At 67.3% G+C, this 112,367-nt stretch carries 115 protein-coding genes and 1 pseudogene (2 of these 116 only partly in view); 84 read left to right on the top strand and 32 right to left on the bottom strand.

Annotated elements, in window-relative coordinates; genetic code table 11:
* On the bottom strand, positions 1-869 hold the 5' portion of the coding sequence (locus MRAB57_RS03545) for an adenylate/guanylate cyclase domain-containing protein (RefSeq protein ID WP_077086329.1). 1,213 nt of this gene lie to the left of the window's left edge; the window shows 869 of its 2,082 coding nt (coding positions 1-869); the start codon lies at positions 867-869; its stop codon lies beyond the left edge, outside the window.
* A gap of 139 nt (positions 870-1,008) precedes the next feature.
* Here MRAB57_RS03545 and MRAB57_RS03540 point away from each other — a divergent pair, with 139 nt between their 5' ends.
* From MRAB57_RS03540 to MRAB57_RS03530, 3 genes are read left to right on the top strand one after another with little or no spacing between them, the layout of a single operon-like run.
* The gene (locus MRAB57_RS03540) at positions 1,009-5,271 is read left to right on the top strand and encodes a glycoside hydrolase family 38 N-terminal domain-containing protein (protein ID WP_077086328.1); all 4,263 of its coding nucleotides are present in this window, start codon (positions 1,009-1,011) and stop codon (positions 5,269-5,271) included.
* Positions 5,268-5,885: a DUF7158 domain-containing protein gene (locus tag MRAB57_RS03535; protein WP_077086327.1), complete on the top strand. Its 618-nt coding sequence runs from the start codon at positions 5,268-5,270 to the stop codon at positions 5,883-5,885. Before MRAB57_RS03540 ends, MRAB57_RS03535 begins: the two co-directional genes overlap by 4 nt.
* A gap of 5 nt (positions 5,886-5,890) precedes the next feature.
* Positions 5,891-6,796: an ROK family protein gene (locus MRAB57_RS03530; RefSeq protein WP_077086326.1), complete on the top strand. Its 906-nt coding sequence runs from the start codon at positions 5,891-5,893 to the stop codon at positions 6,794-6,796.
* Here MRAB57_RS03530 and MRAB57_RS03525 read toward each other — a convergent pair.
* Positions 6,793-7,137, bottom strand: a complete 345-nt coding sequence (locus MRAB57_RS03525) for a winged helix-turn-helix transcriptional regulator (RefSeq protein WP_077086325.1) — start codon at positions 7,135-7,137, stop codon at positions 6,793-6,795. The two genes, MRAB57_RS03530 and MRAB57_RS03525, sit on opposite strands and share 4 nt — an antisense overlap.
* Positions 7,138-7,217: 80 nt before the next feature.
* Here MRAB57_RS03525 and MRAB57_RS03520 point away from each other — a divergent pair, with 80 nt between their 5' ends.
* The 3 genes and pseudogenes from MRAB57_RS03520 to rplL all read left to right on the top strand — a co-directional run bounded on the left by MRAB57_RS03520 (position 7,218) and on the right by rplL (position 9,042).
* Entirely contained in the window at positions 7,218-7,658 is a 441-nt protein-coding gene (locus tag MRAB57_RS03520; RefSeq protein ID WP_077086324.1) for an anthrone oxygenase family protein, read from the top strand.
* 268 nt (positions 7,659-7,926) lie between these two features.
* Positions 7,927-8,460, top strand: a pseudogene (gene rplJ, locus MRAB57_RS03515) (50S ribosomal protein L10); the annotation flags it as partial.
* Positions 8,461-8,646: 186 nt separating this feature from the next.
* On the top strand, positions 8,647-9,042 hold the full coding sequence (gene rplL / locus MRAB57_RS03510; protein ID WP_077086322.1) for a 50S ribosomal protein L7/L12: 396 nt from the start codon (positions 8,647-8,649) through the stop codon (positions 9,040-9,042).
* Positions 9,043-9,093: 51 nt separating this feature from the next.
* Here rplL and MRAB57_RS03505 read toward each other — a convergent pair whose 3' ends face one another.
* Positions 9,094-9,777 (bottom strand): TetR/AcrR family transcriptional regulator, encoded by a 684-nt coding sequence (locus MRAB57_RS03505; RefSeq protein ID WP_077086321.1) that lies wholly within the window; start codon positions 9,775-9,777, stop codon positions 9,094-9,096.
* 71 nt (positions 9,778-9,848) lie between these two features.
* Between MRAB57_RS03505 and MRAB57_RS03500 the strand changes: the two genes are divergently transcribed.
* The 10 genes from MRAB57_RS03500 (at position 9,849) to MRAB57_RS03455 (ending at position 26,326) form a co-directional block, all read left to right on the top strand.
* Positions 9,849-11,363: a carotenoid oxygenase family protein gene (locus MRAB57_RS03500; protein ID WP_077086320.1), complete on the top strand. Its 1,515-nt coding sequence runs from the start codon at positions 9,849-9,851 to the stop codon at positions 11,361-11,363.
* A gap of 180 nt (positions 11,364-11,543) precedes the next feature.
* Positions 11,544-12,554, top strand: a complete 1,011-nt coding sequence (locus tag MRAB57_RS03495; protein ID WP_077086319.1) for an ABC transporter ATP-binding protein — start codon at positions 11,544-11,546, stop codon at positions 12,552-12,554.
* Between the two features lie 468 nt (positions 12,555-13,022).
* A complete protein-coding gene (gene rpoB, locus MRAB57_RS03490) occupies positions 13,023-16,514 on the top strand; it encodes a DNA-directed RNA polymerase subunit beta (protein ID WP_077086318.1) in 3,492 nt (1,163 codons plus the stop codon).
* Between the two features lie 34 nt (positions 16,515-16,548).
* Positions 16,549-20,499 carry a DNA-directed RNA polymerase subunit beta' gene (locus MRAB57_RS03485; RefSeq protein WP_077086317.1) on the top strand — a complete coding sequence of 1,317 codons (3,951 nt, stop codon included), beginning with the start codon at positions 16,549-16,551 and terminating at the stop codon, positions 20,497-20,499.
* Between the two features lie 118 nt (positions 20,500-20,617).
* Positions 20,618-21,376 carry a deoxyribonuclease IV gene (locus MRAB57_RS03480; RefSeq protein WP_077086316.1) on the top strand — a complete coding sequence of 253 codons (759 nt, stop codon included), beginning with the start codon at positions 20,618-20,620 and terminating at the stop codon, positions 21,374-21,376.
* Positions 21,377-21,386: 10 nt separating this feature from the next.
* On the top strand, positions 21,387-22,214 hold the full coding sequence (locus MRAB57_RS03475) for an extracellular catalytic domain type 1 short-chain-length polyhydroxyalkanoate depolymerase (protein WP_077086315.1): 828 nt from the start codon (positions 21,387-21,389) through the stop codon (positions 22,212-22,214).
* A 46-nt stretch (positions 22,215-22,260) separates the two neighbouring features.
* Positions 22,261-23,889, top strand: a complete 1,629-nt coding sequence (locus MRAB57_RS03470) for an acyl-CoA dehydrogenase family protein (protein WP_077086314.1) — start codon at positions 22,261-22,263, stop codon at positions 23,887-23,889.
* A gap of 8 nt (positions 23,890-23,897) precedes the next feature.
* Positions 23,898-24,836, top strand: a complete 939-nt coding sequence (locus MRAB57_RS03465; protein WP_077086313.1) for a crotonase/enoyl-CoA hydratase family protein — start codon at positions 23,898-23,900, stop codon at positions 24,834-24,836.
* A 3-nt stretch (positions 24,837-24,839) separates the two neighbouring features.
* Positions 24,840-25,562 carry a PaaX family transcriptional regulator C-terminal domain-containing protein gene (locus MRAB57_RS03460; RefSeq protein ID WP_077086312.1) on the top strand — a complete coding sequence of 241 codons (723 nt, stop codon included), beginning with the start codon at positions 24,840-24,842 and terminating at the stop codon, positions 25,560-25,562.
* Positions 25,559-26,326 (top strand): crotonase/enoyl-CoA hydratase family protein, encoded by a 768-nt coding sequence (locus tag MRAB57_RS03455; protein WP_077086311.1) that lies wholly within the window; start codon positions 25,559-25,561, stop codon positions 26,324-26,326. Before MRAB57_RS03460 ends, MRAB57_RS03455 begins: the two co-directional genes overlap by 4 nt.
* Positions 26,327-26,341: 15 nt before the next feature.
* Here the strand turns inward: MRAB57_RS03455 and MRAB57_RS03450 are convergent, their stop codons facing one another.
* Together MRAB57_RS03450 and MRAB57_RS03445 are read right to left on the bottom strand one after the other, a co-directional pair.
* The gene (locus MRAB57_RS03450) at positions 26,342-26,803 is read right to left on the bottom strand and encodes a DUF3060 domain-containing protein (RefSeq protein WP_077086310.1); all 462 of its coding nucleotides are present in this window, start codon (positions 26,801-26,803) and stop codon (positions 26,342-26,344) included.
* Positions 26,804-26,863: 60 nt separating this feature from the next.
* Entirely contained in the window at positions 26,864-27,232 is a 369-nt protein-coding gene (locus tag MRAB57_RS03445) for a DUF3060 domain-containing protein (protein WP_077086309.1), read from the bottom strand.
* Between the two features lie 199 nt (positions 27,233-27,431).
* On the opposite strand from MRAB57_RS03445, the gene MRAB57_RS03440 reads away from it, so the two are divergent.
* The 10 genes from MRAB57_RS03440 (at position 27,432) to MRAB57_RS03395 (ending at position 37,711) form a co-directional block, all read left to right on the top strand.
* A complete protein-coding gene (locus MRAB57_RS03440; protein WP_077086308.1) occupies positions 27,432-28,076 on the top strand; it encodes a TetR/AcrR family transcriptional regulator in 645 nt (214 codons plus the stop codon).
* 279 nt (positions 28,077-28,355) lie between these two features.
* Positions 28,356-28,730: a 30S ribosomal protein S12 gene (rpsL, locus tag MRAB57_RS03435; protein WP_011558401.1), complete on the top strand. Its 375-nt coding sequence runs from the start codon at positions 28,356-28,358 to the stop codon at positions 28,728-28,730.
* A complete protein-coding gene (gene rpsG / locus MRAB57_RS03430) occupies positions 28,730-29,200 on the top strand; it encodes a 30S ribosomal protein S7 (RefSeq protein ID WP_077086307.1) in 471 nt (156 codons plus the stop codon). The genes rpsL and rpsG overlap by 1 nt, the downstream gene beginning before the upstream one ends.
* Positions 29,201-29,287: 87 nt before the next feature.
* Positions 29,288-31,393 (top strand): elongation factor G, encoded by a 2,106-nt coding sequence (fusA, locus tag MRAB57_RS03425; protein ID WP_077086306.1) that lies wholly within the window; start codon positions 29,288-29,290, stop codon positions 31,391-31,393.
* 127 nt (positions 31,394-31,520) lie between these two features.
* The gene (tuf, locus tag MRAB57_RS03420; RefSeq protein WP_077086305.1) at positions 31,521-32,711 is read left to right on the top strand and encodes an elongation factor Tu; all 1,191 of its coding nucleotides are present in this window, start codon (positions 31,521-31,523) and stop codon (positions 32,709-32,711) included.
* 157 nt (positions 32,712-32,868) lie between these two features.
* A complete protein-coding gene (locus MRAB57_RS29035) occupies positions 32,869-33,663 on the top strand; it encodes a PE family protein (RefSeq protein ID WP_083743289.1) in 795 nt (264 codons plus the stop codon).
* A gap of 132 nt (positions 33,664-33,795) precedes the next feature.
* Positions 33,796-34,611, top strand: coding sequence for an SHOCT domain-containing protein (locus tag MRAB57_RS03410; RefSeq protein WP_077086304.1), 816 nt, complete (start codon positions 33,796-33,798; stop codon positions 34,609-34,611).
* Positions 34,612-34,689: 78 nt separating this feature from the next.
* Positions 34,690-35,517 (top strand): mycofactocin-coupled SDR family oxidoreductase, encoded by an 828-nt coding sequence (locus MRAB57_RS03405; protein ID WP_077086303.1) that lies wholly within the window; start codon positions 34,690-34,692, stop codon positions 35,515-35,517.
* A 25-nt stretch (positions 35,518-35,542) separates the two neighbouring features.
* The gene (locus tag MRAB57_RS03400) at positions 35,543-36,715 is read left to right on the top strand and encodes an NAD(P)/FAD-dependent oxidoreductase (RefSeq protein WP_077086302.1); all 1,173 of its coding nucleotides are present in this window, start codon (positions 35,543-35,545) and stop codon (positions 36,713-36,715) included.
* A 6-nt stretch (positions 36,716-36,721) separates the two neighbouring features.
* Positions 36,722-37,711, top strand: coding sequence for a D-2-hydroxyacid dehydrogenase family protein (locus MRAB57_RS03395; RefSeq protein WP_077086301.1), 990 nt, complete (start codon positions 36,722-36,724; stop codon positions 37,709-37,711).
* Between the two features lie 210 nt (positions 37,712-37,921).
* On the opposite strand, the gene MRAB57_RS03390 is transcribed toward MRAB57_RS03395, so the two are convergent.
* Both MRAB57_RS03390 and mftR read right to left on the bottom strand, forming a co-directional pair.
* Positions 37,922-38,974, bottom strand: a complete 1,053-nt coding sequence (locus MRAB57_RS03390) for a DUF2332 domain-containing protein (RefSeq protein ID WP_077086300.1) — start codon at positions 38,972-38,974, stop codon at positions 37,922-37,924.
* Complete coding sequence (gene mftR, locus MRAB57_RS03385) at positions 38,971-39,564, bottom strand: mycofactocin system transcriptional regulator (protein ID WP_077090365.1); 594 nt, start codon at positions 39,562-39,564, stop codon at positions 38,971-38,973. The genes MRAB57_RS03390 and mftR overlap by 4 nt, the downstream gene beginning before the upstream one ends.
* 90 nt (positions 39,565-39,654) lie before the next feature.
* Here mftR and mftA point away from each other — a divergent pair, with 90 nt between their 5' ends.
* The 7 genes from mftA to mftG all read left to right on the top strand — a co-directional run bounded on the left by mftA (position 39,655) and on the right by mftG (position 46,253).
* Positions 39,655-39,744 carry a mycofactocin precursor MftA gene (gene mftA / locus MRAB57_RS03380; protein WP_077086299.1) on the top strand — a complete coding sequence of 30 codons (90 nt, stop codon included), beginning with the start codon at positions 39,655-39,657 and terminating at the stop codon, positions 39,742-39,744.
* Positions 39,729-40,058 carry a mycofactocin biosynthesis chaperone MftB gene (gene mftB, locus MRAB57_RS03375; RefSeq protein ID WP_216823726.1) on the top strand — a complete coding sequence of 110 codons (330 nt, stop codon included), beginning with the start codon at positions 39,729-39,731 and terminating at the stop codon, positions 40,056-40,058. Before mftA ends, mftB begins: the two co-directional genes overlap by 16 nt.
* Entirely contained in the window at positions 40,055-41,248 is a 1,194-nt protein-coding gene (gene mftC / locus MRAB57_RS03370) for a mycofactocin radical SAM maturase (protein ID WP_077086297.1), read from the top strand. Before mftB ends, mftC begins: the two co-directional genes overlap by 4 nt.
* Before the next feature lie 2 nt (positions 41,249-41,250).
* Complete coding sequence (gene mftD, locus MRAB57_RS03365) at positions 41,251-42,441, top strand: pre-mycofactocin synthase MftD (protein ID WP_077086296.1); 1,191 nt, start codon at positions 41,251-41,253, stop codon at positions 42,439-42,441.
* A gap of 223 nt (positions 42,442-42,664) precedes the next feature.
* Positions 42,665-43,396, top strand: a complete 732-nt coding sequence (gene mftE / locus MRAB57_RS03360; protein ID WP_077086295.1) for a mycofactocin biosynthesis peptidyl-dipeptidase MftE — start codon at positions 42,665-42,667, stop codon at positions 43,394-43,396.
* Complete coding sequence (gene mftF, locus MRAB57_RS03355) at positions 43,393-44,805, top strand: mycofactocin biosynthesis glycosyltransferase MftF (RefSeq protein ID WP_077086294.1); 1,413 nt, start codon at positions 43,393-43,395, stop codon at positions 44,803-44,805. Before mftE ends, mftF begins: the two co-directional genes overlap by 4 nt.
* An 8-nt stretch (positions 44,806-44,813) precedes the next feature.
* Positions 44,814-46,253, top strand: a complete 1,440-nt coding sequence (gene mftG, locus MRAB57_RS03350; RefSeq protein WP_077086293.1) for a mycofactocin dehydrogenase MftG — start codon at positions 44,814-44,816, stop codon at positions 46,251-46,253.
* On the opposite strand, the gene MRAB57_RS03345 is transcribed toward mftG, so the two are convergent.
* Positions 46,176-47,855, bottom strand: coding sequence for an MFS transporter (locus tag MRAB57_RS03345; protein ID WP_077086292.1), 1,680 nt, complete (start codon positions 47,853-47,855; stop codon positions 46,176-46,178). The two genes, mftG and MRAB57_RS03345, sit on opposite strands and share 78 nt — an antisense overlap.
* 144 nt (positions 47,856-47,999) lie before the next feature.
* On the opposite strand from MRAB57_RS03345, the gene MRAB57_RS03340 reads away from it, so the two are divergent.
* Positions 48,000-48,608: a TetR/AcrR family transcriptional regulator gene (locus MRAB57_RS03340; RefSeq protein ID WP_281254357.1), complete on the top strand. Its 609-nt coding sequence runs from the start codon at positions 48,000-48,002 to the stop codon at positions 48,606-48,608.
* A gap of 168 nt (positions 48,609-48,776) precedes the next feature.
* On the opposite strand, the gene MRAB57_RS03335 is transcribed toward MRAB57_RS03340, so the two are convergent.
* The 4 genes from MRAB57_RS03335 to MRAB57_RS03320 all read right to left on the bottom strand — a co-directional run bounded on the left by MRAB57_RS03335 (position 48,777) and on the right by MRAB57_RS03320 (position 50,966).
* Positions 48,777-49,298 carry a hypothetical protein gene (locus tag MRAB57_RS03335; RefSeq protein ID WP_077086290.1) on the bottom strand — a complete coding sequence of 174 codons (522 nt, stop codon included), beginning with the start codon at positions 49,296-49,298 and terminating at the stop codon, positions 48,777-48,779.
* Complete coding sequence (locus MRAB57_RS03330; RefSeq protein ID WP_077086289.1) at positions 49,288-49,470, bottom strand: hypothetical protein; 183 nt, start codon at positions 49,468-49,470, stop codon at positions 49,288-49,290. The genes MRAB57_RS03335 and MRAB57_RS03330 overlap by 11 nt, the downstream gene beginning before the upstream one ends.
* 93 nt (positions 49,471-49,563) lie before the next feature.
* The gene (locus MRAB57_RS03325; RefSeq protein WP_216823725.1) at positions 49,564-50,418 is read right to left on the bottom strand and encodes an IS1 family transposase; all 855 of its coding nucleotides are present in this window, start codon (positions 50,416-50,418) and stop codon (positions 49,564-49,566) included.
* Between the two features lie 140 nt (positions 50,419-50,558).
* Positions 50,559-50,966: a hypothetical protein gene (locus MRAB57_RS03320; RefSeq protein ID WP_216823724.1), complete on the bottom strand. Its 408-nt coding sequence runs from the start codon at positions 50,964-50,966 to the stop codon at positions 50,559-50,561.
* A gap of 389 nt (positions 50,967-51,355) precedes the next feature.
* On the opposite strand from MRAB57_RS03320, the gene rpsJ reads away from it, so the two are divergent.
* The 13 genes from rpsJ (at position 51,356) to MRAB57_RS03255 (ending at position 60,424) form a co-directional block, all read left to right on the top strand.
* A complete protein-coding gene (rpsJ, locus tag MRAB57_RS03315) occupies positions 51,356-51,661 on the top strand; it encodes a 30S ribosomal protein S10 (protein ID WP_003873519.1) in 306 nt (101 codons plus the stop codon).
* Positions 51,662-51,675: 14 nt separating this feature from the next.
* Complete coding sequence (gene rplC / locus MRAB57_RS03310; protein ID WP_077086287.1) at positions 51,676-52,329, top strand: 50S ribosomal protein L3; 654 nt, start codon at positions 51,676-51,678, stop codon at positions 52,327-52,329.
* Entirely contained in the window at positions 52,329-52,985 is a 657-nt protein-coding gene (gene rplD / locus MRAB57_RS03305) for a 50S ribosomal protein L4 (protein WP_077086286.1), read from the top strand. Before rplC ends, rplD begins: the two co-directional genes overlap by 1 nt.
* Positions 52,985-53,287, top strand: coding sequence for a 50S ribosomal protein L23 (gene rplW, locus MRAB57_RS03300; RefSeq protein WP_077086285.1), 303 nt, complete (start codon positions 52,985-52,987; stop codon positions 53,285-53,287). Before rplD ends, rplW begins: the two co-directional genes overlap by 1 nt.
* Positions 53,288-53,318: 31 nt before the next feature.
* Positions 53,319-54,161, top strand: a complete 843-nt coding sequence (gene rplB, locus MRAB57_RS03295; RefSeq protein WP_077086284.1) for a 50S ribosomal protein L2 — start codon at positions 53,319-53,321, stop codon at positions 54,159-54,161.
* A gap of 18 nt (positions 54,162-54,179) precedes the next feature.
* Positions 54,180-54,461: a 30S ribosomal protein S19 gene (gene rpsS, locus MRAB57_RS03290; protein ID WP_019514048.1), complete on the top strand. Its 282-nt coding sequence runs from the start codon at positions 54,180-54,182 to the stop codon at positions 54,459-54,461.
* Positions 54,458-55,015 (top strand): 50S ribosomal protein L22, encoded by a 558-nt coding sequence (gene rplV / locus MRAB57_RS03285; protein ID WP_077086283.1) that lies wholly within the window; start codon positions 54,458-54,460, stop codon positions 55,013-55,015. The genes rpsS and rplV overlap by 4 nt, the downstream gene beginning before the upstream one ends.
* Positions 55,015-55,857 carry a 30S ribosomal protein S3 gene (gene rpsC, locus MRAB57_RS03280; RefSeq protein ID WP_077086282.1) on the top strand — a complete coding sequence of 281 codons (843 nt, stop codon included), beginning with the start codon at positions 55,015-55,017 and terminating at the stop codon, positions 55,855-55,857. Before rplV ends, rpsC begins: the two co-directional genes overlap by 1 nt.
* A 3-nt stretch (positions 55,858-55,860) precedes the next feature.
* On the top strand, positions 55,861-56,277 hold the full coding sequence (gene rplP, locus MRAB57_RS03275) for a 50S ribosomal protein L16 (protein ID WP_077086281.1): 417 nt from the start codon (positions 55,861-55,863) through the stop codon (positions 56,275-56,277).
* Positions 56,277-56,510, top strand: coding sequence for a 50S ribosomal protein L29 (gene rpmC, locus MRAB57_RS03270; protein WP_077086280.1), 234 nt, complete (start codon positions 56,277-56,279; stop codon positions 56,508-56,510). The genes rplP and rpmC overlap by 1 nt, the downstream gene beginning before the upstream one ends.
* A complete protein-coding gene (gene rpsQ, locus MRAB57_RS03265) occupies positions 56,510-56,857 on the top strand; it encodes a 30S ribosomal protein S17 (protein ID WP_077086279.1) in 348 nt (115 codons plus the stop codon). Before rpmC ends, rpsQ begins: the two co-directional genes overlap by 1 nt.
* A gap of 116 nt (positions 56,858-56,973) precedes the next feature.
* Complete coding sequence (locus tag MRAB57_RS03260; protein WP_077086278.1) at positions 56,974-59,325, top strand: arylsulfatase; 2,352 nt, start codon at positions 56,974-56,976, stop codon at positions 59,323-59,325.
* Positions 59,326-59,491: 166 nt separating this feature from the next.
* A complete protein-coding gene (locus MRAB57_RS03255) occupies positions 59,492-60,424 on the top strand; it encodes a DUF4436 domain-containing protein (RefSeq protein ID WP_077086277.1) in 933 nt (310 codons plus the stop codon).
* A 1-nt stretch (position 60,425) separates the two neighbouring features.
* Here the strand turns inward: MRAB57_RS03255 and pstS are convergent, their stop codons facing one another.
* Positions 60,426-61,565: a phosphate ABC transporter substrate-binding protein PstS gene (pstS, locus tag MRAB57_RS03250; protein WP_077086276.1), complete on the bottom strand. Its 1,140-nt coding sequence runs from the start codon at positions 61,563-61,565 to the stop codon at positions 60,426-60,428.
* 255 nt (positions 61,566-61,820) lie between these two features.
* On the opposite strand from pstS, the gene MRAB57_RS03245 reads away from it, so the two are divergent.
* Both MRAB57_RS03245 and MRAB57_RS03240 read left to right on the top strand, forming a co-directional pair.
* Positions 61,821-62,711, top strand: coding sequence for a formylglycine-generating enzyme family protein (locus MRAB57_RS03245; RefSeq protein ID WP_077090363.1), 891 nt, complete (start codon positions 61,821-61,823; stop codon positions 62,709-62,711).
* Between the two features lie 374 nt (positions 62,712-63,085).
* Entirely contained in the window at positions 63,086-63,916 is an 831-nt protein-coding gene (locus tag MRAB57_RS03240) for a DUF4436 family protein (RefSeq protein ID WP_077090362.1), read from the top strand.
* A 17-nt stretch (positions 63,917-63,933) separates the two neighbouring features.
* On the opposite strand, the gene MRAB57_RS03235 is transcribed toward MRAB57_RS03240, so the two are convergent.
* Positions 63,934-65,394, bottom strand: coding sequence for an FAD-binding oxidoreductase (locus tag MRAB57_RS03235; RefSeq protein ID WP_077086275.1), 1,461 nt, complete (start codon positions 65,392-65,394; stop codon positions 63,934-63,936).
* A gap of 307 nt (positions 65,395-65,701) precedes the next feature.
* Between MRAB57_RS03235 and rplN the strand changes: the two genes are divergently transcribed.
* From rplN to rplO, 10 genes are all read left to right on the top strand, one after another.
* Positions 65,702-66,070 carry a 50S ribosomal protein L14 gene (gene rplN, locus MRAB57_RS03230; RefSeq protein ID WP_036352708.1) on the top strand — a complete coding sequence of 123 codons (369 nt, stop codon included), beginning with the start codon at positions 65,702-65,704 and terminating at the stop codon, positions 66,068-66,070.
* Positions 66,071-66,388 (top strand): 50S ribosomal protein L24, encoded by a 318-nt coding sequence (gene rplX, locus MRAB57_RS03225; RefSeq protein WP_077086274.1) that lies wholly within the window; start codon positions 66,071-66,073, stop codon positions 66,386-66,388. It abuts the gene before it with no gap.
* Complete coding sequence (gene rplE, locus MRAB57_RS03220) at positions 66,388-66,951, top strand: 50S ribosomal protein L5 (RefSeq protein ID WP_077086273.1); 564 nt, start codon at positions 66,388-66,390, stop codon at positions 66,949-66,951. Before rplX ends, rplE begins: the two co-directional genes overlap by 1 nt.
* A gap of 4 nt (positions 66,952-66,955) precedes the next feature.
* Complete coding sequence (locus tag MRAB57_RS03215) at positions 66,956-67,141, top strand: type Z 30S ribosomal protein S14 (RefSeq protein ID WP_077086272.1); 186 nt, start codon at positions 66,956-66,958, stop codon at positions 67,139-67,141.
* A gap of 89 nt (positions 67,142-67,230) precedes the next feature.
* Positions 67,231-67,629, top strand: coding sequence for a 30S ribosomal protein S8 (gene rpsH / locus MRAB57_RS03210; RefSeq protein WP_077086271.1), 399 nt, complete (start codon positions 67,231-67,233; stop codon positions 67,627-67,629).
* A 12-nt stretch (positions 67,630-67,641) separates the two neighbouring features.
* On the top strand, positions 67,642-68,181 hold the full coding sequence (rplF, locus tag MRAB57_RS03205; RefSeq protein ID WP_077086270.1) for a 50S ribosomal protein L6: 540 nt from the start codon (positions 67,642-67,644) through the stop codon (positions 68,179-68,181).
* Positions 68,182-68,219: 38 nt separating this feature from the next.
* Complete coding sequence (rplR, locus tag MRAB57_RS03200; RefSeq protein WP_108638040.1) at positions 68,220-68,588, top strand: 50S ribosomal protein L18; 369 nt, start codon at positions 68,220-68,222, stop codon at positions 68,586-68,588.
* A gap of 28 nt (positions 68,589-68,616) precedes the next feature.
* Positions 68,617-69,309, top strand: coding sequence for a 30S ribosomal protein S5 (gene rpsE / locus MRAB57_RS03195; RefSeq protein WP_077086268.1), 693 nt, complete (start codon positions 68,617-68,619; stop codon positions 69,307-69,309).
* A complete protein-coding gene (gene rpmD, locus MRAB57_RS03190) occupies positions 69,306-69,491 on the top strand; it encodes a 50S ribosomal protein L30 (RefSeq protein ID WP_077086267.1) in 186 nt (61 codons plus the stop codon). The genes rpsE and rpmD overlap by 4 nt, the downstream gene beginning before the upstream one ends.
* Positions 69,488-69,928: a 50S ribosomal protein L15 gene (gene rplO / locus MRAB57_RS03185; RefSeq protein ID WP_077086266.1), complete on the top strand. Its 441-nt coding sequence runs from the start codon at positions 69,488-69,490 to the stop codon at positions 69,926-69,928. Before rpmD ends, rplO begins: the two co-directional genes overlap by 4 nt.
* 78 nt (positions 69,929-70,006) lie before the next feature.
* On the opposite strand, the gene MRAB57_RS03180 is transcribed toward rplO, so the two are convergent.
* Positions 70,007-70,936 (bottom strand): LLM class flavin-dependent oxidoreductase, encoded by a 930-nt coding sequence (locus MRAB57_RS03180; RefSeq protein WP_077086265.1) that lies wholly within the window; start codon positions 70,934-70,936, stop codon positions 70,007-70,009.
* Between the two features lie 39 nt (positions 70,937-70,975).
* Here MRAB57_RS03180 and sppA point away from each other — a divergent pair, with 39 nt between their 5' ends.
* Entirely contained in the window at positions 70,976-72,763 is a 1,788-nt protein-coding gene (gene sppA / locus MRAB57_RS03175) for a signal peptide peptidase SppA (protein ID WP_077086264.1), read from the top strand.
* Here the strand turns inward: sppA and MRAB57_RS03170 are convergent.
* From MRAB57_RS03170 to MRAB57_RS03160, 3 genes are read right to left on the bottom strand one after another with little or no spacing between them, the layout of a single operon-like run.
* Positions 72,760-73,680: a class I SAM-dependent methyltransferase gene (locus MRAB57_RS03170; protein WP_077086263.1), complete on the bottom strand. Its 921-nt coding sequence runs from the start codon at positions 73,678-73,680 to the stop codon at positions 72,760-72,762. The two genes, sppA and MRAB57_RS03170, sit on opposite strands and share 4 nt — an antisense overlap.
* A gap of 9 nt (positions 73,681-73,689) precedes the next feature.
* On the bottom strand, positions 73,690-74,601 hold the full coding sequence (locus MRAB57_RS03165) for a class I SAM-dependent methyltransferase (protein ID WP_077086262.1): 912 nt from the start codon (positions 74,599-74,601) through the stop codon (positions 73,690-73,692).
* Complete coding sequence (locus MRAB57_RS03160; protein ID WP_077086261.1) at positions 74,598-75,563, bottom strand: class I SAM-dependent methyltransferase; 966 nt, start codon at positions 75,561-75,563, stop codon at positions 74,598-74,600. The genes MRAB57_RS03165 and MRAB57_RS03160 overlap by 4 nt, the downstream gene beginning before the upstream one ends.
* Positions 75,564-75,714: 151 nt before the next feature.
* On the opposite strand from MRAB57_RS03160, the gene MRAB57_RS03155 reads away from it, so the two are divergent.
* Complete coding sequence (locus MRAB57_RS03155; protein WP_077086260.1) at positions 75,715-76,947, top strand: zinc-dependent alcohol dehydrogenase; 1,233 nt, start codon at positions 75,715-75,717, stop codon at positions 76,945-76,947.
* On the opposite strand, the gene MRAB57_RS03150 is transcribed toward MRAB57_RS03155, so the two are convergent.
* Complete coding sequence (locus tag MRAB57_RS03150) at positions 76,944-77,591, bottom strand: class I SAM-dependent methyltransferase (RefSeq protein WP_083743576.1); 648 nt, start codon at positions 77,589-77,591, stop codon at positions 76,944-76,946. The genes MRAB57_RS03155 and MRAB57_RS03150 overlap by 4 nt on opposite strands.
* A 79-nt stretch (positions 77,592-77,670) precedes the next feature.
* Between MRAB57_RS03150 and MRAB57_RS03145 the strand changes: the two genes are divergently transcribed.
* The gene (locus MRAB57_RS03145) at positions 77,671-78,534 is read left to right on the top strand and encodes a helix-turn-helix transcriptional regulator (protein WP_077086258.1); all 864 of its coding nucleotides are present in this window, start codon (positions 77,671-77,673) and stop codon (positions 78,532-78,534) included.
* Here MRAB57_RS03145 and MRAB57_RS03140 read toward each other — a convergent pair.
* Genes MRAB57_RS03140 through MRAB57_RS03125 form a run of 4 tightly spaced genes read right to left on the bottom strand, consistent with a single transcriptional unit; the run spans position 78,531 to position 82,115 of the window.
* Positions 78,531-79,562, bottom strand: coding sequence for an NAD(P)H-dependent amine dehydrogenase family protein (locus MRAB57_RS03140; protein ID WP_077086257.1), 1,032 nt, complete (start codon positions 79,560-79,562; stop codon positions 78,531-78,533). The two genes, MRAB57_RS03145 and MRAB57_RS03140, sit on opposite strands and share 4 nt — an antisense overlap.
* The gene (locus MRAB57_RS03135; RefSeq protein ID WP_077086256.1) at positions 79,559-80,485 is read right to left on the bottom strand and encodes an MBL fold metallo-hydrolase; all 927 of its coding nucleotides are present in this window, start codon (positions 80,483-80,485) and stop codon (positions 79,559-79,561) included. The genes MRAB57_RS03140 and MRAB57_RS03135 overlap by 4 nt, the downstream gene beginning before the upstream one ends.
* A complete protein-coding gene (locus tag MRAB57_RS03130; RefSeq protein WP_077086255.1) occupies positions 80,482-81,138 on the bottom strand; it encodes an L-fuculose-phosphate aldolase in 657 nt (218 codons plus the stop codon). Before MRAB57_RS03130 ends, MRAB57_RS03135 begins: the two co-directional genes overlap by 4 nt.
* The gene (locus MRAB57_RS03125; protein WP_077090361.1) at positions 81,135-82,115 is read right to left on the bottom strand and encodes an NAD(P)-dependent oxidoreductase; all 981 of its coding nucleotides are present in this window, start codon (positions 82,113-82,115) and stop codon (positions 81,135-81,137) included. Before MRAB57_RS03125 ends, MRAB57_RS03130 begins: the two co-directional genes overlap by 4 nt.
* A gap of 30 nt (positions 82,116-82,145) precedes the next feature.
* Between MRAB57_RS03125 and MRAB57_RS03120 the strand changes: the two genes are divergently transcribed.
* Positions 82,146-83,513 (top strand): xylulokinase, encoded by a 1,368-nt coding sequence (locus MRAB57_RS03120; RefSeq protein ID WP_077090360.1) that lies wholly within the window; start codon positions 82,146-82,148, stop codon positions 83,511-83,513.
* 34 nt (positions 83,514-83,547) lie between these two features.
* Positions 83,548-84,216 carry a GNAT family N-acetyltransferase gene (locus MRAB57_RS03115; protein ID WP_077086254.1) on the top strand — a complete coding sequence of 223 codons (669 nt, stop codon included), beginning with the start codon at positions 83,548-83,550 and terminating at the stop codon, positions 84,214-84,216.
* Positions 84,217-84,219: 3 nt separating this feature from the next.
* Here the strand turns inward: MRAB57_RS03115 and MRAB57_RS03110 are convergent, their stop codons facing one another.
* From MRAB57_RS03110 to MRAB57_RS03100, 3 genes are read right to left on the bottom strand one after another with little or no spacing between them, the layout of a single operon-like run.
* Positions 84,220-85,146 carry a class I SAM-dependent methyltransferase gene (locus MRAB57_RS03110; RefSeq protein WP_077086253.1) on the bottom strand — a complete coding sequence of 309 codons (927 nt, stop codon included), beginning with the start codon at positions 85,144-85,146 and terminating at the stop codon, positions 84,220-84,222.
* Positions 85,147-85,156: 10 nt separating this feature from the next.
* On the bottom strand, positions 85,157-86,089 hold the full coding sequence (locus MRAB57_RS03105; RefSeq protein ID WP_077086252.1) for a class I SAM-dependent methyltransferase: 933 nt from the start codon (positions 86,087-86,089) through the stop codon (positions 85,157-85,159).
* A 10-nt stretch (positions 86,090-86,099) separates the two neighbouring features.
* Entirely contained in the window at positions 86,100-87,014 is a 915-nt protein-coding gene (locus MRAB57_RS03100; RefSeq protein ID WP_077086251.1) for a class I SAM-dependent methyltransferase, read from the bottom strand.
* A 442-nt stretch (positions 87,015-87,456) separates the two neighbouring features.
* On the opposite strand from MRAB57_RS03100, the gene secY reads away from it, so the two are divergent.
* The 14 genes from secY to MRAB57_RS03030 all read left to right on the top strand — a co-directional run bounded on the left by secY (position 87,457) and on the right by MRAB57_RS03030 (position 101,524).
* Complete coding sequence (gene secY, locus MRAB57_RS03095) at positions 87,457-88,782, top strand: preprotein translocase subunit SecY (RefSeq protein ID WP_077086250.1); 1,326 nt, start codon at positions 87,457-87,459, stop codon at positions 88,780-88,782.
* Entirely contained in the window at positions 88,779-89,324 is a 546-nt protein-coding gene (locus MRAB57_RS03090; protein WP_077086249.1) for an adenylate kinase, read from the top strand. Before secY ends, MRAB57_RS03090 begins: the two co-directional genes overlap by 4 nt.
* Before the next feature lie 2 nt (positions 89,325-89,326).
* Positions 89,327-90,127 (top strand): type I methionyl aminopeptidase, encoded by an 801-nt coding sequence (gene map / locus MRAB57_RS03085; protein WP_077086248.1) that lies wholly within the window; start codon positions 89,327-89,329, stop codon positions 90,125-90,127.
* A 42-nt stretch (positions 90,128-90,169) separates the two neighbouring features.
* Positions 90,170-90,706, top strand: coding sequence for a sigma-70 family RNA polymerase sigma factor (locus MRAB57_RS03080; protein WP_077086247.1), 537 nt, complete (start codon positions 90,170-90,172; stop codon positions 90,704-90,706).
* A gap of 58 nt (positions 90,707-90,764) precedes the next feature.
* Positions 90,765-91,541, top strand: coding sequence for an anti-sigma factor family protein (locus tag MRAB57_RS03075; protein WP_108638039.1), 777 nt, complete (start codon positions 90,765-90,767; stop codon positions 91,539-91,541).
* A 57-nt stretch (positions 91,542-91,598) separates the two neighbouring features.
* Entirely contained in the window at positions 91,599-92,834 is a 1,236-nt protein-coding gene (locus MRAB57_RS03070) for a flavin-containing monooxygenase (protein ID WP_083743287.1), read from the top strand.
* Positions 92,831-94,174 carry an FAD-binding oxidoreductase gene (locus MRAB57_RS03065; RefSeq protein WP_077086246.1) on the top strand — a complete coding sequence of 448 codons (1,344 nt, stop codon included), beginning with the start codon at positions 92,831-92,833 and terminating at the stop codon, positions 94,172-94,174. The genes MRAB57_RS03070 and MRAB57_RS03065 overlap by 4 nt, the downstream gene beginning before the upstream one ends.
* Positions 94,175-94,527: 353 nt before the next feature.
* Positions 94,528-95,268, top strand: a complete 741-nt coding sequence (locus tag MRAB57_RS03060) for an anti-sigma factor family protein (protein ID WP_077090358.1) — start codon at positions 94,528-94,530, stop codon at positions 95,266-95,268.
* Positions 95,269-95,337: 69 nt separating this feature from the next.
* The gene (locus tag MRAB57_RS03055) at positions 95,338-97,095 is read left to right on the top strand and encodes a thiamine pyrophosphate-binding protein (RefSeq protein WP_077086245.1); all 1,758 of its coding nucleotides are present in this window, start codon (positions 95,338-95,340) and stop codon (positions 97,093-97,095) included.
* Positions 97,076-97,747, top strand: a complete 672-nt coding sequence (locus MRAB57_RS03050) for an SRPBCC family protein (RefSeq protein ID WP_077086244.1) — start codon at positions 97,076-97,078, stop codon at positions 97,745-97,747. Before MRAB57_RS03055 ends, MRAB57_RS03050 begins: the two co-directional genes overlap by 20 nt.
* On the top strand, positions 97,744-98,763 hold the full coding sequence (locus tag MRAB57_RS03045; protein ID WP_077086243.1) for a 3-oxoacyl-ACP synthase III family protein: 1,020 nt from the start codon (positions 97,744-97,746) through the stop codon (positions 98,761-98,763). The genes MRAB57_RS03050 and MRAB57_RS03045 overlap by 4 nt, the downstream gene beginning before the upstream one ends.
* Before the next feature lie 8 nt (positions 98,764-98,771).
* Positions 98,772-99,806 carry a pyridoxal phosphate-dependent aminotransferase gene (locus tag MRAB57_RS03040; RefSeq protein ID WP_077090357.1) on the top strand — a complete coding sequence of 345 codons (1,035 nt, stop codon included), beginning with the start codon at positions 98,772-98,774 and terminating at the stop codon, positions 99,804-99,806.
* A 36-nt stretch (positions 99,807-99,842) separates the two neighbouring features.
* Positions 99,843-100,343, top strand: coding sequence for a MarR family winged helix-turn-helix transcriptional regulator (locus MRAB57_RS03035; RefSeq protein ID WP_077086242.1), 501 nt, complete (start codon positions 99,843-99,845; stop codon positions 100,341-100,343).
* Between the two features lie 122 nt (positions 100,344-100,465).
* The gene (locus MRAB57_RS03030; protein ID WP_425436660.1) at positions 100,466-101,524 is read left to right on the top strand and encodes a methyltransferase; all 1,059 of its coding nucleotides are present in this window, start codon (positions 100,466-100,468) and stop codon (positions 101,522-101,524) included.
* Positions 101,525-101,651: 127 nt separating this feature from the next.
* Here MRAB57_RS03030 and mmsB read toward each other — a convergent pair whose 3' ends face one another.
* Genes mmsB through MRAB57_RS03015 form a run of 3 tightly spaced genes read right to left on the bottom strand, consistent with a single transcriptional unit; the run spans position 101,652 to position 105,247 of the window.
* Positions 101,652-102,536, bottom strand: coding sequence for a 3-hydroxyisobutyrate dehydrogenase (gene mmsB, locus MRAB57_RS03025; RefSeq protein WP_077086240.1), 885 nt, complete (start codon positions 102,534-102,536; stop codon positions 101,652-101,654).
* A gap of 11 nt (positions 102,537-102,547) precedes the next feature.
* Positions 102,548-103,714, bottom strand: coding sequence for an acyl-CoA dehydrogenase family protein (locus MRAB57_RS03020; RefSeq protein ID WP_077086239.1), 1,167 nt, complete (start codon positions 103,712-103,714; stop codon positions 102,548-102,550).
* A gap of 12 nt (positions 103,715-103,726) precedes the next feature.
* On the bottom strand, positions 103,727-105,247 hold the full coding sequence (locus tag MRAB57_RS03015) for a CoA-acylating methylmalonate-semialdehyde dehydrogenase (RefSeq protein WP_077086238.1): 1,521 nt from the start codon (positions 105,245-105,247) through the stop codon (positions 103,727-103,729).
* Between the two features lie 97 nt (positions 105,248-105,344).
* On the opposite strand from MRAB57_RS03015, the gene MRAB57_RS03010 reads away from it, so the two are divergent.
* The 6 genes from MRAB57_RS03010 to MRAB57_RS02985 are packed head-to-tail and all read left to right on the top strand — an operon-like array spanning position 105,345 to position 109,814.
* Positions 105,345-106,757 carry an NAD(P)-binding protein gene (locus MRAB57_RS03010; RefSeq protein WP_077086237.1) on the top strand — a complete coding sequence of 471 codons (1,413 nt, stop codon included), beginning with the start codon at positions 105,345-105,347 and terminating at the stop codon, positions 106,755-106,757.
* A gap of 45 nt (positions 106,758-106,802) precedes the next feature.
* A complete protein-coding gene (locus tag MRAB57_RS03005; RefSeq protein ID WP_077086236.1) occupies positions 106,803-107,354 on the top strand; it encodes an RNA polymerase sigma factor in 552 nt (183 codons plus the stop codon).
* Positions 107,351-108,046 (top strand): Rieske (2Fe-2S) protein, encoded by a 696-nt coding sequence (locus MRAB57_RS03000; protein ID WP_077086235.1) that lies wholly within the window; start codon positions 107,351-107,353, stop codon positions 108,044-108,046. Before MRAB57_RS03005 ends, MRAB57_RS03000 begins: the two co-directional genes overlap by 4 nt.
* 30 nt (positions 108,047-108,076) lie before the next feature.
* Positions 108,077-108,493: a cupredoxin domain-containing protein gene (locus MRAB57_RS02995; protein ID WP_077086234.1), complete on the top strand. Its 417-nt coding sequence runs from the start codon at positions 108,077-108,079 to the stop codon at positions 108,491-108,493.
* Positions 108,490-109,419 carry a metallophosphoesterase family protein gene (locus MRAB57_RS02990; RefSeq protein WP_077086233.1) on the top strand — a complete coding sequence of 310 codons (930 nt, stop codon included), beginning with the start codon at positions 108,490-108,492 and terminating at the stop codon, positions 109,417-109,419. Before MRAB57_RS02995 ends, MRAB57_RS02990 begins: the two co-directional genes overlap by 4 nt.
* Entirely contained in the window at positions 109,416-109,814 is a 399-nt protein-coding gene (locus MRAB57_RS02985) for a hypothetical protein (RefSeq protein ID WP_077086232.1), read from the top strand. Before MRAB57_RS02990 ends, MRAB57_RS02985 begins: the two co-directional genes overlap by 4 nt.
* Here MRAB57_RS02985 and MRAB57_RS02980 read toward each other — a convergent pair.
* The 3 genes from MRAB57_RS02980 to MRAB57_RS02970 form a co-directional block, all read right to left on the bottom strand.
* The gene (locus MRAB57_RS02980; protein ID WP_077086231.1) at positions 109,811-110,896 is read right to left on the bottom strand and encodes an acyltransferase family protein; all 1,086 of its coding nucleotides are present in this window, start codon (positions 110,894-110,896) and stop codon (positions 109,811-109,813) included. The genes MRAB57_RS02985 and MRAB57_RS02980 overlap by 4 nt on opposite strands.
* A gap of 116 nt (positions 110,897-111,012) precedes the next feature.
* On the bottom strand, positions 111,013-112,125 hold the full coding sequence (locus MRAB57_RS02975; RefSeq protein WP_077086230.1) for an acyltransferase family protein: 1,113 nt from the start codon (positions 112,123-112,125) through the stop codon (positions 111,013-111,015).
* A gap of 112 nt (positions 112,126-112,237) precedes the next feature.
* Positions 112,238-112,367, bottom strand: the 3' end of a protein-coding gene (locus MRAB57_RS02970; RefSeq protein ID WP_077086229.1) for an acyltransferase family protein. Its footprint extends 977 nt past the window's final position; 130 of the gene's 1,107 nt are visible here — the last part of the coding sequence; its start codon lies off the right edge, out of view; its stop codon occupies positions 112,238-112,240.

Here is a 112,367-nt window from a genome sequence, read left to right as displayed (position 1 = left end):
GTGGCAAGCGAATCGAACAGCCCCCTCGTCGTGCCTTCGCGATTGAATTGGATCCGTGCGCTGTAGGCGATGAAACAGAAGGCCAGCGTCATCAGCACGTGCCACAGCCACCAGGAGGCATGCCAGCTCATGCCCAACGCGAGCGCCACCGACGCCTCGCCCAGCAGCACGAAAGCCGTCAGGACCGACATCACCACCACGGCGCGACGCCGCCGATAGATCGGAAGGTAGGCGAGTGCTGCCGCGCCGAACAACGCGCCGCTGACCAGGGCGGTGACCTGCTCGGCGTGTTCGAGCCGGTCCTGATCCGGGAGCCGGTCCAGCACGCCGCACAGGATCGCGACTCCGCAGGCCGCCATCAGCGCGCCGACCAGGACCAACAACGGCCGGCGCACCGACCAGAGAAAGGCATTTCGGGCCGGGCTGAAGGTGATCGAAGAGGTCAGCGCCACCACCCCGGCCAGCATCAACCCAATGCGCGTCGGCAGCATGAATTCCGCGTCGGAGGTGTCCATCAAAACCCCGGGGGTGATCAGGGCGTGCAGCCCGAAAAACCCGGCGGTCGTGATGAACACGAGCGACACCAGCCAGAGGCGGGCATCGTCGCGGGCGCGAGCCGCCCGGGCTATCAGCGCGCCCAACACCACGCTCACGACCGCCGCGGACAGCACCAAAACGAAATGCGCGGCCCTGTCGTCCCACGCCAGGTCGACTTCGGGCTGGGCCAGAAGCAGCCACAACGCCAGCATTGGTAGCGCCATGTGCATCAGCCAGTTCACCGTGCGCAGCGCAGACCCGCGACGCAAGGCGCCGCCGCGCGTCCGCGGCAAGTGATGCAAGAAGCCCGACAGCCAGCCCGCGACATGCATGACGATGCGATACCCCCTTGTGCAACCGATGTGCGCGCCGCCTCACAGAGGAAGCACGCCTTGTCAAACGTCACGCCGCGCCGGGCCATTCATGTGACGGTCGTCACCCTGGCGAGCGTCCTCGCCGTAAAGTGCGGGCATGCAGCTGGTTTCGGCGCAGTCGACCGAACTGTTCGTTGGGCCGCCCGAAGCACCGCTGCAGCTGGTGCGGGTCGCCGTCGCCGGGATCACCCGGCGCACGCCGGTGCGCATCGAGGGCGACGGCCTGGCCGGGGAGGCGGTCGCCAAGGCCCGCAGCAAGGTCGTCGAGGTTCCAGTCGCGGTAGACCAACCGGTGCCCGGTGAGCGCCGCAAAGCCCGGGCGGTCGCGGGCGACGCCAGCGTGTCGTTCGCGTTCACGGTGGCCGAGCCCGGGTGGACGATGTTCATGGTCAGCCACTTCCACTACGACCCGGTGTGGTGGAACACCCAGGGCGAATACACCAGCGTGTGGCAAGAGGTCCCCGAGGGGCGCGCCCGGCAGAAGAACGCCTTCGCGTTGGTGCACGCGCATCTGGAGATGGCCCGCCGCGAGCCGGAATACAAGTTCGTGCTGGCCGAAGTGGACTACCTCAAGCCCTACTGGGACACCCACCCCGAGGACCGCGCCGACCTTCGCCGCTTCATCACCGAGGGCCGGGTGGAGATCATGGGCGGAACCTACAACGAGCCCAATACCAACCTCACCAGCCCGGAGACGACGATCCGAAACCTGGTGCACGGCATAGGGTTTCAGCGCGACGTGTTGGGCGCGCACCCGGCGACCGCCTGGCTGCTCGACGTGTTCGGCCATGACCCGCAGTTCCCGGGGATGGCCGCCGATGCGGGGCTGACGTCGAGTTCGTGGGCGCGCGGGCCGCATCACCAGTGGGGGCCGACGCACGGTGGCTCTGAAGCCGGCGGCGACATCGAGCGCATGCAGTTCTGCAGCGAGTTCGAGTGGATATCCCCGTCCGGTCGCGGGCTGCTCACCCACTACATGCCCGCGCACTATTCGGCGGGCTGGTGGATGGATTCCTCGACCCTCCTGAGCGACGCCGAGGACGCCACCTACCAGCTGTTCGAGCAGCTGAGGAAGGTCGCGTTGACCCGCAACGTGCTGCTGCCGGTGGGCACCGACTACACCCCGCCCAACAAGTGGGTCACCGAGATCCACCGCGACTGGGCCAAGCGCTACACCTGGCCGCGATTCGTGTGCGCGCTGCCGAGCGAGTTCTTCGCGGCCGTGCGCGCCGAGCTCAACGAGCGCGGGTGGGAGCCGTCGCCGCAGACCCGCGACATGAACCCGATCTACACCGGCAAGGACGTGTCCTACATCGACACCAAGCAGGCCAACCGGGCCGCCGAGAACGCCGTCCTGGATGCCGAGCGCTTCGCGGTGTTCGCGGGGCCGGCCGGTGGGGCCGACTACCCGCAGGCCGCCCTGGCCAAGGCGTGGGTGCAGCTGGCCTACGGCGCCCACCACGACGCCATCACCGGCTCGGAGTCCGACCAGGTCTACCTCGACCTGCTGACCGGCTGGCGCGACGCGTGGGAGCTGGGCCGGGCCGTCCGCGACAACTCGCTGGCGCTGCTGTCGGGTGTTATCGACGGGGACGTCGTCGTCTGGAACCCGCTGACGCAGCGGCGCGCCGACGTCGTCACCGCGCGCCTCGATCCGCCCCTGGCGGCCGGGGTACGCGTGCTCGACGCCGACGGCGCCGAGCTGCCCGCACACGTCGAGCACGACGGGCGGTCGGTCACCTGGCTGGCCGCCGACGTGCCGTCGCTGGGCTGGCGCGCCTATCGGCTGGTCCCGGCGGAGGAGCCGACTGGCTGGGCGGAGGTGCCGGGGTCCGAGATCGCCAACGAGCACTATCGGCTGGTCCCGGCGGAGGAGCCGACTGGCTGGGCGGAGGTGCCGGGGTCCGAGATCGCCAACGAGCACTATCGGCTGGCGGTCGACGAGGCCCGCGGCGGGGGAGTCGTGTCCCTGATCCAGGACGGTCGCCGGCTGATCGCGGCCGGACGGGTCGGCAACGAGCTCGCGGTCTACGAGGAATATCCGACGCACCCCGTCGAGAGCGAGGGCCCATGGCACCTGCTACCCAAGGGGCCGGTGGTGTGCTCGTCGGAGTCGCCCGCGCAGGTGCGGGCCTACCGCGGCCCGCTCGGGCAGCGGCTGGTCGTGCGCGGCCGGATCGGCACGCTGCTGCTCTACACCCAGACGCTGACCCTGTGGAACGGCGTGGCGCGGGTGGACTGCCGCACCACCATCGACGAGTTCACCGGCGAGGACCGCCTGGTGCGACTGCGCTGGCCGTGCCCGGTGCCGGGCGCCATGCCGGTCAGCGAGGTGGGGGACGCGGTCGTCGGGCGGGGTTTCGCGTTGCTGCACAAGCCTTCTGGCGGGACCGAATCGGTGGACACCGCGGCGCACCTGTGGACGTTGGACAACCCGGCCTACGGCTGGTTCGGCCTGTCGGCGACGGCCCGTGTCCGGGTCGGCGGCGCGGTGCGGGCGCTGTCGGTCGCCGAGGTGGTGTCGCCGGCCGAGGCGATGGCCGGGTCGCTGGCGCGCGGGTTGATGGTCGCCCTGGTCCGCGCCGGCGTGACGGCCACCTGCAGCGGCGCCGACAAGCCCCGCTACGGCAACCTCGACGTCGACTCCAACCTGCCCGACGTGCGGATCGTGCTGGGCGGGCCGGCCCGCAACGCCTTCGCCAAAAAGGTGCTCGACGACGCGGAGGCGTACGGCGAAGAGCTCGACCGGCAGCTCGCGGACAGCGGCCGGGCCAGGGTGTGGGTCCCCGCGGCGGCCCCGCTGGCGACGGTGTGGCTGCCCGGCGCCGACCTGACCGGGCCGCGGACCCTGCCGGTGCTGATCATCGACGGCTCCGACGATGACAACCTGGCCGCCGAGATCGCCGCGGTGGCAGCCGATCTCGAGGACGCCGAGATCGCCGTCAGCCAACAGGTCCAGCAAGCGGAGGCCGAACCGTTCGAAGCCAGGACGGTGGCGCTGCTCAACCGCGGCGTGCCGAGCTTCGCCGTCGACTCCGAGGGCACCCTGCACACCGCGCTGATGCGGTCCTGTACGGGCTGGCCGTCGGGCACCTGGATCGACGAGCCGCGCCGTACCGCGCCCGACGGCTCCAACTTTCAGCTCCAGCACTGGACACATCATTTCGACTACGCGCTGGTGTGCGGCGACGGAGACTGGCGGCATGCCGACATCCCCACCCGCAGCGCGCAGTTCTCCCACCCGCTGGTGGCCGTGCGCCCGCGACAACCCCGGGGTGGTCTCGGGCCGACGGGCTCGCTGTTGCGCGTCGAGCCCGCCGGCTCGGTGCAGCTGGGCGCGCTCAAGGTGACGGGCAATCCGCTGACGGCGGGCAGCGCCCGGCCGGTCGACGCCCGCGAGGTGACCCTGCGGCTGGTGGAGACGACCGGCTCGGCCGCACGCGTCTCGATCGCCTCCGAGCTCGGCGAGATCAGCCCGCTGGGGCCTGCCGACCTGCTGGAAGTTCGGTCGAAGTCGGCGTCCGACGGCGGACCGATCGAACTGCACGGGTATCAGATCGCCACCGTGCTGGCCCGGCTCGAGCTGCCCGCGCTGACCGACCACGCCGCCGCGCTGGGTCCCGACGCCGAGAGCGCCCAGCCGCTCTACGCGCGGTACTGGCTGCACAACCGGGGCCCCGCGCCGCTGGGCGGGTTGCCGGCCGTCGCGCACCTGCACCCGCAGTCGCTGGCCGCCGAACCGGGCGGCGAGGTGGTGTTGCGCCTGACCGCCGCCAGCGACTGCACGGACGCCACGCTGCACGGGAGCGTGACGCTGAGGTGTCCCGACGACTGGCGCGCCACCCCGGCCGAGCTGCCGTTCACGCTGCGCGCCGGCGCGCATCAGGAGGCCGACGTGGTGCTGGCGGTGCCGGCGGACACGCCGCCGGGGCGGTACCCGGTGCGGGCGCAGCTGCGCGTCACCGGCGACGCCGTCGCACCCGCCTGGCACCAGGTGGTCGAGGACGTCGCCGTCGTCGACGTCGGCGCGGGGCACCAGGGGGAGCTGGTCTACCTCGTCGACGAGCCCGTCGACGTCGACCTCGCGGCCGGCGAGACGGCCCGCCTCATGGTCACGGTAGGCACGCGCGCCGCGGCGGAGTTGTCGCTCGAGGCGCACCTGATCAGCCCCTGGGGTACCTGGGAGTGGATCGGCCCGGCCGCGCTCGGGGCGGTCGTGCCGGCCGGCGGCACCGTCGAGCTCGGCTTCGACGTGACCCCACCGGCGTGGCTGGAGCCCGGACAGTGGTGGGCGCTGGTTCGCATCGGCTGCGCCGGGCGCCTGCTGTATTCGCCTGCGGTGCGGGTGATCGTCCGATGAGCTTCGAGCTGGTCGCCACCGTCGCCGGCAGCCCGGTGGCGGTCGCGGAAGTGGACGCGGCCGAGGCGCGGCTGCGCCGCGGTGCGCGCGCCGCCGCGCTGCCTACCGTTGACACCAGCGAGGGCCGCCAGCTGCGGCGCTGGCTCACTCAACTGATCGTGACCGAACGCGTGGTGGCCGCCGAGGCCGCCGCGCGCGGGCTCACCGCTGCCGGGGCGCCGGCCGAGGACGAGGTGCTGCCCGACGTCACGGCCCGGCTCGAAATCGGCAGCGTGGCCGCGGCCGCCTTGGCGGACCCGCGGGCGCGGGCGCTGTTCGCCGCCGTCACCGCGGGCGTGGATGTAGGCGACGACGAGGTAGCGGGCTATCACGCCCGCAACCCGCTCCGGTTCGCCGAGCAGCGTCCCGGGCCGCACGGCTGGCGCATCGCGCAGCCCACCGCCCCGCCCCTGCGGCAGGTGCGGTCGCAGGTAGTCGAGCACCTGCGCGCCGCCGCGCGGCGGCGGGCCTTCCGAGTGTGGCTGGACGCGCGGCGGGCCGCGCTGGTGCAGCTCGCCCCCGGCTACGAGCATCCCGGCGATCCCCGCCAACCCGACAACGTCCACCGGCACTGATCGCCGTGCTGACCCTCTGCCTGGATATCGGCGGCACCAAGGTCGCCGCCGGTCTGGCCGACGCCCGCGGGGCACTCGTGCACACCGCCACCTGCCCCACGCCGCCCGGCGGTTCCGCCGAGCAGGTCTGGGCGGCCGTCGCGGCGATGATCGCCGGCGCGCTGCGCGAAGCCGGCGGGGCGGTCCGCGCGGTCGGCATCGCCTGCTCGGGCCCCATCGACCTGAACAGCGGGACCGTCAACCCGATCAACATCCCGGGCTGGGACGGCTTCCCGTTGGCCGACCGGGTCGCCGCCGCGGTGCCCGGCGTCCCCGTGCGGCTCGGCGGCGACGGCGTGTGCATGGCCCTGGGCGAGCACTGGCGCGGCGCCGGGCGCGGCGCCGGCTTCCTGCTGGGCATGGTGGTGTCCACCGGGGTGGGCGGCGGGCTGGTGCTCAACGGGGCGCCGTATGCCGGGCGTACCGGCAACGCGGGACACGTCGGTCACGTGGTGGTCGAACAGGACGGCGAGCGGTGCTCGTGCGGCGGGCGGGGCTGCGTCGAAACCGTGGCCGCGGGTCCCTGGCTGGTGCGCTGGGCGCGGGCCAACGGCTGGTCCGCGCCGCCCGACGCCGACGCCCATGCGCTGGCCGACGCCGCGGCGAGCGGCGATGCCGTCGCCCTGCGGGCGTTTCACCGGGGCGCGCGTGCGCTCGCGGCGATGATCGCCTCGGTAGGGGCGGCGTGCGACCTGGACCTCGTCGTCATCGGGGGAGGCGTCGCCCAGTCCGGCGGCCTGCTGTTCGACCCGCTGCGCGCCGCGCTGGCCGACTATGCCCGGCTGGACTTCCTGACCGCCCTGCGTGTGGTGCCCGCCGAGCTGGGCGGTCAGGCCGGCCTGGTCGGCGCGGCCAGGCTCGCCGGCGTCTAGCCCGCGGCGCTGAATCCGTTGCGCCGCATGTGCTTTCGTCCCCAGTCGCAGAGGGTTTGCAGCACCGGCGTCAGCGTCATGCCGTATTTCGAGATCGAATAGTGCACGCAGGGCGGCACCGTCCTGGCGTCGTGGCGCTCGATGATGCCGGCGTCGACCAGTTCGTGGAGATGCCGGATGAGCATCCGTTCGGTGATGCCGGGAATGCTGCGGCGCAGTTCGGCCGTGCGCATCGGCCCGTCGCAAAGCCGCCATAGGATCGTGCCCTTCCAGCGGCCGTCGATCACCGACAGCGCGGCGTCGATCGGGCAGTCGCTCAGTTCCTTTTTCGATACCGCCACCGCAGCTCCCGGCCTCGCGCAGTGCTGACTAATTTGTCAGTACCTTGATATTTGTCAGCTTAACAGCCAGGATCGATGTCATGAACGACAACCTGGATGCGCTTGCCGTCCTGATCACCGGCCCGATGGTGGGCGTCGAGTTGGCGGTCGCGGTGTTCTTCACTCCGCTCATCGCCAGGCTGCCCGACGACGCCTTCCGTGCGGCGCGCGGCCGTGCCGCACGGGTGCTGGGTGCGGTGATGCCGTTCTGGTACGTCGGCTCCCTGCTCCTGCTGGCCGTCGCCACGGTGCGGGCCGGCGGCGGGATCCGCGGCTGGCTGTGCGGCGGCGCGGCGGGGCTGCTGGCCGCGGTGGTGCTGCTGACGGTGACGATGCTGGTGCCCATCAACACCCGCATCGCGAAGTGGCCGGCCACCGGCGAGGTGTCCCGCGAGCTCGCGGCGCGGTGGGACCGGCTGCATCAGGTGCGCGTCGTCGCCCTGCTGGTGCTCTTCGCGATGCTGGCGTTCGCCGTCACCTGAGATCGGTCGTTTTGGCCGACCGCGGGTCTGCACGCTATTCTGGTCGGCGATCCACCGAAGACCGTCGGTCACCGAGCAATCGGTTGAAGGTCCGGGAGCATCCCGGCGGCCCACGCAGGAGGACGAGGCATGACCGCCGGCGCGCGCGCCGGTGCATCTCAACGCCCCGGCCGATTCCTGCGCCGGGGCGTTCGTCGTTTCTCGGTGATCACAGAGCACAGCACACTGGAGCACAGAGCGCTGGAGACTTTCCACCGAGGAGGTATGCATGGCCAAGGCTGACAAGGCCACCGCCGTTGCTGAGATCACAGAGCAGTTCACGGGGTCGACGGCGACCCTGATCACCGAATACCGCGGGTTGACGGTCGCCGCGCTCGCCGAGCTACGGCGGTCGCTGTCGGGTTCGGCTACCTACACGGTCGCCAAGAACACGCTGATCAAGCGGGCCGCGTCGGAAGCCGGGGTCCAGGGGCTCGACGAGCTGTTCGCCGGCCCGACGGCCATCGCGTTCGTCAGCGGCGAGCCCGTCGACGCCGCCAAGGCCCTCAAGACCTTCGCCAAGGAGAACGCGGCGCTGGTCATCAAGGGCGGCTACATGGACGGCCAGCCGTTGACCGTCGCCGAGGTCGAGCGCATCGCCGACCTGGAGTCGCGCGAGGTGCTGCTGGCCAAGCTGGCCGGCGCGATGAAGGGCAACCTGGCGAAGGCGGCCGGGCTGTTCAACGCTCCTGCCTCGCAGATGGCTCGCCTGCTGGCCGCGCTGCAGGAGAAGAAGCCCGCCGAGGCCGCACCCGCTGCCGAAGCGCCCGCCGCCGAGGCCGCACCCGCTGCCGAAGCACCCGCCGAAGAGGCACCGGCCGCGGAGGCACCTGCCGCCGAAGAGCCGGCTGCAGAGGCACCCGCGGAAACCACCGAAGCACCGGCTGACGCCGAATAAAACCAACCCGCAACCCAAGACATCCAGGGAAACTAGGAAGGACCCACAACCATGGCAAAGATATCCACTGACGACCTGCTCGACGTGTTCAAGGAAATGACCCTGTTGGAGCTGTCGGACTTCGTCAAGAAGTTCGAGGACACCTTCGAGGTCACCGCGGCCGCCCCCGTCGCCGTCGCCGCTGCCGGTGCCCCGGCCGCCGGTGGCGCCGCCGCCGAGGCCGCCGAGGAGCAGTCGGAATTCGACGTCATCCTCGAGGCCGCCGGCGACAAGAAGATCGGCGTCATCAAGGTCGTCCGCGAGATCGTTTCGGGCCTGGGCCTCAAGGAAGCCAAGGACCTGGTCGACGGCGCCCCCAAGCCGCTGCTGGAGAAGGTCGCCAAGGAGGCCGCCGAGGAAGCCAAGGGCAAGCTCGAGGCCGCCGGCGCCACGGTCACCGTCAAGTAGTTCCGTTTCGCGCAAAACCCCCGGGACCGTGGTCCCGGGGGTTTTGTGTATTCAGCCCGCGATCGCCGTCTGCACCGACCGTGCCACCCGTTCGGCTGAATCACCCAGGGCGACAAACAGATTCGTAGTCATCGCGCCGAGCACCGGCGCGAGCGCCGCGCCGTCGTCGCCGTAGAAGCCAGCGAGTTCGAGCATCACAAAACCGTGCATCAGCGCCCAGAATTGGGCCGCGGTGGCCACCACGGCCGCATCGTCGTCGGCGGCGCCCACGGTGATCCGGCCGGCCACCATGCACCGATGCATCCCGCGCACCACGTGCGCGAAGCTCGGGATGTCCCGCTCGATCTCGGCGACCGTCAGGTGCAGCATGTTGCCCGCCGGAGCGTTGATGCCGTGGGCGCTGGTGCTGCCGAACATCAGCCGATACATGTGCGGGCGCTCGATGGCGTAGCCCCGATAGGCCATACCGGTCGCCATCAAGTCGGCCACCGGGTCGTCTGTCGGGGGCACCGACAATGCGGCGTCGAACTGGCGCAGGCTCTCCTCGGCGACCGCGGCGATGAGCCCCTGCATGCCGCCGAAGTGGGTGTAGAGCGCCATCGTCGAAGTGCCCGCCGCACTCGCCACCTTGCGGGCCTGCAGGGCGTCGGGCCCCTGACCGTCGAGCAGGCCGACGGCGGCGTGCAGCATCTCCTCGCGAACGTCGCGCACGCCGGGCTGCATCTCCGAAGTCATCGTTGCCATCTTCTCATTGGGAGCGTACTGTCTCAATAACGCTGAAATAACAATGTTATAGGAGCTCAGCCATGACGACCATCGAAACCGTCACGCCCGGCAATCCGTATCTCGAGGGTTTCTTGGCTCCGGTGCAGGCGGAGGTGACCGCGACCGATCTCAAGGTCACCGGCCACCTTCCCGAGCACCTGGACGGGCGCTACCTGCGCAACGGCCCCAACCCCGCCGCCGAGGTCGATCCGGCCACCTATCACTGGTTCACCGGCGACGGCATGGTGCACGGGGTGTCGCTGCGCGACGGGCAGGCGTGCTGGTACCGCAACCGCTGGGTCCGCAGCCCTGCGGTGTGCCGCACGCTCGGCGAGCCGGAGCCCGGGCGCATCGACCCGCGGACCGGGATGCTGGGCCTGGGCGCCAACACCAACGTGTTGACCCACGCCGGGCGGACCCTGGCGCTTGTCGAAGGCGGCGTCGCCAACTACGAACTCACCGACGAGCTGGGCACCGTCGGCACCTGCGATTTCGACGGCACCCTGGCCGGCGGCTACACCGCCCATCCGCACCGGGATCCGCGAAGCGGCGAACTCCATGCGGTGTCCTATTCGTTCGCGCGCGGGCGCACCGTGCAGTACTCGGTGATCGGCGCGGACGGGCACGCCCGCAAAACGGTGGACATCGCCGTGAGCGGATCGCCGATGATGCACGACTTCTCACTGACCGACAAGTACGTCGTGATCTACGACCTGCCGGTGACGTTCGACCCGGTTCAGGTGCTGCCCGTGTCGATGCCACGCTGGCTGCAACTGCCGGCCCGGCTCGTCGTCGAGTCGCTGCTCGGGCGGGTCCGGATCCCGAGCCCGATCGCGGCGCGGGCCAACAGCGGCCGGCGGCGCGCAGCGGGCATGCCGTACGCGTGGGATCCCCGCTACCCGGCGCGCATCGGGGTGATGCCGCGCGACGGGGGCAATGACGACATGCGCTGGTTCGATATCGAACCCTGCTACGTCTACCACCCGCTCAACGCCTACTCGGAGCTACGCGACGGGGTCGAGTTCTTGATCCTCGACGTGGTGCGCTACTCGCGGATGTTCGACCGCGACCGGCGCGGGCCCGGGGACGTCGCCCCGACGCTGGACCGCTGGACCCTCAACCTGGCCACCGGCAGCGTGCACACCGAATGCCGCGACGACCGTTCGCAGGAGTTCCCGCGGATCAACGAGTCGCTGCTGGGCGGCCGCCACCGGTTCGGCTACACCGTCGGCATCGGCGGGGGCTTCGTTGGCGCAGCTGGCTCGGAGGCGTCGTCGGCGCTGTACAAGCACGACTACGCGACCGGCTCGAGCGAGGTCGCCGCGCTGGACCCCGACCTGCTGCTCGGCGAGATGTGCTTCGTGCCCAACCCGGCGCGCGGCGGCGGACAGGCCGCCGAGGACGACGGGGTGCTGATGGGCTACGGCTATCACCGGGGCCGCGACGAAGGCCAATTGCTGTTGCTGGACGCGCAGACCCTCGAGTCGGCGGCGACCGTGCACCTGCCGCAGCGGGTTCCGATGGGCTTTCACGGCAACTGGGCGCCGACTTCCTGACCGCCGTCCACCGGTCGCTCGCGGGCCCATTACCCTGCTAGCCGGGGTGGGTCTCAGGTCAGCGAATTTTTAGCTCCGGTGCTGTGCAACCATGATGCGCGGTCCCGAGCGTGCGCTACAGTGACTCATGCCACACAAAGGGGCAGGTAGCAGGCACAAGCGTGGACGGAAGGATCTCCTATGGGCGTCGCTATCGAGGTCAACGGCCTGACGAAATCCTTCGGCTCCTCGAGGATTTGGGAAGACGTCACCCTCGACATCCCGCAAGGCGAGGTCAGCGTTTTGCTGGGCCCCTCGGGTACGGGCAAGTCGGTGTTCCTGAAGTCGTTGATCGGACTGCTGCGGCCCGAGCGCGGCTCGATCATCATCGACGGCACTGACATCCTCGAATGTTCGGCCAAGGAGCTCTACGAGATCCGGACGCTGTTCGGCGTGCTGTTCCAGGACGGCGCGCTGTTCGGTTCGATGAACCTCTACGACAACACCGCGTTCCCGCTTCGCGAGCACACCAAGAAGAAGGAAAGCGAGATCCGTGACATCGTCATGGAGAAGCTGGAAATGGTCGGCCTCGGCGGCGACGAGAAGAAGTTCCCCGGCGAGATCTCCGGTGGTATGCGCAAGCGTGCCGGCCTGGCCCGCGCCCTGGTCCTCGACCCGCAGATCATCCTCTGCGACGAGCCCGACTCCGGTCTGGATCCGGTCCGTACCGCCTACCTGAGCCAGCTGATCCTCGACATCAACGCCCAGATCGACGCCACCATCCTGATCGTGACGCACAACATCAGCGTCGCCCGCACCGTGCCTGACAACATCGGCATGTTGTTCCGCAAGCATCTGGTGATGTTCGGCCCGCGCGAGGTCCTGCTGACCAGCGACGAGCCGGTGGTGCGGCAGTTCCTCAATGGCCGTCGCATCGGGCCCATCGGCATGTCCGAGGAGAAGGACGAGGCCACCATGGCCGAAGAGCAGGCCATGGTCGACGCCGGCCACCACTCCGGGGGCACCGAGGAAGTCGAGGGTGTGCCCCCGCAGATCCTTGCGACACCGGGCATGCCGGAGCGTAAGGGCGTCGCGCGGCGCCAGGCGCGCGTGCGCGAGATGCTGCACACGCTGCCGAAAGAGGCGCAGGCCGCGATCCTCGACGACCTCGAGGGCACGCACAAGTTCCAGTCGCGCGAATTCAACGGCTAGCCGACCGACACCGCCTGACCACCCCGGTCGCCGCAAGGCTGCCGGGGTGGTTTTGCGCTGCGTGACTAGAAGCCGTGACCGGAGAATTTCGCGATAACTCCGTGTAACTCGCCGCCTGTTGCTCTTGACGACAGGGGGATGCACGGGTCAATCTGTTGGGCAGCATGTACCCACGGGAAAAGTCGAGACGCCAGCCAGCGCCGAACTTCCTGGGCAGCTAGTTAGTGGGCAGTTGAGGAATGCGCGCGCCTGCGCTATTGTTGGACGTTGCGCTGGCTACCTCCTGCCCACCTCACCCGCCGCTTGACACCGTGGTCTTAGCCTGAGCCTGTATTCGTGGCTCAGCTAATTAGTTGCGTGCGTGAGACATGGACAGATCGTTCGCCAGCTTGACCGACACAATTCGCGGCGAACAAGCCCGGTGGCCCCGGTTCTCGTGAGTCGCACGAGGTGCTGGAAGGACGCATCTTGGCAGATTTCCGCCAGACCAAGACGGATCACCCACAAAGTTCTGCTGACAACTCCGTACCGGGAGCACCTAACCGAGTTTCATTCGCGAAGCTACGCGAACCTCTTGAGGTTCCGGGGCTTCTCGATGTGCAAACCGACTCGTTTGAGTGGCTGATCGGCTCGCCGCGCTGGCGCGAGATCGCGACCGCACGCGGTGACGTCAGCCCGGTGGGTGGCCTCGAAGAGGTGCTCTACGAGCTGTCGCCGATCGAGGATTTCTCCGGCTCGATGTCGCTGTCGTTCTCCGATCCGCGTTTTGACGAGGTCAAGGCGCCGGTCGACGAGTGCAAAGACAAGGACATGACGTACGCGGCCCCGCTGTTCGTCACGGCCGAGTTCATCAACAACAACACCGGCGAGATCAAGAGCCAGACGGTGTTCATGGGTGACTTCCCGATGATGACCGAGAAGGGCACCTTCATCATCAACGGGACCGAGCGCGTGGTGGTCAGCCAGCTGGTCCGTTCGCCCGGTGTGTACTTCGACGAGAGCATCGACAAGTCGACCGAGAAGCTGCTGCACAGCGTCAAGGTGATCCCGAGCCGCGGCGCGTGGCTGGAGTTCGACGTCGACAAGCGCGACACCGTTGGTGTGCGCATCGACCGCAAGCGCCGTCAGCCGGTCACGGTGCTGCTCAAGGCGCTGGGCTGGACCAGCGAGCAGATCACCGAGCGGTTCGGTTTCTCCGAGATCATGATGTCGACCCTGGAGAAGGACAACACGGCCGGCCCCGATGAGGCGCTGCTGGACATCTACCGCAAGCTGCGCCCGGGCGAGCCGCCGACCAAGGAGTCCGCGCAGACCCTGCTGGAGAACCTGTTCTTCAAGGAGAAGCGCTACGACCTGGCCCGGGTGGGCCGCTACAAGGTCAACAAGAAGCTCGGCCTGAACGTGGGCCAGCCGATCACGTCGTCGACGCTGACCGAGGAAGACGTCGTCGCCACCATCGAGTACCTGGTGCGTCTGCACGAGGGCCAGGCCACGATGACCGTGCCCGGCGGCTCCGAGGTTCCGGTGGAGACCGACGACATCGACCACTTCGGCAACCGCCGGTTGCGCACGGTCGGTGAGTTGATCCAGAACCAGATCCGGGTCGGTATGTCACGGATGGAGCGCGTGGTCCGCGAGCGGATGACGACTCAGGACGTCGAGGCCATCACGCCGCAGACGCTGATCAACATCCGCCCGGTGGTCGCCGCCATCAAGGAGTTCTTCGGAACCAGCCAGCTGTCGCAGTTCATGGACCAGAACAACCCGCTGTCGGGTCTGACCCACAAGCGCCGCCTGTCGGCGCTGGGCCCGGGTGGTCTGTCCCGTGAGCGCGCCGGCCTCGAGGTCCGCGACGTGCACCCGTCCCACTACGGCCGGATGTGCCCGATCGAGACCCCGGAAGGCCCGAACATCGGCCTGATCGGCTCGCTGTCGGTGTACGCGCGGGTGAACCCGTTCGGGTTCATCGAGACGCCGTACCGCAAGGTGGTCGACGGTGTGGTCTCAGACGAGATCCACTACCTGACCGCCGACGAGGAGGACCGCCACGTCGTGGCGCAGGCCAACTCGCCGATCGACTCGGCCGGCCGGTTCGAAGAGGCACGCGTCCTGGTTCGCCGGAAGGCGGGCGAGGTCGAGTACGTGCCGTCGTCCGAGGTGGACTACATGGACGTGTCGCCGCGCCAGATGGTGTCGGTGGCCACGGCCATGATTCCGTTCCTCGAGCACGACGACGCCAACCGTGCCCTGATGGGTGCCAACATGCAGCGCCAGGCGGTTCCGCTGGTGCGCAGCGAGGCCCCGCTGGTCGGTACCGGTATGGAGCTGCGCGCCGCGATCGACGCCGGCGACGTGATCGTCGCCGACAAGGCCGGGGTGATCGAGGAGGTTTCCGCCGACTACATCACCGTGATGGCCGACGACGGCAGCCGGCACACCTACCGGATGCGCAAGTTCGCGCGGTCCAACCACGGCACCTGCGCCAACCAGTCGCCGATCGTCGACGCGGGCGACCGCGTCGAGGCCGGCCAGGTGCTCGCCGACGGCCCCTGCACCGAGAACGGTGAGATGGCCCTGGGCAAGAACCTGCTGGTGGCGGTCATGCCGTGGGAGGGACACAACTACGAGGACGCGATCATCCTGTCCAACCGCCTGGTTGAAGAGGACGTGCTCACCTCGATTCACATCGAGGAGCACGAGATCGATGCCCGCGACACCAAGCTGGGCGCCGAGGAGATAACCCGGGACATCCCGAACGTCTCCGATGAGGTGCTGGCCGATCTCGACGAGCGGGGCATCATCCGCATCGGCGCCGAGGTCCGCGACGGCGACATCCTGGTCGGCAAGGTCACCCCGAAGGGTGAAACCGAGCTGACCCCGGAGGAGCGGCTGCTGCGTGCGATCTTCGGTGAGAAGGCGCGCGAGGTCCGCGACACGTCGCTCAAGGTGCCGCACGGTGAGTCCGGCAAGGTGATCGGCATTCGGGTGTTCTCTCGCGAGGACGACGACGAGCTGCCGGCCGGTGTCAACGAACTGGTCCGCGTCTACGTGGCCCAGAAGCGCAAGATCTCCGACGGCGACAAGCTGGCCGGACGCCACGGCAACAAGGGCGTCATCGGCAAGATCCTGGCGGTCGAGGACATGCCGTTCATGCCGGACGGCACGCCGGTCGACATCATCCTGAACACGCACGGTGTGCCGCGACGTATGAACATCGGCCAGATCCTGGAGACTCACCTCGGGTGGGTTGCCAAGGCCGGCTGGAACATCGAGGGAACGCCCGACTGGGCGGCGAACCTGCCGGAGGACCTGCGGCACGCTCAGCCGGACCAGACGGTGTCGACCCCGGTGTTCGACGGCGCCAAGGAAGAGGAGCTGCAGGGTCTGCTGTCCTGCACGCTGCCCAACCGCGACGGCGACGTGATGGTGAACGCCGACGGCAAGTCGAGGCTGTTCGATGGCCGCAGCGGTGAGCCGTTCCCGTACCCGGTGACCGTTGGCTACATGTACATCATGAAGCTGCACCACCTGGTGGACGACAAGATCCACGCCCGCTCCACGGGTCCGTACTCGATGATCACGCAGCAGCCGCTGGGTGGTAAGGCGCAGTTCGGTGGCCAGCGGTTCGGTGAGATGGAGTGCTGGGCCATGCAGGCCTACGGCGCGGCTTACACGCTGCAGGAGCTGTTGACCATCAAGTCCGACGACACCGTCGGTCGGGTCAAGGTGTACGAGGCGATCGTCAAGGGCGAGAACATTCCCGAGCCGGGGATTCCCGAGTCGTTCAAGGTGTTGCTCAAGGAGCTGCAGTCGCTGTGCCTCAACGTTGAGGTGCTATCGAGCGACGGTGCGGCCATTGAGCTGCGCGAGGGCGAGGACGAAGACCTCGAGCGCGCCGCGGCGAACCTGGGAATCAACCTGTCCCGCAATGAATCTGCGTCCGTTGAGGACTTGGCTTAATAGTTACTAAACCCGCAAGGGGAAAGGGAGTTACGTGCTCGACGTCAACTTCTTCGATGAACTCCGTATCGGCTTGGCGACGGCGGAGGACATCAGGCAATGGTCTTACGGCGAGGTCAAGAAGCCGGAGACGATCAACTACCGCACGCTGAAGCCCGAGAAGGACGGCCTGTTCTGCGAGAAGATCTTCGGACCGACTCGCGACTGGGAGTGCTACTGCGGCAAGTACAAGCGCGTCCGCTTCAAGGGCATCATCTGTGAGCGCTGTGGCGTCGAGGTGACTCGCGCCAAGGTCCGCCGCGAGCGGATGGGGCACATCGAGTTGGCCGCGCCGGTCACGCACATCTGGTACTTCAAGGGTGTGCCGTCGCGGCTCGGGTACCTGCTCGACCTCGCGCCGAAGGATCTCGAGAAGATCATCTACTTCGCCGCGTACGTCATCACGGCGGTCGACGACGAGATGCGCCACAACGAGCTCTCGACGCTCGAGGCCGAAATGGTGGTGGAGCGCAAGGGTATTGAGGACCAGCGCGACGCCGACCTGGAAGCCCGCGCCCAGAAGCTGGAGGCCGACCTGGCCGAGCTCGAGGCCGAGGGAGCCAAAGCCGATGCGCGCCGCAAGGTTCGCGACGGCGGTGAGCGCGAGATGCGCCAGATGCGTGACCGTGCCCAGCGCGAGCTGGACCGGTTGGAGGAGATCTGGACCACCTTCACCAAGCTGTCTCCCAAGCAGCTGATCGTCGACGAGAACCTGTACCGCGAGCTCATCGACCGCTATGGCGAGTACTTCACCGGCGCGATGGGCGCGGAGTCGATCCAGAAGCTGATCGAGACCTTCGACATCGACGCCGAGGCCGAGATACTGCGTGACGTCATCAAGAACGGCAAGGGGCAGAAGAAGCTTCGTGCGCTGAAGCGTCTCAAAGTTGTTGCGGCGTTCCAGATGTCGGGGAACTCGCCGATGGGCATGGTGCTCGACGCCGTTCCGGTGATCCCGCCGGAGCTGCGCCCGATGGTGCAGCTCGACGGTGGCCGGTTCGCGACCTCCGACCTCAACGACCTGTACCGGCGCGTGATCAACCGCAACAACCGGCTAAAGAGGCTGATCGACCTCGGCGCCCCCGAGATCATCGTCAACAACGAGAAGCGGATGCTGCAGGAGTCCGTCGACGCGCTGTTCGACAACGGCCGTCGTGGGCGTCCGGTCACCGGGCCGGGCAACCGTCCGCTGAAGTCGCTGTCGGATCTGCTCAAGGGTAAGCAGGGCCGGTTCCGTCAGAACCTGCTCGGTAAGCGTGTCGACTACTCGGGCCGTTCGGTCATCGTGGTCGGCCCGCAGCTCAAGCTGCACCAGTGCGGTCTGCCCAAGCTGATGGCGCTGGAGCTGTTCAAGCCGTTCGTGATGAAGCGACTGGTCGACCTCAACCACGCGCAGAACATCAAGAGCGCCAAGCGCATGGTGGAGCGTCAGCGTCCGCAGGTGTGGGACGTGCTCGAAGAGGTCATCGCCGAGCACCCGGTGCTGCTGAACCGCGCGCCCACCCTGCACCGGCTAGGCATCCAGGCCTTCGAGCCAATGCTGGTGGAGGGCAAGGCCATTCAGCTGCACCCGCTGGTGTGTGAGGCGTTCAACGCCGACTTCGACGGTGACCAGATGGCAGTGCACCTGCCGCTGAGCGCCGAGGCGCAGGCCGAGGCCCGCATCCTGATGCTGTCTTCCAACAACATCCTGTCGCCCGCGTCGGGCCGGCCGCTGGCCATGCCGCGTCTGGACATGGTGACCGGGCTGTACTACCTGACCACCGAGATCGACGGCGCCGACGGTGAATACCAGCCGGCCGCCAAGGATCAACCGGAGGTTGGCGTGTACTCCTCGCCGGCCGAGGCGATCATGGCGTCGGACCGCGGTGCGCTGTCGGTGCGGGCAAAGATCAAGGTGCGGCTGACGCAACTGCGTCCGCCGGCCGAGATCGAGGCCGAGCTGTTCGGTGTCAACGGTTGGCGGCCGGGCGATGCCTGGTTGGCCGACACCACGCTGGGCCGGGTGCTGTTCAACGAGCTGCTGCCGCTGGGCTACGCGTTCGTGAACAAGCAGATGCACAAGAAGGTGCAGGCCGCGATCATCAACGATCTGGCCGAGCGCTACCCGATGATCGTGGTCGCGCAGACCGTCGACAAGCTGAAGGACGCCGGTTTCTACTGGGCGACCCGCAGCGGCGTCACGGTCTCGATGGCCGACGTGCTCGTCCCGCCGCGCAAGAAGGAGATCCTCGACCACTACGAGGACCGGGCCGACAAGGTCGAAAAGCAGTTCCAGCGTGGGGCTTTGAACCGCGAGGAGCGCAACGAGGCGCTGGTGGAGATCTGGAAAGAAGCCACCGACGAGGTCGGTCATGCGCTCCGCGAGCACTACCCCAGCGACAACCCGATCATCACGATCGTCGAGTCCGGTGCCACGGGTAACTTCACCCAGACCCGAACGCTGGCCGGCATGAAGGGCCTGGTGACCAACCCGAAGGGGGAGTTCATCCCGCGTCCGATCAAGTCTTCGTTCCGCGAGGGCCTGACCGTGCTTGAGTACTTCATCAACACGCACGGCGCTCGAAAGGGCTTGGCGGACACCGCGTTGCGTACCGCCGACTCGGGTTACCTGACCCGTCGCCTGGTGGACGTGTCGCAGGACGTCATCGTCCGTGAGCACGACTGTGAGACCGAGCGCGGCATCGTCGTCGAGCTGGCCGAGCGTCAGGCCGACGGCACGCTGATCCGTGACCCGTACATCGAAACCTCGGCGTACGCGCGGACTTTGGGAGCCGACGCGGTCGACGAGAAGGGCAAGGTCGTCGTCGCGCGTGGCGAGGACCTGGGTGACCCGTCGATCGACGCTCTGCTTGCAGCGGGCATCACGCAGGTCAAGGTGCGCTCGGTGCTGACGTGTACGACCGGCACCGGTGTGTGCGCGACGTGCTACGGGCGGTCGATGGCCACCGGCAAGCTGGTCGACATCGGCGAGGCCGTCGGTATCGTGGCGGCCCAGTCCATCGGTGAGCCCGGCACGCAGCTGACGATGCGCACCTTCCACCAGGGTGGTGTCGGTGAGGACATCACCGGCGGTCTGCCCCGTGTGCAGGAGCTGTTCGAGGCGCGGGTTCCGCGCGGTAAGGCGCCGATCGCCGACGTCACCGGGCGGATTCAGCTCGAGGATGGTGAGCGCTTCTACAAGATCACCATCGTTCCCGACGACGGCGGCGAGGAAGTCGTCTACGACAAGCTCTCCAAGCGGCAGCGGCTGCGTGTGTTCAAGCACGAAGACGGTTCCGAGCGAGTGCTGTCCGACGGCGACCACGTCGAGGTGGGCCAGCAGCTGATGGAAGGTTCGGCCGACCCGCACGAGGTGCTGCGTGTGCAGGGCCCCCGCCAGGTGCAGATCCACCTGGTTCGGGAGACTCAAGAGGTCTACCGCGCTCAGGGTGTGTCCATCCACGACAAGCACATCGAGGTGATCGTTCGCCAGATGCTGCGGCGCGTCACCATCATCGACTCGGGCGCTACGGAGTTCCTGCCCGGCTCGTTGATCGAGCGTGCTGGTTTCGAGGCGGAGAACCGCCGGGTGGTGGCCGAGGGCGGCGAGCCCGCCGCCGGCCGGCCGGTGCTGATGGGTATCACGAAGGCGTCGCTGGCCACCGACTCGTGGCTGAGTGCGGCGTCGTTCCAGGAGACCACGCGGGTGCTGACCGATGCGGCGATCAACTGCCGCAGCGACAAGCTGCAGGGTCTGAAGGAGAACGTGATCATCGGAAAGCTGATCCCGGCCGGTACCGGTATCAACCGGTACCGCAACATCCAGGTGCAGCCGACCGAGGAAGCCCGCGCTGCGGCGTACACGATCCCGTCCTACGAGGATCAGTACTACAGCCCGGACTTCGGCCAGGCGACCGGAGCCGCGGTTCCGCTGGACGACTACGGCTACAGCGACTACCGCTAGTCAACAATCGAAAAAGCCCCGGGTTTTCACCCGGGGCTTTTTCGTGCGCCGAGTGTGCGGCTAGCTTCACGCTCGGCGCCACCACGGGCCGTCGGGGGCCCTCACTACACTGGCCCACGTGCTTATCGGTTCACACGTCAGTCCGCAGGACCCGCTGGCGGCCGCGGCCGCCGAGGGCGCCGACCTGGTACAGATCTTCCTCGGCAACCCGCAGAGCTGGAAGGCGCCCAAGCCCCGGGAGGATGCCGACGTGCTGAAGGCCGCGGCGCTGCCGATCTATGTGCACGCGCCCTACCTGATCAACGTCGCGTCGGCGAACAACAAGGTGCGGATCCCGTCGCGCAAGATCCTGCAGCAGACGTGCGACGCGGCCGCCGACATCGGTGCCGCGGCGGTCATCGTGCACGGCGGGCACGTCGCCGACGACAACGACCTGGACGAGGGTTTCGTCCGCTGGCGCAAGGCGCTCGACCAGCTGGAGACCACCGTCCCGGTGTATCTGGAGAACACCGCCGGCGGCGACCACGCGATGGCGCGGCGCTTCGACATCATCGGCCGGCTCTGGGATGTCATCGGCGACACCGGGATTGGCTTCTGCCTGGACACGTGCCACACGTGGGCGGCGGGTGAGGCGATGATCGACGCGGTGGCCCGCATCAAGGCCATCACCGGGCGCATCGACCTGGTGCACTGCAACGATTCCAAGGACGAGGCCGGCTCGGGCCGCGACCGCCACGCCAACCTGGGCACCGGCCAGATCGACCCCGACTTGTTGGTCGCGGCCGTGAAATCCGCTGGGGCGCCCGTGGTTTGCGAAACGGCGGACGTGGGGCGCAAAGACGACATCGCCTTCCTGCGGGAAAAGACGAAGGGCTGATTGCGGGCCTATGCTCGGACGGCTCGCCGCGTTACTCGGGTTGGCGCTCGTCGTGGCGGGTTGCTCGACGATGCCATCGGGCTTCGTCAAGGGCACCAGCCTCCACCACCTCACCGTGGGTGGGCACGAACGCAGCTATCGCCTGCATCTGCCCGACGGCCTTCCGGGTTCGGCCCCGCTGGTGCTGGTGATGCACGGGGTGACGGGCAGTGCCGCACAGGTCGAAACGGACTTCCACTGGGACGATGTGGCCGACCCCACTAAATTCGTGGTGGCCTACCCGGATGGCCTCGGGAACGCCTGGAACGTCGACGGGCAGACCTGCTGCGGGCGCGCGGGCCGAGACGGCGTCGACGACGTGGGCTTCATCCGCGCGGTCGTCGACGACATCTCCCGCCACGTCGGCATCGACCCCGCGCGGGTCTACGCCACCGGCATGAGCAACGGCGGCATCATGTCCTACACGCTGGCATGCACCACCGACATCTTCGCGGCGATCGGGCCGGTCGCCGGTGTCCAGCTGAACGCGTGTCCGTCTCCGCGGCCGACGTCGGTCATGCACATCCACGGGACCGCTGATCATCTCGTGCCGTACGGCGGCGGCCCGGGGTACAGCGTGATCGACGGCCCACCGATTCCGGACGTGAATGCGTTCTGGCGCAGGGTCGACCAATGCGGGGCGCCGGCCGCGACGACGGACGGGCCGGTCACCACCTCGACCGCCGGGTGCGCCGACAACCGGGGCGTCGTGCTGATCACGATCGATCAGGGCGGCCACGACTGGCCGTCGTGGGCGGCGCAGACGCTATGGCAGTTCTTCGCGACACACGCGCGTTAGTGTTACACCTCTTGTGCGGTTGTCGGGAAAATGTAATATGAGTGGCATGTCAGACACGCACGTCGTCACCAACCAGGTTCCGCAGCTGGAGAACCACAACCCCGCCACCTCGCCGATGCTGCTCGAGGCCCTGATCCGGGAGGGCGGGGAGTGGGGGCTGGAAGAGGTCCACGCCGTGGGGGCGCTGTCGGCCAGTCACGAAGCGCAGCGCTGGGGCGAGCTTGCGGACCGTAACCAGCCCATCCTGCACACCCACGACCGCACCGGGCACCGCGTCGACGAGGTCGAATTCGATCCGGCGTACCACGAGCTGATGCGTGCGGCGATCGCGCACGGCATGCACGCCGCGCCGTGGGCCGACGACCGACCGGGCGCGCACGTGGTGCGGGCCGCCAAGACTTCGGCGTGGACGGTGGAGCCTGGGCACGTCTGCCCGATCTCGATGACCTACGCCGTCGTCCCGGCCCTGCGCTACAACCCCGAGCTGGCCGCGGTGTACGAGCCGCTGCTGACCAGCCGCGAGTACGACCCGGAGCTCAAGCTGGCCACCACGAAGGCCGGCATCACCGCGGGTATGTCGATGACCGAGAAGCAGGGTGGGTCCGACGTACGGGCCGGCACCACGCAGGCCACTCCAAACGGCGACGGCAGCTACAGCCTGACCGGTCACAAGTGGTTCACCTCGGCGCCGATGTGCGACATCTTCCTGGTGCTCGCCCAGGCCCCGGGCGGGCTGTCGTGCTTCATGCTGCCGCGGGTGCTGCCCGACGGCAGCCGCAACCGAATGTTCCTGCAGCGCTTGAAGGACAAGCTCGGCAACCACGCCAACGCCTCGAGTGAGGTCGAATACGACGGCGCCATCGCGTGGCTGGTGGGCGAGGAGGGGCGCGGCGTCCCGACCATCATCGAAATGGTGAACCTGACCCGCCTGGACTGCGCCCTGGGCAGCGCCACCAGCATGCGTACCGGCCTGACCCGCGCCATCCACCACACCCAGCATCGAAAGGCGTTCGGCGCCTATCTGATTGACCAGCCGCTGATGCGCAACGTGCTGGCCGACCTGGCCGTCGAGGCCGAAGCCGCCACGATCGTCGCGATGCGGATGGCCGGCGCCACCGACAAGGCGTTGCGTGGCGACGAGAAGGAAACGCTGCTGCGCCGCATCGGCTTGGCAGCCAGCAAGTACTGGGTGTGCAAGCGCGCCACCCCGCACGCCGCCGAGGCGCTGGAATGCTTGGGCGGCAACGGTTACGTCGAGGAGTCCGGCATGCCGCGGTTGTACCGCGAGGCCCCGCTGATGGGAATCTGGGAGGGCTCTGGCAACGTCAGCGCCCTGGATACCTTGCGCGCCATGGCAACTCGCCCGGAATGTGTCGAGGTGCTGTTCGCGGAGCTTTCCGAGAGCGCGACCCAGGACCCGCGGCTGGGCGGCCACGTCGAGCGGCTGCGGCAAGACCTGGCCGACCTGGACGCCATCGCCTACCGGGCCCGCAAGGTCGCCGAGGACATCTGCCTGGCGCTGCAGGGCTCGCTGCTGCTGCGCCACGGTCACCCCGCCGTCGCCGAGGCCTTCCTCGCGACCAGGCTGGGCGGCCAGTGGGGCGGCGCGTTCGGCACCATGCCGACCGGGCTCGACCTGGCGCCCATTCTGGAACGAGTCCTGGTAAAGGGCTGAACCCCAACATGACTCACGCCATCAGGCCGGTCGACTTCGACAACCTCAAGACGATGACCTACGAGGTCACCGACCGAGTCGCGCGCATCACGTTCAACCGGCCGGAGAAGGGCAACGCGATCGTCGCGGACACCCCGCTGGAGCTCTCGGCGTTGGTGGAGCGTGCCGACCTCGACCCGGGAGTGCACGTCATCCTGGTGTCGGGCCGCGGCGAGGGATTCTGCGCGGGTTTCGACCTGTCCGCCTACGCCGACCGCACCGGATCGGCCGGCGGCACCGGCGCGTACGCGGGCACCGTGCTGGACGGCAAGACGCAGGGCATCAACCACATGCCGGATCAGCCCTGGGATCCGATGATCGACTACCAGATGATGAGCCGATTCGTGCGCGGCTTCTCCAGCCTGATGCACGCCGACAAGCCAACGGTGGTCAAGATTCACGGCTACTGCGTGGCCGGCGGCACCGACATCGCCTTGCATGCCGACCAGGTGATCGCCGCCGCGGACGCCAAGATCGGCTACCCGCCGACCCGGGTGTGGGGGGTGCCGGCGGCGGGCCTGTGGGCCCACCGCCTCGGCGACCAACGCGCCAAGCGCCTGCTGTTCACCGGCGACTCCATCACCGGCGCGCAGGCTGCCGAGTGGGGTCTGGCCGTCGAGGCGCCCGATCCCAAAGACCTCGACGAGCGCACCGAGCGACTCGTGCAGCGGATCGCGGCGGTGCCGGTGAACCAGCTGATCATGATCAAGCTCGCGCTGAATTCGGCTCTGCTGCAACAGGGTGTGGCCACCAGCAGGATGGTCAGCACCGTGTTCGACGGCGTCGCCCGCCATACACCCGAGGGGCACGCGTTCGTCGCCGACTCGGTCGAGCACGGCTTCCGTGAGGCGGTGCGCCATCGCGACGAGCCATTCGGCGACCACGGCCGGCGGGCCTCCGAGGTCTAGCGCATGCCGGATATGACAGCGCGGTCGGTGGTGCTGAGCGTGCTGCTGGGCGCACACCCGGCGTGGGCCAGCGCTAGCGAATTAATCCGTCTGACAACCGATTTCGGTATCAAGGAGACAACCCTAAGGGTCGCGCTGACCCGCATGGTCAGCGTTGGGGACCTGATTCGTTCCGACGACGGCTACCGGCTGTCGGATCGGCTGCTGGCTCGCCAGCGCCGCCAGGACGACGCGATGCGCCCGCGCACCCGGGACTGGCACGGATCCTGGCACGTCGTGATCGTCACCAGTGTGGGCACCGATGCCCGCACCCGCGCGACGCTGCGAACGACTATGCACAACAAGCGTTTCGGTGAGCTGCGCGAGGGCGTCTGGATGCGGCCCGATAACCTGGACCTCGAGCTGGAGCCCGAGGTGCGGCAGCGGGTGCGGCTATTGAGCGCCCACGACGACGCCCCCGCCGAACTGGCCGGCCAGCTGTGGGACCTGCCCGAGTGGGCCGATACCGGACACCGGCTGCTCGCGGAAATGGCTGGGGCCCCGGATATTCCGGGCCGGTTCCTGGTCGCCGCGGCGATAGTGCGCCACCTGCTCACCGATCCGATGCTGCCGGCCGAATTGCTGCCCGCCGAGTGGCCCGGCCCCGGGCTGCGCGATACCTATCACGACTTCGCCACTGAATTGGCGCAACGACGCGACCTATCCCAACTCCTGGAGGCGACATGAACGAGCCCGTGCGTGTGGAACGCGAGGGTCCGGTGACCACGGTGATCCTGGACCGGCCCGGCGCGCGTAACGCCGTCAACGGCCCGACGGCGGCCGCGCTGTGCGAGGCGTTCGAAGCCTTCGACCGTGACGATTCCGCTTCGGTCGCGGTGCTGTGGGGTGATAACGGAACCTTCTGTGCGGGAGCCGATTTGAAAGCCTTCGGCACGACGGACGCAAACGTTGTGCATCGGACCGGGCCGGGGCCGATGGGCCCGTCCCGCATGGTGCTGTCGAAGCCGGTGATCGCGGCGGTGAGCGGCTATGCGGTGGCTGGCGGACTGGAGCTGGCCATCTGGTGTGACCTGCGCGTGGCCGAGGAAGACGCCGTATTCGGCGTGTTCTGCCGGCGCTGGGGAGTGCCGCTGATCGACGGCGGCACGGTGCGGCTGCCGCGGCTGATCGGGCAGAGCCGGGCGATGGACATGATTCTCACCGGACGCGCGGTGGCCGCCGACGAAGCGCTGGCGATGGGATTGGCTAACCGGGTGGTACCCAAGGGCCAGGCCCGTGCGGCGGCCGAGGCGTTGGCGGCCGAATTGGCCGCGCTGCCGCAGCAGTGCCTGCGCTCGGATCGACTATCGGCGCTGCAGCAGTGGGGGTTGCCGGAGGCCGAGGCGATCGATTTCGAGTTCGCCAGCATCTCGAGGGTTGCCGCCGAGGCCAACGAGGGGGCGGGACGGTTCGCCGCCGGCGCCGGCCGCCACGGCGCGCCAGCGGGCTAGCTCGACAACCGCCGGTCAGCTTCCCTTGTTGATGGTGTTGCCCGAGCCGAGGTTGTCCACCTTGGGGTCGCCGTCCTTATAGGTGATGGTGTTGTTCAAACCCAGCACCGTGATGCGTGTTTCGACCTTGTCGAAGGTGATCTTGTTGTTGGTGCCGCCGATGGACGCGGTCGCGCAGGTGCCGGTGATGGTCAGGGTGTTGTCCGAACCCGCGACGTTCACCGACTTCCCGGTGGCGCAGTCGAGGGTGGTGGTGGTCCCCATCGACCCGTAGTTCAGGGTGTTGCCGATCTCGACGGACGCGGTGGTGCTCGGGCTGCCCGTGGTCGACGCGGCCGCGGCGCTGGTCGTGGTGGTCGTCGTCGTTGTCGTGGTGCCACCCGGCGGGTTGGCCGTCGAACTGCAGCCGGCCAGCGCCACGGCGGCGATCGCCGGGGCCAACACGATTGCGGACAGTCTGGGGGAGCGGTCAATCATGTTGGCGCGCAACGTTCCTCGATTCCCTGTGGTGGACGGTAACTGCGATCGCGGCGCGGCTCAGCTCCCGACGTGCTGAAGCCGATTCGTCATGCCCAGCTCACGGCCGCGGTCCCAGAGGATCGGCGAGCCGTTCTTGTAGAATACCGCCTGGTCGTAGCCGTAGACGGTGATGTCGTGGGAAACCGAGTCGGCCACGATGGTGTTGTTCGAGCCCATCACGGTCACCGCGTAGCAGTTGCCCAGGGCGGTGATGGTGTTTCCCGTGCCGTTGACGATCAGCGTGGCATCGCCGCAGTCGACCACCTGCTCGGTGTCCTCGGCGATGATGTGGGTGTCGCCGTTCTTGGCGAAGGCGAGCGGTGCCGGGGCGGCGATGATTGTGATGAGACAGGTAGCCAGCGACCCGGTGATGGCCGTCCACTTCATTGCGGGCCCCCTCGCGACGGGTGATTTGCTCAATTGAGCCTGGAAAGAGATTACGTGCATTTGGCCGCCCGATGGCAGAACTTTTTTCTCCACGCCGATCGCGCCGAAACTCCGCGGCCGCCGGAGTAGGTTCGCACGTGCGTCAACTAGAGTCATTAGTTGACCTGTACCCGGGTCCCGCAATCGAAGGGCGATCGCCATGGCAGCTCGGCCGGAACCGCCGGCGGGCGGCCGCCAGCGCGCGGGCAGATCCCCGTCCCGTCCCGCCAAGCTGAGCCGTGACGGCATCGTCGACGGCGCGCTGACCTTCCTGGACCGCGAGGGCTGGGATTCGCTGACCATCAACGCGCTGGCCATGCAGCTGGGGACCAAGGGCCCGTCGCTGTACAACCACGTCGACAGCCTGGAAGACCTGCGCCGCGCCGTGCGGATCCGCGTCATCGACGACATCATCATGATGCTCAACCGGGTCGGGGAGGGCCGCGCCCGCGACGACGCGGTGCTGATGATGGCAGGCGCCTACCGTAGCTACGCGCACCACCACCCGGGTCGGTATTCGGCGTTCACGCGGATGCCGCTGGGCGGCGACGATCCCGAGTACGCCGCGGCCACCCGGGGCGCGGCCGCGCCGGTGATCTCCGTGCTGTCCTCCTACGGCCTCGACGGAGAGCAGGCCTTTTTCGCCGCGCTGGAGTTCTGGTCGGCGCTGCACGGGTTCGTGCTGCTGGAAATGACCGGCGTGATGGACGACATCGACACCGATGCGTTGTTCTCCGACATGGTGTTGCGGCTGGCCACGGGCCTGGACCGGCGCACCGCCCCGCAGGGCACCGGCCCGGGCTGACCCCGGCCGCAGACGCGCGGGAGCCGGTGACCCAGCGTCCAGCGGCCGCTTTGACCTGCGCGACCAGCGCCGGGTATTGTGGTGGCTCGTGCCTGGCGGCTTACGGCGCCTGACGTAAGGAAGTGGATGCCGGGCGAATTCGCATGTCTCCGACGTAACGGATGGGCCCGGTGCCGAGCGCATGCGACACACCCGGCCGCGGGGTACGACGGCAGGGCATAACTGCAGTACAGAGACTTTGAGACAGCTAGCAAGACCTAGAACACAGAAAGCCGGTACATGCCAACCATCAACCAGCTGGTCCGCAAGGGTCGCCGCGACAAGATCGCCAAGGTCAAAACCGCGGCCCTGAAGGGCAGCCCGCAGCGCCGTGGCGTATGCACTCGCGTGTACACCACTACCCCGAAGAAGCCGAACTCGGCGCTTCGGAAGGTCGCGCGTGTGAAGCTGACCAGCCAGGTCGAGGTCACCGCCTACATCCCGGGTGAGGGCCACAACCTGCAGGAGCACTCGATGGTGCTGGTGCGCGGCGGTCGTGTGAAGGACCTGCCGGGTGTGCGGTACAAGATCATCCGCGGCTCGCTTGACACCCAGGGCGTCAAGAACCGCAAGCAGGCGCGTAGCCGCTACGGCGCCAAGAAGGAGAAGAGCTAATGCCGCGCAAGGGGCCCGCACCGAAGCGGCCGCTGGTCAACGACCCGGTCTACGGGTCGCAGCTGGTGACGCAGCTGGTCAACAAGGTTCTGCTGGACGGGAAGAAATCCCTGGCCGAGCGCATTGTTTATGGTGCGCTCGAACAAGCCCGCGATAAGACCGGCACCGACCCGGTGATCACGCTCAAGCGCGCTCTCGACAACGTCAAGCCGGCCCTCGAGGTGCGCAGCCGCCGCGTTGGTGGTGCGACCTACCAGGTGCCGGTCGAGGTTCGTCCCGAACGGTCCGTGACGCTGGCCCTGCGCTGGCTGGTCAGCTTCAGCAAGGCTCGTCGGGAGAAGACGATGGTCGAGCGCCTGGCCAACGAGATCCTCGACGCCAGCAATGGCCTGGGTGCCGCCGTCAAGCGACGCGAGGACACCCACAAGATGGCGGAGGCCAACCGCGCCTTTGCGCACTATCGCTGGTAGGAGCCGAGCCAGGCTCCGAAGACGGAGTCGCCGCGGCGACGTAAGACAGCGAATTAACCGAGCAATCGAAAGAGTGGGAAGACTTCTGTGGCACAGAAGGACGTGCTGACCGACCTGACCAAGGTCCGCAATATCGGCATCATGGCGCACATCGACGCCGGCAAGACCACGACGACCGAGCGGATCCTCTACTACACCGGTATCAGCTACAAGATCGGTGAGGTGCACGACGGCGCCGCCACCATGGACTGGATGGAGCAGGAGCAGGAGCGGGGGATCACCATCACCTCCGCCGCCACCACCTGCTTCTGGAACGACAACCAGATCAACATCATCGACACCCCGGGCCACGTCGACTTCACCGTCGAGGTGGAGCGCAGCCTGCGCGTGCTCGACGGTGCCGTTGCCGTCTTCGACGGCAAGGAGGGGGTCGAGCCGCAGTCTGAGCAGGTGTGGCGCCAGGCCGACAAGTACGACGTCCCGCGGATCTGCTTCGTCAACAAGATGGACAAGATCGGTGCCGACTTCTACTTCTCGGTGAAGACGATGGAAGACCGGCTGGGCGCCAACGTCATCCCGATCCAGCTGCCCGTCGGCTCCGAGGGCGACTTCGAAGGCGTCGTCGACCTGGTCGAGATGAAGGCCAAGGTGTGGCGCGGCGAGACCAAGCTGGGCGAGACCTACGAAACCATCGACATCCCGGCGGAACTTCAGGAGAAGGCGGACGAGTACCGCACCAAGCTGCTCGAGGCCGTTGCGGAAACCGACGAGGCGCTGCTGGAGAAGTACGTCGGCGGCGAGGCGCTGTCTGTCGCGGAGATCAAGGGTGCGCTGCGCAAGCTGACCATCAACTCCGAGGCCTACCTGGTGCTGTGCGGTAGCGCGTTCAAGAACAAGGGCGTGCAGCCGATGCTGGACGCGGTCATCGATTACCTGCCCTCGCCGCTGGACGTGCCGGCGGCCGTCGGCCACGCGCCGGGCAAGGAAGATGTGGAGATCATCCGCAAGCCGTCGACCGACGAGCCCTTCTCCGCGCTGGCCTTCAAGGTCGCCACCCACCCGTTCTTCGGGAAGCTGACCTACGTCCGGGTGTATTCCGGCAAGGTCGATTCGGGCAGCCAGGTCATCAACGCCACCAAGGGTAAGAAGGAGCGGCTGGGCAAGCTGTTCCAGATGCACTCCAACAAGGAGAATCCCGTCGAGACCGCGTCCGCGGGTCACATCTATGCGGTGATCGGCCTGAAGGACACCACCACGGGTGACACCCTGAGCGACCCGAACGACCAGGTCGTACTGGAGTCCATGACCTTCCCCGACCCGGTCATCGAGGTGGCCATCGAGCCGAAGACGAAGAGCGACCAGGAGAAGCTGTCGCTGTCGATCCAGAAGCTCGCCGAAGAGGACCCGACGTTCAAGGTGCACCAGGACTCCGAGACCGGCCAGACCGTGATCGGCGGCATGGGCGAGCTGCACCTGGACATTCTGGTGGACCGGATGCGCCGCGAGTTCAAGGTCGAGGCGAACGTCGGCAAGCCGCAGGTGGCCTACAAGGAGACCATCAAGCGGATGGCGGAGAAGGTCGAGTTCACCCACAAGAAGCAGACGGGTGGTTCGGGCCAGTTCGCCAAGGTGCTGATCAACCTCGAGCCCTTCGTCGGCGAAGACGGTGCGACCTACGAGTTCGAGAACAAGGTCACCGGTGGCCGCATCCCGCGTGAGTACATCCCCTCGGTGGATGCCGGTGCGCAGGACGCGATGCAGTACGGCGTGCTGGCCGGCTACCCGCTGGTCAACGTGAAGGTCACCTTGCTTGACGGCGCCTACCACGAGGTGGACTCCTCGGAAATGGCGTTCAAGATCGCGGGTTCACAGGTGCTGAAAAAGGCTGCGCAGCAAGCCCAGCCGGTGATCCTCGAGCCGATCATGGCGGTCGAAGTGACCACACCCGAGGACTACATGGGTGACGTGATCGGCGACCTGAACTCCCGCCGTGGCCAGATTCAGGCCATGGAGGAGCGGGCTGGTGCGCGCGTCGTTCGGGCGCACGTGCCGCTGTCGGAGATGTTCGGCTACGTCGGCGACCTGCGGTCCAAGACTCAAGGCCGGGCGAACTACTCCATGGTGTTCGACTCGTACGCGGAAGTTCCGTCGAACGTGTCGAAGGAGATCATCGCGAAGGCGACGGGCGAGTGAGCTTGTTCCGAACCGAGCGGTGATCGCCAGGCCGCCAAGGGGTAACCTGGCCCGGTCACACACCGCGGCACAACTAGAAACATCAACACTGCTTTAACAAGCACCAACAGTCCAGGAGGACACAAAAGTGGCGAAGGCGAAGTTCGAGCGGACGAAGCCGCACGTCAACATCGGGACCATTGGTCACGTTGACCACGGCAAGACCACGTTGACCGCGGCTATCACCAAGGTTTTGCATGACAAGTACCCGAACCTGAACGAGTCGCGTGCGTTCGACCAGATCGACAACGCGCCCGAGGAGCGTCAGCGCGGTATCACGATCAACATCTCCCACGTGGAGTACCAGACCGAGAAGCGCCACTACGCCCACGTGGACGCCCCGGGTCACGCCGACTACATCAAAAACATGATCACCGGTGCGGCCCAGATGGATGGCGCGATCCTGGTGGTCGCCGCGACTGACGGCCCGATGCCGCAGACCCGTGAGCACGTGCTGCTGGCCCGTCAGGTCGGCGTGCCCTACATCCTGGTCGCGCTGAACAAGGCCGACATGGTCGACGACGAAGAGCTGCTCGAGCTCGTCGAGCTCGAGGTGCGCGAGCTGCTCGCCGCCCAGGAGTTCGACGAGGAGGCCCCGGTGATCCGGGTCTCGGCCCTCAAGGCACTCGAGGGCGACGAGAAGTGGGTCAAGTCCGTCGAAGAGCTGATGGATGCCGTCGACGAGTCGATTCCGGACCCGGTTCGTGAGACCGACCGTCCGTTCCTGATGCCCGTCGAGGACGTCTTCACGATCACCGGTCGTGGCACCGTGGTCACCGGTCGTGTCGAGCGCGGTGTGGTCAACGTGAACGAGGAAGTCGAGATCGTCGGCATCAAGCCGACCAGCACCAAGACCACGGTCACCGGTGTGGAGATGTTCCGCAAGCTGCTCGACCAGGGGCAGGCCGGCGACAACGTCGGGCTGTTGCTGCGTGGTATCAAGCGTGAGGACGTCGAGCGCGGCCAGGTTGTGGTCAAGCCCGGCACCACCACGCCGCACACCGAGTTCGAGGGCAGCGTCTACATCCTGTCCAAGGACGAGGGCGGCCGGCACACGCCGTTCTTCAACAACTACCGTCCGCAGTTCTACTTCCGCACCACCGACGTGACCGGTGTGGTGACGCTGCCGGAGGGCACCGAAATGGTGATGCCCGGTGACAACACCAACATCTCGGTGAAGCTGATCCAGCCCGTCGCCATGGATGACGGTCTGCGGTTCGCGATCCGTGAGGGTGGCCGCACCGTCGGCGCCGGCCGGGTCGTCAAGATCATCAACTAGCTCTACAGCAAAGGGCCCGGGTCGCATTTAAGCGATTCGGGCCCTTTGCTTTCGTTTGGGTCAATAAAGTTCACCGAACTCCGGTAAGATCATCGATGCCCAGTATCGAGTTTGACGGTGCGTTCGGCCTACCGTCGCGGTCTGGCGGGAGGTTCGGATGTCGTTTGTCAACGCGACGCCGGAGTATGTGTCGGCGGCGGCATCCGACTTGGCAAATATCGGTTCGGCGATTGGCGATGCCAACTCGGCGGCCTCGGGTCCGACCTCCAGTGTTTCCGCGGCGGGTGCCGATGTGGTGTCGGCGACCATCGCCCAACTATTCGGTGCGCACGCGCAGGCCTATGAGGCGATCAGCGCCCAGGCGGCGCTTTTCCACCAGCAGTTCGTCCAGCTCATGAGCAGCGGCGCGGCCCAGTACGCCAGCGTCGAGGCGGCCAACGCCGCGCCCTTGCACGCCGCGCAGCCGCTGATCAGCGGGGCGGCGCAGGCGGGTTCGGTTGCTGCGGGGGTTCCCGCGGCCAGCGTGGCGCAGGCCCCGGCGGTCGTGGCGCCAGGTGTCGTTGCACCGGCCGCCGTTGCGGCGGCTCCGCTGTCGACGGCCCTTTCCCCGGCGGTCGCGGCGCCGGCCGGTGCCGCGCTGGCGGCAGCGCCAGTCGGGGGACCGGCGACGAGCGGCGCGGTGCTCACCTCGGCGCGGGCCGAGGCGCCGGGCTATTCGGCGGCGGTGTCGTCGTCTCCCGCGGTGGCGGCGACGGATGCCGCGGGGCCGGCCACGGTGTTGCCGGCCGCTGCGCAGGCGGAAGCCACGGACTTCTCGCCGGCCAGCGCACTGCCGGCGGCGGTGCCGCCGATCGCCGGTGCGCCCGCTGTGCTGGCGGCGTCGCACGCTCCCGCCCCCGGGTCTGCGGCCTTGGAGGCGGCGAAGATGCGGCCGAAAGTGACGCCGCGCTGACGGTGGGCGGCGTGGAAGCGCTTAACCGCCCCGCAAAGCTAAGAGCACGTTCTGAGCCCGTGGCGGTTCCGTGATACGGCGCCCAGAGCGGGGCTAGTCTGGCACGAACTTCCCAACGGCGAGGAGACACACGTGTTGGCGCGCTACCTCAAGACACAGTTAATGGTTTTGCTGTGCGGTGGCCTGGTGGGGCCTATCTTTTTGATCGTCTACTTCACGCTGGGGTTGGACAACTTGCTGGCGTGGATGCTGTATGTCGGCTTGCTCATCACCGTCGCCGACGTGCTGATCGCCCTGGCGCTGACCAACTACGGGGCGAAGTCGGCAGCAAAGTCCGCGGAGCTCGAGCAGCACGGCGTGCTGGCGCTGGCTCAGATCACCGGCCTCACCGAGACCGGGACCCGGATCAACGAGCAGCCGGTGGTCAAGGTGACTCTGCACGTCGCGGGCCCCGGGTTCATGCCGTTCGAGTGCCAGGACCGGGTGATCGCGAGCGTCACGCGACTGGGCAACCTCACCGCGCGCAAGCTCGTGGTGCTGGTCAATCCCACCACGCAGGAGCACCAGATCGACTGGGAACGCAGCGCTTTGGTCAACGGGCTGGTCCCGGCCCAGTTCACGGTGGCCGAGGACAACAGAACCTACGACCTGAGCGGGCAGGCCGGGCCGTTGATGGAGATTCTGCAGATCCTCAAGGCCAACGGCGTTCCGCTGAACAGGATGGTCGACATCCGGTCGAACCCGGGGCTGCGCGCCCAAATCCAGGCCGTGGTGCGGCGCGCGGCCGAACAGCAGGCGCCGGCCGCCGCGCCCGCCGCCGGCGGCGCCGGACCCGGCCAGCCCTCTATCGCCGAGCGGCTCCAGGAGCTCGAGACGCTGCGCGCCAGCGGCACGTTGACCGACGACGAGTACAACTCCCGACGGGCCCAGATCATCTCGGAAATCTGAACCCGGACCTACTTCGGGATTAGTTAGAACACGTTTCAGTTTCGCTGCTAGCCTGTCTTTCGGCGAAAGGGGCGTGCCTTGGCGGGACAGGTTGGAGCACTGCAAGGACGGGTGGCGTTCGTTACCGGCGCGGCTCGCGCGCAGGGGCGAGCGCACGCGGTGCGACTCGCGCGGGAGGGCGCCGACATCATCGCGCTCGACATCTGCGCCCCGGTGTCGAGCACCATCACCTACACACCGGCGACGCCCGAAGACCTCATCGAGACCGTCCGCTTGGTGGAGGCCGAAGGCCGCAAGGTGCTGGCCCGCGAGGTCGACATCCGCGACGACGCGGCGGTGCGGCAACTCGTGGCCGACGGCGTCGAACAGTTCGGTCGTCTCGACGTCCTGGTCGCCAACGCCGGCGTCCTGGGCTGGGGCCGCGTCTGGGAACTCACCGACGAGCAGTGGGACACGGTGATCGGGGTCAACCTGACCGGCACGTGGCGCACACTGCGCGCGGCGATCCCCGCGATGATCGACGCCGGCAACGGCGGCTCCATCGTGGTCGTCAGCTCATCGGCCGGCCTGAAGGCCACACCGGGCAACGGCCATTACTCCGCAACCAAATTCGGGCTCACCGCCCTCACCAATTCGCTGGCGATCGAGCTGGGCGAGTACGGCATCCGGGTCAACTCCATACACCCGTATTCGATCGACACCCCGATGATCGAGCCGGAGGCGATGATGGACATCTTCGCCAAGCATCCCCGCTTCGTGCACAGCTTCCCGCCAATGCCGATGCAGTACAAGGGATTCATGGCGCCCGAGGAGGTTTCCGACGTCGTCGCCTGGTTGGCCGGCGACGGCGCGGGCACGGTGACCGGCATGCAGATCCCCGTCGATAAGGGTGCCCTAAAGTACTGATCGCCCCGCGTGCTATGAACTCCACGTGAGCAATAACGGAATCGTGATCGTTGGGGGCGGGCTCGCTGCTGCCCGCACGGCCGAGCAACTGCGCCGAGCGGAATACACCGGGCGCATCACCATCGTCAGCGACGAGGCGCATCTGCCGTACGACCGGCCGCCGTTGTCCAAGGAAGTGCTGCGCAAAGAGGTCGACGACGTCGTGCTCAAGCCGCGCGAGTTCTACGACGAGAACGACATCACCCTGCAGCTGGGCGCCGCCGCCACCAGCCTGGACACCGGCGCGCAGACCGTGACCCTCGCCGATGGCACCGTGCTGCACTACGACGAGCTGGTGATCGCGACCGGGTTGGTCCCGCGGCGCATCCCGGCGATCCCGGATCTCGAGGGCGTTCGCGTGCTGCGGTCGTTCGACGAGAGCATGGCACTGCGCGAACACGCATCCGAGGCGCAACGCGCCGTGGTGATCGGCGCCGGCTTCATCGGCTGCGAGGTCGCGGCCAGCCTGCGCAGCCTCGGGGTCGAGGTCGTCCTGGTCGAGCCGCAGCCGACCCCGCTGGCCACGGTGCTGGGGGAGCAGATCGGCGAGCTGGTGGCGCGGCTGCACCGCAACGAAGGCGTGGACTTGCGCACCGGCGTCGGGGTCGCGGAGGTCCGCGGCGAGAAGCACGTCGAGCAGGTGGTGCTCGGCGACGGCACCGAACTGGCCGCGGACCTGGTCGTCGTCGGCATCGGGTCGCGACCGGCCACCGAGTGGCTTGAGGGCAGCGGCGTCGAGGTCGACAACGGGGTGATCTGCGACGAGGCCGGAAAGACCAGCGCGCCGAACGTGTGGGCGCTCGGCGACGTCGCGTCCTGGCGTGATGCGACGGGACATCAAGCGCGCGTGGAACATTGGAGTAACGTCGCCGACCAGGCGCGCGTCGTGGTCCCCGCGATGCTGGGGCAGGACGTGCCGGAAGTCGTGGTGGTCCCGTACTTTTGGAGCGACCAGTACGACGTGAAGATCCAATGCCTGGGCGAGCCGGAGGCCACCGACGTCGTGCATCTGGTCGAGGACGACGGGCGTAAATTCCTGGCCTACTACGAGCGCGACGGGGTAGTGGTCGGTGTGGTCGGCGGCGGGATGCCCGGCAAGGTCATGAAGGCCCGAGGCAAGATCGCCGCCGCTACGCCCATCTCGGAAATGCTGGGCTAGGACCGCATGCCCCGGGTGGCGATACTCGACGACTACGCCGGCGCGGCACTCGAACTCGCCGACTGGTCACCCGTGCAAAGCCGTTCCGAGGTAACCGTTTTCAACCGCCCTCTCTCCGAGGCGGAGGCCGCCGACGCGCTGCGGCCATTCGACGTGCTGTGCACCATGCGCGAGCGGATGGCGCTGCCCCGCACGCTGCTCGAGCGGCTGCCGAACCTCAAACTCGTCACGATCGTCGGGCGCAGCCTGCCGAACCTGGACATGGCCGCGGCCACCGAACACGGGATCCTGGTCGCGCAATCGGATTTCGCCAATCCCCGGTTCCGCGCCGTCCACGACGCCACGCCCGAACTGGCGTGGGGATTGATGATCGCCACGGTGCGCAATCTCGCCGAAGAACATCGCCGGATGCGTGACGGCGGGTGGCAGACCACGCTGGGGATGACGCTGTCGGGCAAGACGCTCGGGATTCTCGGCCTCGGCCGGACCGGAACGCGAATGGCCCAATACGCGAAAGCCTTTGGCATGAACGTCATTGCGTGGAGCCAGAACCTCACCGACGAGGCCGCAGCGGCGGCCGGTGCGCGCCGGGTCGAGAAACCGGCGCTGTTCGAGCAGTCCGACGTGGTCTCCATCCACCTGGTGCTCTCCGAACGCACCCGGGGTTTGGTCGGCGAGGCCGAGCTGGGACTGATGAAGCCGAACGCGTACCTGATCAACACCTCGCGCGGGCCGATCGTCGACGAGGCCGCCCTGATCGCCGCGCTGAGCGGCGGGCGCATCGCGGGGGCCGGGCTCGACGTTTTCGACCTCGAACCGCCCGCCCCCGACCACCCGTTGCGGCTGCTGCCGAACGTGACGCTGTCTCCTCATCTCGGCTACGTCACCAGCGAAATGCTGGCCGCCTTCTACGAGGACACCATCGAAGCCGTGGCGGCCTGGCTGGACGGGACGCCGGCGCGGATCGCCAACCCCGAGGCGCTGGCCGACGGCTAGGTCGCCAGCGACCCCTGCAAAACCCCTGGGCTGCAGGCGGATTGGATGACTGCCGCCAGCTCGCCGGCGATGCCCGGCGTGGTGGCGACGGTCACCGGTACCTAGAACTCTCCGAGGTAGAAGCGCGCGCCCTGATCGTCAGTGCACTCGGCGCTCATACCGTAGGGCTGGCGGGACGGCGCGCGGAGCGAATAATTTTCACAATCGCTCCTATTGCCAGTGCACCGGTGGGCCGTGTGGGTGGCATTCGCCCAGCACCACAAGCTCACCGCCCGGCCAGCGGCGGGCCCGCACCAGGAACCTGAGCGGGCTGTCCGGGCCGTTGCGCGCGGGCTCCATCGTGAGGTGTACGAACGGCGACCGTGCCCCGGCGCGGGCACCCAGCGCGGAGGCCCCGTCGAGCACGGCCGCACGTTCGTCGTCGGACAGGTACTGCCAGGTGATCGAATGCCACAGTACGGTCAGCGCGCCATCGGCCAGCGTCAGGCCGGCGACGGCGGCGGCTGCCGTCTGCCGCACCAGCTGCGCCGGCACCTTGCGGGCGATCGCGATGGCCCCACGCAGCCGGTCCAGCCGGGCCTGTTGGTCGGGCCAGACATAGCTCAGCACGGTCATTTCCCCGTCGACACCGGTGACGTCGACGGGCGCGATGTCGTACCCGCGCCGCTCCGCGATACGTATCGCACCCGCCGGCGGCGGTGGGCCGCGCCACGCGTCGTCGATGGTCACCGGCGAGTCGGCCGGCCCCCACCCGCCACCGGCGTGGCGGTACCGGTAGTGCTCGGCCCGCAGATTCAGCCCGGCGCTCGATCCGATCTCGAAAAGCCTTACCGGGAAATCGAATTCGTGGTTAGTCCGGAGCAATCCGCCGATCAGCGCGGCCGACCGGCCCACCTCGTTGGTCTGTGGCGGCTGCGCGAGTGCCGCCCGCATCGCGTCGGCGTGCTCGGTTGCGCTGGCCTTGATCTGCGGCCAGGCGGCCCCGGCGTCCCAGCTGCCGCCGGTGCTCGGGTACCAGCGGCGCAGGGCCGGCGCCCGTCCGTCGAGCACCAACCGGTGCAGGCCGCCGAGCAGCCGCAGCGGCACCGCGTGGCGGGCCGAATCATCCTCGTGGCCAGACAAAATCGACGCGAAGACGCCGCCGTCTTCGACATCGGTGGCCACCAACTCGAACAGCTCGTCGTACATCGGTGAGCCGGAGGCGCCGCAGAACTGCCCCTGCGCGCGCAGGGTATGCAGCAGGTGCTCGGGCCGGGCAGTCACCGGTCGAGTTCGTCCAGACCGGCGCCGACGATGTCGAAGGCATTCCCGAGGGCGCCGAGCAGTGTCACTGATTCGTCGCTGAGCCAATGCTCGTAGGCGCTCAAGGCGACCCCCAGCATGGTCCAGGCGACGGTCTGGGGCAGCGGGTCGTTCGTCTTCAGATGCAGCCGCCGCGCCACGAAGCCCGCCATCACCTCGCGCCAGCCGGCGTACATGGTCATCGAGTAGGCCTGCAGTTCGGCGGTCTGCAGGATGACCCGCATGCGCAGGCGGTGCTGGGCCGTCTCGCTTTCGTCAAAGGTGTTGAAATCCAACAGCGCTCCGCGCAGCGCCACATCCAGCCGGACCTCGGGGCCGACGGCGTCCAGCAGGTTTTCCAGGTGGGCGAGATGGGCGTCGAAGTCGCCCCACAGGATGGCGTTCTTGGAGGCGTAATAGCGGAACAGCGTGCGGCGGGAGATGCCGGCGGCCTGCGCGACGTCATCGACGCTGACCTCGGCAAAACCGTGCGTGGTGAACAGCTCGATGGCCAGGTCGGTGATGTGTTGTGGTGTCGTCGAGCGGCGCCTGCCCACTCGCGACTGCGGCATCATTCAGACCCGCCCTTCCATTGCGGCACTCGATGCCATATTGTGACCGGAACGACCGATCATTGTCGAGTCCTAACGAGAGGCGGATACATGGACAACGAGACCGAGACTGCCACCGAGCTTGTCACCGAAAGCCTGGTCGAGGAAGTGTCCATCGACGGTATGTGCGGGGTTTACTGACCGTGCCTGCGCCCGCGCAGGCTCGACCGGGGCAGACCCTGTTCGATCCTGATCGCGGCTGGCGGTTGCACCCGCAGGTGGCGGTTCGTCCGGAACCGTTTGGCGCACTGCTGTATCACTTCGGCACCCGCAAGCTGTCCTTTCTGAAGAACCGCACCGTCCTCGAGGTGGTGCGGTCGCTGGCCGACCATCCCGACGTCCGGTCCGCCTGCCGCGCCGCGGGCGTGGACGATTCGGAGCAGGGGCCGTACCTACACGCGCTGGGTGTGCTCGTCGATTCCCACATGCTGGTGCCCCAGGAGGATCATCAATGACAACAGCGGCCCCCGTACCCCGGCTCATCGAGCAGTTTGAGCACGGGCTGGACGCACCCATCTGCCTGACGTGGGAGCTCACCTACGCTTGCAACCTGGCCTGCGTGCACTGCCTGTCCTCGTCGGGCAAGCGCGATCCGCGCGAGCTGTCCACGCGCCAGTGCATGGACATCATCGACGAGCTGGAACGCATGCAGGTGTTCTACGTCAACATCGGTGGCGGGGAACCGACTGTGCGCCCGGACTTTTGGGAGCTGGTCGACTACGCCACCGAGCACCACGTCGGGGTGAAGTTCTCGACCAACGGAGTCCGCATCACGCCGGAGGTCGCCGCGCGGTTGGCGGACAGCGACTACGTGGACGTCCAGATCTCGCTGGACGGCGCGACGGCCGAAGTCAACGACGCGGTCCGCGGGCCGGGGTCGTTCGCCATGGCGGTGCGTGCGCTGGAGAACCTGGCCGCGGCCGGCTTCAAGGACGCCAAGATCTCCGTGGTGGTCACCCGCCACAACGTCGACCAGCTCGACGAATTCGCCGCGCTGGCAAGCCGTTACGGCGCCACGCTGCGCATCACCCGGCTGCGGCCCTCGGGGCGCGGCGCGGATGTGTGGGAAGAGCTGCACCCCACCGCGGACCAGCAGGTGCAGCTCTACGACTGGCTGGTCGCCAAGGGGGAGCGGGTGCTCACCGGCGACTCGTTCTTCCACCTCGCGCCGCTCGGCTCGTCGGGCGCGCTGGCCGGCCTGAACATGTGCGGAGCAGGCCGGGTGGTGTGCCTGATCGACCCGGTGGGCGATGTTTACGCCTGCCCGTTCGCCATCCACGACCGCTTCCTGGCCGGAAACGTGTTGTCCGACGGCGGTTTTGACAACGTCTGGAAGAACGCCCCGCTGTTCCGCGAGCTGCGCGAGCCGCAGTCGGCGGGTGCCTGCGGCAGTTGCGGGCACTACGACCAGTGCCGCGGCGGCTGCATGGCGGCCAAGTTCTTCACCGGCCTGCCGATGGACGGCCCGGATCCCGAGTGCGTCCAGGGACACAGCGCCTCGGCGCTGGCCCGAGACCGGGAGACCCCGCGCCCGCGCGCCGACCACTCGCGGGGGCAGAAGGTGCGCCAGCCGGTGCCGCTGACCCTGTCGTTGCGGCCGCCCCAGCAACCGCCGGCCCGGCTCTGTAACGAAAGCCCCGTTTAGTCATGGCCGACGAATGGTTCGAAACCGTTGCCATCGCGCAGCAGCGCGCGAAGCGCCGCTTGCCGAAATCCGTTTATTCGGCGCTGGTTGCGGGCAGTGAAAAGGGAATCACGGTCTCCGGCAACGTCGAAGCGTTCGGGGAGCTCGGCTTTGCGCCCCATGTCGTAGGCGCCCAGGAAAAGCGCGATTTGTCGACCACCGTTATGGGACAAGACATTTCGATGCCGGTACTGATTTCGCCGACGGGCGTCCAGGCGGTAGATCCGGACGGCGAGGTGGCCGTCGCGCGGGCCGCCGCCGCACGGGGCACGGCGATGGGACTGTCCTCGTTCGCCAGCAAGCCCATCGAGGAAGTGATCGCGGCAAACCCCAAGCTGTTCTTTCAGGTGTACTGGCTGGGCGGGCGCGATGCGATCGCGCAGCGCGTGGAGCGGGCGCGGGCGGCCGGCGCCGTCGGCTTGATTGTCACCACCGACTGGTCCTTCTCGCACGGGCGCGACTGGGGCAGCCCGAAGATCCCCGAAGAGATGAACCTGCGGACCATCCTGAAGCTGTCCCCGGAGGCGGCGTTCAAGCCCCGGTGGTTCCTGAAGTGGGCGAAGACCATGCGTCCGCCGGCGTTGTCGGTGCCGAACCAGGCCGGCCGCGGCGAGGCCGGTCCGCCTTTCTTCCAGGCTTACGGCGAGTGGATGGGCACGCCACCACCCACATGGGAGGACATCGCCTGGCTGCGTGAGCTGTGGGGCGGGCCGTTCATGCTCAAGGGTGTCATGCGCGTCGACGACGCGAAAAGGGCTGTGGATGCCGGGGTTTCGGCCATATCGGTGTCCAACCACGGCGGTAACAACCTGGACGGCACGCCGGCTTCGATTCGCGCGCTGCCCGCGGTCGTGGATGCCGTCGGTGACCAGGTCGAGGTGCTGCTCGACGGCGGCATCCGGCGCGGCAGCGACGTCGTCAAGGCGGTCGCGCTCGGTGCGCGGGCGGTGATGATCGGCCGCGCCTACCTGTGGGGCCTTGCCGCGAACGGTCAGGCCGGCGTCGAGAACGTGCTCGACGTCCTGCGCGGCGGTGTCGACTCGGCGCTCATGGGGCTCGGGCATGCCTCGATCCACGACCTGAGTCCGGAGGACATCCTGGTGCCGCCCGGCTTCACGCGGACGCTCGGCGCGCCCTCGGCGCCCGAGGCGTAAACGTCGATCCTGGCCAAGTCGGGCGGCTTTGCCAGGTATCGAATTCGCCGGCCTGATTCGCCAGCTGGGGGCTGGCGAAACTAGATACGAGCGAGCAGAATCGACGCAGACGACAATTGTGATACGCGCGTGGCAACCGTGACGTACGAGCCGAATTTCGACCGTTCGATGAACAGCCCAGAAAAAAGTTAACTGTGAAGGTGCAACAATTGGTGCACGCCAGGTGAATTCGTCCTACCATCACCGAGTGCCCGAACTCGGCGAATTAGGAACTGCGACGTCGAGCCAGCTATTCAGCACTTCGCCGTCGATACTGATCCCGCTGGGATCGACCGAGCAGCACGGTCCGCACTTGCCGTTGGACACCGACACCCGGATCGTCGCCGCCGTCGCGCGGGGCACGCGGGCCCGTCTCGATCAGCAGTGGTGGGTCGCCCCGGCCATCGCGTACGGCGCCAGCGGCGAGCACCAAAGTTTTGCCGGCACGATCTCCATCGGCACCGAAGCCCTGACCACCCTGCTGGTGGAGTACGGCAGGTCGGCCGCATCCTGGGCGCAGCGCCTGGTCTTCGTCAACGGCCACGGCGGAAACGTCGGTGCGCTGGACGCCGCCGTGCGCCAGCTGCGCGCCGAGGGCCGCGACGCCGGATGGTGCCCCTGCGCCGCCGCCGGCGCCGACGCCCACGCCGGCCACACCGAAACATCGGTGTTACTGCATATCTCGCCCGCCGACGTGCTGACCGACCGCTGGATCGCCGGCAACCGGGCGCCGCTGCCCGAGCTGCTGCCGTCGATGCGCAGCGGCGGGGTCGAGGCGGTCAGCCCGGTGGGCATCCTGGGGGACCCGACCACCGCGACCGCGGCCGAGGGTAAGCGGATCTTCTCCGAGATGGTCGACGGTTGCGTGCGCCGGGTCTCCCGCTGGTCGCCGGGCCCGGACGGGATGCTGACATGAGTCAGCCTCGATTGCCGGACGGATTCGCCGTCCAGGTCGATCGCCGCGTCCGGGTGCTGGGCGACGGTTCGGCTCTGCTCGGCGGCTCGCCGACCCGCCTGCTCAAGCTGGCGCCCGCCGCCCAGGGCATGCTGTCCGACGGCCGGCTCAAGGTCCGCGACGACCTCAGCGCGCAGCTGGCGCGCACCCTGCTGGACGCCACGGTCGCACATCCACGGCCCGCCGGCGGCCCGTCGCACCGGGACGTGACCGTGGTAATTCCGGTGCGGGACAACGTTTCTGGCGTGCGACGCCTGGTAAGCCAGCTGCGCGGGCTGCGCGTGATCGTGGTGGACGACGGCTCGGCGTTTCCCATCGAAGCCGAAGACTTCGCCGGCGCGCACTGCGACATCGAGGTGCTGCGCCACCAGCGCAGCAAGGGCCCGGCCGCCGCACGCAACGCCGGCCTGGCGGCCTGCGCGTCCGAATACGTCGCCTTCCTGGATTCCGACGTCTCGCCGCGCCGGGGCTGGCTGGAAGCCCTGCTCGGTCACTTCTGCGACCCCACCGTCGCGCTGGTCGCCCCGCGCATCGTCGGGCCGGCCCACAGCGAAAACCTGGTGGCCCGCTACGAGGCGGTGCATTCGTCGCTGGACCTCGGCCAGCGCGAGGCACCGGTGCTGCCGCACAGCACGGTGTCCTATGTGCCCAGCGCGGCGATCATCTGCCGCCGCTCGGCCATCACCGACGTCGGCGGGTTCGACGAGACCATGCAGTCCGGCGAGGACGTCGACCTGTGCTGGCGGCTGATCGAGGTGGGGGCCCGGCTGCGGTATGAGCCGATCGCGCTCGTCGCCCACGACCACCGCACCGAGCTACGAGACTGGCTCGCACGCAAGGCATTTTACGGCGGATCGGCGGCTCCGCTGTCCGTGCGCCATCCCGACAAGACGGCCCCGGTGGTGATCTCGGGCTGGGCGTTGATGGCCTGGATCCTGATGGCGCTCGGCACCAGCCTGTCGCAGCTGGCGTCGATCGTGATCGCGGTCCTGACCGGTCGGCGGATCGCCAGGGCGATGCGCGGCGCCGACACCTCGATCGTCGACGTCGTGGTGATCGCGACCCGTGGGCTGTGGTCGGCGGCGTTGCAGCTCGCCTCGGCGCTGTGCCGGCACTACTGGCCCCTGGCCTTGATCGCCGCCCTCACGTCGCGTCACTGCAGACGCGTACTGATCGTCGCCGCCGTCATGGACGGCGTGGTGGATTGGCTGCGCCGCCGGGACAGCACCAGCGACGACGCCGAACCGATCGGTCTGCTGACCTATCTCTTGCTCAAGCGGGTCGACGACCTCGCTTATGGCCTCGGGCTGTGGTGGGGCGTGTTGCGCGAACGCAACCTGCGCGCGCTCAAGCCGCAGATCCGGACCTAGCCTTCGCCTTGACCACCGCCGTCTCGCACAGCGATGTGCTGATTGTCGGCGCGGGCAGCGCTGGTTCGGTTGTCGCCGAACGCCTTTCCGCCGATCCCAGCTGCGCCGTGACCGTCATCGAGGCGGGGCCCGGCCTCGAGGATCCGGGCCTGCTCGCCCAGACCACGAACGGGCTGCAGCTGCCGATCGGGGCGGGCAGTCCGCTGGTACAGCGGTATGAGACCCGGCTCACCGACCGGCCCGTCCGGCTGGTGCCCATCGTCCGCGGGGCGACGGTCGGCGGCTCCGGCGCGATCAACGGCGGCTACTTCTGCCGTGGGCTGCCCCGGGACTTCGAGTGGCCCGCCATTGCCGGCTGGGGATGGTCCGACGTCATCGAACACTTCCGGGCGATCGAGACCGACCTGGATTTCGCTAGCCCCGCGCACGGGGACAAGGGCCCCATCAAGGTCCGCCGCACTCACGAAATGACAGGCGCCTCAGAGAGTTTCGTGTCGGCCGCGCAGCGCGCCGGGTTCCCCTGGATCGCAGACCTCAATGACTGTGGGCCGGAACTTGTCTCGGGCGTGGGTGCCGTCCCGCTCAACATCGTGAATGGGGTGCGGGTCGGCTCGGGTGCGGGGTATCTGATCCCGGCGCTGCAACGTCCGAACCTGACTCTGCTGGCGCAGACGCGGGCCTCGCAGGTGCGTTTCACGGCTGCCGCGGCGGTGGGCGTCGAGGCGGTTGGCCCGCAGGGCCCGATCAGCTTCACCGCCGATCGAATCATCCTGTGCGGCGGGGCAATCCAGTCGGCCCACCTGCTGATGCTGTCCGGCATCGGCGACGAAGCGATGCTGCGCGCCGTGGGCGTGCCGGTGGTGGCACCGCTGCCGGTGGGAATGTTCTGCAGCGATCACCCCGAATGGGTGCTGCCGACCGATTGGACGGTGGCCACCGGCCGCCCGGTGCTCGAGGTGGTGCTGAGCACCGATGACGGCCTCGAGATCAGGCCGTACACGGGTGGCTTCGTGGCGATGACCGGGGACGGGACCGCCGGGCATCCCGACTGGCCGCACATCGGCGTCGCGCTGATGCAACCCCGTTCGAGGGGGCGAATCACGTTGTTATCGCCCGATCCCGATGTGCCACCGCGCATCGAGCACCGCTACGACAGCGAACCCGAGGACGTCGCGACGCTGCGCCGGGGCGCCGCGCTGGCGCGAGAACTCGCCAGCGCGGCAACGTATGTCGGCGAACCGGCGTGGGCGACCTCCCAGCACCTGTGTGCCAGCGCCCCGATGGGCGCCGAGGCCGACCCGCGCGCCGTCGTCGATCATCGCTGCCGGGTCCGTGGGGTGGAGAACCTGTGGGTGATCGACGGCTCGGTCCTACCCGAGATCACCAGCCGCGGCCCGCACGCGACCATCGTGATGATCGGGCACCGCGCCGCCGAGTTCGTCCGGTAAACGGCTGGCTAACCCGCTGCGCGACAGCAGCTTTCGGACCACGCGCAGCTGCTGGCCGTCACGCCCCGGCGCCCACAGGCCGATCAGGACGGCGGCCAGCGTGACTATCGCGGCCATCGCAATCGTGGACGCGTGCATGGCCGTCAGGAAGGCCGCCTTGCTGAGCTCGGCGAGCTGCGTGCCCTGCGGTCCCATCTTGCCGGCCACTTCGACAGCCTTGGGCAGCGAGTCGGTGGCCGGCCCGCGAACCGATGCGGGGAAGCCGGCCAGTTTGGGTGCGAGCTCGTGCGAGTAGCGTCCGGCCAGGATCGAACCGGCCACGGCGATGCCCAGCGCACCACCCATCTCGCGGGAGGTGTCGTTGACCGCGGAAGCAACCCCCTGCTTCTCGTCGGGAACCGCGCCCATGATCGCTGAAGTCGTTGGTGCCGTGCACATTCCGATTCCTGTTGCGAGGATCAGCGTCGGCCAGGCGAATTCGGCGTATGACGAATGCAGGTCCAATCCGGACATGCACGCGAAACCGACTGCCATGAATAGCGTTCCGATGAACAGGACCAGGCGCAGGCCCAGCTTCGGCACGTACCAGAACGATAGCGCCGAGAAGATGCCCAGCGGCACCATGAAGGGGCCGAACGCGATCGCTGTCGTCAACGGGGAGTAGCCCATGATCTGCTGCACGTACTGCATGCCGATGTAGAAGAAGCCGAAGGTGGCGCCGAACAGGATGACGATCGTCGTCACCCCGGTGGCGAAGTTGGCGTCGCCGAACAGCCGCACATCCAACAGCGGGTGTTTGTTTCGGGCCGTGAGCCGGGACTCGACGATCCCGAATATCGCGGCGAGCGCGGTCCCCGCGATCAGGCCGCCCCAGATCAGGGGATCGTCCCAGCCGCGGTTGGGTGCCTCCAAGATCGCGGCGACCGCGATCGCGACTGCCGTGCCGATCAGCACCGCACCCAGCGAATCGATTGGGGGAGCGGCATTGTCGCGCGAGGCGGCAACCGTGCACGCCAGAGCAAAGATCACCAGGCCAGCGATGCCCAGCGACCAGAAGATCGCGTGCCAGTCCCAAAAGCGAAGCAGCAGGCCCGAACCCAGCATGCCGAACACCCCGCCGGACCCTGCCGTGCCGGCCCAGATGCCGACGGCCTTCATGCGGTCGTCCCTGGGGTATGCCACGGTCAGCAGCGACAGCGTGGCGGGCATCACGAACGCGGCGCCGATCCCCGCGGCGGCGCGGCCGACGATGATCTGCACCGGGTTGTGCAGGATTGCCGGCGCCGCGGAACCGAGGGCGAAAATCAACAGGCCGATCAGCAACGCGCCGCGCCTGCCGTAGCGGTCGCCGATCGCCCCGGCGGGCAACAGCAGGCAGGCCAGGGCCACGGTGTAGCCGTCGACGATCCAGTTCAGCTCGGACTGAGTGGCCGAGGTGGCCACGGCAAGGTCGCCGAGGGCTGTGTTGAGCGCGGTCATCGAAGCGACGACCAGCGCAACGCCCATGCACGCGACGGTCAACGTCCACGCCCGCGCGCGGGGGCTACCGCCGATGGTTACCTGATCAGTACGCTGAACAGGCCCAACCAGGACATCGACCATGAAAAGCGCCTCCCTTCGGTGGCGTACAGATTTTTGAGACCAACAGTCTTGTAGATAGACGGATGGTCTCGTTTCCAAACCGGAAGGCGGATCACAATCAGCGAGGGGACAACGGATCCGCGCCCAGCGCGGTCGCGAGCTCGTTTGCTGGAAGCCGCCGCCGCGTTGCTGAGTTCCGGCGGGCCCAGCGCGGTGACCGTCGAAGCGGTCACGCGGACCGCCAACGTGGCCAGGGCCACCCTGTACCGACACTTCCCGAGCGGTAACGACCTGCTGGCGGCGGCGTTCAACAGCCTGATGCCGCCGGCGCCCGCGCCGCCCGAGGAGGGCTCGCTGCGCGACCGGCTGATCTCGATCGTGCTGGCCCAGGCCGACGCGGTGTCCCAGGCGCCCGCGGTGATGACCGCGATGTCCTGGCTGGCGCTCGGCCGGGACCTGGAAGGCCTGCCGGAACCCGATCACACGCGCTCGGCGGACAGCCCGGCGATCACCACGCTGCGCGAGCGCATCGCCCAGCAGTACGCGGCCCCGTTCGACGTCCTGTTCGACAGCCCGGAGGCGGCCGAGCTGGGCGAGGTGGACCGATCCCGGGCCATCGCGATGCTGATCGGGCCGCTGGTGCTGGGCCGGTTGTCCACGCTGCCGGACTTCGACTATCGCGAGTGCGCGTTCGCGGCCGTCGACGGCTTTCTACACGTCCAGCGCGCCGCGGGCCGGGCCAACGCGGCGACCACCGAATCGGCGGGGGCCTGAGCCTCGGCTTCGCTCGAGGCTTCCGGTCCAACTTCGGATGCCCCCGGTCGGCCCGCGCACGCCTAGCGGTGGCGCCCTGACCAGGGCATATGTCCTGCGCGGCGGCCGGCCCGCCGGTGTTTGCCCGGGATTTCGGGTAGTGGGTCAGTTTGAAAAGGTCAGTTTGAATCAGGCGGGTCCGATGCCCCAAGTAGCGCCGCGCGCGAACTTCTCGCGATTGAGTTTGTCGAGTTCTTTCCAACGCCTCATGCTGTTGGGCTTCGCCCCATAGTGGACGGCGAGATTCAGCACATCCTCGATCATCACGCGGCCTGTCGGTATGTGGCACTTGCCGACTGCCGAACAATGCAAGTGCGGGCGCACTTCGTGTGAGTCTGAAATCGGGTGCCAGTGATACTCGTACAGCGCCTTTTCGTTTAGCACCAGGTCGTACATGTAGCCGACGGTCGAGACTTTCCAGGGGCCGCGACCGGCTTCGGCTGGGACGATGCGGTAGTGCATGCTCACGCTGAGGCCAACGCCCGCGCCACCATGAAGTTTGACTACTTCGCCACGGTTGAAGACGAGCCGACCCTCGACGTCTTTTTTGTAGCTGTCGACGGTTACTTTTCCGGATGCGAAAAGCCCGAGCGCGTTCTGGATCGGCTCGACAAAGGCTTTGACCGCTGCGGTCTGGGTTCTACCGGCCACTCGGCCGGAGCATTGCGACTTTCATGACCTTGGTGTCGGTGTCGTCCGCGTATGAACCGCTGTCCCAACGCTGCACGAACGTGGCGGCGTCAATGCCGAGGAGACGGTGGGCCGCTCCGTCGAAGATCTGCCACGACGCGTCGGCGTCGATTTTCTCAAATTTGACTGCCATATGTCGCACCTCCTTCGGTAGCAGTTGATGCCCATAGGGTCGCATAGCCCTCCGACAAAACTATATCGCCCAGCGAGCCAGCAACCCGCGCGCTTAGTCGAGTAGTGCGGCGATGTCGCGGGCTGTCCAGACATGATTTGCCACACCGGCTGCCATTGCGGGCGTCGTAGGACGGCCACCAGCGGCCTTCGTCAGGGTCGCGTGGGGCCGCGCGAAGTTGTAGTGCATGTAGTGCAACGACACCGCGTGCGCGAGGTTCTCCACTTTCTTGCTGAAACCGTTGGACAGGCGGGTGAATCGCCGCATACCCATCCGCATGGTGAGGTTTTGGCGCTCCACGTACGACGTAGAGACCTTGTCCATGTCGGGGTTGCCGTTGACCCTCCGAATGTCGATACCGGTGCACACAGCGGGGCTGTAGCGGCGTTCGTTGAACTCGATGTCGGGGGATTCGTAAATCTTGTGCAGCTGCGCGTAGTCGATGTCCCCGTGAAAGGTCTTCTCTACTGCGTTCACGTACAGCCGCAGGCCGTCGGTGGTGAGCTGGACACGGTTGGCGAGCCGAGAAGCCAAGTCCCGTATGAACACTTCGGCGTCATATGCGCTGCGCTCACCCACAAGCCAGGAGGGGACAAGTTTGGTGTCGGCGCAGATCGCTGTCCACGTCCACACGTCGCCGTAGCCGAATTCGTCGCGGTGCTCCTGGGGGACGTTCTTTTGCTTGCTGTAGCAGAACGACCAGATTTCGTCGCACTGGATTGTGGTGCAGGGCAAGTCAAACAGCGCTGCGCCTTGGTATTCGGCGCACGCGCCGCCCAGCTCCACCAACAGTTTCGTGATGGTGTTCTTCGCCGCCCCAGTCACACGCACGGTGGCGCGGATGCTCATGCCCTCACACAAGCAGGACACGATCTGCGCCCGCTTGTCGGTGGAAAGCCGGTTAACCATACTGACCATTATGCTTGATCGAACATGCATAGGTCAAGTGCCCGCCGAGCACATAATCCCATCTCATGGCGCATAATCCAGGATTTAGTAACGAAGTAAGTTAGGTCAGTTTGAAATGCCGGGTGGATCGATGAACATCATCAGTTGGAAGGGCTGCTTCTCTCGTTCTGGTTTTCGTTGGCGTGTCGCCAACGGGCCTGCGCTGCTTTCTTGGCGATCTCTGACCGTTGTTCTGGGGAGAGGTTGTCGGCGCGCGCCCTACCGCCCTTCAACCCACCCTTGCGGCCGAGGGCGACGGCTGCCGGGTCTTTGCCGTTGGAGTTGACCGCTTCTGCGAGCCGCGTGATGCCTGCGAGGGCTTTCCCCTTGTCGGGGTCCAGCCATGACAGAGACGGCAGCTCCGCGCACAAGCCGACCCACTCGTTGTCTTCAGCCGACCACTCGACCCGGTAGGTGTATCGGTCTGGGGTTTCGTCGGTGGCGTCGTTGACGATGGACGCGGCCAACGAGTTCAGGTCGCGTGGACGTTTACGTGGCCGGTCTGGCATGGTCTCTATCATCCCATCAAGGCAGCCCAGCCGGTAAATTACATCGCTTCAAACTGACCCACTACCGGATTTCGGCCGAATTTTGTTCAGGCCATGTTCTGGGGCATACTGTTCAGGTTGCTTTGCGCCGGGCTCGCGCCTGGCCGGGCATACGACCAGCGCCCAAACGGGCGCGTCCGGTCCCCACCTTGATCGCGACTTTTTTGTCGCGAATGAGGCTGCGTGCGGGTGACACACCCGACCGCGGGGGCCGGTGAACCACGACAGGTAAACAGCGGCGCAGTAACCGGCGTGACGCTCGATCGGCCCGACACGGGTCGAGTCGAACCGACGCGCCGGGGGCACCAGGCCCGGATACGGGCCTTAACAGGAGTGAAGGTAGGAGAAGCGTGGCGGGACAGAAGATCCGCATCAGGCTTAAGGCCTACGACCATGAGGCTATTGACGCGTCGGCGCGCAAGATCGTCGAGACCGTCGTCCGCACAGGTGCCAGCGTCGTAGGGCCGGTGCCGCTGCCGACCGAAAAGAACGTGTATTGCGTCATCCGCTCCCCGCACAAGTACAAGGACTCGCGGGAGCACTTCGAGATGCGTACGCACAAGCGGTTGATCGACATTCTCGATCCCACGCCGAAGACCGTTGACGCGCTGATGCGCATCGATCTTCCGGCCAGTGTCGACGTCAACATCCAGTAGGAGATCCAGAACTCATGGCAAGAAAAGGCATTCTGGGTACCAAGCTGGGCATGACGCAGGTGTTCGACGAGAACAACCGGGTCGTGCCGGTGACCGTGGTCAAAGCGGGACCCAACGTTGTGACGCTCATCCGTACCCCGGAGCGCGACGGCTACAGCGCCGTGCAGCTCGCCTACGGCGAGATCAGCCCCCGCAAGGTGAACAAGCCCGTCACTGGTCAGTACACCGCCGCGGGCATCAACCCGCGCCGGCACCTGGCCGAGCTGCGGCTGGACAACCCTGACGCGGCAGCCGAATACGAGGTCGGCCAGGAGCTGACCGCCGAGATCTTCGCCGACGGCGCCTACGTCGACGTGACGGGGACCTCGAAGGGTAAGGGCTTCGCGGGCACCATGAAGCGCCACGGGTTCCGTGGCCAGGGCGCCAGCCACGGTGCCCAGGCGGTGCACCGTCGTCCGGGTTCCATCGGTGGATGCGCCACTCCCGCACGGGTTTTCAAGGGCACGCGCATGTCGGGCCGGATGGGTAGCGACCGGGTCACCGTCCAGAACCTGGTGGTGCACAAGGTCGATGCCGAGAACGGCGTGCTGCTGATCAAGGGTGCGGTCCCCGGCCGCACCGGCGGACTCGTGGTTGTTCGCAGCGCGATCAAACGAGGTGAGAAGTAATGGCAGCGCTAAAGATTGACGTCAAGACACCGGACGGCAAGGTCGACGGCTCCGTCGAGCTGCCCGCCGAGTTGTTCGATGCCCCCGCCAACATCGCTTTGATGCACCAGGTGGTCACCGCGCAGCGCGCGGCGGCCCGGCAGGGTACGCACTCGACCAAGACGCGCGGGAAGGTCAGCGGCGGTGGCCGCAAGCCATACCGGCAGAAGGGAACGGGACGCGCCCGTCAGGGTTCGACCCGGGCTCCCCAGTTCACCGGTGGTGGTGTTGTCCACGGCCCCCAGCCGCGCGACTACTCGCAGCGGACCCCGAAGAAGATGATTGCGGCCGCACTGCGCGGGGCGTTGTCCGACCGGGCCCGCAACGGGCGGATCCATGCGATCACCGAGCTGGTGTCGGGTCAGACGCCGTCCACCAAGAGCGCCAAGGCCTTCCTGGACACGCTGACCGACCGCAAGCAGGTGCTGTTGGTCATCGGCCGCAGCGACGAGGCCGGCCAGAAGAGCGTGCGCAACATTCCCGGTGTGCACATCCTGGCGCCGGACCAGCTCAACACCTATGACGTGCTGCGCTCCGACGACGTGGTGTTCAGCGTCGAGGCCCTCAACGGCTACATCGCGGCCAGTACGGGCAACACCGAGGAGGTTTCGGCCTAATGGCGACCGTGACTGATCCCCGCGACATCATCCTGGCTCCGGTCATCTCGGAGAAGTCCTACGCGCTGCTCGACAACAACGTGTACACCTTCGTGGTGCACCCCGACTCGAACAAGACGCAGATCAAGATCGCAATCGAGAAGATCTTCGCCGTCAAGGTCGAGTCGGTGAACACCGCGAACCGGCAGGGCAAGCGCAAGCGCGCCCGGTCCGGATTCGGAAAGCGCAAGGGCACCAAGCGCGCCATCGTCACGTTGGCACCTGGTAGCAAGCCGATCGATCTGTTCGGAGCGCCGGCCTAGGCCGCGCACTGAGAGAAAGACCTGATTAGACATGGCAATTCGCAAATACAAGCCGACGACCCCCGGTCGCCGCGGCGCGAGCGTCTCCGACTTCGCCGAGATCACGCGCACGGAGCCGGAGAAGTCGTTGGTGCGGCCGCTGCACGGCCACGGCGGGCGTAACGCTCACGGCCGGATCACCACCCGCCACAAGGGTGGGGGCCACAAGCGGGCCTACCGGGTGATCGACTTCCGTCGCAACGACAAAGACGGCGTCAACGCCAAGGTCGCGCACATCGAGTACGACCCCAACCGGACCGCCAACATCGCGTTGCTGCACTTCCTGGATGGCGAGAAGCGCTACATCATTGCCCCGCAGGGACTCTCGCAGGGCGACGTGGTGGAGTCGGGCGCCAACGCCGACATCAAGCCGGGGAACAACCTGCCGTTGCGCAACATCCCGGCCGGTACTTTGGTGCACGCCGTGGAGCTGCGCCCGGGCGGCGGCGCCAAGATGGCGCGTTCGGCCGGCTCGAGCATCCAGCTGCTCGGTAAAGAAGGCAGCTACGCCTCGCTGCGTATGCCCAGCGGTGAAATCCGCCGCGTCGACGTGCGCTGCCGCGCCACCGTCGGCGAGGTCGGCAACGCCGAGCAGGCGAACATCAACTGGGGCAAGGCCGGTCGTATGCGGTGGAAGGGCAAGCGCCCGACCGTCCGTGGTGTCGTGATGAACCCGGTCGACCACCCGCACGGCGGTGGTGAGGGTAAGACCTCCGGTGGTCGCCACCCGGTCAGCCCGTGGGGTAAGCCGGAAGGCCGCACCCGCCACCCGAATAAAGCCAGCAACAAACTCATCGTCCGGCGCCGGCGCACCGGCAAGAAGCACGGTCGCTAGGAAGTCGAGGAGTAACAGATGCCACGCAGCCTGAAAAAGGGACCGTTCGTCGACGACCACCTGCTCAAGAAGGTGGACGTACAGAACGAGAAGAACAGCAAGCAGGTCATCAAGACCTGGTCGCGTCGTTCGACGATCATCCCCGACTTCATCGGCCACACCTTCGCCGTACACGACGGACGCAAGCACGTCCCGGTGTTCGTCACCGAGTCGATGGTCGGCCACAAGCTTGGTGAGTTCGCGCCGACGCGCACCTTCAAGGGGCACATCAAAGACGACCGGAAGGCCAAACGGCGATGACCACCACTGAATTTCCTTCGGCGACAGCCGTAGCACGGTTTGTGCGCGTGTCGCCGACCAAGGCGCGCCGGGTGATCAACCTGGTGCGTGGCAAGTCGGTGACCGACGCGCTCGACATCTTGCGCTGGGCGCCGCAGGCCGCCAGTGAGCCGGTCGCCAAGGTGATCGCCAGTGCCGCGGCCAACGCACAGAACAACGACGGGCTGGACCCGGCGACCCTGGTGGTCGCCACGGTCTACGCGGACGGCGGCCCGACCGCCAAGCGCATCCGTCCGCGCGCCCAGGGCCGCGCGTTCCGGATCCGCAAGCGCACCAGCCACATCACTGTGATTGTGGAGAGCCGTCCGAGCAAGGACCAGCAGTCGTCGAAGTCGTCGCGCGCGCGTCGCGCCGAGGGCAGCAAGGCCGCCGCGAAGGCGCCGGCCAAGAAGGCTCCGGCGACGGCGCCCGCCAAGAAGGCACCGGCCGCCAAGAAGGCGCCCGCCAAGAAGGCGGCAAAAGCCGCCGAAGCCGAGACGTCTGAGACTTCTGACGCGAAGGGAGGCTCAGACTAGTGGGCCAGAAGATCAATCCGCATGGCTTCCGGCTGGGCATCACGACAGACTGGAAGTCACGCTGGTACGCCGACAAGCAGTACGCCGACTACGTCAAGGAAGACGTGGCGATCCGCAAGCTGCTGTCCACCGGCCTCGAGCGCGCCGGCATCGCCGACGTTGAGATCGAGCGCACCCGTGACCGGGTTCGGGTGGACATCCACACCGCCCGTCCGGGCATCGTCATCGGTCGCCGTGGCACCGAAGCCGACCGCATCCGTGCCGACCTGGAGAAGCTGACCGGCAAGCAGGTCCAGCTGAACATCCTCGAGGTGAAGAACCCCGAGTCGACGGCACAGTTGGTCGCTCAGGGTGTGGCCGAGCAGCTGAGCAACCGTGTGGCGTTCCGCCGCGCGATGCGTAAGGCGATCCAGTCGGCGATGCGGCAGCCCAACGTCAAGGGCATCCGGGTGCAGTGCTCCGGCCGACTCGGTGGCGCTGAGATGAGCCGCTCGGAGTTCTACCGCGAAGGCCGCGTCCCGTTGCACACGCTGCGCGCCGACATCGACTACGGCCTGTACGAGGCCAAGACCACCTTCGGCCGGATCGGCGTGAAGGTGTGGATCTACAAGGGCGACATCGTCGGTGGCAAGCGTGAGCTCGCCGTTGCCGCGCCGGCGGGCGCCGACCGTCCGCGTCGCGAGCGGCCGTCGGGCACCCGTCCGCGTCGCAGTGGCGCGTCGGGCACCACGGCGACCAGCACCGAGGCCGGACGGGCCGCGGGTGCCGAAGAAAGCACTCCGCCCGCTACGCCGCCCGCCGACACTGCGCCCGCACCGGAACCGCAGAGCACGGAGAGCTGAATCATGTTGATTCCCCGCAGAGTTAAGCACCGCAAGCAACACCATCCACGCCAGCGCGGCATCGCCAGCGGTGGCACGGCGGTGAGCTTCGGCGACTACGGCATTCAGGCCCTCGAGCACGCCTATGTCACCAACCGGCAGATCGAGTCCGCGCGTATCGCCATCAACCGGCACATCAAGCGTGGCGGCAAGGTGTGGATCAACGTCTTCCCGGACCGCCCGCTGACCAAGAAGCCCGCGGAAACCCGGATGGGTTCAGGTAAGGGATCCCCGGAGTGGTGGATCGTCAACGTCAAGCCCGGCCGGGTGCTGTTCGAACTCAGCTACCCGAACGAGCAGACCGCGCGTGAGGCCCTCACCCGGGCAATTCACAAGCTGCCGATCAAGGCACGCATCATCACCCGAGAGGATCAGTTCTGATGGCAGTGGGCATTTCGCCTGGCGAACTGCGTGAGCTCACCGAAGAGGAGCTGACCGAGCGCCTGCGCGAATCCAAGGAAGAGCTGTTCAACCTCCGGTTCCAGATGGCGACCGGCCAGCTCAGCAACAACCGTCGGCTGCGCACGGTCCGTTCCGAGATCGCGCGCGTCTACACCGTCCTGCGGGAACGAGAACTCGGTTTGGCGTCCGGGCCAGACGGTAAGGAATCGTGATGACAGAAGCCAAGAAGGCCGCTCCGAAGAAGGCCGCCGACAAGCCGGCCGCGTCGAAGGACAAGGGCCCCAAGAACACTCCGGCCAACCCGAAGACGCGCGGCCGCCGCAAGACCCGCATCGGTTACGTGGTGAGCGACAAGATGGAAAAGACCATCGTCGTCGAGCTCGAAGACCGTATGCGGCACGCGCTGTACGGCAAGATCATCCGGACCACCAAGAAGGTCAAGGCGCACGACGAGAACAGCACCGCCGGCGTCGGCGACCGCGTCTCGCTGATGGAGACCCGGCCGATGTCGGCGACCAAGCGCTGGCGCCTCGTCGAGATCCTCGAGAAGGCCAAGTAAACACCGAACGACATCGAAACGCCCGAGACTCAACGGTCTCGGGCGTTTTGCTTTGCCGAGTCTGACGGCACCGCGAAAAAGATCGGAAATTTTCGCGGTGGGGCTACGCTCGGCGGATGGCGACTGAGTTCCACGGCAAGATCGAGCTGGATATCCGCGATTCCGAGCCGGATTGGGGCCCGTACGCGGCGCCGACCGCGCCGGAGAACTCGCCGAACGTCCTCTACCTGGTCTGGGATGACACCGGAATCGCGACGTGGGACTGCTTCGGCGGCCTGGTCGAGATGCCCGCCATGAGCCGGATCGCCGAGCGCGGGATCCGGCTGTCGCAATTTCACACCACCGCGCTGTGCTCACCGACCAGGGCCTCGCTGCTCACCGGACGCAACGCCACCACGGTCGGCATGGCCACGATCGAGGAGTTCACCGACGGTTTCCCGAACTGCAACGGACGCATCCCGAGTGAGACCGCGCTGGTGTCCGAGGTGCTCGCCGAGCGTGGCTACAACACCTACTGCGTGGGCAAGTGGCACCTGACGCCGCTCGAGGAATCCAGCATGGCCTCGACGAAGCGGCACTGGCCGATCTCGCGCGGCTTCGAGCGGTTCTACGGATTCCTGGGCGGTGAGACCGACCAGTGGTATCCCGACCTGGTCTACGACAACCACCCGGTGAACCCGCCGGCGACGCCCGAGGACGGCTACCACCTGTCGAAGGACCTCGCCGACAAGACAATCGAATTCATCCGTGACGCCAAGGTAATCGCACCGGACAAGCCTTGGTTCAGCTATGTGTGCCCCGGCGCCGGGCACGCCCCGCACCATGTCTTCAAGGAGTGGGCGGACCGCTACGCAGGCAAGTTCGACATGGGCTACGAGCGCTACCGCGAGATCGTTCTGGAAAAGCAGAAGTCGCTGGGCATCGTGCCGGCCGACACTGAATTGTCGCCCGTCAACCCGTATCTGGACTTCAAGGGCCCCAACGGGGAAACGTGGCCGTTGCAGGACACGGTGCGGCCGTGGGAATCGCTCAACGACGAAGAGAAGAAGCTGTTTTCCCGGATGGCCGAGGTTTTCGCGGGGTTCCTGAGCTACACCGACGCCCAGATCGGGCGGATCCTGGACTATCTCGAGGAGTCCGGGCAGCTGGACAACACCATCGTCGTGGTGATCTCCGACAACGGTGCCAGCGGCGAGGGCGGCCCGAACGGATCGGTGAACGAGGGCAAGTTCTTCAACGGCTACATCGACACCGTCGAAGAAAGCATGAAGGTGTTCGACCAGCTCGGCGGGCCGCAGACCTACAACCACTACCCGATCGGCTGGGCGATGGCATTCAACACGCCCTACAAGCTGTACAAGCGGTATGCCTCGCACGAGGGCGGCATCGCCGACACGGCGATCATCTCGTGGCCCAACGGAATTGCCGCGCACGGTGAGGTGCGCGACAACTACGTCAACGTCGCCGACATCACCCCGACGATCTACGACCTGCTGGACCTGACACCACCGGAGACGGTCAAGGGCATTTCGCAGAAGCCGCTGGACGGTGTGAGTTTCAAGGCGGCCCTTAGTGATTCGTCCGCTGACACCGGCAAGGCCACCCAGTTCTACACCATGCTGGGCACCCGCGGGATTTGGCACGAGGGCTGGTTCGCCAACACCATCCATGCGGCCTCGCCGGCCGGTTGGTCGCACTTCGATGCCGACCGCTGGGAGCTGTTCCACATCGAGGCCGACCGCAGCCAGTGCCACGACCTGGCCACCGAACAGCCCGAGAAACTGGAAGAGCTTAAGGCGCTGTGGTTTTCCGAAGCGGCCAAGTACAACGGCCTGCCCCTGGCGGACCTGAACATCTTCGAAACGCTGGGCCGGCAGCGGCCCTATTTGGTCGGCGAACGGGACAGCTATATCTACTATCCCGACTGCGCCGACGTCGGGATCGGCGCGGCGGCCGAACTGCGCGGCCGCTCGTTCGCGGTCCTGGCCGACGTGACGGTGGATACCACCGGCGCCGAAGGTGTCCTCTTCAAGCAGGGCGGCGCCCATGGCGGGCACGTCCTCTTCATCCAGGACGGACGTTTGCACTATGTCTACAACTTCCTGGGCGAGATACAGCAGCTGGTGTCCTCGTCGGGCGCGGTTCCGCTGGGCAGGCATCTGCTCGGGGCTCGCTATTCGCGCACCGGAACCGTGGAGAACAGCCACACCCCACTGGGCGACGTCACGCTCTACATCGACGACGACGTGGTCGGCACCCTTGCCGACGTGAGCACCCACCCGGGCACCTTTGGCCTGGCGGGGGCCGGTATCACCGTTGGGCGAAATGGCGGATCCGGGGTGTCCAGCCGCTACAAAGCGCCGTTCATCTTCACCGGTGGCAGCATCGCCAATGTCACCATCGACGTGTCGGGCCGGCCGTACGAGGACGTGGAACGGGAACTGGCGCTTGCGTTTTCGCGCGACTGAGCGTCGGGCACGGCCGCGACCCGCAGACGGATCCCCGCCGTCGACGGCATGCCGGTGGGCGATTCGCGATCGTTATCCCGTCCGAAACGGTGCTGATTTGCTAGCATCTGTCCCCGTACCTTTCGGGATGGCTCCGACCTATTCGTTCTACTGCTGGTGAGGCCCCATGACGACCGAAGCTCCGCCGCTGCCGCCGACCCCCCCTGATTCGCGAGGACGACGCATCGCGATTGCCTTCGGGGTTGTCGTGGCCCTTGTCGTTATCTATGTCCTGTCCCTGATTGCCGTGCATCTGCTGGCCAAATCGGCCCCCCCGCTGCCGGGCGTGGATTTCAGCAAGATCGAGGAAGACGACAGCGTGGTGTCGGTCCATCTCGAGAAGCTCGACACCGTTGCCAACCGCCTGACCGTGAATGTGCTTGTCTACCCGAAGACTTCGCTCTACGACCGAAACTTTGGCGTGCTGACCACCGACGCGGCCGTGCGACTGTACCCAGAGAACGACCTGGGTGATCTGCAGTACCCGGTGGGCAAGGCGCCGGCGCAGGTGAGCACCAGCATCGAGGCGCGTGGTGACCCGGGCAACTGGCCGTTCGACTCGTATAAGACCGACACGATCGCGGCCGACGTGTTCACCGGGTCCGGCCCGGCCCGCGAAAAGACCGCCGCCCGAGTGGAAGTCACCGGAAGGCTCGATGGCTGGGACGTGAGCGTCAATCGCGTGCACGATCCCGATGATCCCAACCCGAATTCGCTGGACAACGTGGTAATCACGCTGCAGCGGGCGAAGGGGCCGTTGATCTTCGACCTCGGCATCATCCTGGTGCTCATCGCCCTGCCGGTGCTGGCGCTGTGGGTGGCCGTTCCGGTTGCGCTGGGCAGGACGTCGTTCCTGCCGCCGATGACAACCTGGTACGGGGCAATGCTGTTCGCGATTGTGCCGCTGCGCAGCATCCTGCCGGGTAGTCCACCCTACGGTTCCTGGATCGACCAAGCCGTCGTGCTCTGGGTATTGATAGCGCTGGTCGTCGCCCTGGCCCTGTTCCTGGTCGGCTGGTGGCAGCAGCGCGATCGAAAAGAGCCGAAGCGAAAAACCTGACCTAGCCGGTCAGCCCGTTCGTCGCCCCCGGAGTCGACGTGATCGCGTCGATGGCGCCGAACACCTTTGACTGGAAGTCCGGCGGCAGCGGGATGTAGCCGCGCTTGTCGAGGTCGGCCTGGCCCGGTCCGACGGCGGCCTGCAGGAACGCCTTTACGGCCTGGCCGACGTCGGAGCTCGGGTACTTCGAGCAGACGATCTCGTAGGTGACCATGACGATCGGGTAGACGTCGGGTTGGCTGGGGTTGTAGAAGCTGGAGAGATCGAGTACGAGGTCGTCGCCCTTACCGACGATCTTGGCGCTGCTGATGGTCTTGCCGACCGTGTCGGCGCCGATGCGCACCGGGCGCAGCGACTTGCGGCTCGCCGAGGTTTTGATCTGGGCGGCAAAAAGGTTCTGCTGCTGGGCAAATGAATACTCGTTGTAGCTGATCGCGCCCTCGGTGTTCTTCACCTGCGCCGCGGTACCGATGTTGCCGTGATCGCCGGTGCCTACCCCGCCGTTGAACACCTTGCCGGTGCCCTTGTCCCATGCCCCACCGGAGGCGGCCTGCAGATAGGCCTGGAAGTGTGCGGTGGTGCCGGACGGGTCAGCGCGGTACACGACGTGAATGTCCTCGGGCGGCATGGACGTGTTGAGTGCGGTGATGGCCGGGTCGTCCCAGCGCGTGATGCTGCCGTTGAAGATTCGTGCCAGCGTCGGCGCGTCGAGCACCAGGTTGTCGACCGCGTTGAGGTTGTAGGTGATCGCGATCGGGCCGAAGACCACGGGCAGGTTCCAGGCGTCGTTGCCACCGCAGCGTTGCTTGGCGGCCGGGTACTGATCGTCGGTCAGCGGCAGGTCCGATCCGGCGAAATCGGTTTTGCCGGAAAGGAAGTCGCTGACCCCCAAGCTGGAGCTGCTGACGTTGTAGGTGAGGTTCTGCTGACCCTTGCACGCCTTGGTGAAGGCGGCGATGAATGCGGTCATCGCGTTGGCCTGCGCGCTCGAGCCGCTGGCGGTAATGGCTTGCTTGCCACCGCAATCGACCCGCGCCCCGCTGGCGTAGGCCAGGGCGCTATGCGGCTTGCTGCATCCCGACAGCACCAGGGCGGCCGCGGTCAGGACGCTGATGGCGGCACCCGGTCGATTGCGCTTCACGATGCATGCCTCCTAGGAACGACAGACGGTGCGACGGAGTCGGATGGTGCCCCGCGGCGGCCACGATGGCGCCCGACGTCGGCGGTGAGTTCGGTGCCGGGGCGCGGCTCACCCCGATTTCGCCACACATCGAGATTTACAGCTATCAAGGGGGCTCGCAAACAAACATCAGGTGAACTGGGCAAGGCCTGGATCGCTTTGCTGTTCTGGCAACGCAGCGTCCGCGGGTACGCCGGCGCGTCATACCCTGAAGTGGTGCTGACTGAGCTGGTCGACCTGCCCGGCGGGTCTTTCCGCATGGGCTCGACGAGCTTCTATCCGGAAGAGGCGCCGATCCACACCGTCACCGTGGGTTCCTTTGCGGTGGAGCGGCATCCGGTGACCACCGCGCAATTCGCCGAATTCGTCTCCGCCACAGGCTATGTCACGGTCGCCGAGCAACCGATCGACCCGGCACTGTACCCAGGCATCGATCCCGACGACCTGCGCGCCGGCGCACTGGTGTTTCGCCCGACGCCGGGCCCGGTCGATCTGCGTGACTGGCGGCAGTGGTGGCACTGGGTGCCGGGCGCGAGCTGGCGTCAGCCGGAGGGACCCGACAGCGGCATCGACGACCGCGGTGATCACCCCGTCGTGCAGGTGGCCTACTCCGACGCCGCGGCCTACGCGCGGTGGGCCGGCCGGCGGCTGCCGACCGAGGCCGAGTGGGAGTACGCGGCCCGGGGCGACAGCCGCGCCACCTATTCGTGGGGTGAGGAGGCGAATCCCGACGGTTGCTTGATGGCCAATACGTGGCAGGGGAGATTCCCGTACCGCAACGACGGCGCACTCGGCTGGGTGGGCACGTCACCGGTGGGAACGTTTCCGCCCAACGGGTTCGGACTGGTCGACATGGTCGGCAACGTGTGGGAGTGGACCGTCACCGAGTTCTCCGCTCACCATCGGCTCGATCAGCCGCCGAAGGCCTGCTGCACGCCGTCCGGGCCCGCGGATCCGGCCATCAGCCAGACGCTGAAGGGCGGCTCGCACCTGTGTGCGCCGGAGTACTGCCACCGCTACCGTCCGGCGGCTCGGTCGCCGCAATCGCAGGACACCGCCACCACGCACATCGGCTTTCGCTGCGTGGTGAACCGGGAGTCGGTCTAGCAACGCGTCGACGCGATGCGGCCGCCGTCGCCGCAAAGACTCGCACATTGGGTGAACGCTGCCTGGCCGGTAGGTGACAAAGTCGGTGTGACATGGGATTTCGTAAGCCACACCCCGTGGCATTCGCTAGCATCGGACGTCGTGTCGTCTCGACTGGCTCCATGCCGCCACCGGCCAGGGCAAAGCCCCGCAACGGCCGCGGCAAGCGGCCGATGACCGCCGACACCTCGCAGTTGCCGCCGCCGCCACCACCGGACGACGACGCGCCGCCACCGCAGTCCGAGCCGGAACCCCCCCACACCCGGCTGGGTCGCTTTCATGCCGCTTTCAACCGGCACCGATCACGCATCACGATTTCCGTCGGCATCGTGCTGATGGTGATCGGCGCCTACACCCTGTCGCTGTTCGCCGTCCACTATCTGCAGCGATCCGCCGGTCCACTGCCTGCGCTGGACTTGAGCGAGGGCGGCGGGAATTACACGATCGTCCAGCTGCGCCTGGACGAGCTGAAGACCACGGCGAACCGCCTCACGGTGGATGTGCTTGTGTACCCGCCGGATTCGACCTACGACAAGCGCTTCGACGTGTTGTCCAAGGACGTGGCGGTGCGCCTGTATCCGACCAGCGACCTGGGCGACCTGGTATTCCCGGTTGGCAAGGCCCCGGCGCAGGTTCAGACCAAAATCGAGGCGCACGGCGATCCCGGCAACTGGCCCTTCGATCAGTACAAGACGGAAAAGATCTCGGCGGACACGTTCATCGGATCCGGCGACGGCCGCAGAAAGTTCCAGGGTCGCGTCGAGGTCACCGGCTCGCTGGAAGGCTGGGACGTCGCCGTCACCCGGGTCACCGATACCGGTGAGCTCGCACCCGCCGGCGATGACGACGCGGGCTTGGTGATCACCCTGAAACGGGCCAAGGGCCCGTTGGTCTTCGACATGGCCATCATCGCGGTTCTCATCGCCCTGCCCACGCTGGCGCTGTGGGTCGCCATTCCGATGGTGATGGGCCGGCGCAAGTTCGTGCCGCCATTCGGAACCTGGTATGCCGCAATGCTGTTTGCCGTCGTCCCGCTGCGTAACTTCCTGCCCGGTTCGCCGCCGCCGGGCTCGTGGATCGACCAGGCTGTCGTGCAGTGGGTGCTGATCGGGCTGGGGACCGCGATGACGTTGTACATCATCGCCTGGTTCCGGCAGGGCGACTAAGCGGCGCTACCTCGTCGTCAGAAGTTCAAGCCGGAGAACATGATTCGACCCGGGTCGAATTTCTGCCGCACGGCGCTCAGCTTGGATAGGTTCGGGCCGAAGTAGCGCGACGCCGGCTGGTTGGCCTCAATGTAGTTCACGTAGCCGCCGACCGAATACTGTTGCACCGCTTGGTGTGCCGTGTTCAGCCAGGTGGTCGCCGCCTGCGGGTCACCCGTTTCGACGTACCACTGCACGAGCGAAGCCTGCCGGCGCCACGGGAAGGCGGTCGCCGTCGGTGCCACCGTCGCCAGGGCGCCGTCCATCGCGTGCATGATCGCCAGCATGCGTCCCGCGTTGCGCGGGAAGGCGTTGACCGCCGCGGCGATTCCCTGCGCGGTGGCCGGCGTCATCGTCGTGAAGACATCGGAGCCGCCGACGTAGCCCAGCGGCGCCGGGTTGAGGTTGCCGACCGCCAGGTACCGCACCAGGTCCATGTAGTTGAACGTGTGGTTCTCGGTCCCGGAAGGCTGCACGCCTACGGCCGACGTGATCGCGTTGCCCACGCTGGCGCCGGACCCGGCCGGGCAGGTCGCCATGATGCGGCAGTGCTGGCCCATGGCGTCGGTGGTGCTGTCGGCCAGCGCCCAGCTGTTGCGGTCGGCGGTGCGCAGCCAGTTCTGCCAACCGACCAGCACCTGGGCGAACGCCTGCTGCGGGTAGTTGTGGACCACCACGTCGACGTCGTGGGTGGCGAAGGTGGCGAAGGTCAGCGAGGTGGTCACCCCGAAGTTGCCGCCCCCGCCGCCGCGCAGCGCCCAGAACAGGTCGGGGTTGCTGTTGGCGGACGCGGTCACCGCCTGGCCGCCGGGCAGCACCACCGAGGCCGACGTCAGCTGGTCGCACAGCAGGCCCGCGTGCCGGGATTGGGCCCCCAGCCCGCCGCCCAGGGCGTGCCCCGCCGCGCCGACCGACGGGCAGGTACCGGTCGGGATGCCCCGGCCCGCCGCGGCCAGCGCCTCGTGAATCGCATACAGGCTGGTCGCTGGCGTGACGGTGACCTGCCCCGAGGCCGCGTCGAAGTTGACCCCGCCGGGCAGCTGGCGCAGGTCGAACACCATCGCGCCGTTGGCCGTGGAAGCGCCGATATAGGAGTGCCCGCCGCTGCGGGGGGCGACCTTGAGGTTGTGGGCTGCGGCGAACGCCATCGCCTTCTGCACGTCGGCCACCGACGTCGGCGTGACCACCGCCGCCGGCGTCGAGCCGTTGTAGTTGGTGTTGAAGACCTGCTTGGCCGCGCCGAACTGCCCGTTGTCCGGCAGTATCAGGTGGCCGTTGATGGCGGTGGACAGCCCGTCCCAGCCGGTGGTGTTCGGCGCGGCGGCAGCCCGGCCCGGCCCCAGGACCGTGCCCGCCGCCAAGGCGCCCGCAGCACCCGCGGCGGCCCTGAGAAAGGCCTGCCGCGACATCTGCCGCGTCGGCTCGCGCACTACCGCCATGCCCGCATTCTGGGGCTTTCCCGCAGCAAAAAAGGCCCCGTGGCGTGCTGTGTCGCATAACGATTAGCCAACGAACGGCGAGCGCATTGCGCGTGCCGCCGGGAATTTGGCTCTACGCAGGTCTTCACCTAGTATCTAGGGGTTGCCTTGGGCAGACCTCGGCCGGTATTTGCAGCACATCGGCCCCGCGTGCCTTTCGGTGACAAAGACCGCGCACGTCAGGTTTTTTTGGTGGGTAGTGCTCGCTGCACCGCTCACCAAGGCGAGTTCTCCTGTCGTGTACACGTGAACCAGTTCAGGAGATCAGGTGATTCAGCAGGAATCGCGGCTGAAGGTCGCCGACAACACCGGTGCCAAGGAGATCTTGTGCATCCGCGTGCTCGGTGGTTCGTCGCGACGCTACGCCGGCATCGGTGATGTCATCGTCGCCACCGTCAAGGACGCCATTCCCGGCGGCAACGTCAAGCGCGGCGACGTCGTCAAGGCCGTGGTGGTGCGCACCGTCAAGGAGCGCAGGCGTCCCGACGGCAGCTACATCAAGTTCGATGAGAACGCCGCGGTGATCATCAAGCCCGACAACGACCCGCGCGGGACGCGCATCTTCGGGCCGGTCGGGCGCGAACTGCGCGAGAAGAAGTTCATGAAGATCATCTCGCTCGCCCCGGAGGTGTTGTAGATGAAGGTCAAAAAGGACGACACCGTCCTGGTGATCGCCGGTAAAGACAAGGGCGCCAAGGGCAAGGTCCTCAAGGTCTACCCGGAACGCAACCGGGTGCTGGTGCAGGGTGTGAACGCGATCAAGAAGCACACCGCGGTTTCGACCAACCAGCGCGGTGCGCAGTCGGGCGGAATCGTCACTCAGGAAGCCCCGATCGACGCGTCCAACGTGATGGTCGTGGACTCCGACGGCAAGCCGACCCGCGTCGGCTACCGCCTGGACGAGGAGTCCGGTAAGCGCGTCCGTATCTCGAAGCGCAACGGCAAGGACATCTGATGAGCACAGCAGAGAAGGTGCTGCCGCGCCTGAAAGAGCGCTACCGCAACGAGATTCGCGATGCGCTGCACAAGGAATTCGGCTACGGCAACGTGATGCAGATCCCGACCGTGACCAAGGTCGTCGTCAACATGGGCGTCGGTGACGCCGCCCGGGACGCCAAGCTGATCAACGGCGCGGTCAGCGACCTGGCGCTGATCACCGGGCAGAAGCCCGAGATCCGCAAGGCGCGCAAGTCGATCGCGCAGTTCAAGTTGCGCGAGGGCATGCCGATCGGTGCGCGGGTCACCCTGCGGGGAGACCGGATGTGGGAGTTCCTCGACCGGCTCACTTCGATTGCGCTGCCGCGTATTCGCGACTTCCGCGGTCTTTCGCCCAAGCAGTTCGACGGTGTCGGCAACTACACCTTCGGGCTCGCCGAGCAGTCGGTGTTCCACGAGATCGACGTGGACAAGATCGACCGGGTCCGCGGCATGGACATCAACGTCGTCACCTCGGCGACGAACGACGACGAAGGACGAGCGCTGTTGCGGGCCCTCGGCTTTCCGTTCAAGGAGAACTGAGCAGATGGCTAAGAAGGCATTGGTCAACAAAGCGGCCGCGAAGCCCAAGTTCGCTGTGCGCGGCTACACGCGCTGCAACAGGTGCGGTCGCCCGCGCGCGGTGTTCCGCAAGTTCGGGCTGTGCAGGATCTGCCTGCGCGAGATGGCGCACGCGGGCGAATTGCCCGGCGTGCAAAAGAGCAGCTGGTAACAGGCCGCACAGGACAAGAGACCAACACAAGACAGGCGCGCGGCAGGCCCTAGCCGGGAACCACCGCGAGGAAGGTAACAGACACTGTCATGACAATGACGGACCCGATCGCAGACTTCTTAACACGTCTGCGCAACGCCAACTCGGCGTACCACGACGAGGTGACCTTGCCTCATTCGAAGATCAAGGCGAACATCGCCCAGATCCTCAAGAGCGAGGGCTACATCACCGATTTCCGGACCGAAGATGCTCGCGTCGGCAAGTCGCTGATCGTCCAGCTCAAGTACGGGCCCAGCCGGGAGCGCAGCATCGCCGGCTTGCGGCGGGTGTCCAAGCCTGGTCTGCGGGTGTACGCAAAGTCCACCAGCTTGCCGCGGGTTCTCGGCGGCCTGGGTGTTGCGATCATCTCGACTTCTTCCGGCCTGCTCACCGACCGTCAGGCAGCCAGACAGGGCGTGGGCGGCGAAGTCCTCGCGTACGTGTGGTGAGGAGGGGTAACCATGTCGCGCATTGGTAAGCAGCCGGTTCCGGTTCCCGCCGGAGTCGACGTCACGATCGACGGCCAGCAGGTGTCGGTGAAGGGACCCAAGGGCTCCCTGAACCTGACCATCTCCGAGCCAATCTCGGTGGCGCGCAACGAAGACGGCGCCATCGTGATTACCCGTCCCGACGACGAGCGGGAGAACCGCTCGTTGCACGGATTGTCCCGCACCCTGGTGTCCAACCTGGTCACCGGCGTGACGCAGGGCTACGAAACCAAGATGGAGATCTTCGGTGTCGGCTACCGCGTGCAGCTCAAGGGTTCCAACCTGGAGTTCGCGCTCGGATACAGCCACCCCGTGGTGATCGAGGCCCCGGAAGGCATCACATTCGCGGTCCAGTCGCCGACCAAGTTCACCGTCTCGGGCATCGACAAGCAGAAGGTCGGCCAGATCTCGGCGAACATCCGTCGCCTGCGCCGCCCCGACCCGTACAAGGGCAAGGGCGTGCGTTACGAGGGTGAGCAGATCCGCCGCAAGGTCGGAAAGACAGGTAAGTAGTCATGGCGCAAAAACAAGCCACTGCCGAGCGGAAGCCGGTGGGGCAGAGCGTTTCCGCAACCCGCCGGGTCTCCCGGCTGCGCAGGCACGCACGGCTGCGCAAGAAGCTCGCGGGCACTCCGCAGCGCCCGCGGTTGGTGGTGAATCGATCCGCGCGGCACATTCACGTGCAGCTGGTCAACGACGAGACCGGCACCACGGTGGCCGCCGCGTCGTCGATCGAGGCCGATGTGCGCGGTCTGGACGGGGACAAGAAGGCCCGCAGCGTGCGGGTCGGTCAACTGATCGCGGAGCGGGCCAAGGCCGCGGGCATCGACACCGTGGTATTCGACCGCGGGGGATACACCTACGGCGGACGGATCGCCGCGCTGGCCGACGCCGCGCGCGAGAACGGATTGAATTTCTGATGACGAACATGACTGGAAGGACCGCATAATGGCGGAACAGTCTGCTGGGTCGCAGGGCGCCCCGGACAATCGTGACAACCGTGGTGACCGGGGCGGCGACCGCGATGGCCGCGGCCGTGGCCGCGACGGCGGTGGCCGTGGTGGTCGTGACCGCGACGGCGACAAGAGCAACTACCTGGAACGCGTCGTTGCGATCAACCGCGTGTCCAAGGTGGTCAAGGGTGGTCGGCGCTTCAGCTTCACCGCGCTGGTGATCGTCGGTGACGGCGCCGGCATGGTCGGGGTCGGCTACGGCAAGGCCAAGGAAGTTCCCGCCGCGATCGCCAAGGGCGTCGAGGAGGCCCGCAAGGGCTTCTTCCGGGTGCCGCTGATCGGCAGCACCATCACGCACCCGGTGCAGGGTGAGGCCGCCGCGGGCGTGGTGATGCTGCGGCCCGCCAGCCCCGGTACCGGTGTGATCGCCGGTGGTGCGGCACGCGCGGTGCTGGAATGCGCTGGAGTGCACGACATCCTGGCCAAATCGCTGGGTAGCGACAACGCGATCAACGTGGTGCACGCCACCGTCGCGGCGCTCAAGCTCTTGCAGCGTCCCGAGGAGGTGGCCGCTCGCCGCGGACTGCCGATCGAGGACGTCGCTCCCGCCGGAATGTTGAAGGCGCGCCGCGAAAGTGACGCGCTGGCCAGTGCGGCGGCAGCACGAGAGGCATCGCCACAATCATGAGTGCTCAACTGAAAATCACCCAGGTGCGCAGCACCATTGGGGCACGCTGGAAGCAGCGTGAGAGCCTGCGCACGCTGGGCCTGCGCAAGATTCGGCAGTCGGTGGTTCGCGAGGACAACCCACAGACCCGCGGCCTGATCGCCGTGGTGAACCACCTCGTCGAGGTGGAGGAGACCAAATGACCATCAAGCTGCACGACCTGAAGCCGGCCCCCGGGTCGAAGAAGGCGCGCACCCGCGTCGGCCGCGGTGAGGGCTCCAAGGGTAAGTCCGCGGGCCGAGGAACCAAGGGCACCAAGGCGCGCAAGAACGTGCCGGCGACCTTCGAGGGTGGGCAGATGCCCATCCACATGCGGCTACCCAAGCTCAAGGGATTCCGCAACCCGTTCCGCACCGAGTACGAGATCGTCAACGTCGGCGACATCAGCCGGCTGTTCCCGCAGGGCGGTGCCATCGGCGTCGACGAGCTGGTGGCCAAGGGCGCGGTTCGCAAGAACTCGTTGGTCAAGGTCCTCGGCGACGGCGAGCTGACCGTCAAGGTCGAGCTGACCGCACACAAGTTCAGCGGCAGCGCGCGCGAGAAGATCAGCGCCGCAGGCGGTTCGGCCACCGAGCTGTAACTGCGACAACGCGAAAAGCCCCCGCACGCATTGCGTGTCGGGGGCTTTCGCTGGGGGTACCTCCCGCTTGCGGGGGATTCAGCGCAGCTGCGGAATGACCTCTGCGGCAAGGCGTTCCATCTGCTCGCGGTTCTGCTCGACATCGGGGCCGACGGGATTGAGCAGCAGCGTCTGAGCGCCGGCGTCGATCGCCTCGCGCAGCCCCCGCACCACGTCGTCGGGGGTCCCCGACACCGGCACGTCCTCGATCCCCGGTATCGCGCCGCTGTAGGTGCGTTCCAGGCCGGCGAGCACCCGCTCGCGGGCCCGCGCCGCGTCGTCGTCGACCATCAGATAGACGCGCTTGCTGATGGGGAAGTGTGCCGGGTCCTTCTCCTGCTCGGCGAGCTCGCGGCGGACGATCGGGACGGCCTGGGCGAAGGCTTCGGTGCTGGAGGCGCCCGCGCCCATGAACGCGTCGCCGAGGCGCACCGCCCGCGCTAAGGCCTTGGGCGCCATGCCGCCGAACCAGATCGGCGGATGCGGTCGCTGCACCGGCTTGGGCGCGAACGGAAGGCCGTCGACGTCGCGGAATCTGCCGTGCAACGTCACGGCGGGCTCGTCGGACCAGGCCGCCTTCATCAGTTTCAGGCTCTCGGTGAAATACGAGATGAAGGTGTCCTTGTCGACGTCGAACGCGGCGAGCGAGGGCCCGCCGCGGCCCGGCGCGACACCGATGTCCAGCCGACCGTGGCTGATCCGGTCGACCGTTGTCACCGCGGAGGCGAGCTGCAGCGGCTCGTGATGCGGCAGCACCAGCACGGCCACCCCCAGGCGCAGCCGCTCGGTGCACGCCGCGGCATACGACAGCAACTCCAGCGGCGCAAGCAGCGGCCCGCGGCCGATGGTCTGCTCGAGCGCCCAGACCCCCTCGAACCCGAGGTCCTCGGCGCGCCTCAGATACGCGCGCAGCCCGTCGCCGTCGAAGCCGTCGTAATCGAACTGGGGGATCGCGATCGAAAACCTCACCAAACCACCCTACGGCGACAGATCGGTACGCTGCAGAGCATGTTCGCCTTTCTGCCTTCTATCCCCGGTGTCGACGACGTGCGGGCCCTGGCCGGGCGGGTCGATACCGCTCGCCACCACGGCGTGCCCAGTGGCTGCGTGCTCGAGCTGAGCCTGCGCACGCTGCCGCCCGAGACGACCGGGCTGGACCCGTTGTCGATCATCACCGGGGGCGGTCGGGGGATTACGCTGCGCGACGCGGTCGCCGCGATCCACCGGGCCGCCGACGACCCGCGGGTCGCCGGGCTGATCGCCCGGGTCCAGCTCGACGCGTCACCGGCGGCCGCGGTCCAGGAGCTGCGCGAGGCGATCGCGGCGTTCAGCGCGGTCAAGCCGTCGCTGGCCTGGGCCGAGACCTATCCGGGCACCCTGTCGTACTACCTGGCGTCGGCGTTCGGCGAGGTGTGGATGCAGCCGTCGGGAACCGTCGGGTTGATCGGGTTCGCCAGCAATGCGACCTTCCTGCGCGGCGCGCTGGACAAGGCGGGTATCGAGGCCGAGTTCATCGCGAAGGGCGAATACAAGTCGGCGGCAAACCTTTTCACCGAAGGCGGGTTCACCGATAGTCATCGCGAGGCGGTGACCCGGATGCTGGAGAGCCTGCAGGGCCAGGTGTGGCAGGCGATCGCGGGCTCGCGCAACATCGATTCGGGCGGGCTCGACGCGCTCGCCGACCGGGCGCCCCTGCTGCGCGACGACGCCGTGGCCGCGGGGCTGGTGGACCGGATCGGCTTCCGCGACGAGGCGCACGCGCGGATGGCCGAACTCGTTGGCGTCGAGGACTATTCACCGGAATCGAGCGACAGCGAGGGCAAGCCGCCGCGGCTCAATCTGGTCCGCTACGCCGGCGCGTCACGGCCGTGGCCGATGCCGCCGGTGCCGTCGATTCCGGGTCGCAAACCCAAGCCCACGTTGGCCGTCGTCACCCTCGAGGGTCCGATCGTCAACGGACGCGGCGGCCGCCAGTTCCTGCCCATCGGGAATTCGTCGGCCGGTGGTGACACGATCGCGGCGGCGCTACGGGAGGCGGCCGCCGACGATTCGGTGTCGGCGATCGTGCTGCGGGTGGAGAGCCCCGGCGGCTCGGTCACCGCGTCGGAGACGATCTGGCGTGAGGTGACCCGGGCCCGCGAGCGCGGCAAACCGGTGGTGGTGTCGATGGGTTCGGTCGCGGCGTCGGGCGGCTACTACGTCGCGATGAATGCCGATGCGATCGTGGCGAATCCGGCGACGATCACCGGTTCAATCGGCGTCATCACCGGCAAGCTGGTAATCCGCGACCTCAAGGAGCGCTATGGCGTCGCGTCAGATGCGGTGCGTACCAACGCAAACGCGGATGCCTGGTCGATGGACACGCCCTTCACCCCGGAGCAGCGCGCGCATCGGGAGGCCGAGGCGGATCTGTTCTACACCGACTTCGTCGAGCGCGTCGCGCAGGGCCGCAACATGACCACCGATGCCGTGGATGCCGTTGCCCGCGGCCGGATCTGGACGGGCGCGGACGCCCTGGAACGTGGCCTGGTCGACGAACTCGGCGGCCTGCGCACCGCCGTGCGCAGGGCCAAGGTGCTGGCGGGTCTGGACGAGGATACCGACGTGCGCATCGTCAGCTTCCCGACCTCCTCGCTGCTGAGCATCGTGCGGCCCCGGGAGTCGTCGCAACCGGCCGCGTCGCTGACCGACGCGGTGGGCGCGCTGCTCGGCCGTTCGATCACCGGGATCATCGAGGGTGTCGAGCAGGTGCTGAGCGGCACCAGCGCGCTATGGCTGGGGGAGTCGCGGCTCTAGCGCTCGCCGCTGAGCCCTCCGCTGATGAAGATGATTTCGCCCAGCGGATCATCGGTATCCGGGGTGGGTATGTCGAGGCCGGCGCGCCCGAACAACTCGGTTCGGGTCACTCCTTCGACGTCCCAGCCCTTGCCCCCCAGATAGTCGACGACGTGGTTGCGCTCGCCGGCGTACACCAGCGAGGCCATGTCGATGTCCACGCCGTGATCCCGGAACGAGCCGGACATCTCCCGGACCCGGTCGGCATCGAAATCGATGATGCCGGGCACGAATTCGGTGGCGATGGTGCTGCCCGGGGCGGACAGGGCGGTGATGCTGTCGAACAATCGGTCCTGGGCCTCCGGCGGCAGGTAGATCAGCAGCCCCTCGGCCAACCAGGCGGTGGGCGCCGTCGTGTCCAGACCGGCGCCGCGCAGCGCCGTGGGCCAGTCCGCGCGCAGATCGATCGGGATGGTGCGTCGGGTGGCGGTGGGCTCGGCGCCGATACCCGCCAGGGTGGTGGTCTTGAACTCGATCACCTGGGGCTGGTCGATCTCGTAGACGACCGTGTCGGCGGGCCAGGGCAGCCGGTAGGCGCGCGAGTCCAAGCCCGACGCGAGGATGACCACCTGACGCACCCCGCCGGCGGTGGAATTGACGAAGTAGTCGTCAAAGTACCTGGTACGCACCGCCATTCCGTCGATCATCGCCCGGATGCGCGTCGGATTGGCGTTCTCGATCGCGTCGAGATCGAGCTCGCCGTCCATCATCTTGATGAAGAAGTCCACGCCGACCGCACGCACCAGCGGTTCGGCGAACGGATCGTTGATCAAGCCGCGTGGATCTTTGGTCGCCATGGCGCGGCCGGCCGCGACCATGGTTGCGGTGGCGCCCACGCTGGACGCCAGATCCCAGTTATCGTCGTGAGAGCGTGTCACTAGTCCACCCTATCGAAGGGTCGCCGCCACGTAACTCATGTCGCCGAACGGCGTCGGCACATCCTCGGGGAACTCAAACCCATTGCGGGCATACAGCTCCCTGGTGGGATGCTCCGCCACTTGCCAGCCGTGGCCGTTCAGGTAGTCGACGACCACGCTGCGCTCGCCCCGGTAGAACAGGTCGCCCGCATTGATGTCGAAGCCGAAGCTGCGCCACCGGTCGGTGATCTGCTGCAGGCGTTCGTCGTTGAACACGTTCGGGTCGGCCATGTGTTCGGTGGCCACCCGGCTGCCCGGCGCGGACAGCGCGGTGATGTGGTCGAACAGCCGGTCCTGGGCCTCGGGTGGCAGGTAGGGCAGCAGGCCTTCCGCGCTCCACGCGGTCGGCCGGCTGGCGTCGAACCCGGCCTCGCGCAGCGCCGCGGGCCAGTCGTCGCGCAGGTCGATGGCGATGGTGCGGCGCTCGGCAGTCGGGGTGGCGCCGAGGCCGGCCAGCGTCTCGGTCTTGAACGCGATGACCTCCGGCTGGTCGATCTCGTAGACCACCGTCCCCGCCGGCCATACCAGCCGGTAGGCCCGGGTGTCGAGCCCGGAAGCCAGGATCACCGCCTGGCGCACACCGTCTTTGCCGGCGTCGAGGAAGAAGTTGTCGAAGAACCGCGTCCGCACCGCCATCTGCTGCGTGCGCGTCTTGCGGTTCAGCAGCGCGTCCTCTTCGAAATTGATCTCCCCGTCGATGACGCGGATGAAGACGTCCAATCCCACCGCCCGGACCAGCGGATCGGCCCAGGGATCGTCGAGCAGCGGGTCGGCCCCCTGCGAGGCCACCGCGCGGGAGGCGGCGACCATGGTGGCCGTCGCTCCCACGCTGGAGGCCAGGTCCCAGCTGTCGCCTTCGGTGCGTCCCGTCTCGGCCGTCATTTCGCCTTCTTCTCCAAGGTGCCGCTGGTGTAAAGCATCTCGCCCATGCGCATGTCGTCGTCCTCGAGCGGGGCAAAGCCGTTGTCCGCGAACAGCTCCTGGATAGTACTGCTGCTCAGTGACCAACTGCGATCCGAGAGGTAGGGAACCGGCTCGTTGCGGTCGCCGAGGTACACCAGTCCCGCCATGTCCAGGTCGAAGCCGTGCGAGCGCCAGCGCTCGGTGATGGTCGACATGCGCTCGCGCATCTTTTCCTCTTCACCGGGCTCGGGGGTGGGTGCGCTCTCGGTGGCCAGCCGGCTGCCCGGCGCGCTCAGCGCAGTGATGGTGTCCAGCAAGCGGTCCTGGGCTTCCGGCGGGAGGTAGCCCAGCAGGCCCTCGGCGCTCCACGCGGCCGGCTGGCTCGGGTCGAAGCCCGCGGTACGCAGCGCGGTAGGCCAGTCGTCGCGCAGGTCGATGGCCACCACCCGGCGGTCGGCGGTCGGCGCGGCGCCCAGGTCGGAAAGGGTTCGGGTCTTGAACTCGATGACCTGCGGCTGGTCCACCTCGTAGACCACCGTCCCGGCCGGCCAGTCCAGCCGGTAGGCGCGGGAATCGAGCCCGGAAGCCAGGATCACCACCTGCTTGATGCCCGCGTTCGTCGCGTCGGTGAAGAACTCGTCGAAGAACTTGGTGCGCACCGCCATGTTGTCGGCCATGCGGGACATCGCCCCGGCCGATCCGGCGGCCCCGTCGTGCACGTCGTTCAGCTCGGCCGGGTCCAATTCGCCGCTGGCCAGCCGGGAGAGCAGATCGACGCCGACGGCCTTGACCAGCGGCTCGGCGAACGGGTCATCGATGATCGGGCGGTCGGCGCGGGTGGCGATCGCCCGCGCGGCCGCGACCATCGTGGCGGTCACTCCGACGCTGGATGCCAGGTCCCAGGTGTCGCCCTCGTATCTGGTGGAGCTGGTGGAAGTCATGTTGTTCCCCCTCTTGGAAGTACGTAATTAGCTTACCTTTGCTAATACTTAGACAATATAACAAGCTTCCATCACTGTACGCTTCCCGCGATTCGCGGCAACCTGTACGCATGGCGTACGCCGCGGCCGGCAGACGGGTAGGGATGGCGCGATGAAGGCGCTCGTGTTCGGCGTGCCCCCGGAGCCGTTCGCGGTCCCCGACAACGCAAACGCGCTGACCGTGAACCTGTCCCGCACCCCGTCCGCGCTACGGCAGGTACCGGACCCGCAACTGCCGCACCAGGATTGGGTGCTCACCAGGCCGCGGCTGACCGGCATCTGCGGCTCGGATTCCAAGCAGATCCTGATGGACTTCGGCGCCGACGACGCCGACAACGCGATGGGCGGCTTCTGTTCCTTCCCGCAGGTCATGGGCCACGAGGTGGTGGCCGACGTGGTCGCGCTGGGCCCGAAGGCCCGTGGGCTGGACGTCGGGCAGCGGGTGGTGCTCAACCCGTGGCTGTCGTGCGGGCCACGGGGCATCGAGCCGCCCTGCCCGGCCTGCGAAACCGGCGACTACAGCCTCTGCTGGAGCTTCACCGACGGCGACCTCAAGCCCGGCATCCACACCGGCGTCTCGGCCGACGTGACCGGCGGCTACGCCGAGCTGATGCCCGCGCACGACAGCATGCTGTTCCCCGTTCCGGAGTCGATTCCCGACGAGATGGCCGTGTTCGCCGACCCGTTCTCGGTGTCGCTGCACGCGATCACCCGGCACCCGCCGCCCCGCTCGGGCCGCGTCCTGGTCTACGGCGCCGGCTCGCTCGGGCTGTGCGCGGTGGCGATCCTGCGGGCGCTGTATCCCGACGTGGCCGTGGCCGTCGTCGCCCGCTTCGACGCCCAGGCCGAGCTGGCCCGGCGGTTCGGCGCCGCCAAAGTCCTTGCGCACGAACCACGTCTGGTCGTCATCGAGGAGCTCGTCGCCTGGGGCGGTGGCCGGCTGCGCCAGCCGCTGCAGGGGCTGCCGATGGCGCACCCCGGCGCGATCGACGTCGTCTACGACACCGTCGGCAAGCCCGAGACCTTCGAGGTGGGCGTGCGCGTGCTGGCCTCCCGCGGAACGCTGGTCAAGGCAGGCGTGCATGCGCCCGGCCGATGGGAGTGGAGTCCGCTGTACTTCAAGGAGATCGCCCTCGTCGGCTCCAACGCCTTCGGGTTCGAGGAGGTTGACGGCGAGCGCAAGCACGCGATCGCCCACTACCTCGACCTGGTCGCCGCCGGCCGAATCGAGCTGCGGCCCATGCTGACCCACACCTTCGGGCTGCAGCAGTGGCGCGAGGCCTTCCTGGCGATCGCCAACCAGGCCGACAGCGGCGCCGTCAAGGTGGCGATCGACCAGCGCTAGACGGGGCGCGTCGCGCGGTAGTAGGTGAGCCGGCCGACGAAGCGTTGCCGATGCGAGGCCACCTCGTCGCAGTCGAAGCCCGCCGCGCGCAACAGCTCCGGGATGGCGTCGCCCAGGTTGCCGGCCGCCATCGGGCTGTGCAGGGTGAGCCGGGCGGACAGGCCGTCGTCGGCGGTCATGTGGCCACCCATGTCGACGACGTGCAGCCGACCGCCCGGCCGCAGCACGCGGTACACCTCGGCCCCCGCGGCCGGTTTCGCCTCGGCGTCCAGGTGGTGCAGCATCATCGACGACAGCACGCGGTCGAATTCGCCGTCGGCGTACGGCAGCCGCTGCGCGTAGCCGCGCTCGAAGCGAATCCCGTTCAGCCGGTCCGCCTTTCGCTGCGCCCGGCGCAACGCGAGGGGGTCGGGGTCGGAGCCGATCACCGAGATCGAGGGATGGGCGCGCTTGGCGCGCACGCTCAGATTGCCGGGCCCGCAGCCGATTTCCAGGACGCGGTGGTCGCCGTCGAGCTCGGCCTGCGCGATGAGCCTGTCGTGGACGCGGTTGAAGCCGGCCAGGCGGGTGATAAGGCCGTAGCCGGGCAGGAAGGCGTCGTGACCGGCGGCTGGGATGTAGTCATGTGGATGATGTTTGATCATGAGCTTCATACTCGACCGTTGTTGTGCTCTATAATTGGGCGATCATCGTAAAAACTAGGATTATCTTTAGCGACACACTATGACGCAGCTTGCCCGGGTGATCAGCCATCGCGATGGCGTGCCCGTCTACCAGTACCGGTCCGGCCCGGATACCTCGCCCATCGCGGTGCACCGGCATGCCCGCTACGACGTCGGCTCGCTCGGTCGTCACATTCACGACTTCCCGGCCCTGTGGTACGCCCACGAAGCGGGCCTGGTGTACGTCCTGGCCGCGGGCCAGGTGCTCGACCCGGGCGAGCTGTACGACCTGGCGGGCGGGGTCGCGGTGTTCTTCGATCCCGCCGCGCTGGGTGAGGACGCGCGATCGCCGTGGCCCGCGTGGCGGGCACACCCGCTGCTGTTCCCCTTCCTGCACGGGCATTCCGGCGGGGTGTTGCAGCTGGAGGTGCCCGCCGACCGGCGGCCCCTGTGGGACAGCGCGATTCGCTCCATCGAGTCGGAGCTGACCGCGCGTCAGGACGGCCACCGGCAGGCGGCCCTGGCCCATCTGACGCTGCTGTTGATCGAGCTCGCGCGCCTGGCCCGCGACGTGGTCGCCGGCCTACGGCGCAGCGGCGAGCCGCTGCTGGCCGACGTGTTCGCGGTGATCGACCGGCGCCACGGCGAGCCGCTGTCGCTGCGCGATGTGGCGAACGAAGTCGCCATGACACCGGGGCATCTGACCACCGTCGTACGCCGCCGCACCGGGCGCACCGTCGTCGAGTGGATCATCGAACGCCGCATGGCCGAGGCGCGCGGCTTGCTGGTCGACACCGACCTTCCGGTCGCCGAGATCGCCGGCAGGGTGGGGATGGCCGACCCCGGCTACTTCAGTCGGCTGTTCAGCCGGGAGCACGGCATGTCGCCCCGAGATTGGCGCAGACGAAACGTGCGGGCCGCCTAAGCCAACGCGCCGTGAGACCCCATGATGGGCAGATCAATTGGGGTGATGATGCCCGGCGGGGCGTCGCAGAGAAAGGGGATGGCGTTGACCGCCGCGATGGCGGTGCTGTCCATCAACACGGTCATCACGTCCTGCCCCGGGTGGCCGAACCGGATCGTCGCGTCGACATACGGGTCGCCGTCGATCACCACGCTGAACCCCTTGGGGTCTTCCCAGTGCGGATCGAGCGCATCGTCGCTCATGGTCCAGCAGATCGCCAGCTCGATCACCGGGCGGCCGTTGCGCAGACCGCGATAGGTACGGCGTTGGCCCCCGCTGGTGCCGGCGGCGTACTGGACCCATCCCAAATCCAGATCGCGGGTCAGCACCGCGGGTTCGACGAAGGCGTCTTTGGAGTCGAGGTCGACACCCAGCATCGTGGCGATCATATCGAGCGTTTCGAAGTAGCCGAGGCCGTATCGTTGCGCCGCCGGGTCGAGGTGCGTCACCGGCTCTCGGGGCGGCTTGCCGAATCCCAGCACCTTCCAGACATCTTGAACGGGATAGGTTGTGCAGTCCAGTGTTTCGACGAGTCTGATGCTGCGCACGCGTCGGCACGCCCCGGTGAGGAAGCCGGCGACGACGTTGACGAAGCCGGGCTCGAATCCCGTGCCCAGGAAGGTCGCGCCGCCGTGGCGCGCCGCCTCCTCGAGAGCGGGGAGTTCGACTGGGTGGTGCGTGCCGGTCACAAAATCACCCGTGGTCACCACGTTGATGCCGGTGCGCAGCAGCCGGATCACCAGGTCGTAGTCGATGGCGCGCGGCATGTAGTTCACACAGTCCGGCCGAAGCTCGATCAGCGCGTCGACGTCGTCGGTCGCGGCCACCCCGATCGGCGGACCCTCGACGAGAACTCCCGCGTCACAGCCGACCTTGTCGGCGCCGAAGGCGTGGACGCCGACCACCTCGAAATCGTCGCGGTCGATCATTGCGCCAAGCGCGCGCTTGCCGATGTTGCCGGTCGACCACTGAACCACGCGGTAGCTCATAGGGATTCGATCTCCAGCCACTCGTCGACGTCGAACCCGTCCGCGACGGCGCGGATCGTCGCGCCGCCGCGGCCGGGGTAATGCGCGGGGATCACGGCGGCGTGCGCGTGCGCGGCCTCGGTGAAGATCCGGCGCCGGGTAGCGGTCGCCGCGGCGGCATCCACGTCGAAGGCGCATGGGTCGGCGGGGCGGCGCACCTGCAACGGGCTGTGGGTGAGGTCGCCGACGAACACCGCGGGCTCGCCGGCGTCCAGCCACAGCACCGAGGACCCCGGCGTGTGCCCGGCCGCCGGTCGCAGCCGCAGCGATTCGCTGATCTGGTAGTCGTCGGCCCACTGGACCAGCTGTCCGGCTTCGTCGATCGGCAGCACGCTGTCGGCGAATACCAACTGATCGCCGTGCTGCTGGGCCGCTTCGGCCTCGGTGCGCGGCGATTGCCGCGCCGCGGGCCCGTCGGGCGCGAAGTACCGGTAATCGGCCGCGGGAGCCAGGTATCGGGCGTTGGGGAACGTCGGCACCCAGGCATTCCGAGAGTTGCCGTCCAGCATGGTGTTCCAGCCGACGTGGTCGGAGTGGATGTGGGTGTTGATCACCACGTCGACGGCGCCGCGGTCGATGCCGGCCGAGTCCCACCCGGCGAGGAACGCGGTGTTCAGGTGATCCAGCGGCGGCATGTGCGGGCGCTGCCGGTCATTTCCGACGCCGGTGTCCACGACGACGGTCAGCCCGTCGACCTCGATGACCCAGCTTTGCACCGCGATCCGCCACTTGTCGGTGCCGGGGTCGAAGAAGTCCGGCACCAGCAGGTCGGCGTTGTCGTGCCAGCCCGCCGGCGGGGTTTTGGCGAAAGAGTTTGTGCCCAGCTCGAATTGGAATTCCACGATGCGCGTCACACAGGCGCGGCCCACCTGTGCGCGGCTCATAGAGGGTTGGTGCGCAGGTAGCTGTAGACGCCGGCGAAGTTTCGGTTCACGTCCTCGGGGATGGGCACCGGGCCGCCGAGAGCCCTTGCCCCCCAGACGATTTGCGCCGTCCGCTCCACCAGTGCGGTGATGTGCAGCACCTTGTCGGGACGCGGGCCCACCGCCACCAGGCCGTGGTTGGCGATCAGGGCCGCGCCACGTCCTTCAAGGGCCTTGACCGCGTTGGCCCCGACGTCGGGTGTCCCGGACGCGGCGTAGTCGGCGCACCGGATCTCACCACCGCAGTAGACCGCGAACTCGTCGATGCAGGCCGGGATCGGCTGGTGCGCGATGGCGAACATGGTGGCCCACACCGGATGGCTGTGAATGACGCTGCCGATGTCGTCGAACGCCTGATAGCACGCCAGGTGCAGGTGCATCTCCGACGACGGGTTGCGCCCCTGCGCGGCCTGCAGCACGGCGCCGTCCGGGTCGACCAGCACCAGGTCGTCGAGCTGCATGTCGCGATAGTCGACCGACGACGGCGTGATCACGATGTTGCCGTCGGACCGCCGCGCGGAGATGTTGCCCGCGGTCCCCTCGACGAGGCCGCGGCGCAGCATGTCCTTGGCCGCGTCCAGCACCGCGGTCTCGGGGTTGTCGACGAATTTCATGACCCCAGCACCTCCGGGTTGACGAGATGGGCGGGCGTGTTGCCGGACAGCAACGCTGCCAGATCGTCGGCGACCATCTGCGCCTGCCGTGCCTCAGTGTCCCAGGTCGCCCCGGCGATGTGCGGCGTCAGGACGACGTTGGGCATGCCCACCAGCGGGTGATCGGTCGGCAAGACCTCGCCGACGAAGTGGTCCAGCCCCGCCGCGCCCACCTTGCCGGAGCGCAGGGCGTCGACGAGCGCGTCGGTGTCGTGCAGCTGGGCGCGCGCGGTGTTGACGAACACCACGCCGTCGCGCATGGCCGCGAACTGCTTGGCGCCGATCATGCCCGCGGTGTCCTCGGTGACCGGTGCGTGCAGGGAGACGACGTCGGCCTCGGCCAACAACTCGTCGAGGCTGTGCTCGGCTTCGTCGTGATACGGGTCGCAGGCGATGACGCGCATGCCCAGCCCGGACAGCCGCCACGCCAGCGCGCGGCCGACGGCGCCCAGGCCCACCAACCCGGCGGTGCGCCCGGCGATCTCGGCGCCACGGAACCGCTGATACGGGATGCTGCCATCGCGAAACATGTTGCCGCCGCGGACATCCGCGTCCGAGCTCACCAGGTGGCGGGTGGCCGCGAACAGCAATGCGATTGCCATCTCGGCGACCGCGTCGGCGTTGCGGCCCGGCGTGTTCAGCACCGGAATGCCGGCCGCGGTCGCCCCGGCGATGTCGACGTTGTTCGGGTCGCCGCGGGTGGAGGCCACCGCGATCAGGCCGAGATCGAACACCGGCCCCTTTACCGAATCGGTCTCCACGACAACGATGTCGGCGGCCTCGGCGGAGATCCGTTCGGCCAGCTGCTCGGCGCTGTAGATCCGCAGCGGCGTCTGGTCGATCCACGGGTCGTACACCACGTCGGCCAGCTCGCGCAGTTTGGCGAACCCCGGTCCACGCAACGGGGCTGTCACCAGGGCGCGCGGTCTTGATGTCACGATCCCCAATGCTGGCGTACGGTGACGCCCGTGTCACGTAATGGCGTCACAATCGGCATCGACATCGGCACCACCGCGGTCAAAGCGGTAGTCGCGGCCGAGGACGGGCGGGTGGCGGCGCGGGTGCGCATCCCCCATCAGGTGCGGGTGCCGAGCCCCAACCGGATGGAGCACGACGCCGACGAGGCGTGGCGGCGGGGCCCGCTGGCCGCGCTACAGCAGCTGGCGCCCGGGCCCGACGTCCGCGCGGTCGCCGTTTCGGCGATGGTCCCGTCACTGACCGCGGTCGATTCGACCGGCACGGCCATCACGCCGGGGCTACTGTACGGCGACGAACGCGGCCGGCCGTCGGAGGCCGCGAAAGGGGGACCTCAGCCGCTTCCCGCGCTGGGCGAGGCCGCCGAATTCCTGCGCTGGACGGCCGCCGCCGCGCCCGGCGCCGCCGGTTACTGGCCGGCGCCCGCGGTGGCCAACCACGCCCTGGGCGGCGAGCCGGTGATCGACTTCGCCACTGCCGCCACGGCATACCCGCTTTTCGACGGGACCGGCTGGAACGCGGCGTCGTGCGCCGGGCACGGCGCGACCGTCGAGCAGATGCCCCGGGTGCAGACCATCGGGGCGGCCGCGGGGCAGGTGCACGGGACCGGCGCGGTGCTGGCGGTCGGGGCCATCGACGCGATCTGCGAGCAGATTGTCGCCGGCGCCGACCGCGACGGGGACGTGCTGGTGATGTGTGGCACCACGCTGATCGTGTGGACCACGATCGCCGAGGCCCGCCAGGTGCCCGGGCTGTGGACCATTCCGCACACCAAGGCCGGCAAGAGTCAGATCGGCGGTGCCAGCAACGCCGGCGGCCTGTTCCTCGGCTGGGTCGACCGCGTGATCGGTCCGGGCGACCCGGCGTCGGTCGCTCCGGGGCGGGTTCCGGTGTGGTCGCCCTACATTCGCGGGGAGCGCACGCCGTTTCACGACCCGGATCGCAGGGCCGTGCTGGACGGGCTGGACCTCACCCATGACGCCGCCTCGCTGCGGCGGGCCGCCTACGAAGCGTCGGGCTTCGTCGTCCGCCAGCTCATCGAGTGCAGCGGAGTTCCGGTATCGCGCATCGTGGCCACCGGTGGCGGCACCCGGCTGCGGCCGTGGATGCAGGCCGTCGCCGACGCGACCGGCCGGCCGGTGGCGGTATCGGGGGTGGCCGAGGGCGCGGCGCTGGGCGCGGCTTTCCTGGCCCGCATGGCGGCCGGCCTGGAGACGACGATCGACGACGCCGCGCGCTGGGCGTCCGCCGACGTCGTCGTCGATCCGGATCCGGCGTGGGCCGGCCCGGTCGAGGACCGCTATCGACGCTTCCTGGAGCTGGGGGAGCGGCCGTCGCCGGCATCCGGTGCGAGGTTCTAGCGCGATACCCGTGTTCGCGCTCTAGGCTTGTGCAATGACTGACCACGACCGCAAGGCTGCCCGCCGAGAGATCGCCGACGCCCTGTTGAAAGCTCTCGAACGCCGGCATGAAGTGCTCGACCTCATCGTGGAGGCCGACAGCAACGCGGCCGCGATCGACGCGATCGCCGGTTTACTCGACACGTCGCACGCGGGCGCCGAAGCGGTGTTTGGCTTGTCCTTCGAACAGCTCACCAAGGATTCGCGCAGGATCATCCAGGCCGAGCTCGAGGACCTGAACAAGCAGCTCAGCTTCACGCTGGGGGAGCGGCCGGCGAGCTCGGGCGAGAGCCTGGAGCTGCGGCCGTTCTCCGCCGACGAGGACCGCGACATCTTCGCCGTCCGCACCGAGGACATGGGTGGCGCATCGGGCGACGGATCGGGCGGGCAGGCGGGCAATCTCGACGACGAGATCCGCTCGGCGCTGGCGCGCGTCGACGACGAAGAGGCCGCCTGGTTTGTCGCGATCGATTCGGGCGACAAGGTCGGGATGGTGTTCGGCGAGCTGCTCGGGGGCGAGGTGCAGGTGCGGATCTGGATCCACCCCGAGCACCGCAAGCGGGGCTACGGCACTGCCGCACTGCGCAAGTCGCGCACCGAGATGGCGTGGTGCTTCCCGGCCGCGCCGTTGGTCGTCCGGACGCCCGCCGCCAAACCGCGCTGAGCGCTACTGCTTGGTGGCGATGACCGAGATGCTGTTCTGCAGCGCCTTGAGGCTCTCGCCCGTGACGGTTAGCCCGGCGTCGGCGAACTGGTCGGCGCGGGTGTGCGCCTCGATTTGCCAGCCGGCCGCGCTCAGGTAGTCGGCCGCCGGGGTGCGCTCGCCGTGGTACACCAGCGTGGACACATCGGTGTTGAAGCCGAACTGGCCCCAGCGCCGGGCCATCGCCTTGGCCCGCTTCTCCAGCAGCGGGATTCCGTTGTGGTGGTATTCGGTGGCCAGCCGGCTGCCCGGCGCGCTCAGCGTGGTGATGGCGTCGAACAGCCGGTCCTGGGCGTCCGGCGGCAGGTACATCAGCAGGCCTTCCGCGCTCCACGCGCTCGGCCGCGACTCGTCAAAACCGGCCTCTCGCAACGCTGTTAGCCAATCGTCCCGCAGGTCGACCGCGACGGTGCGGCGCTCGGCGGTCGGCTGGGCGCCCAACTTCGCCAACGACGTGGACTTGAACTCGATGACGGCGGGCTGATCGACTTCGTACACGACGGTGCCCGCCGGCCACGGCAGCCGGTACGGCCGCGAGTCCAGGCCAGAGGCCAGGATCACGACCTGGCGAATGCCGGCTTCCGTTGCGTCGGTGAAGAAGTCGTCGAAATACCGGGTACGAACGGCCATCATGTCGGTCATCCGCTGCAGGTTGTACTCGACGTCGGGATCCGCATCGGGGTCCACGCCGCCCGTCTCGTCGTTGATCTCGCCGTCGAGCACGCCGACGAAGAACTGTGCGCCCACGGCGCGGACCAGCGGGTCGGCGAAGGGATCGTCGATCAGCGCGCCCGGCTGCTTGCTGGCCAATGCCCGGCAGGCGGCGACCCAGGTCGCCGTGGCCCCCACGCTGGAGGCAAGGTCCCACGTGTCTTGATCGGTGCGCGTCATGCCCACACTCCTAGTTCAGCGTCGCGGATACGTATTTGATGTCGCCGAAGGCGGCCATGGACGGTTCGGTGGGGAACTCAAAGCCGTTGTGCGCGTACATCTCCGGCGTGCTGCGCACCGATGTCTGCCAGCCTCGCTCGCCAAGGTAGGCCACCACGTCGTTGCGCTCGCCGGTGTAGACCAGGTCGGACCAGTTGAGGTTCAGGCCCATGCGCCGCCAACGTTCGCTCATTTCGCGGCCCCGCTTATCGACCCGGTCGCGCATGTCGGAGACATAGCCGGTGCCGATGCGGCTGCCGGGTGCCGACAGCGCGGTGATGTTGTCGAACAGCCGGTCCTGGGCGTCCGGCGGCAAGTACCCGAGCAGCCCCTCGGCGATCCACGCCGTCGGCTGCGCCGGGTCGAATCCGTTGCCGCGCAACGCGGCCACCCAATCGTCGCGCAGGTCGATCGCGACCGTCCGGCGGTCGGCGGTCGGCGCCGCGCCCAGATCGGACAGCGTGCGCGTCTTGAATTCGATCACCTGCGGCTGGTCGATCTCGTAGAGCACGGTCCCGGCCGGCCACGGCAGCCGGTAGGCGCGGGTGTCCAGGCCCGAGGCGAGGATGACCGCTTGGCGCACACCGGCTTCGGCGGCCTCGAGGAAGAAGGCGTCGAAGAAGCGGGTGCGCACCGCCATGCCCTCGCTGAGCCGTTGCGGCGTGAACGCGGGATCGTCGTCGGACAATTCGACTTCGCCGTTCATCATCCGGATGAAGGCGTCGACGCCGACGGCGTTGACCAAAGGCTCGGCGAACGGATCGTCGATCAGCGGGTTCGGCCCCTTGGACGCCATCGCCCGCCGGGCCGCGACCGCCGTCGCGGTAGCGCCGACGCTGGACGCCAAATCCCAGCTGTCACCGTCGAATCGTTTGGTGTCGGGGGTGTCGGATGCGTTGGTCATGGGAGCACTCCTATCCGAGCGTTGCGGTCAGGGCGATGATGTTGCGTAGCTGCGACGTCTCGTCGTCGGGGAAGGTGCGGCCGTACTCGGTGAACAGCTCGCGCCGCGGCCGGGCGCTGGTCTGCCAGCCGCGGCCGGTCAGGTAGTCGACGACATTGCTGCGCTCGCCGTCGAAGAAGAGGCCGGACAGGTCGATGTCGCAGCCGATCGTGGCCCACCGCTGGCTGAACTGCTTGGCGCGATCCGACATCGTCAGCGTCGAGTCCGATTCGCCGTGGTATTCGGTGGACAGCTGGCTGCCCGGCGCGGACAGCTCGGTGATGTTGTCGAAGAGCCGGTCCTGCGCATCCGGCGGCAGGTACATCAGCAGGCCTTCGGCGCTCCAGGCCGTCGGCTGGGTGACGTCAAAACCGTTGCTGCGCAACGCGGCCGGCCAGTCTTCCCGCAGGTCGATGCTGACGGTGCGCCGCTCGGCGGTCGGCGCCGCACCGAGGCTGGACATCGTGGTGGTCTTGAATTCGATGACTTTCGGCTGATCGACTTCGTAAACGACGCTCTCGCTCGGCCAGGCCAATCGGTAGGCGCGCGCATCGAGTCCCGCCGCCAGAATCACCGATTGCCGGACGCCGTCGCGGGCCGCATTGAGAAAGAAGTCGTCGAAGAAACGCGTGCGGACCGCAATGGAATCGGTTTCGGTCTGCAGATTCCGCTCGCCGTCCTCGGACGCCTCGGATAGCGCGACCTCGCCGTCGACCAACCTGCGGAAGAAGTCGAGCCCTACCGCCCGCACCAGTGGGGCCGCGAAAGGGTCGTTGATGATCGGGCTGGCCTCGTTGCTGGCCAAGGCGCGGGCCGCGGCGACCATGGTGGCCGTCGCGCCGACGCTCGAGGCGAGGTCCCAGCTGTCTTGATCGGTGCGTGTCATGGTGCTCCTCGAGGGGTTCGGCCGAAACATGAATGGCCTAGATCGGGGCTGTGCCGTCGTCGTTGATCGGCGATTCCCGTTCGGCCGGCGGGCCGGCTGCCCGGACGGCGGTAAGGGAGTGTCCGGCTCAGGCAGGAGGCCAGGTCACCGGCGTCATCGCCGAACCGTGTGCCGCCCGCGTGCGTCATCTGCGCTCCTGCCGCCGTGACCCAGCTTTTGATACTTAGCAAATGCAACGAACCAGCAGAACTCTACGCCTAGTAGCTATGCAGTCGCTGTGTCTTTTTCGGCCGTTTTGGCATGCTTGGATGACGGGCCTTTTAAGGAGCTACCCGCGCCAGCTGTTAGTCTCGTACACGATTTGACGCGCGACGCCGTTCGTCCTGGCCTGCGGGAGTTGGGCGCGTGACGCAGGATTAACCTAGGTTGCGCAGGAGGAAGAGTGCTTTCGGCTTTCATCTCATCGCTGCGGACAGCCGACCTGAGACGGAAGATCCTTTTCACGCTTGGCATCGTCGTGCTGTACCGGCTCGGCGCTGCGCTGCCGTCGCCTGGGGTCAACTTTCCTAATGTCCAGCAGTGCATCAAAGAGGCCAGCGGTGGCGAGGCCGGGCAGATCTACTCGCTGATCAACCTGTTCTCCGGTGGCGCGCTGCTGAAGCTGACGGTGTTCGCGGTGGGCGTAATGCCCTACATCACCGCCAGCATCATCGTGCAGCTGCTCACCGTGGTCATCCCGCGCTTCGAGGAGTTGCGCAAGGAGGGCCAGTCGGGCCAGGCCAAGATGACGCAGTACACGCGGTACCTGGCGATCGCGCTGGCCGTGCTGCAGGGAACCAGCATCGTGGCCCTGGCGGCCAACGGCGGCCTGCTGCAGGGCTGCTCCCTGGACATCATCGCCGACCAGAGCATCTTCACCCTGATCGTCATCGTGCTCGTGATGACCTCGGGCGCGGCCTTGGTGATGTGGATGGGTGAGCTGATCACCGAACGCGGCATCGGCAACGGGATGTCCCTGCTGATCTTCGTCGGTATCGCCGCCCGCATCCCGTCCGAGGGAAAGAGCATCCTGGACAGCCGCGGCGGCATCATCTTTGCCGCCGTCTGCGTCGCGGCGCTGGCCATCATCGTCGGCGTGGTCTTCGTCGAGCAGGGCCAGCGGCGTATCCCGGTGCAGTACGCCAAGCGCATGGTGGGCCGGCGCATGTACGGCGGAACGTCCACCTACCTGCCGCTGAAGGTCAACCAGGCGGGTGTTATCCCGGTCATCTTCGCGTCGTCGCTGATCTACATCCCGCACCTGATCACCCAGCTGGTGCGCAGCGGCAGTGGCGGTGTCGGCAACAGCTGGTGGGACAAGTTCGTCGGCAGCTACCTGTCGGACCCGAGCGATCCGGTATACATCGGCATCTACTTCGGGCTGATCATCTTCTTCACGTACTTCTACGTATCGATCACGTTCAACCCAGACGAGCGTGCCGACGAAATGAAGAAGTTCGGCGGCTTCATTCCCGGCATTCGCCCCGGGAAGCCGACCGCCGACTATCTGCGTTACGTGCTGAGCAGGATTACGTTGCCGGGCTCGATCTACCTGGGTGCCATTTCCGTGTTGCCGAACCTGTTCCTTCAGATCGGCAATGGCGGGGCCGTGCAGAACCTGCCCTTCGGTGGTACTGCGGTTTTGATCATGATTGGCGTCGGGTTGGATACGGTCAAGCAGATCGAGAGCCAGCTCATGCAGCGCAACTACGAAGGGTTCCTCAAGTGAGAGTCGTTTTGCTGGGGCCGCCCGGGGCGGGCAAGGGCACCCAGGCCGAAAAGCTTGAAGAGAAGCTCGGCGTCCCGCAGATCTCCACAGGCGAACTCTTCCGGCGCAACATCGGCGAAGGCACCAAGCTCGGCCTGGAGGCCAAGCGCTACCTCGACGCCGGCGACCTGGTCCCGTCGGAATTGACCAACCAGCTCGTCGACGACCGCCTGAACGACGCGGACGTGGCCAACGGCTTCATCCTGGACGGGTATCCGCGCTCGGTGGAGCAGGCCAAGGCGCTGCACGAAATGCTCGGGCGCCGGGGCACCGACATCGACGCGGTGCTGGAATTCCGGGTGTCGGAGGACGAGTTGCTGCAGCGTCTCAAGGGCCGTGGCCGGGCCGACGACACCGAAGAGGTGATCGTCAACCGGATGAAGGTCTACCGCGACGAGACGGCGCCGCTGTTGGAGTACTACAGCGGCGAGTTGAAGACTGTCGACGCCATCGGCACGATGGATGAGGTGTTCGCTCGCGCGCTGCAAGCGCTGGGTAAGTAGGGATGCGCCCGTTGGCGCGGCTGCGGAGTCGCAGGACTGTGCCGCAGCGCAGCGCGGCGGAACTCGAGGCGATGGCCGCGGCCGGCGCGGTGGTCGCCACCGCCCTGCAGGCGGTCCGTGCCGCCGCCGTAGCCGGGGCATCGACCCTGGGCCTCGACGAGATTGCCGAAGCGGTGATCCGGCAGGCCGGCGCGACACCGTCCTTCCTGGGCTATCACGGGTATCCGGCGTCCATCTGCGCGTCGGTCAACGACCGAGTCGTGCACGGGATCCCTTCGGCCGCAGAGCTTCTCGCGCCCGGTGACCTGGTGTCCATCGACTGCGGCGCGGTGCTCGACGGCTGGCACGGCGACGCGGCGATCACCTTCGGTGTCGACGCCCTGGATCCGGCCGACGAGGCGCTGTGCGCCGCGACCAAGGAGTCGCTGGAGGCCGGGATCGCGGCGATGATCCCCGGCAACCGGCTGACCGACGTCTCGCATGCCATCGAGACGGGCACCCGCGCGGCCGAGGCCCGGTACGGCCGCCCGTTCGGCATCGTGGAGGGCTACGGCGGGCACGGCATCGGCCGACAGATGCACCTGGACCCGTTCTTGCCGAACGAGGGCGCGCCGGGCCGAGGCCCACTGCTGGCGGCCGGCTCGGTGCTGGCCATCGAACCGATGCTGACCCTCGGGCGCGGCAAAACGGTGATTCTCGACGACGACTGGACGGTGACCACCACCGACGGATCACGCGCCGCGCACTGGGAGCACACTGTCGCGGTGACCGACTCCGGACCGCGCATCCTGACGCTGAACTAAACACCTACTCGACTCGTTTCCAAGTAGACGGGAGGTGATCGAGTGGCTCGTGTGGCTGGCACCGCGGCTGGGGAAGCCGCTCTGATGAAGGCGCTCTACGACGAGCATGCCGCCGTGTTGTGGCGCTATGCGCTGCGGCTGACCGGCGGCGATGCGAGTCATGCCGAGGACGTCGTCCAGGAGACGTTGTTGCGGGCATGGCAGCATCCCGAGGTCATCGGTGACACCGAGCGCTCGGCGCGTGCGTGGTTGTTTACCGTGGCCCGCAACCTGATCATCGACGATCGGCGCAGCGCCCGGTACCGCTACGTGGTCGGTTCGACCGACGAGGACGGTGCGCCCGAACAGGCGACGCCGGACGAGGTGAACGCGGCCCTGGATCGGCTGCTGATCGCCGACGCGATGACGCAGCTATCGACCGAACACCGGGCCGTGATCGAGCGGTCCTACTACCGAGGGTGGACCACCGCGCAAACTGCCGCCGACCTCGGAATCGCCGAGGGAACCGTGAAGTCGCGACTACACTATGCCGTGCGCGCCTTGCGGCTCACTCTGCAGGAACTTGGAGTTACCCGATGACAGCCAACCACCCCATCCGGGTGGCCATCGGGTCCGAATACTTGAGGGGTGAATGGAGATGGATGAAATGAGGACGCCGCTACGAGGCGCCGGGCCGCCCGGCGACAACGAGGTTTTTGGTCTGATCATGGAAGACAACCACCGCTACGCGATGTGGGATGCCGCATACGTGCTGGGGTCGCTTTCCGCCAGCGACCGCCGCGAATTCGAGATGCACATGGCTGGATGCCCGCAATGCCGGGATGCCGTCGCTGACCTCAGTGGCGTGCCGGCCCTGCTGTCGCAGCTTGACCGTGAAGAAGTGGCGGCGATCGACGAGTCCGCCCGCACTACTGGGTCGTTGCCGGACGCCCCGACGATGTCACCGGAGTTGTTGCCGATGCTGTTGGCGAAGGTGGCCTGGCGCCGGCGGCGCACGCGCGTTGTCACCTGGGTGGCATCGGCGGCCGCGGCGGTGGTGCTCGCACTCGGCGTGTTCGTCGGTGTGCAGGGCTACTTCTCGCCACCTGCCCAGCAGGTCACGGCGTCCGCTCAACCGATGTCACAGGTGGGCACCACGCTGTTGGCCTCCGACGTGGCGCTGTCCCCCCAGCACTGGGGAACGTCGATCAACCTCAAGTGCGTCTGCCTAGCTCCGCTGAACGCGCACCACGACACGCTGGCAATGGTGGTCGTGGGCCGCGACGGGAGCCAGACCCGGCTGGCAACGTGGGTGGCCGAGCCCGGCCACACCGCGACACCCGCCGGCAGCATCTCGACCCCGATGGACCGGATTGCCGCAGTGCAAGTGGTCGCCGCGGACACAGGTCAGGTGCTGCTGCAGCATTCGCTGTAGGCGGCGCCGGCTCGCCGCGCCGGTGAACTGAAGCCGCTCGCGGATCGTGTCAAAGGTATGACCGCAGAGACTGGGGACCCCGACGTCGTTGTCATCGGGGCGGGGCCCGCCGGTCTGGCTGTCGCGCGGGAACTCGATCATCAGCACGGCGTCAACACGCTCGTTCTCGATCGCGCAGCGGCCCCGGCGATTTCCTGGCGCACGCGTTATGACAACTTCCGGCTCAACACGACCGGATTTTTGTCGCACCTTCCCGGACAACGGATCCCCTTGAGCGCCGGCCGCTGGCCGACCAAGGAGGACATGGTTCGCTATTTCGATCATTACGTCGCGCGGCAGAACATCGCCCTGGCGCTCGGATGTGACGTCCACCGTGTCGAGCGTGCCGGGCGACTCTGGCAACTTGACACGTCGGCCGGCGAAATCCGCACTCCGGCAATCGTTCTCGCCACGGGCAACTACAGTGTACCCACCATCCCCGCATGGCCCGGACTCGGTGGTTTCAACGGCGAGATCGTTCATTCCGGGGACCTCGTCAACGCGTGGCCCTACCGTGGCCGCGACGTTCTCGTCGTTGGCGCGGGCAATTCGGCGGCCGACATCGCTGTGCAACTCGCTAACGACGGCGCGCGACGGATCTGGCTCGCGGTGCGCACACCGCCGCACCTGGTGCGGCGGGCCATCGGGCCGATTCCCTCGGATATTTTTCTTGAGCTGTTCTCGCGGGTCCCCGCGAAAGTGGTCGATCCGGTGATCACGCGGATGAACCGCCTGATGTGGGGTGGTGACCTGTCGGCCTACGGCTTCGCGCGCCCGCCACTGGGCCTGAAGGCGACGGTGGAAACACGGGGTCGTATCCCGACGCTGGCCGACGAGCTCATCGACGCCGTGCGGGCCGGGCGCGTGGAGGTCGTCGGCGCTGTCAAGGCGGTCGAATCCGACGGCGTGATCCTCGCCGACGGGGCGTCGGTCGCGCCGCAGGTGATCATTGCCGCTACCGGGTTCGCGACGGAACTCGACAGTATGGTCGGGCATCTTGGCGTCCTCGACGAGCACGGCAAACCGAGGGGCGGCTTTGCCTCCCACGTGAGCGACGGAATGTTCGCAATCGGATACGGCATTCCGCCTAACGGTCCGCTCCGGGCGATCCGGCTGGCGGCGACTCCGCTGGCCGCCGAGGTCGCGCTCTACCTAGATCAGACCGGCTTGGCTCGGCAGTATCGGACGTTTGACGGGGCCATCCCGGGAATGCGGTCGGAGATGGCGTATGTGAAAACCATGGGGGCGCAGTGATTTTACTTTCCACCGAAAAGAAATTCCTGTGTGGCGCAGATGGTTACGAGACGGCCCGCCGGGCAACGGTGTGGAATGGCCTGCTGCCAGAACGCTTTCCCGATGTAATCGTGCAAGCGAGCGACACCGAAGACGTGGTCGCGGCGATCCGTTACGCACGAGCCAACGGACACCATGTCGGTGTGCGTTCCGGTGGGCACAGCTGGACAGCCAGTCACCTGCGTGACGGCGGTCTGCTGCTCGACGTCAGTCGCCTCGACCACTGCACCGTCGATCCGGATCGGATGATCGCGGACGTCGGTCCGGGCAAAGTCGCCAGTGTCTTTGCGACAGAACTGGACTCGCAAGGGCTATTCTTCCCCGCCGGCCATTGCGAAGGCATTTGCCTCGGCGGCTTTCTTCTGCAGGGCGGCTACGGCTGGAACAGTCCGGTGCTCGGACCTGCGTGCGAGAGCGTGCTTGGACTGGAAGTCGTCACCGCCGACGGGGAACAGATCTACTGCGACACTGAGAACCATCCGGACCTGTATTGGGCGGCGCGCGGCTCTGGGCCGGGCTTCTTCGGTGTGGTCACCTCCTTCCGGCTGCGGGTCTACCCGCGTCCCGCCGTCTGGGGTACCTGCCTCTACATGTATCCGATCGAGGTTGCCGACGAGGTGTTCACCTGGGCACGCTCGATCGTTCCCGAGATCGACGACCGAGTTGAACTCCAGATCCACACTGCGTGCAGCTTTCCGGCGGCCGGGCTCAACCAGCCTGGCATCACAATCGCCTCACCGGTGTTCGCCGACACCGAGGAGGAGGCGATGAAAGCGCTTGCCCCGCTGGGCAGTTGCCCGGTCATCGACAAGGCGATCGTCAATCTTCCTTATGCGCCGACGACTTTGGCCAATTGGTATGCCGCCGTGATGGCCAGCTACCCGAAGGGGCAACGCTACATCGCCGACAACATGTTCACGTCGGCGTCCGCAGAACAATTACTGCCGGGCATCCGCAACATCATCGAAACCATGCCACCGCACCCTTCGCACTTCATTTTCACGGGCTGGAAGACGTCCCAGGAGCGTGCGGACATGGTGTACGGCGTGGAAGACGAGATCTACCTGGCGCTCTACACGATCTGGCAGGATCCGGCCGACGATGCGCGGTACCGCGACTGGGCCGCGTCGAACATGGCGGCCATGTCGCACTTGGCGACTGGCAGCTCGCTCGCCGACGAGAATCTGTGCCGCCGTCCGGCCCGAGTCATCGCCGAATCCAACATGGCACGCCTGGATAAGGTGCGCGCGGCCTACGACCCGGACGGTCGATTCCACAGCTGGATGGGCGGCCTCAGCTAACGCGTGCCGCTGTGCTGCGCGTGAACCGAACAGGCGCTCATATCGTTTCACCAGCATGGAGGTGAATGGAGTGTCTGTGTTAACCGGGTCGATGGGTCGGGAAGCCGAGCTGGTGAAGGCACCCTATGACGACGTGGGTTTTGTAACGCTGCGCACCGCCGCTGTCCGGACATCGCACGGATCGCCATCGCCCGCACCATAAGTCATCGACGAGAGCCCGTCGCCACGGGCCCGTAACGAAATCAATTCCCCGGACGATCAGCCCGGTCCAGCCGAGGTCAACAGAGCCCGGGACAGACTGCTGACCGCCGACGCAGTGGCGCAACAAGCAACAAGATCGGAGTGACAAGATGATGCCGCTACGGCAGCCCAGGAGACCGCACGACGGTGTCCTATCCAGGCATGACGAGTACGCGATGTGGGATGCCGCATACGTGCTCGGAGCGCTGTCGTCCGACGAACGGCGCGGATTCGAAACACACCTGGTGGACTGCCCGTTGTGCCCCAGCGCAATTGGTGAGCTCAGCGGCATGCCGGCCCTGCTGTCTCAGCTGGATCGTGACGACTTGGCGGCGATGGCCGCGGCCGACCGCAGTGAGGCACCGTTGGTGCCTAACAAGTTGCTGCCGATGCTGCTGGCCAAGGTGAACTGGCGGCGCCGCCGGTCCCGCATCGTGACGTGGACGGCCGGGGCCGCCGCGGCCGCTGTGCTGGCGATCGGCGTGTGCGTCGGGGCCCAGGGCCACTCCCCGGCAGCCGTGCCCACGCCGCCGCAGGCGAGCGTGTCAGTTGAGCCGATGGCGCAGGTCGGGACAACCAGGCTGGTCTCGACGGTCTCGCTCAGCGGCCAGCATTGGGGAACGTCGATCTCGATGAACTGCGTATGCCTGGCCCCGCTGAACGCCAATCACGACACACTGGCGATGGTCGTGGTGGGTCGCGACGGTAGTCACACACGGACGGCAACCTGGGTGGCGAATCCGGGTCATACGGCGACCCCTGCCGGCAGCATCTCGATGCCGGTCGATCAAATCGCCTCTGTACAGGTCGTTTCCGCTGATGACGGCCAGGTTCTCCTCGAGCGTTCGTTGTAAAGTCCGCCGCCGATTGAACCGAGGCTATCCAAAGCTCGTGTTACCGGCATACGAGTTGGGTGGGGGCATATGCCAAGGCAACAGAGGGTGGTCGACCATATCGTCGAACACCTCGCGAGAATCGACAGCGATTACATATTCGGTGTCGACGGCGCCAACATCGAAGACCTCTACGATGCCGCGCATTTCTGTTCGGGCATCACCGCTGTGTTGGCCAAGCACGAGTTTTCCGCGGCCGCGATGGCCGACGGATACAGTCGCAGCGGCGTCGGTTTGGGGGTAGTGGCGGCGACGTCTGGTGGCGGTGCGCTCAATCTCATTCCGGGCCTTGGAGAATCATTCGCCAGCCGGATACCGGTGTTGGCACTGGTGGGTCAGCCGGCGACCACGATGGACGGTCGCGGCAGCTTTCAAGACACCAGTGGCCGCAACGGCTCATTGGACGCCGAGGCGTTATTTTCTGCCGTGTCGGTCTTCTGTCAGCGGGTGCTGACGCCCGCCGACATCGTCACGGCATTGCCCAACGCCATCGCGGCCGCGCGCTCCGGCGGTCCGGCAGTATTGTTGCTGCCCAAGGATATTCAGCAGGCCAAGGTCGGCTTAAACGGCTACGGCCATGATGTCCGGCGTGGCTTCGCACGTCTGGGAGCGGGCATCGGTGATCCGCATGCGATCGTGCGGGCTCTGCGCCAGGCGAGCGGACCCATCACGATCATCGCCGGCGAGCAGGTGGCTCGCGATGACGCCAGGCACGAACTCGAGGAGTTGCGGGGCCTGCTGCGCGCCCAGGTGGCATGCGTTCCCGACGCCAAAGATGTTGCCGGCACGCCGGGTTCCGGTTCGTCGTCCGCGCTCGGTGTGACCGGTGTGATGGGCAACCCCGGTGTGGTCGACGCGGTGGCAGCGAGCGCCGTGTGCCTGGTGGTTGGAACTCGACTGTCGGTGACCGCCCGTGCCGGTATGGACGATGCGCTCGCGGCGGTGCGGACGGTCTCAATCGGCTCGGCGCCGCCGTACGTGCCGTGCACGCACGTGCACACCGACGATCTGCGCGGGTCACTGACGATGCTAATCAAAGCGTTGTCGGGGCCGGGACGGGCAAGGGGCCTGCGGGTGCCCGGTTTCGTGGCAGCCACCGAACTGCATCCACCGTCCTTCGCCGGTGCGGGTGTGCGCTACCGGGATGCCATGGTCGTGCTCGATCGCGTGTTGCCCGACGGAACCGACATCGTCGTCGACGCCGGCAACACCGGTGCGGCCGCTATCCACTATCTTCCGGTTCGCCGGGACGGTCGTTTTGCGGTCGCGCTCGGCATGGGCGGCATGGGTTACAGCTTCGGTGCTGGGATCGGGATGACCTTCGGACGTGCGATGAAGGAGGGGTCTACCGGGCGCACCGTGGTAATTGCCGGGGATGGGGCGTTCTTCATGCACGGCATGGAAGTACACACCGCGGTGCAGTACCGACTGCCGATGACTTTCGTGCTGTTCAACAACAACGCCCACGCCATGTGCGTCACCCGTGAGCAGCTGCTCTACGACGACCTGTACAGCTACAACCGGTTCACTCCCAGCCAGCTGGGGGCCGGTCTGGCGGCGATGTTTCCAGGGCTGCCGTCGGTCGACGTGGCCGACATCGACGCGCTGCCCGCCGCACTGGAATGGGCGCTGATCAGTGACGGCCCGTCACTGATCAGCATCGAGTGCTCCGCCGACGAAATCCCGCCATTCTCAGCATTTTTGAACCAAAAATCAGGCAATCATGTTGCACAAGAACAAATTACAACCGACGAGGAGTCTAGATCCCATGTCCCTAGCAGCGCTTGACGACATCGCCGTGCACAGCGGCACCACCGAGCCGATCGAGGGATTGGTCCGCATCGAGACCACGCCGCTGGAGCAGACCGCCCCGATGTTCATGGAGAAGTTGCGGTCGGTCTACCCGCACGAGGAGGTCTTCGGCCAGTACTGCACGGTCAACGACTACGTCGACTGCCCGCCAGACGAGTTGTTCGCATATCTAGCCAACACCCGAAGCCTCGAGGAATGGACCTACACGCTGCGCGGCTTCACACCCACCGACGAGCCCGGGCTCTGGCTGGCCTACGACCGGTTGCTTCCGGACACCGAGATCTACACCCGAACGGTGGCTACCGCCGAAGCCCGTACCGTCGATTACCACTGCGCCTGGGACCAGGGCAAGCACCTTTGGATGATTTACCTGATGCGGGTGCTGGACGCTCAAGTGATCCTCGACAAGCCCGGTTCCGTTGTGCTGTGGACCAATTGCCGTCACCCGTTCTACGACAACAACCCCTACCCCGAAGCCGTCCCGGCACAGCGCACCGGCTGGGTGGGCGACTTCTGGGACCTGTTCGGACCCGGTCACGCGCTGGAACTGAACAACCTCAAGACAATTGCCGAATACCGGCACCGCAACGGACTGCCGATCACACCGGCCTGGATGAGTGCATCATGAATCAGCCCACTGTCAGCCTGACCGACATTTCCACCTACCTGCCCGGGGAACCGATCGGCGCCGACTACTACGCGAATTTCGCCGGGTCGGACGACCTGGCGGCAAACCTGATGTTCCGCGCGCCCAAGTTCCGCCATCACGTCGGGCCGGACGAATCCGCGACCGACATGGTCGAGCGGGCCACCCAGGGCCTCATCGACCGGCACGGGCACGACGCCATCGCCAACGTCGACGTGCTGATCACCCACGCCCAAATGCCCGACGTGCCGTTCTACGGCGGGGGCGGCGCCATCGCGCACCGCCTGGGCATGCGCCCGTCCTGGGTGCTCGACCTGCACAATGGCGGGTGCGCGGCGTTCGTTCTCGGCCTCAAAGTGGCCCGCCAACTACTCGCATCAGGGCAAGGGCGCACCGCCCTCATCGCGATCGCCCAGAACGCCGCCGGCCAGATCTTCGACCAGCCCGGGGTGCGCCGCAAGGCGCAGTCGTCGGTGCCCGGCGACGGCGCTGCGGTCGGATTGGTGACACTTTCGGATCAATCCCCGATCGTTGACATCGAGTGCCGCACGTACGGCGAATACGCGGGCGACATGACCCTCGCTATCGACCCGCCCCGCAAGTGGTGGCAGCCCGGCCCCGGTGAGGGCAGCATCGGGTTCACCGAAACGAAAATCATGAAGGTGCTGGCCCGCGGCAATCGGCAGGTTCCTGAAGTCGCGCTGGCGGTCTGTGATCGAATCGGGCTGTCCTCCAAGGACATCGACCTGCTGGTCACCAACCAACCCAACAAGGTGTTCCTGCGCAACTGGCGCGAAGCGCTCGAGTTGCCGCCCGAACGCCATCGCGACACCTTTGACGACTGCGGCAACCTGTTCGGCGCCGGCATCCCGATCAACCTGGATCGTGCGATATCCGACGGTCAGGTCAAGGCCGGCGACATGGTGATGATGGCCGCTTTTGCGCACGCCGGCGACTTCGCCGGTGCGGCAGCGGTCCGCTGGGGGGGACGAGGCTGATGTTTCCCATGACAGCGGCGAACTCCGTCACCGGCGAGATCCTCGATGCGCTACCGAACGCGACCGATCCATTCGCATTGTCGCTCAACGAGAACCCGTTTCCACCGTTGCCGGGGGTGCGCTCGGCGCTGGTCCGCTCGATCGATTCCGCCAACCGGTATCCGGAGTTCCTGCCGCAGCGGCTTCGTCGCTTGATCGCCGATCACATCCGGGTCTGCGAGGAGCAAGTCGTGCTGGGGGCGGGTGCGAGCGGGGTAGTGATGCAGGTCCTGCATGCGGTGACCCGGCCCGGTGATCGGATTGTGCTGAGCGAGCCGACTTTCGACGGGTATCCGATCTTCAGCCAGATGGCCCGCCTGACGGCGGTCACCGTTCCGCTCGATAAGCGCGGCCACCACGACCTGGAGGCGATGGCCGAAGCGGCGGTGGACGCCAGCGTCGTCGTCCTGTGCAGGCCGCACAATCCGACCGGCACCGTGGAATCCGTCGCGGATGTGCACCGATTCCTGCGGCGAGTGCCGGACGACACCATCGTGCTGCTGGACGAGGCCTACATCGAGTTCGCCGCACCGCAGCACCGCATCGACGGACCCGACCTGATCCGGAGCTTTCCGAATGTCGTTGTGCTGCGGACGTTCTCCAAGGCCTATGGGTTAGCCGGACTCCGTATCGGCTACGGGTTCGCGTCACCAGAGCTGGCCACGACACTGTGGAAAATGCAATTGCCGTTCGGCATGGGCATCACCAGCTTGACCGCGGTTGCGGCGTCCTATGACGCTGAAGACCAGCTGCGGCAACGCATTTTACGAGTCACCGGCGAGCGCGATTACCTGTCCCGGCGCCTTCGGGCAATGGGCGTGTACACCACCGACGGGCACGGTAACTTCGTCTATCTGCCTGCGGTTGGGCGGCCTTGGCGAGAGGTCTTCGCCGACAGCGGGTTGAACGCTCGCTACTACCCTGACGGCGCCGCCCGGATCACCGTGGGAAGCCGCGTATCCACCCAAGCGGTGCTGGTCGCGGTGGCAAAGTCGGCAGGCTGACCAAATTGCCGCACAAAGTGCGGTAAGAACAGGGGCGTGACTGCCTCTGGAAAACGCGATCAGGTTGACACGGCGCGGGCCAACTGGGAGCGTGCCGGGTGGGGCGATGTTTCGCTGGGCATGGTCGCGGTGACGTCGGTGATGCGCGCGCATCAGATCCTGCTCGCGCGCGTCGAGACCGCGCTGCGTCCCTTCGACTTGAGCTTCTCCCGCTTCGAGCTGCTGCGCCTCCTCGCGTTCAGCCGGACCGGCGCTTTGCCGATCACCAAGGCCTCCGACCGGTTGCAGGTTCACGTCACCAGCGTCACCCACGCAATTCGCCGGCTGGAGGCCGACGGGCTGGTGCAGCGGGTCCCGCATCCGACCGATGGGCGCACGACGCTGGTGCAGATCACCGACCTGGGCCGCTCAACCGTCGAGGATGCCACCGTCATGCTCAACGAGCGGGTGTTCGCCGATATCGGGATGTCCGTTGACGAATCGCGGGCGCTGGTGTCGTCGATCGAAACTCTGCGGCGCAACGCGGGGGACTTCTGAGGTGAACTTCTTGCCGCTGGCCGGCGTGGTAGCGGCAGGAGGTCCGACATGAATCCGATGCGCTGCGTGTCCGCGGAGACTGCGAAGAACCAGTGACGGCCAGCAGGGTGCCACCCGCCAAGGTGGCGCGCGTGGTCGAGTGGATTCGCCATTACCTGTATCGGCTCAATCAACGGCTGACACCCGCGCCCGCAGCGGTGATGGAGATGATCGTTGCCACCTGGACGTCGCAGGCGATCACCGTGGCGGCCCAACTCGGCGTCGCCGACGCGCTCGCGAAAGGGCCACTGCCGATCGAAGAGCTGGCGGCCCGGGTCAGGGCGGACGCTGACGCACTCCGCCGGCTGCTGCGTGCCTTGATCAGCAAGGGCATATTCCGCCAGCGCCGCGACGGCCGCTACGAGCTCAATTCCCTTGCCAATACCCTACGTTCGGACGCACGGGTCTCGTTGACCAGCGCTGCGCGGTTCTACGGCTCCCAGGAACAGCGCGAACGCTGGACCCTGCTGGTGGACTCGATCCGAACCGGACGCAGCGTCGTGCCGGCATTACGCGGCAAGGAGAGCTTCGACTACTTCGCCGATCATCCCGAGCTTGGCGAACTCTTCGACCAGACGATGACGAGTGTTTCGAAGCTGACGGATGCGTCGGTGGTCGCCGGCTACGACTTCGGCGCTTTTCCCACGATCGTCGACGTCGGCGGCGGGCAAGGCCCACTGCTGGCTGCCATCTTGGCGGCGGCGCCGTCTTCGCGCGGCGTGCTCTACGACCTGCCTCGGGTCGTCGTGAACGCCACGAGCCCTTTGCAACAGCACAATGTGGCCGAGCGGGTGCGTACGGTGGAGGGGTCGTTTTTTGACAGCGTCCCGGCCGGTGGTGACGCCTACATCCTGAAGAACATCATCCACGACTGGCCCGACCACAAGGCCGTGCAGATCCTGCGTAAGGTCCACGCGGCGGCCGGCCCCCGAGCCACGTTGCTCCTGATCGAGTTAGTCATCCCGGAACACGACCGTGATTTCCCGGGAAAGTGGGTGGATTTGGAGATGCTGCTGAACTTGGGGGCTCGCGAACGCGTCGCAGCCGAGTACCGAAACCTGCTTAGCCAAGCCGGCTTTCACATGATCAGGGTGGTGCACACCGCGTCACCGCTCAGCGTGATAGAGGCCAGAGTCGGGTAACCGAGGCGAACGGGGCCCGGGCGGTTGGATAGGTCGAGTTTGCCCGCCTCACAGCGACAGCCGTTGTCGCTCAGAGGCGGGCAAAACACGTATTCGTTTCCGGCGCCAACGGGATCCGCGGGCCCAATCAGCTGCCGCGCAGCGCTTCGATCACCGCGCTGAAGTCCTTGTCGGCGTGGTCGGCAGCGAACTTGGCGTAGATCTCGGCGGCATGCGTGCCCAGCGGCGCCGTGGAGCCGGTCGAGGTCACCGCGTCCATCGCGAGGCCGAGGTCCTTGTTCATCAGTGCGGTCGCGAAGCCCGGCTTGAAGTCGTTGTTGGCCGGCGATGTCGGAACCGGTCCCGGCACCGGGCAATTGGTGTGTACCGCCCAGCAATTGCCGGTGGCCCCGGTGATGACATCGAACAGCGCCTGCGCCGACAGCCCGAGTTTCTCGGCGAGCACGAACGCCTCGCCGACCGCGATCTGCTGCACCGCGAGGACCATGTTGTTGCACACCTTGGCGGCCTGCCCCGCGCCGGCCGAGCCGCAGTGAATGATCTTGCCCGCCATCGGTTCCAGCACCAGCCGCGCTTGCTGCACCGCGGATTCGTCGCCACCCACCATGAAGGCGAGCGTTCCCGCGACAGCGCCCTTGACCCCGCCGGAGACCGGCGCATCCAGCTGAGCAACACCGTGCGACTCCGCCAGCGAGTGCACTTCGCGGGCGTCGTTGACCGAAATCGTGGAGCTGTCGATGAACAGCGCACCGGCGCGCGCGGAGGGCAGCACCTCGGCGTAGCAGCGTTTGACCAACTCGCCGTTGGGCAGCATGGTGATGACCACGTCGGCCCCTGCGACCGCGTCGGCAGCGCTGTCGAAACCGGTGACGCCGCTCGCGGTTGCGGCGGACAGTGCCGCGGGCACCGGATCAAATCCGCGCACAGCATGCTTGGCGGCAACAAGATTCGCTGCCATGGGCGCGCCCATGTTGCCGAGGCCCAGGAAAGCCACCGTCAAATGCTCAGTCATCTGGGACCCTTCTAAGCGCTGGCTCGGAACCGCGCGGCCTCGGCCCGGCCGATGACCACCCGCATGATTTCGTTGGTGCCTTCCAGGATTCGATGCACGCGAAGGTCGCGGACGATTTTTTCCAGGCCGTACTCACGCAGGTAGCCGTAGCCGCCGTGCAGTTGCAGGGCCTTGTCCGCGATGTCATAGCAGGTGTCGGTGACGTAGCGTTTGGCCATCGCGCACAGCTCGACCTTGTCGGCGTTGTTGGCGTCCAGGGCACTCGCGGCCCGCCACAACATCATTCGCGAGGTCTCCAGGCCGGTGGCCATGTCGGCCAGGGTGAACCGGATGGTGGGCTCGTCGAGCAGCGGCGACCCGAATGCCTGCCGCTCGCGCACGTAGGACCCGGCCTTGTCGAAGGCGGCCTGCGCGCCGCCCAGCGAGCACGCCGCGATGTTGAGCCGGCCGCCGTTGAGGCCGTTCATCGCGATGCCGAAGCCGGCGCCCTCCCCGGCGGCGCCGCCCAGCATCGCGTCGGCGGGCACCCGCACGCCCTCCAGGATCACCTGTGCGGTGGGTTGCGCGTGCCAGCCCATTTTCTCCTCGAGCGCACCGAAACTCAGCCCGGGCGTGCCCTTTTCGATGATGAACGCCGAGATCCCGCGTGGACCTTCACCGCCAGTCCTGGCCATCACCACGTAGACGTCGGAGGCGCCCGCACCGGAGATGAACTGTTTGACGCCGTCGAGTACATAGTCGTCGCCCTGCCTGACCGCGCGGGTGCTCAACGCGCCGGCGTCGGATCCGGCGCCCGGCTCGGTCAGGCAGTAGCTCGCGATGGCATCCATCGGCGCCAGCCGCGGAATCCATTCCTTGCGTTGCTCGTCGGTGCCGAAGGTGTCGATCATCCACGCGCACATGTTGTGGATGGATAGGTATGCGGCGGTCGTCGGGTCGGCGATCGCCAGCTGCTCGAAGATGCGCACCCCGTCGAGCCGGCGCAGCCCGCTACCCCCGACGTCGTCGCGGCAGTAGATCGCCGCCATGCCGAGCTCGGCGGCCTCACGCAAGACGTCCGTCGGAAAGTGTTGGGCCGCGTCCCATTCCAGGGCGTACGGCGCCAGGCGCTTCGCGGCGAAGGCGGCCGCCGTCTCGGTGATGACCCGTTCGTCGTCGTTCAGTGCGAATAACTCCATCAGCCCCCGGCCTTAATCCATTGTCGGGATGACGAATTCGGCGCCTTCTTTGATGCCGGACGGCCACCGCGACGTCACGGTCTTGACCTTGGTGTAGAACTGGATCGAAGCCGGACCGTGCTGGTTGAGGTCGCCGAAGCCGGAACGCTTCCAGCCACCGAAGGAGTGGTAGGCCACCGGGACCGGGATCGGCACGTTGACACCGACCATGCCCACCTCGACCCGCGAGACGAAGTCGCGGGCGGCGTCGCCGTCGCGAGTGAACATCGCGACCCCGTTGCCGTATTCGTGCTCGGACGGCAGCCGCAGCGCCTCCTCGTAGTCGTGGGCGCGCACGATGCACAACACCGGGCCGAAGATCTCCTCGGTGTAGATCGTCATGTCGGTGGTGACGTGGTCGAACAGGGTCGGCCCGATGAAGAAGCCACCCTCGAGGCTGGCGTCACCGAACGTCAGGTCGTCGCTGGTTCGCTCGCGGCCGTCGATGACTAATTCGGCTCCCGCTTCGACGCCCTGGCCGATGTAGTCGCGCACCCGGGCCACCGCGGCCTCGGTGACCAACGGGCCGTAGTCGGCCTTGGGGTCCAGGCTGTGGCCGACCCGCAGGTTGTTGATCCGTTCAATCAGCCTGGCGCGCAACCGGTCCGCGGTCTTCTCGCCGACGGGCACCGCGACGCTGATCGCCATGCAGCGCTCGCCGGCGCTGCCGTAGCCGGCGCCGATCAGCGCGTCGACGGCCTGATCGAGGTCGGCGTCGGGCATCACGATCATGTGGTTCTTGGCGCCGCCGAAGCATTGCGAGCGCTTGTCGTTGGCCGCGGCCGTCGAATAGATGTAGTGCGCGATGTCGGAGCTGCCGACGAAGCCGACGGCCTTGATGTCGGGATGATGCAGGATCGCGTCGACGGCCTCCTTGTCGCCGTGGACGACCTGGAAGACGCCCGGCGGCAGACCGGCCTCGAGGAAGATTTCGGCCAGTCGCACCGGCACCGACGGGTCGCGCTCACTTGGCTTGAGCACGAATGCGTTTCCACAGGCCAGGGCGGGCCCGGCCTTCCACAGGGGGATCATCGCCGGGAAGTTGAACGGGGTGATGCCCGCGACCACACCCAACGGCTGGCGCAGCGAGTAGACGTCGATGCCCGGTCCGGCGCCCTCGCTGTATTCGCCCTTGAGCAGGTGGGGGATGCCGATGGCGAACTCGATCACCTCGATGCCGCGCTGAATGTCGCCGCGCGCGTCGGGAACGGTCTTCCCGTGCTCGAGGGACAGCAGCTCGGACAGCTCGTCCATGTTCTGGTTGACCAGCTCGATGAACTTCATCATCACGCGCGCGCGACGCTGTGGATTGGTTGCGGCCCAACCCTTTTGGGCCTCGACGGCGGATGCTACCGCCGCGTCGACGTCCGCCGACGAGGCCATCGGGACTTTCGCCTGCACCTCGCCGGTGCTGGGGTTGAAGACGTCAGCGGTGCGGCTGGACTTGCCGGCGGTGCGCTTCCCATCGATGAAGTGCGGGATCTTTGTGGTCATGGGGTCCTCGTGTGCGCGAAAAGGGAATGGCCTAGTTACTAGGACATCCTAGTAACTGCGCCAGGAGGCCCGCAACTGGGGCTAGCCTTTACCGGGTATGCACAGCATCGAGGCCGATTACCTGGTCGTCGGCGCCGGTGCCATGGGTATGGCGTTCATCGACACGCTGGTATCCGAGACATCGGCGCGCATCGTGCTGGTCGATCGCAATCACCAGCCCGGCGGGCATTGGACCACCGCCTACCCGTTCGTGAGGCTCCATCAGCCGTCGGCGTTCTACGGCGTCAACTCGTGCCGCCTCGGCAACGACACCATCGACCAGGTCGGCTGGAACCAGGGCCTCTACGAACTGGCCACCGCCGGCGAGGTCTGCGCCTACTACGACCACGTGCTGCGCCAGCGACTGCTGCCGAGCGGGCAGGTGAGCTACTTCCCGATGAGCGAATACCTGGGCGCGGGCCGCTTCGCCACACTGGCGGGGGAGGAGTACACGGTCAGCGCGCGCCGCGTCGTCGACGCCACCTACATGCGCGTGCTGGTGCCCTCGATGCGACCGCCGCCCTACTTCGTGGCGCCCGGAACCGAATGCATCGCACCGAACGACCTGCCGCGCACGGCGGCCCGCGACCGCTACGTGATTGTCGGGGCCGGTAAGACCGGCATCGACACCTGCTTGTGGCTGCTGGGGCATGGCATCGCCCCGGACCGGCTGACCTGGATCATGCCCCGCGATTCCTGGTTGCTGGACCGAGCGACCCTGCAGCCCGGACCGGAGTTCGCCGACCGCATCAAGGCCGGCTTCACCGCACAACTGCGGGCCGTCCGGGACGCGGAGTCGGTCGACGATCTGTTCGAGCGCCTCGAAGACGCCGGCGTCCTGCTGCGGATCGCTCCGGCGATCCGGCCCACCATGTACCGCTGCGCGACCGTCACCCGCCCCGAGCTCGAGCAGCTGCGCCGCATCACCGACGTCGTGCGCATGGGTCACCTGCTGCGTATCGAGGACGACCGGATGGTCCTCGACGCCGGCGCCGTCGCGGTGGACGGCAGCCCGTTGTATGTCGACTGCACCGCCGACGGCGCCGAAAAGCGTCCGGCTGCACCCATTTTCGACGCCGGGGACATCACGCTGCAAAGCGTGCGGGGCTGCCAGCAGATTTTCAGCGCCGCGCTGATCGCCCATGTCGAGGCCGCGTACCCGGACGACGCCACCAAAAACGAGCTCTGTGCGCCGTTGCCGCACCCCGACACCGACCTGGACTGGCTGCGCCTCGCGCGGGCCGACTACCGCAATCAGCTGCGCTTCCTGGACGACCCCGAGCTGACGGAGTGGCTGTCGTCGGTGCGCCTGGATCTCTTCGGCCATCTGATGGGCCATCTGTTGGCACCGGCATCGGCGAAGCCCCGGGTGCGCGACCGGGTCCTGGGCATCGCCAAGAAAGCGCTGTCGGCGACGGCCACGAAGCTGGACGAGTTGATGGCCGCCGACGCCGCACTCGCGACTCCCTGACGCTTACGTGTAACCCGGGCGGATATTGATCGGGGAAGGAGGCACGTGACGGCGCACAGCGAACCCGACGGCCCGCGACCCCTGCGCGCGGTGCCCGACCCTGGCTTCGCGGGCTACCCCGACTGGGAGGCCGTGTACTCCGACAACGCGGCCTGGGTGTACCGCACGCTGTTCGCCCGGGTCGGCAACCGCGCCGACGCCGAGGACCTGACCGCCGAGGTCTTCCTCGCCGCCCTGCGGCCGCTGCGCCTGACCGCGAGCGTCGGCGAGGTCCGCGCCTACCTTCGGACGACGGCCCGGACGGTGCTGGCCGCGCATTGGCGAGAAACCCTGGGCCGGGAGATAACCTCGATCGACGACGACATCGAACAACCACCGGAAAGCGAGGAAGCCATCAGCACCGCGCCCCAGCGGGTCGCCGACGTGCTCGACGCGCTGCCGGACCGCTACCGTCAGATCCTGGAACTGCGCTTCCTGCAAGGCAATTCGATCAAGGAGTCCGCCAGCGAACTCGGGATAAGCGTCGCCAACGCCAAGGTGTTGCAGCATCGCGCACTGCGCCTGGCGGCACAGGTCAACGATGGGGGCCAGTCATGAACGCGCGAGGGTTGCGTCGCTACGTCGACGACCTGCTGCGGGGCCGCCGGCCCAAGGCGTTTGCGCCCGACGACTTCGAGGCGGCGCAGCTCCGCACGGCGATCGAGTTGCGGGCGGCCCGCCCCGACGGGGATGCCCCGCGCGACGAGTTCCTCACCGACCTGCATCGCCGGCTCGCCGAGCAGATGGCAGGCACGCCAATGACACCGGCGCCGAAGCCCAACACCACGCGCCGCCACGTCATCGTCGGCACCTCGGCCGCCGCGGCCGCCGCGGTCACCGCGGTTTCCATCGACCGTGCGGTGATCGGCGGCCGCAGCGACGTGCCGGCCGTCGCCGGCGAGCTGAAGCCCAACGACGGGAGCTGGCAGCGGGTTGCCGCCAGCTCGGATGTTCCGGACGGGCGGATGCACCCGTTCGACCTCGGCTCGGTCAGCGGATTCGTCCGCCGCGTCGACGGCAAGCCCCAGGCGGTGTCGGGGGTGTGCACCCACCAGGGCTGCCGGCTGTGGTTCGACGCGCCCGACGACAGGCTGCGGTGCCCGTGCCACTCGACGTCGTTCTCGCCCGCCGGGGAGGTGCTCACGCATCAATTGCCGATCGCCCCGAAGCCGTTGCCCGCGTTGATGGTTCGTGAGGTCAACGGGGTGATCGAGGTGCTTGCTCCGACGCAGCCGGACCAGCCGACCTAGGAGCTGTAACCCCCCGCACTATCTGTTGGCATGACTATCGCGATAATTCGACGACTACTTGCCGCCGCGTTGGCCGCGGCCGCGCTGGTGTTCGTGGGCTGTTCGACCTCGCGGCCCGCCGGAAACACGTCGGTGACCATCGGACCGGATGCCAGCACCGCGACGCCGTCCATCACCGCGCCGGCCGCACCGGTGAGCGGCGGCCAAATCACCATCGACGGCTTCGCTTTCGCGCCCGCGACGCTGACGGTCCACGTCGGCGATACCGTCACGTGGACAAACCGCGACGAAGAGCCGCATACCGTCGCCGCCAGCGACGGCTCGTTTCACTCGCCGGGGATGGGCACCGGCGCCACCTTCTCGCACACCTTTTCCGCCGCCGGAAAGGTGGACTACGTCTGCTCCATCCACCCGATGATGCACGGCACCGTGGTGGTGACCGGATGACCGAGCAGCCGCCCACGATGACCCGTCGCCAATTGATAAGGCACACGGCCTGGTTCGGCGCAGCGGTCGGCTTCGCGGTGGTCGGCGGCGAGGTCATCTCGCAGGTCGCCGGCGCCGGCGCGGCCGAACATGCGGCCGGCCGGCCTGCCCTGCGGTTCGCCCAAGTCAGCGACAGCCACATCGGCTTCAAGGGCGCGCCCAACCCCGACGTCACCAGCACCTTCGGCCATGCGATCGACCAGATCAACAACCTTGGCTACACACCGGATTTCGTCATCCACACCGGCGATCTCACTCACCTGTCCGCGCCCGGCGAGTTCGATCAGGTCAAGCAGATGCTGAGCGGGCTGAAAACACCGCACGTGTTCACCGTGCCCGGCGAGCACGACTCGGTCGACGACGCCGGGCAGAAGTACCGGAATGCCTTCGGCGCGGGATCCGTTGGTGACGGCTGGTACAGCTTCGACGTCGCGGGCGTCCACGTCATCGCGCTGGTGAACACGCTGAATCTGCGCAAGCTCGGACACTTGGGAAACGACCAGCTGGAATTCGTCGAGAAGGATGTGGCGCGGCTGTCCAGTGACACCCCGGTCATCGTCTTCAGCCACATCCCGTTGTTCGCCATGTATCCGGACTGGGGCTGGGGGACCGACGACGCCGTCCAGGCGCTCAGCTACCTGCGCCGGTTTGCCTCGGTGACATGCATCAACGGCCATGTGCACCAATTGTTTTCCAAGGTCGAGGGCAATGTCGCCTTCTACAGCGGGACCACGACGGCCTACCCGCTGCCGCGCCCCGGCGACGGGCCGGCGCCCAAGCCGGTGACGCTGCCGGCCGGCAAGCTCCACGACGCGTTGGGGATCCGCGAGGTCAGCTACACCAAAGGTGACGCTTCGCTGGCACTGAAAGAGCTGAGGTTGCAATGACTTTGACGAATGTCTCGATGCGGGTCGGGATCGGTGCGGCGCTGGCGGTCAGCGCGGCCAGCCACGCCTACCTGTATGTCCACGGCTACCGGCACATCCCCACCATCGGGTCGGCCTTTCTGTTCCAGGCCAGCGTCTCGTTCGCGTTGGCGTTGCTGATCGTCCTCGGTGGCCCGGGGTGGCTTCGCTGGGCCGCGGCCGGGGTTGCCGCCGGTTCCCTGGTCGCCTTCGCATTGTCAAGGACTGTCGGGCTTTTCGGCTTTTCCGAGCGCGGTTGGGAGCCTGCACCGCACGCCGCGCTCAGCGTCGGCGCAGAAGTGCTGACGGTGCTGCTGTGGGCGGCGACGGTCAGGTGGCGAATGCCGCGGCGCGTCGCCGGCGGTCTCGCGCCCTAGCCGTCAGTCGCCGACGCTGTGGAGGGGTCGAGCTCGGGAGCCCGGCGGGGCAGGAAGCGGGATTTCAGTGAGATCGCGTGCTTTTCGATCAGGAACCAGCTCAGCGCGGCCAACGGCAGGGTAGCCAGCGCCGCGACCGGGAAGAACAGCAGCGGGGGCAGGACGCCCAGCCCGCAGACGATCAGCAGCTGCTGCGTCGGGAACGCGTAGATGTAGACGCCGTAGGACACGTCGTTGCGTAGCCGCAGTCGCCTGTCACGCAGCAGTGCACCGGACACGATGATCGCGTAGGCCAGCGGAAGCGCGCCCAGCACACGGTAATTCGGTAGCCAGGTCGACATGACCACGAGGCCGGCGCTCGCCGCGACGAGCGACCAGCGGGCGGGAATCACGTCCTGGTACTGCTGCAGCAGCGCCCCTGCCAGAAACATCAGCGCGAACCGCGTGCCGATCCAGGCGGGAGTCCATATCTCGATGAACCTGGTCCACGGTGTCACCAGCACCGAACAGACCAGCATCAACGCCGTCAACGCGAGCAGCAGCCATCGGTGGCGGAGCAGACCGGACATGCCGAAAGCGGCAACGGCGACGTAGCAGAACAGCTCCGGCAGCAGCGTCCAGATGGAACCGTTCCAGGCGCCCGGAAACGGCACGTGCCGTGGTGTCCCGGCGATACCCGCGTAAAGAAAGTTCAGCAATCCGTTGTTCAGGACGTAGCGCAGCGGCTCGCCGGACAGCATCAGCTTTGCCACCGAACCGCCCTGGATCGCGACGCTGAGCGGGGCGATGACGAACGCGGTGACCGCCACGCAGACCCATAGACCGGGGAAGATGCGCAGCCCGCGCGCCACGGAATACTGGCGCAGCCGCGGGTTCTTCAGCCAACTCGAGGTGATGAGGAAGCCGGAGATCGCGAAGAATCCGTCGACGAATACCTGGCTGAGGAACTGATGGCCGGCCCCGAACGGGACATGGCGCCCGGTCAGGGGGAACGAATGCCACGCGATGACACCCGTCGCCAACACCAACCGCCACGCGTTCAGCGCGTTGTTCCGGGGGTCGAAAACGTGTCGGAGCTTCACCTGGCCCTGCCTGTCGCCCCCGCCGCGCCATGGTAGCGGCCACGAAAAGCCCGCGAAGTCGTTTCAGGCGATATGCAGCAGACCCCAAGCTGGCGCCGGGTGCTCAGCGGGGCGGGTCAGCCCACCCCGGAAGCGTCTCGATCGTCGTCCGGATCGGGCAGCTTGGTCGGCTCGTCGATGGGGCGTGCGGCCGGTTTGCCCAGCAGGCGGGTCTTCAGCGACAGCGCGGGCTTTTCCACCAGGAACCAGCTCAGCGCGGCCAGCGGCAGGGTGGCCAGCGTCGCGACGGGAAAGAACAGCAGCGGAGCCAGGCCGCCGACGCCGCAGACGATCAGGAACTGCTGCATGGGGAACGCGTAGATGTAGACGCCATAGGACAGGTCCGTGCGCAGTCGCAGGCGCTTGTTGTGGACCATCGAGCCCGACACGATGATGGCGTAGGCCAGCGGGAGGGCGCCGATCACCCGGTAATCCGGCATCAGGCTGGCCCCGGCGACGATCGCCAGGCTCAGCCCGACCAGCGACCAGCGCGCGGGGAGCACGTCCTTGAACTGGTTCAGCAGCGCGCCGGCCGCGAACATCATCGCGAAACGTGCGACGGCCTGCTGGATGGTCCATGCGCCGGGGAAGGTCATCGGGGGCAGCATCGCCGCGGAGACCGCGGCCAGCACCATCACCGTCGGGAGGAACCACTGGCGCTTCAGCAGCCCGGCGATGCCGAAGGCGGCAACGGCGATGTAGCAGAACATCTCCCAGATCAGCGTCCACAACGACACGTTCCAGACACCCGGGGAGGGGACGTGACGCGGCGTGCCGCCGACGTCGGGCTTGAGGATCAGCAGCGCGAAGTTCATCAGGACGTACTCGAACGGCGCCTTGGACGACAACAGCTTGGTGGCCGAGCCGCCCTGAATCGCCACGCTGAGCGGCGCGATGACGAACGCGGTCACGATCAGGCAGGTGTAATAGCCGGGAAAGATGCGCAGGGCCCGCGCCGCGGAGTAGTCGCGCACCCGCGGGTGGCGCAGCCAGCTCGAGGTGACCAGGAATCCGGAGACCGCGAAGAACCCGTCCACCCCGAGCGAGAAAAGCAGCTGGCGTATCGGCGCGCTCGACACGAAATGACCTGTCAGCGGGAAGGAATGCCAGAGGATCACCTCGGAGGCCAGTACCAACCGCCACGCGTTCAGGGCATTGTTTCGCGGATCGAATACCTGCCCCAGCTTCATAAACGCCCGCCTGTCGTCCGGACCACGCAATGTCGCGCCATAGTATCGCCAGCTCACGCGGACGAACTGATTTCGAAAAAACGCGGCGGGTTACGGCGCGACAACGTCCGGTTCAGCCGACTTCCGAGGCATCCCGATTGTCTTCCGGGGGCGTCGCGACCGCCGCCTGCTGCGGCGGGGTCTCCATCTTCCTGAAGAAGCGGGCCTTCAGCGACATCGCGTGCTTCTCGATCAGGAACCAG

Origin of the sequence: Mycobacterium rhizamassiliense (assembly GCF_900157375.1) — a bacterium.
GTDB lineage: Bacteria > Actinomycetota > Actinomycetes > Mycobacteriales > Mycobacteriaceae > Mycobacterium > Mycobacterium rhizamassiliense.
Note: the sequence above shows the minus strand (reverse complement) of the source record. Positions and strands in the feature narration are given on the sequence as shown.

Coding starts and splice junctions, on each gene's coding strand:
- MRAB57_RS03540 (WP_077086328.1), top strand. CDS start 1,009: ATGCAGCTGGTTTCGGCGCAGTCGACCGAACTGTTCGTTGGGCCGCCC.
- MRAB57_RS03535 (WP_077086327.1), top strand. CDS start 5,268: ATGAGCTTCGAGCTGGTCGCCACCGTCGCCGGCAGCCCGGTGGCGGTC.
- MRAB57_RS03520 (WP_077086324.1), top strand. CDS start 7,218: ATGAACGACAACCTGGATGCGCTTGCCGTCCTGATCACCGGCCCGATG.
- rplL (WP_077086322.1), top strand. CDS start 8,647: ATGGCAAAGATATCCACTGACGACCTGCTCGACGTGTTCAAGGAAATG.
- MRAB57_RS03505 (WP_077086321.1), bottom strand. CDS start 9,777: ATGACTTCGGAGATGCAGCCCGGCGTGCGCGACGTTCGCGAGGAGATG.
- MRAB57_RS03500 (WP_077086320.1), top strand. CDS start 9,849: ATGACGACCATCGAAACCGTCACGCCCGGCAATCCGTATCTCGAGGGT.
- MRAB57_RS03495 (WP_077086319.1), top strand. CDS start 11,544: ATGGGCGTCGCTATCGAGGTCAACGGCCTGACGAAATCCTTCGGCTCC.
- MRAB57_RS03475 (WP_077086315.1), top strand. CDS start 21,387: ATGCTCGGACGGCTCGCCGCGTTACTCGGGTTGGCGCTCGTCGTGGCG.
- MRAB57_RS03470 (WP_077086314.1), top strand. CDS start 22,261: ATGTCAGACACGCACGTCGTCACCAACCAGGTTCCGCAGCTGGAGAAC.
- MRAB57_RS03465 (WP_077086313.1), top strand. CDS start 23,898: ATGACTCACGCCATCAGGCCGGTCGACTTCGACAACCTCAAGACGATG.
- MRAB57_RS03460 (WP_077086312.1), top strand. CDS start 24,840: ATGCCGGATATGACAGCGCGGTCGGTGGTGCTGAGCGTGCTGCTGGGC.
- MRAB57_RS03455 (WP_077086311.1), top strand. CDS start 25,559: ATGAACGAGCCCGTGCGTGTGGAACGCGAGGGTCCGGTGACCACGGTG.
- MRAB57_RS03450 (WP_077086310.1), bottom strand. CDS start 26,803: ATGATTGACCGCTCCCCCAGACTGTCCGCAATCGTGTTGGCCCCGGCG.
- MRAB57_RS03445 (WP_077086309.1), bottom strand. CDS start 27,232: ATGAAGTGGACGGCCATCACCGGGTCGCTGGCTACCTGTCTCATCACA.
- MRAB57_RS03440 (WP_077086308.1), top strand. CDS start 27,432: ATGGCAGCTCGGCCGGAACCGCCGGCGGGCGGCCGCCAGCGCGCGGGC.
- rpsL (WP_011558401.1), top strand. CDS start 28,356: ATGCCAACCATCAACCAGCTGGTCCGCAAGGGTCGCCGCGACAAGATC.
- rpsG (WP_077086307.1), top strand. CDS start 28,730: ATGCCGCGCAAGGGGCCCGCACCGAAGCGGCCGCTGGTCAACGACCCG.
- MRAB57_RS29035 (WP_083743289.1), top strand. CDS start 32,869: ATGTCGTTTGTCAACGCGACGCCGGAGTATGTGTCGGCGGCGGCATCC.
- MRAB57_RS03395 (WP_077086301.1), top strand. CDS start 36,722: ATGCCCCGGGTGGCGATACTCGACGACTACGCCGGCGCGGCACTCGAA.
- mftR (WP_077090365.1), bottom strand. CDS start 39,564: ATGCCGCAGTCGCGAGTGGGCAGGCGCCGCTCGACGACACCACAACAC.
- mftA (WP_077086299.1), top strand. CDS start 39,655: ATGGACAACGAGACCGAGACTGCCACCGAGCTTGTCACCGAAAGCCTG.
- mftC (WP_077086297.1), top strand. CDS start 40,055: ATGACAACAGCGGCCCCCGTACCCCGGCTCATCGAGCAGTTTGAGCAC.
- mftD (WP_077086296.1), top strand. CDS start 41,251: ATGGCCGACGAATGGTTCGAAACCGTTGCCATCGCGCAGCAGCGCGCG.
- mftF (WP_077086294.1), top strand. CDS start 43,393: ATGAGTCAGCCTCGATTGCCGGACGGATTCGCCGTCCAGGTCGATCGC.
- MRAB57_RS03345 (WP_077086292.1), bottom strand. CDS start 47,855: ATGGTCGATGTCCTGGTTGGGCCTGTTCAGCGTACTGATCAGGTAACC.
- MRAB57_RS03330 (WP_077086289.1), bottom strand. CDS start 49,470: ATGGCAGTCAAATTTGAGAAAATCGACGCCGACGCGTCGTGGCAGATC.
- MRAB57_RS03325 (WP_216823725.1), bottom strand. CDS start 50,418: ATGGTTAACCGGCTTTCCACCGACAAGCGGGCGCAGATCGTGTCCTGC.
- MRAB57_RS03320 (WP_216823724.1), bottom strand. CDS start 50,966: ATGCCAGACCGGCCACGTAAACGTCCACGCGACCTGAACTCGTTGGCC.
- rplC (WP_077086287.1), top strand. CDS start 51,676: ATGGCAAGAAAAGGCATTCTGGGTACCAAGCTGGGCATGACGCAGGTG.
- rplD (WP_077086286.1), top strand. CDS start 52,329: ATGGCAGCGCTAAAGATTGACGTCAAGACACCGGACGGCAAGGTCGAC.
- rplW (WP_077086285.1), top strand. CDS start 52,985: ATGGCGACCGTGACTGATCCCCGCGACATCATCCTGGCTCCGGTCATC.
- rplB (WP_077086284.1), top strand. CDS start 53,319: ATGGCAATTCGCAAATACAAGCCGACGACCCCCGGTCGCCGCGGCGCG.
- rpsS (WP_019514048.1), top strand. CDS start 54,180: ATGCCACGCAGCCTGAAAAAGGGACCGTTCGTCGACGACCACCTGCTC.
- rplV (WP_077086283.1), top strand. CDS start 54,458: ATGACCACCACTGAATTTCCTTCGGCGACAGCCGTAGCACGGTTTGTG.
- rplP (WP_077086281.1), top strand. CDS start 55,861: ATGTTGATTCCCCGCAGAGTTAAGCACCGCAAGCAACACCATCCACGC.
- rpmC (WP_077086280.1), top strand. CDS start 56,277: ATGGCAGTGGGCATTTCGCCTGGCGAACTGCGTGAGCTCACCGAAGAG.
- rpsQ (WP_077086279.1), top strand. CDS start 56,510: ATGACAGAAGCCAAGAAGGCCGCTCCGAAGAAGGCCGCCGACAAGCCG.
- MRAB57_RS03260 (WP_077086278.1), top strand. CDS start 56,974: ATGGCGACTGAGTTCCACGGCAAGATCGAGCTGGATATCCGCGATTCC.
- MRAB57_RS03255 (WP_077086277.1), top strand. CDS start 59,492: ATGACGACCGAAGCTCCGCCGCTGCCGCCGACCCCCCCTGATTCGCGA.
- MRAB57_RS03240 (WP_077090362.1), top strand. CDS start 63,086: ATGGTGATCGGCGCCTACACCCTGTCGCTGTTCGCCGTCCACTATCTG.
- MRAB57_RS03235 (WP_077086275.1), bottom strand. CDS start 65,394: ATGGCGGTAGTGCGCGAGCCGACGCGGCAGATGTCGCGGCAGGCCTTT.
- rplX (WP_077086274.1), top strand. CDS start 66,071: ATGAAGGTCAAAAAGGACGACACCGTCCTGGTGATCGCCGGTAAAGAC.
- rplE (WP_077086273.1), top strand. CDS start 66,388: ATGAGCACAGCAGAGAAGGTGCTGCCGCGCCTGAAAGAGCGCTACCGC.
- MRAB57_RS03215 (WP_077086272.1), top strand. CDS start 66,956: ATGGCTAAGAAGGCATTGGTCAACAAAGCGGCCGCGAAGCCCAAGTTC.
- rpsH (WP_077086271.1), top strand. CDS start 67,231: ATGACAATGACGGACCCGATCGCAGACTTCTTAACACGTCTGCGCAAC.
- rplF (WP_077086270.1), top strand. CDS start 67,642: ATGTCGCGCATTGGTAAGCAGCCGGTTCCGGTTCCCGCCGGAGTCGAC.
- rpsE (WP_077086268.1), top strand. CDS start 68,617: ATGGCGGAACAGTCTGCTGGGTCGCAGGGCGCCCCGGACAATCGTGAC.
- rpmD (WP_077086267.1), top strand. CDS start 69,306: ATGAGTGCTCAACTGAAAATCACCCAGGTGCGCAGCACCATTGGGGCA.
- rplO (WP_077086266.1), top strand. CDS start 69,488: ATGACCATCAAGCTGCACGACCTGAAGCCGGCCCCCGGGTCGAAGAAG.
- sppA (WP_077086264.1), top strand. CDS start 70,976: ATGTTCGCCTTTCTGCCTTCTATCCCCGGTGTCGACGACGTGCGGGCC.
- MRAB57_RS03165 (WP_077086262.1), bottom strand. CDS start 74,601: ATGACGGCCGAGACGGGACGCACCGAAGGCGACAGCTGGGACCTGGCC.
- MRAB57_RS03160 (WP_077086261.1), bottom strand. CDS start 75,563: ATGACTTCCACCAGCTCCACCAGATACGAGGGCGACACCTGGGACCTG.
- MRAB57_RS03155 (WP_077086260.1), top strand. CDS start 75,715: ATGAAGGCGCTCGTGTTCGGCGTGCCCCCGGAGCCGTTCGCGGTCCCC.
- MRAB57_RS03150 (WP_083743576.1), bottom strand. CDS start 77,591: ATGATCAAACATCATCCACATGACTACATCCCAGCCGCCGGTCACGAC.
- MRAB57_RS03145 (WP_077086258.1), top strand. CDS start 77,671: ATGACGCAGCTTGCCCGGGTGATCAGCCATCGCGATGGCGTGCCCGTC.
- MRAB57_RS03140 (WP_077086257.1), bottom strand. CDS start 79,562: ATGAGCTACCGCGTGGTTCAGTGGTCGACCGGCAACATCGGCAAGCGC.
- MRAB57_RS03135 (WP_077086256.1), bottom strand. CDS start 80,485: ATGAGCCGCGCACAGGTGGGCCGCGCCTGTGTGACGCGCATCGTGGAA.
- MRAB57_RS03130 (WP_077086255.1), bottom strand. CDS start 81,138: ATGAAATTCGTCGACAACCCCGAGACCGCGGTGCTGGACGCGGCCAAG.
- MRAB57_RS03115 (WP_077086254.1), top strand. CDS start 83,548: ATGACTGACCACGACCGCAAGGCTGCCCGCCGAGAGATCGCCGACGCC.
- MRAB57_RS03110 (WP_077086253.1), bottom strand. CDS start 85,146: ATGACGCGCACCGATCAAGACACGTGGGACCTTGCCTCCAGCGTGGGG.
- MRAB57_RS03105 (WP_077086252.1), bottom strand. CDS start 86,089: ATGACCAACGCATCCGACACCCCCGACACCAAACGATTCGACGGTGAC.
- MRAB57_RS03100 (WP_077086251.1), bottom strand. CDS start 87,014: ATGACACGCACCGATCAAGACAGCTGGGACCTCGCCTCGAGCGTCGGC.
- map (WP_077086248.1), top strand. CDS start 89,327: ATGCGCCCGTTGGCGCGGCTGCGGAGTCGCAGGACTGTGCCGCAGCGC.
- MRAB57_RS03075 (WP_108638039.1), top strand. CDS start 90,765: ATGGATGAAATGAGGACGCCGCTACGAGGCGCCGGGCCGCCCGGCGAC.
- MRAB57_RS03070 (WP_083743287.1), top strand. CDS start 91,599: ATGACCGCAGAGACTGGGGACCCCGACGTCGTTGTCATCGGGGCGGGG.
- MRAB57_RS03060 (WP_077090358.1), top strand. CDS start 94,528: ATGCCGCTACGGCAGCCCAGGAGACCGCACGACGGTGTCCTATCCAGG.
- MRAB57_RS03055 (WP_077086245.1), top strand. CDS start 95,338: ATGCCAAGGCAACAGAGGGTGGTCGACCATATCGTCGAACACCTCGCG.
- MRAB57_RS03050 (WP_077086244.1), top strand. CDS start 97,076: ATGTCCCTAGCAGCGCTTGACGACATCGCCGTGCACAGCGGCACCACC.
- MRAB57_RS03045 (WP_077086243.1), top strand. CDS start 97,744: ATGAATCAGCCCACTGTCAGCCTGACCGACATTTCCACCTACCTGCCC.
- MRAB57_RS03040 (WP_077090357.1), top strand. CDS start 98,772: ATGACAGCGGCGAACTCCGTCACCGGCGAGATCCTCGATGCGCTACCG.
- mmsB (WP_077086240.1), bottom strand. CDS start 102,536: ATGACTGAGCATTTGACGGTGGCTTTCCTGGGCCTCGGCAACATGGGC.
- MRAB57_RS03020 (WP_077086239.1), bottom strand. CDS start 103,714: ATGGAGTTATTCGCACTGAACGACGACGAACGGGTCATCACCGAGACG.
- MRAB57_RS03015 (WP_077086238.1), bottom strand. CDS start 105,247: ATGACCACAAAGATCCCGCACTTCATCGATGGGAAGCGCACCGCCGGC.
- MRAB57_RS03010 (WP_077086237.1), top strand. CDS start 105,345: ATGCACAGCATCGAGGCCGATTACCTGGTCGTCGGCGCCGGTGCCATG.
- MRAB57_RS03000 (WP_077086235.1), top strand. CDS start 107,351: ATGAACGCGCGAGGGTTGCGTCGCTACGTCGACGACCTGCTGCGGGGC.
- MRAB57_RS02995 (WP_077086234.1), top strand. CDS start 108,077: ATGACTATCGCGATAATTCGACGACTACTTGCCGCCGCGTTGGCCGCG.
- MRAB57_RS02990 (WP_077086233.1), top strand. CDS start 108,490: ATGACCGAGCAGCCGCCCACGATGACCCGTCGCCAATTGATAAGGCAC.
- MRAB57_RS02985 (WP_077086232.1), top strand. CDS start 109,416: ATGACTTTGACGAATGTCTCGATGCGGGTCGGGATCGGTGCGGCGCTG.
- MRAB57_RS02975 (WP_077086230.1), bottom strand. CDS start 112,125: ATGAAGCTGGGGCAGGTATTCGATCCGCGAAACAATGCCCTGAACGCG.